The organism is Ancylobacter lacus (genome assembly GCF_018390635.1).
GTDB classification, from domain to species: domain Bacteria; phylum Pseudomonadota; class Alphaproteobacteria; order Rhizobiales; family Xanthobacteraceae; genus Ancylobacter; species Ancylobacter lacus.
This window is the reverse complement of record NZ_JAHBGE010000042.1, coordinates 1-94,695: the sequence shown is the minus strand read 5'-3', so window position 1 is coordinate 94,695 and position 94,695 is coordinate 1. Positions and strand designations below refer to the sequence as shown.

Below are 94,695 nucleotides of genomic sequence, written 5' to 3'. Positions count from 1 at the left end.
CGATTCCGCAAGCCTTCGCAGCTATTTGCCGGGATTCTACGGAGTCGGGGTATATAAGGAATTTATCCCTTTATAGCGGATTTTCTCTATAAAGGGATAAGCGCACTCAAATCCCCCCTCGCCCCGCCAGCACCGCGCCCAGCGCGTCCGCCAGCCGGTCGGCGTGGTCCTGCCTCACGCAGAGCGGGGGGCGGATCTTCAGCACGTTGCCGTGGCGGCCGGCGGCGCCGATGAGGAGGCCGCGTTCCTTCAGCGCGTTGATGGCGTGGCGGGCGTGGCCGGGCGCCGGCTCCCCCTCCACCCGGAGCTCCACCCCGAGATAGAGCCCCGCCCCGCGCACCGCCGCCACCGGCGCCGGCAGGGCGGCGAGCCGGGCCTTCAGATGCGCGCCCACCGCTGCGGCATTGGCGACGAGCCCGTCCTCCTCGATCGCCTGCAGCACCGCCAGCGCCGCCGCGGTGGCCACAGGGCTGGCGGCGAAGGTGTTGAAATAGCCGAATTCCTCATAGAGCGCGGCGAGCAGCGCCGGCCGCGTCACCACCCCGGCGATGGGGTAGCCATTGCCCATCGGCTTGCCCAGGGTGACGATGTCCGGCACCAGCCCGTGGCGGGAGAAGCCCCAGAGCCCCGCCCCGGTGCGGCCGAAGCCGGGCTGCACCTCGTCGGCGATGAAGAGCCCGCCCTGCGCCCGCACCTGCGCCACCGCCCCGGCGAGGAAGCCGGGCGGGTCGGCATAGACCCCGTCGGAGGAAAAGATGGTGTCGACCAGCAGCGCGGCGACGCCGTGCCCTTCCGCCGCCAGCGCCGCGGCGGCGGCGGCGACGGCAGCGGCGAAGCCCGCTCCGACCTCCTCGCCATACACCGCCGGGTCCGGCGCCGGCACGGTGCGGATGAAGGGCGGCGGCGCGCCGCGGCGGTAGGAGGAGGGCGAGACCTCCGTCACCGCGGCGGTGTTGCCGTGATAGGCGGTCTCGGTGACGATGACGCCGCGCGCCCCGGTCGCGGTGCGGGCGATGCGCAGGGCGACGTCGTTGGCCTCGCTGCCGGTGCAGGCCAGCACGAGGTTGGAGAGCGCGGGGGGAAAGCTCGCCAGCAGCGCCTCGGCATAGTCGTGGGCGACGTCGAACAGGTAGCGCGAATGGATGTTGAGCGCGCCGACCTGCCGGCGCACCGCCTCCACCACGCGGGGGTGGCAGTGCCCGACGGTCGGGACGTTGTTGTAGAAATCGAGATAGGCCCGCCCGTCCGAGGCGTGGAGGAAGGCGCCCTCGCCCCGCACCAGATGCAGCGGCTCCTCGTAGAACAGCACCGAGCCCGCCCCGAAGGCGCGGCGGCGGCGCTCCACCAGCGCGGCGACATCGCCCGGCAGGCCGGTGGTGGCGGCCTCGCCAAAGGCGTTGAGGGCGAGGATCTCGGTCTTCTCCGGCGTGATCGCGGCCATCAGAGCGCCTCCCCGGCGTGTTCGGCAAGGAATCGGCGGGCCAGCATCACCGTGCCGTGGGTGTAGCCCTCGCCCAGCGCCTGCGCGGTCGGCGTCTCGGCATGGGAGGCGATCCACGCGGTCAGCAGCATCCGCCGCAGCATGATGAAGACCGGCAGGATGGCGCACTCCGCGTCGGAGAGCGGCGCCACGCTGCGGTAGCCCTCGATCCAGGCGGCCTGAAGCGCGGGAATGTAGGGCTCGTGCTCGTAGAAGCTGATGGCGGCGGCGAAGTCGTAGAGAAACCAGGAGAAGCCGCAATCGTCGAAGTCGATGACCGAGAGCGTGTCGCCGTCCACCAGCAGGTTGGCGAGCCGCATGTCGGCATGGACGAGGCCGAAGCGGTCCGGCCCGGTGCCATAGGCCGCGAGCCGCGCCCGCAGCACCGCGTCGGTGCGCTCCAGCACCGCCCGGCCGGCGGCGTCGAGCCCGAGCCCGGCGCGCCAGTCCCCCCACAGCTTCACCGCGCCGAGCATGGCGTCGTAGTCCCAGCGCTTGCGGGTGAAACCGGGCGGGCGCGGCCAGCGGCGGGCATGGTCGTGCAACCGGGCGTTGATGGCACCGAGCTCACGGTACCAGCGCGGCAGGTCCTCCCCTTCCGCCGGCTCCCGCCCCGGCAGCCGGGCGAAGGCCACCGCATGGCGCGCGGCCTCGCCATCGTGGATGTCGGCGATCAGGGTGCCGTCCCGCTGGGGCAGCGGCGACAGGGTGGCGACGATCCCCTCCGCCCCGAGCGCGGTGATCCAGGCGAGCTCGGAGGCGATCTCCTCGCGGCTGTGGTAGCCGGGCCGGTGGACCCGGAACACCAGCTCCCGCCCGTCGGCCGGATCCTGCGCCAGAAAGGTCGCGTTCTCGGAGATGGTGAGGAGGCGGATCCGGGTACCCTCTCCCAGCCCCCAGCGTGGCAGGGCGGCGGCGAGGCCGGCGCCGAGCCGGGCGAGGAAGGCCTCGTCATACATCGGCCCGGCCGCCTCGGCCGCACCGGCCTGCGGGCCGGTCTTTTCGGCCGCATCGTCCACCTCACCGCACCGATCGGTCACCATGATTCAGGCTCCGTTGCCGGGGACGGGCGCATGGCGGGCGAGGAAGCCGAGCAGCGCCGGCTCGTAGAGATGGGGCTCCTCGTAGAAGGGCATGTGGCTGGAATTGGGGAACACCACCAGCTCGGAACCGGGGATGTTCTCCCGCATGCGGCGGGCGCAGGCGGGGGTCAGTTCGTCGTGCCGGCCGACGGTGATGAAGGTCGGCACCGTGATGCGGTGGAGGTCCGGCACACGGTTCCAGTCCTTCAGATTGCCGATATAGAGGAACTCGTTAGGCCCCTGCATCGCCATGTAGGGCGCCATGTTCCAGTCGTTCAGCGAGGCGAGGATGGGCGCCGGCCACTGCGCCAGCCGGCAGACATGGCGGTAGTTCAGCAGGGTGACGGCGGCGAGATATTCGGGGTGGTCGTAGGTGCCGGCGGCCTCGTGCGCCAGCATCATCGCCACCGTCTCCGGGCCCAGCGCCGAACGCAGCCGCTCCAGCTCCTGGGCGAGGTGGGGCATGTCGGCGACCGTGTCCTCGAGAATCAGCGTTTTCAAGGCTTCCGGGTGGGTCAGCGCGTAGTCGATGGCGAGCCAGCCGCCCCAGCTATGGCCCAGCAGATGCACCGTGCCGAGCCCCAGCGCCTGCCGCACCGCCTCGGTTTCCGCGACATAGCGGCCGATGTCCCACAGCGCCGGGTCGCTCGGCCGGTCGGAGGCGCCGCAGCCGAGCTGGTCGAAGGTCACCACGCGGTAGCCGCGATCGGCGAGGAAGATGTGGGCGTCGCGCAGATAGTCGCAGGGAAGCCCCGGCCCGCCATTCAGCAGGAACACCACTTCGTCACCACGCCCATAGGAGTAGGTGACGATCTTGAAACCCTGGATGTCGAGCTCGATCCGCTCATCGGCGGGCCGCTGCTGCCACATGATACTCTCCTGTCCTTCGCCCGGCCGGCGGATTCGTCGCCGTTCGGGTCGCTTCATCTTGACGCTACGCTATCGTGATCTCGACCTGGCCCCGCTCCAGCGCGCGGCCGAGCGCGCCCTCCGGCGCGCGGTCGGTGACGAGGCGCCGGATATCCGGGATGCGGGCCCAGATCGCCAGCGCCGGCACGTCGAACTTGGCGTGGTCGGCGACGATGAGGGTCTCCGCCGCCCGGTTCATCATCGCCTTGTAGACCCAGGCCGCCGGCGCCTCGGCGTCGGCAAGCCCCTCCGGGGTCAGGCCGGAGACGCCGAGAATCGCCCGGTTCACATGGTAGGACTGAAGGAAATCAAGGGTTTCCGCCCCCACCATCATGCCCTCGCGGGCGTTGTAGCGGCCCGGGCACATGATGACCTCGACGGTCGGATTGGCGCCCAGCGCCGCCGCGACCGAGAAGGAATGGGTGATGACGGTGAGGTCCCGGCAGGTGGCGGCGACCCGCCGGGCGACATGGGTCGTGGTGGCGCCGGCGCCGATGGCGACGACCTCGCGGGGACGCAGAAAGGCCGCGGCCGCCGCCGCGATCGCCTCGCGTTCCGGTACGCTGAGCCCGTGCCGCTCGCTCACCGAGGGCTCGCCGGCAAGGGGAGGCACCGCCCCGCCATAGGTCCGGCTGAGCAGGCCGCGCTCCTGCAGCTCGTGGAGATCGCGCCGGATCGTCTCGGTCGACACGTCGAGATCGGCGGCGAGATCGCCCACCCGCAGCGTCGCCGAACCCCGCATGCCGGCGAGGATGCGCTCCTGCCGCGCCGCTTTCGACAGCCGCGCGGCCCGGCGCCCGGCACCGCCCTCGGCCAGCGGGTCGCGGCGGTCGACCTCGTCGCGTTCGGGATCAAGGGCCATGACGTGCCTGCGCCTGTGGGGCAATGTTGGAGTTCTGTTGCAAGCCCATCATATCGGTTTGGGCTTTACAACATCAAACTGGCATCGCACGCTGCTGAAAAGCGCGGCAGCCTGTTTCTTCGGCAATCCGGCCGGGGTCGAACGCGCGGCATATCAGGGAACCGGATCGCATGTTCACCTCGCTCGAAGGCAAGACCGTCATCGTCACCGGCGCCAGCAAGGGTATCGGGCGCGGCATCGCGCTGCGCTTCGGCGCCGCCGGGCTCAACGTGCTGGTGGTGAGCCGCACCCTCGCCGACGCCGAGAAGGTGGCCGCCGAGATCGGCCCCAACGCCTCCGCCTTCGCCGCCGACGTCTCCAGCCCGGAGGACAGCGAGGCCATGGCGGCGGCGGCGCTGGAGCGCTATGGCCGCATCGACGTGCTCTGCGCCAATGCCGGCATCTTCCCCGCCGCCCGGCTCGGCCAGATGACGGCGGCGGATTTCGACCATGTCATCGGCGTGAACCTGAAGGGCACCTTCCTCTCGGTCTCGGCGGTGCTGCCGGCGATGAAGGCGGCGAAGAAGGGGCGGATCGTCCTCACCTCCTCCATCACCGGCCCGATCACCGGCTATCCCGGCTGGACCCATTACGGCGCCTCCAAGGCCGGGCAGATGGGCTTCATGCGCACCGCCGCCATCGAGCTGGCGCCGTGGAACATCACGGTCAACGCGGTGATGCCCGGCAACATCCTGACCGAGGGGCTGGAAGGCGCCGGGCCGGAGTACATGGCGGCGATGACCGCCTCGATCCCGATGCGCAAGCTCGGCAGCGTCGCCGACATCGCCAATGCCGCGCTGTTCTTCGCCAGCGAGGAGGCCGGCTACATCACCGGCCAGGGCATGGTGATCGACGGCGGGCAGGTGCTGCCGGAATCGATCGGCGCGCTGGAGGAGATGGACAAGGCCTGACCCCGGCCCGCCCGCCGCCAATCAGCTCCCGCGATAGGTGGAATAGCTCCACGGCGTGCAGACGAGGGGCACGTGGTAGTGCCCCTCCGGCTCGGCGATGCCGAAGCGGAGCGGCACCTCGTCGAGGAAGGCGGGCTCGGGCAGGTCGAGGCCCCGGCCGGCGAAATAGGCCCCGATATGGAAGACGAGCTCATAGCGGCCGGCCCGCAGCGGCCCGCCACCCAGCAGCGGCGCGTCGGTGCGGCCGTCGGCATTGGTCACCGCCTCGGCCAGCAGGGCCCGGGCGGAACGGCCCACCTCAAACAGCCGCACCCGCACGCCCGCGGCCGGCGCCCCCCGGTGGGTGTCGAGAACGTGGGTGGAAAGCCGCCCGGCGGTCCGGGGCATGCCGGGGCCCTCCACCCGCTCCACCAGCCGAAGCCGGGTTATCAGGCCGATCTCGGCCAGCGCCCGCGCCAGCTCGACATCCCGCTCATGGGCGAGCCGGCGCTCGAAGCTGTCCAGCAGCACATCGCGCGTCACCCGCCGCACGCAGATGACGAAGGGAAAGCCGAAACGGGCGCGGTAGGCGGCGTTCAGGCGCTCGAAACGCTCATATTCGGCGTCGGAGAGCCGATCGAGACCCAGCCCGGCCTGCTCGCTCACCGAGGCCGGCGCCATATCGCCGGCCCGCGCCGCCTTGCCCGCGAGGTCGGGGTGGGCGGCGACGAAGGCGACGCGCTCCGCCTCCGGCCGGGCCGCCACCGCGGCGGTGAGCGCCTCGTGCAGCTCCGCCACGGTGCGGAACGGGCCGGCGCCATGGGCATCGGCCGCCACCCACGGCGCATGTTCGAAGATGCCGTCGAGCGCGGCGACAAAACCCGCGCGGTCGAGGGTGTTCAGGGTGTCGAGCGTCAGCCGGCTCATTTCGGCATCTCCGTCTCGCGGGTGCGGCGTTCCGCCAGCGCGGCGAACAGCCGGTCGGCCTTGATCGGGGTGGCGCGCACCCGCACGCCGGTCGCGTCGAAAATCGCGTTGGCCAGCGCCGGCGCCACCGGATTGTAGGGGCTTTCGCTCATCGACTTGGCGCCGAGAGGACCGACAGCGTCGGTCGTCCGGGCGAAATGCACCTCCGTGACCGGCACGTCGGCGAAGGCGGGGATGCGGTAGCCGCGGAACGTGCCGTTCGTGATGCGCCCTTCGGCGTCCAGCAGGATTTCCTCGTGCAGCGCGGCGCCGAGCGCCTGCGCGACCCCGCCCTCGATCTGGCCGCGGCACTGCATGGGGTTGATCACCACTCCCGCATCGGCGGCATGGACGCTGCGCAGGATGCGGATCTCGCCGTAGCGCCGGTGCACCGCGACCTCGAAGCCCTGCACGTTGAAGGCGACCGAACGGGGGGTGCCGTCCGCCCGCCCATCCGCCACCAGCCGCGCCGGCTCCCCCGCCGCGAGCGCCGCCAGTTCGGCAAAGCCGAGATGGCGCTCGCCGGCGCGCACGCCATGGTCCGCCAGCCGCACCTCGCCGGGAGGGACCCCGACATGGTCCGCGGCAATCTGGCGAAGCTGCTCCCCCAGCGCCAGCGCCGCCCGCCGCGTCGCCTCCCCCGCCACCACCGTGCCGGTGGAGCCGTAGGCGCCGGTGTCGTGGCCGACATGATCGGTGTCCGACTGGAGGATGCGCAGCCGGTCCGTGGTGGTCGCCAGCAGGCCGGCGACGAACTGGGCGTGAACCGTGGTGGTGCCGTTGCCGAATTCCGCCGTGCCGGTGCGCAGCTCGAAGCGGCCGTCGGGCGCCAGCGACAGCCGGCATTCCGCGACATGGCCGCGTGGCGGGATGGTGTCGATCATCGCCGCCGCCACGCCGCGCCCCACCATCCAGTCCTCGCCCATCGGCGTCGGGGCCGCCGCGAACAGCTCGCGCTCGACGACATCGAGGCACTGGTCGAGGCCATAGCTGCCGATCACCGTGTCGTCGTCGGCATCCGCGTGATGGGCGACCAGCGGATCGCCGGGACGGACCATGTTGCGGCGCCGGAAGTGGAAGGGATCCATGCCAAGCGAGCGCGCCAGTTCGTCCAGCGCCGATTCGACGGCGAAGATGGTCTGGCTCAGGCCATAGCCGCGGAACGCGCCGGCCGGCGGGGTGTGGGTATAGACGGCAAAGCCGTCCACCCGCTTGTTCGGACAGCGGTACAGCGTCAGGCACTCGTTGCTGCCGTGAAACAGCACGCCGGGGCCGTGATTGCCATAGGCCCCGGTGTTGGAGACGATCCGCAGCGCGAGCGCGGTCAGCGTGCCGTCGCGGCTGGCGCCTGCCCGCACCGTGATCCGCATGGGGTGACGGGTGGTGGTGGCGGCGAACTGCTCGGCCCGCGTCAGCTCCAGCGTCACCGGGCGGCCGGTCTTCAGCACGGCCAGCGCGACGATGTCCTCGACCAGCATCTCCTGCTTGCCGCCGAAGCCGCCGCCCACCCGTTCGGTGATGACGCGCACCCGCTCGCGCGGCAATGCGTACAGGCTGGCGAGGGCATCGCGGGTGAGGAAGGGCGTCTGCGAGCTGGTGCGGATGGTGAGGCGGCCCTCCTCGTCGAGCCAGCCGATCGCGCCATGCGTCTCGAGATGGGCGTGCTGGACGCGCTGGAGCTCATAGGTCTCCTCGACCGTCACATCGGCACAGGCAAGGCCCCGCTCGACATCGCCCACCTCGCCGTGGACTTCGGCGCAGATGTTGCGGCGGGCATTGGCGATGCGGCTCGAGCGCGGCTTGTCGTGCACCCGAGGCGCGCCCCGGCGCATCGCCCGCTCGGGATCGAACACCGCCGGCAGGAGTTCGTACTCCACCCCCACCCGGTCGCGCCCGGCCTCGGCCGCCGCCTCGGAGGTGGCGACCACCGCCGCCACGCGCTGGCCGACGAAGCGGACGACGTCGTCGAGAACGCGGGTATCGTCCACATCGTCGGTCGGCCAGTGGTGGCGCGCGGTGGAGAACAGGGTCGCCGGGGCATCGGCATGGGTCAGCACGGCCACCACGCCCGGCACCGCGAGCGCGGCGCTGGTGTCGATGCCCTGGATGCGGGCGCTGGCGTGGGGGGAGAGCAGCAGCTTCATGTGGAGCATGCCCGCCCGGGCACCGTCGGGCGCGATGTCCATGGTGAAGCGGGCGCGGCCGGTGACGATGCCCGGCCCGGCGGGCGCGGGAATGCTGCGGCCGATCGCATCGCCCGGCTGGCCGCCTTCGGCATGGCAGGTGCCGGCGACGGCGTCGGCAATGGCGCGATAGCCGGTGCAGCGGCAGAGATTGCCCTTGAGCGCGGCGCACAGATCGCCCTTCCGCTCCTCGTCCAGCGCCGCGGCGGTCATCACCATGCCGGCCGTGCAGAAGCCGCACTGGAAGCCCTGCGCGTTCAGGAAGGCGCGCTGCACGGGGTGGAGCGTCCCGTCGGCAGCGGCGAGCCCCTCGATCGTCGTCACCGCGCGGCCTTCGGCGCGGAAGGCCGGCACCAGGCAGGAATGGACGGGATGGCCGTCCAGATGCACGGTGCAGGCGCCGCAATCTCCCGCATCGCACCCCTTCTTCACCCCGAACCAGCCGAGTTCGCGCAGCAGCGTGCGCAGGCACTGCCCGGCGCGCGGCGCAGCCTCCTGCTCCCGTCCGTTGACAAGCAGCCTCACGACATACCCCGCTGCAGCTCGTCGCGTATTTCCAGCGCGAATTCACGGGTGAGGTGGCGGCGCCATTCCGGCCGGCCATGGACGTCGTCGTAATAGAGCGAGGTGGGGATGTCCTCGATCAACCGCAGCGCCAGTTCGTCCGGGGTGGGAAAGCCGACGCACCGGATCTGGACCGGGCGGCGGGTGGCGGCGGTCACCGTCAGGATGAGGCGGTGATTGGCCCACGTGCCGATGACCAGAACGCCCGAGCGCCCCAGCGCGGAGAGCGAGGCCCGGCGGAAGGCGCAGCGACGGTGAAAGGCATGGACCGGCAGTTCGATGCTGCGCACCACCTCGCCTTCCGCCAGTTCCACGTCGAGCGGGCCATGGATGAAATCGACCACCCGCATCCGGCGCTCGCCGCCGTCGCGGGCCCAGATCACCACCTCGCCGTCGAGCGCCGCCGCGAGCGAGATCATCGGGCCGGCCGGCAGGCCCATGCAGATGTTGCCGCCCACCGTGGCGGTGTTCCAGATCTTGAAGGACGCCAGGAAGGACCGGCAGCACAGCCCGATCAGCCCCGCCGCCCGCCACTGATCCGGCGCCCGGAATGCCGCGAGTTCGGCGATGGTGCAGGTCGCGGCGATGCTGACCGTCTCCGGCGTGACGCGGATCGGCTCCCAGCCCAGCGCCGTCAGGTCGACCAGCCGGCGGACGGAGGGCTGCGGCTCGGAGAACAGCCAGGTGCCGCCGGCAAGCAGCGCCTCGCCCGGAACCGGCGGGCCCAGCTCGCTGCGAGAGCGCGGGCGGCTGACCGCCTCGACCGAATGAAGATCCATCACCCGGCCCCTCGCTCTCCGCGCCTCATCGACCGACCGTGCATTCGATCTGGCCGTGCGGCTCGTCGGTGGGGGTGAAGACCTGCCCGTCGAAGGCACGGTCGAAGGGCGAGAGGTCGATCGGCAGGTAGTGCTTGTTGGGGCAGGCCATGGAGATCTCGGCGATCTCCGGTACCGCCGCCAGCACCGCCTCGCCCATGAGGTACATGGTGTTCTGCACGCCGGGGCTGTAGGTGCCGGCGAACACCTTCAACGCCGCGTCGAGCACCGCCCGGTTGGCGTCGGGCCAGGAGGCCGGGGTGGCGGACCAGCGCCAGCTCGCATCCATGCTGGTGGCGAACAGCCGGTCGGCGGTCGGCTTCAGGGTGGTCGCCTCGTCCTTCCAGTAGTTCTCCCAGCCGGAGGCGGTGGTCTTGAGGACGGTGAAACCCTCGATGCCGGAAACCAGGGAGCGCGCCTCCCGCGTGGCGGTGAGCTTCACCGTGGGGTGGCCGTTGGCGTCGCGCAGGAAGGCGTGGTCGTGCTCCGCGCCATCGACCAGCAGCCGCGCCCACCGTGTCTCGCTGGCGGTGATCTCCACCCGGTCGACATGGGCGTAGCGGTCGAGGAAATAGCTGGCGAGGGCACCGGCAAAATCCTCGTTCTCCAGCCCGACATTGTCGCGGGCGACGATGTTGACGATGTTCTTGATCGTGTCCGTGGCGATGACCGCGGAATTGTCGCCCACGGTGTAGGACGCCTCGAAGGCGCCGGCCAGCATCGCCCGGACGCTCAGCTCGCGCACCTCGTGCCGCTCGGAATCGCGACGGACCCGCATGATGCGCACCCGGCCCTTGCCGTAGCTGTTGCGGATGAGCGGCATGTCGGTCCCCTTACGAATCGTCTGCGCCCCCGGCCGAGGCAACCTCATGCTGGCATCTTAACGACTGATGCGCCGCATGATATTCGAGATTGGAGAGCGTACCGCTGCCTGTTCGGCAGCATTGCGGCCGGATTCTGCAGCATGACCAAACGTGAGCCGCCGCGCCCCGCCAAGAGCGGCACCAAGAAAAGCTGGGAAGAAAACGGTTCTATTTTACCGGAAAAATCGATATATTCTCCGACCACAGCACCGGCGCGGCCGCGCGACCACGCCCTGTCGCCGGCGCACCTGGCGCGGGTGTTTCACCAGCCCGGCGTCATCTATTTCAGCGCCGTTGCCGAATGCCTGTCGATCCGGGAGGCAGCACGCCGGCTGAACGTCGCCTCCTCCGCCGTCACCCGGCAGGTGACCCAGCTCGAGGATGCGCTCGGCCTCGCCCTGTTCCAGCGCGAGACCCGGCGGCTGACCCTCACCCCCGCCGGCGAAATCCTCTACCGCCAGGTCCGCCGCCTCACCGCGCCGCTGGAGGCGGCGGTGGCGGAGCTGGACCTGCTGCGGGGGCTGAAGACCGGCTCCGTCCGCATCGCCAGCGTGGAAAGCGTCGGGCTCTCCTTCCTGCCGGGACTGGTGGTGGCCTTCACCCAGGCCCATCCACGGCTCTCGGTGGATGTCAGGATCTGCGCCTCGACCGAGATCCAGGCGCTGCTGGTCGAGGATCAGGTGGACATTGGCCTCGGCTTCGTGACCCGCCCGCCACCGCTCGTCGAGGTCGCGGTGCGCCGCGACGTCCGCATCGGCGTCCTGATGCGGCCGGACCACCCGCTGGCCGCCGAGCCGCGGCTGACGCTTGCCACCTGCATGGCCCATCCGCTGGCGGTGGCCCGCCCGGAACTGTCGATCCGCGAGGTGATCGAGCCTTTCCTGCGGCATGCCAGCCCGTTCGCACCCCCGCTCGTCGAGGTCGACTCGATCCGCATGCTGGTGGAACTGGCGCGGCTGGGCCGCCATGTCTCGGTCATGACGCCGATCGGCGCCCAGAACGAGCTGCTGAACGGCGAGCTGGTGTTCCAGCCACTGGAGGATTACGGCCTGCCGGCCAACCGCTTCGGCCTCATGGTCCGCGCCGGGCACAGCCTGTCCTTCGCCCCGGCCGCCTTCTACGAGCACGCCAAGCGCTATTTCCACGACGTCCCGCTGCCCGGGGCGATCTGAACCGGCTCACGAGGCTGTAACCGTTCAAACAGGGTGTTGCGCATCCGGGCCCGCCGGGCGCATATGCGCGCACGACCGAGAAAGCCCGGAGACGCCCCATGCCCGCCTATCGCTCGCGTACCACCACCCATGGCCGCAACATGGCCGGCGCCCGCGGACTTTGGCGCGCCACCGGCATGAAGGACGGCGACTTCGGCAAGCCGATCATCGCCGTGGTGAACTCCTTCACCCAGTTCGTGCCCGGCCACGTGCACCTGAAGGACCTCGGCCAGCTCGTCGCGCGGGAGATCGAGCAGGCGGGCGGCGTCGCCAAGGAATTCAACACCATCGCGGTCGACGACGGCATCGCGATGGGCCATGACGGCATGCTCTATTCGCTGCCGTCGCGCGAACTCATCGCCGACAGCGTGGAGTACATGGTCAACGCGCACTGCGCCGACGCCATGGTCTGCATCTCCAACTGCGACAAGATCACCCCCGGCATGCTGATGGCCTCGCTGCGCCTCAACATCCCTACGGTGTTCGTCTCGGGCGGCCCGATGGAGGCCGGCAAGGTCGTGCTCCACGGCAAGAAGGTGGCGCTGGACCTGGTGGACGCCATGGTCGCCGCCGCCGACGAGCGGGTCTCCGACGAGGATGTGAAGGTGATCGAGCGGTCGGCCTGCCCGACCTGCGGCTCCTGCTCCGGCATGTTCACCGCCAACTCGATGAACTGCCTCACCGAGGCGCTCGGCCTCTCCCTGCCCGGCAACGGTTCGACGCTCGCCACCCACGCCGACCGCAAGCGGCTGTTCGTCGAGGCCGGCCACCTCATCGTCGACATCACCCGCCGCCATTACGAGCAGGACGACGCCAGCGTGCTGCCGCGCGCCATCGCCTCCAAGCAGGCGTTCGAGAACGCGATGGCGCTCGACATCGCGATGGGCGGGTCCACCAACACGGTGCTGCACATCCTCGCCGCCGCCTATGAAGGCGAGGTCGACTTCACCATGGACGACATCGACCGGCTCTCCCGCAAGGTGCCGTGCCTGTCCAAGGTCGCGCCCGCCAAGAGCGACGTCCACATGGAAGACGTCCACCGTGCCGGCGGCATCATGTCGATCCTCGGCGAGCTCGACCGCGGCGGCCTCATCAACCGCGACTGCCCGACCGTCCACGCCGCCTCGCTCGGTGAGGCGATCGACCGCTGGGACATCACCCGCACCGGCAGCGAGAGCGTGCGCGAGTTCTTCCGCGCCGCGCCCGGCGGGGTGCCGACCCAGGTCGCCTTCAGCCAGAGCTCGCGCTGGGACGAGCTGGACACCGACCGGCAGAACGGCGTCATCCGCTCGGTGGAGCACCCCTTCTCCAAGGATGGCGGACTCGCGGTGCTGAAGGGCAACCTCGCGCTGGACGGCTGCATCGTGAAGACCGCGGGCGTCGACGAGAGCATCCTGAAGTTCACCGGCCCGGCCAAGGTCTATGAGAGCCAGGACGCCGCGGTGAAAGCCATCCTCGGCAACGAGGTGAAGGCGGGCGACGTGGTCGTCATCCGCTACGAGGGGCCCAAGGGCGGCCCCGGCATGCAGGAGATGCTCTACCCCACGAGCTACCTGAAGTCGAAAGGGCTCGGCAAGGCCTGCGCCCTGATCACCGACGGGCGGTTCTCCGGTGGCACCTCGGGCCTGTCCATCGGCCATGTCTCGCCGGAAGCGGCCAATGGCGGCACGATCGGGCTGGTGCGCGAGGGCGACACCATCGCCATCGACATCCCCAACCGCACCATCTCGCTGGTGGTGTCGGAAGAGGAGCTTGCCCAGCGCCGCGCCGCGCAGGACGCCGCCGGCTGGCGCCCGGCCCAGCCGCGCCAGCGCAACGTCACCACCGCGCTGAAGGCCTATGCCGCCTTCGCCACCTCCGCCGACAAGGGCGCGGTGCGCAAGCTGCCGGACTGAGCGCCCGGCACCGGCCCGGGAGACAGCTCCCGGGGCGGCCTACCGGCGGCAGCGGGCGCGCAGGCGATCCAGCGTGCGGGTGAAGACGGCGGCATCGTCCAGCGCATGGGCGAGGACGATGGCGCCCTGTATGGCCACCACCACCTCCTCGGCGAGGGCGGCCGCCTCATCGCGGGGGAAGCCCTCGCGCGCCAGCGCCACCGCCAGGGCGTCGCGCCAGCGGCGGAAATAACCGTCGATCCGGCAAGCGAAGCGCTCGCGGGTCTGGCCGAGGGCGAAGGCGCCGATCAGGCAGGCGCGGCGGCCGGAACGGAAATAGGCGTCCACCGCATCGAACATCGCGGGAAGCGGCGGGGCGGGATCGTCGCCCGCCCGGCCGCGCCCCTCGCGCAGCGGGGCGAAGATGCGGGTCTCGAACCAGCCATCGATCTCGGCGAGCACGGCCTCCGCCATCTCGTCCTTCCCGCCGGGGAAGAAGTGGTAGAGGCTGCCCTTGCCGAGGCCGGTGCGGGCGGAGATGCGGGCGAGGCTGGCGCCCTCATAGCCGCATTCGCGGAACAGCTCCCCGAGCGCGGGCAAGATATCCTCCCGTTCGGCGACGACCCGCGCCATGGCCGCCTCAGGGCGTGGGGTGCAGCGGATATTGCGTGCCGGTGAGGCGGTGATAGACGCTCGCCACCACCACCAGCACCACCGCGCCCGCCAGAACCGGCACCAGCAGGAAGCTCCACTGCGGCTGGGCGATGGCGAAGACGAGGATAGGGTCGGCACCCGCCGGCGGGTGGGTGACGCGGGCGATGGCCATGGCCGCGATGGCCGCCCCGACCGCGATCGCGGTGGCCCACCACTCCGCCGGCAGCACGGTGTGCAGCGCCAGCGCCACCGCCGTCGCCAGCACATGGCCGCCGATCACGTTCGCCGGCTGGGACAGCGGCGAATTCGGCACCGAGAACAGCAGCACGCAGCTTGCCCCGAACGGCGCGATGAGGAGCGGCACGCCGGCATGGACCGACAGCGCCCCGGTGACGCCGATGGCGACCAGCGCGCCGAGGCCCGCCAGCAGCGCGACGTGAGGCTTGTGGGGGGGCTGGTGGCGATGGATGTAGCGGCGCATCTGTGTACCGTCCGTTCAAGTTTGTACCGTTTGGTACAGAGCCGGCCGCCGATCGTCAAGCGCCGCAGAGTCACCGCGGCCGGCGGGCCGGCCGAGCCAGGCGGCGGGCGAGGCGGCCGGGTGAGGCGGCAGGACACGCGGCAGGACACGCGGCAGGCCAGGCGCGGGATCGGGTGGCGCCCGGCGGGTGGCCGGTCCATTGTGCCGGCAATTGCCACCGAGAGACCCGAGCGCATGAGCGACGCCATCCCCGCCCCGTTCCGCCTCACCGGCCGCGTCGCCCTCGTCACCGGGGCCGGTCGCGGCCTCGGCTTCGAGATGGCGAAGGCGCTGCGTCAGGCGGGCGCCCGGGTGGTCATCACCGGCCGCGACGCCGGCCGGCTCACCGCCGCGGCGGAGGCGCTCGCCCGGGAGGAAGGCCCCGCCGTCGACATCGCGGCCTTCGACATCGCCGACATCGAGGCCGGCCGGGCAGCGGTGGCGGACATCGTGCTGCGCCATGGCCGCCTCGACATTCTGGTGAACAATGTCGGCGCCCGCGACCGTCGGCCGCTCGCCGCCTTCGAGGAGCCGGAGGCCCGCGCCCTGCTGGAGGCCGATCTCATCGGCCCGATGCTGCTGAGCCGGGAGGTGGCCAATGTCATGGCCGGCCAGAGCCATGGCCGGCTGATCTTCGTCACCTCGATCGCCGGCCACGTCGCCAATCGCGAGGACCCGGTCTATACCGCCGCCAAGGCCGGGCTCACCGGGCTGATGCGGGCGCTGGCGGTGGATTATGGCCGGCTCGGCATCACCAGCAACGCCATCGCGCCGGGCATGTTCGCCACCGAGACCAACCGCCACCTCGTCGAGAACGCGGATTTCTCCCGCTTCGTCGACATCCGCGTGCCGGTGGGGCGCTGGGGCCGGCCGGAGGAGATCGGCGCCGCGGCGGTCTTCCTCGCCTCGGACGGGGCCTCCTTCGTCAACGGCCATGTGCTGACCGTCGATGGCGGCCAGACCGTGCGGATGTAGAACGCCTCAGAGGAAGGCCGACGCCACCTCCGGCGAATGGGCCAGCGCGTGCGCCATGTATTCCAGCGCGCCGCGCACCTTCTCGCGGTCCACCGGCCCGCCGAGACAGACCCGGGCGGCTTCCGGCGGGGTGCCGGCGGCGGCGAAGACATCGCTCGCCACCACCCCGATGCCGGTGGAGAGCATGTGGCCGACAAAGGCGGAGCGGGTCCACGGCTCCGGCAGCTCCACCCAGAGATTGAAGCTCAGCGGATCGGCCCGGAAGCTGCCCGGCGGCAGGATCTGCGCCGCCATCTGCTGGCGCGCCGCGCTCTCCGCACGGATGAAGCGCAGCAGCGTGTCGGCGGTGCCGTCCTCGATCCAGCGGGTGGCGAGCGCGACGGTGAGCGGCGAGGCCATGACGTTGGCGGCCCGCAGCGCGGCGGCGAAGGGCCAGCCGGCCTTGGCCTCCGGCACCACGACATAGGCCGCGCGCAGCCCGGCGCCGATGCATTTGGCGAGGCCGGCGACATGCCAGGTCAGGTCCGGCGCGATCGCGGCGAAGGGCGGCAGCCCGTGGGCGGGGATGAAGCCATAGGCGTCATCCTCCACGATCGGCACATGGTGGTGGCGCGCGACCTGGGCGATGGCGGTGCGGCGGGCCTCGGGAATGGTGAGGGTCGTGGGGTTCTGGAGCGTCGGGTTGAGGTAGATCGCCTTCGGCGCGAGGCGCACGCAGGCATCGGCGAAGGCGTCGGGGTCGATGCCGTCACGGTCCATCGGCAGACCGACCAGCCGCAGGCCGAGCTGGGCGGCGATGGAGCGCGCGCCGGGATAGGTCAGCGCCTCGCACAGGATGGTGTCGCCGGGCTTCGCCAGCAGGGTGAAGATGCCGAGCAGGGCGGGATGGGCGCCGGGGGTGACGAAGACGCGCTCCTGCGCCGGCACCAGCGCGCGCCGGCTCAGCCAGGCCGAGGCGGCGTCCTTGTCGGCGGGCGAGCCGCCGAAGCCCTGGTAGCGCAGCAGCGCGACGAGGTCGCGGCCCACCTCCGCCAGCCCCTCCTGCATCCGCTCGATCAGCGCGGGGTCGGTGGGCTCCGGCGGCAGGTTCATCGAGAGGTCGACGATCTCGTGGCGCGGGGCGTGGGCGGGGCGGCGCTCCGGTCGCGGCATGGCGGTGACGAAGGTGCCCTGCCCGACCCGGGCCTCCACGAGCCCGCGCTTCTGCGCCTCGACATAGCCCCGCGCCACGGTGGTGAAGTCGATGTCCAGCTCCTTGGCGAGGCGCCGCTGCGGCGGCAGCCGGTCGCCCACCGCCAGCCGCCCGGCCTTCAGATCCTCGGCGATGAGGTCGGCGATGGCGAGGTAGCGGGGTTTGTCGCTGCGGGAGAGGTCGGGAATCCAGTCGGCCATGGCGCGGTGCGGTCGAATCTCGGGTTTGGCGGTCGATTCCGCTCCGGCGGGGGCCGGCGACGGAATTGACTGTATAATGTTGCATCACCGTCTTGTCACCTGTGGTCCGTGTTTTGCTGCGTCTGGTTCAATGATGCGGCCGCGGTACGCTGTGACCGGATGTGCATGGAACTTAGGCAGCATCAGGCGTGACGGCGAATGGAACCGCGACATTCGGCCAGGATTCAGGCAGGCGTCGGAGCGAAGTGACTATATTATTGACTGCATATTGATGATAGATTGATGCTTTACATAAGCAATCAATTGCCCTATTGAATGCATGCGCCGTCGCCAACCGGCACGCCGCCCATCATTCAGCCGAGGAGAGCATCATGGTTGCCGTCACCGTGCCGGCCCATCAGAAGGGCGACATTCTGGTCGACTACGAAGACAAGAAGTTCGAGGACGTGAAGGCCGGCCCCGGCGAGAAGGCGCTGGTCACCTTCCACACCGTCGCCTTCGAGGGGTCGATCGGCCTCGTCAACATGCTCCAGGCGCTGCGCCTGCAGCGCAAGGGCTTCGAGACCTCGGTGCTGCTCTACGGCCCGGGCGTCACCCTCGGCCTCCAGCGCGGCTTCCCCAAGCTCGGCGACGAGGCTTTCCCCGGCCACCAGAACTTCAACAACCAGATCACCAAGTTCATGGAAGAAGGCGGCAAGGTCTATGCCTGCCGCTTCGCGCTGCAGGCGCTGTACGGCCATGGCGAGGGCTCGCTGATCCCCGGCATCATCCCGATCAGCCCGCTCGACGTGCTGGACATCATCTTGCTCCACCGCCGCGACGACGCCTTCATGCTCCACACCTGGACCGTCTGAGCCCCGCGCGGGAGGAAGGAGGGAGACGCCGCCATGACCGAGAAAAGGATCGTCCGGGTCGCCGCGGTGCAGATCGCGCCCGACCTCGACAGCCTCGAAGGCACGCTCGCCCGCGTCCTCGCGGCGCTGGACGAGGCGGCGGCGAAGGGGGCGCGCCTCGTGGTCTTTCCCGAGACCTTCGTGCCCTGGTACCCCTACTTCTCCTTCGTCCTCCCGCCGGTGCTCACCGGCGCCGAGCACCTCCGGCTCTATGAGAACGCCGTGGTGGTGCCCGGCCCGGCGACGGAGGCGGTCGCCGCGAGCGCCCGCCGCCTCGGCGTGGTGGTCGTGCTCGGGGTCAACGAGCGCGACCACGGCTCGCTCTACAACACCCAGCTCGTCTTCGACGCCGACGGCTCGCTGAAGCTGAAGCGCCGCAAGATCACTCCCACCTTCCACGAGCGCATGATCTGGGGCCAGGGCGACGGCGCCGGGCTGCAGGCGGTCGACACCGCGGTCGGCCGGGTTGGTGCGCTGGCCTGCTGGGAGCATTACAATCCCCTCGCCCGCTACGCCCTGATGGCGCAGCATGAGGAAATCCACGTCGCCCAGTTTCCCGGCTCGCTGGTCGGCCCGATCTTCGCCGACCAGATCGAGGTGACGATCCGCCACCACGCGCTGGAATCCGGCTGCTTCGTGGTGAACGCCACCGGCTGGCTCACCGAGGAACAGGTCGCCCGGGTCTGCCCGGACGAGAAGCTGCGCCGCGCCGTCAGCGGCGGCTGCATGACCGCGATCATCTCGCCGGAAGGCAGCCACCTCGTGCCGCCGCTCACCTCGGGCGAGGGCATTCTGGTCGCCGATCTCGACATGGCCCTCATCACCAAGCGCAAGCGGATGATGGATTCGGTCGGCCATTACGCCCGCCCGGAACTGCTCGGCCTCCAGCTCGACAACCGGCCGGCCGTGCCGATGCGCACCAGCGCCGCCTTTCCCCACACCGCCTTCCCCGTGCCCGCCGACATGACCGACCCCACAGGGAGCGACCGCGATGAAACCGATGGCGCCGACCGCCGATCTGGCCCCGCTGCCGACCGAGCGGCTGATCAACGAGTTGCAGTCCTACGGGGTCCGGCTCGCTGAGCCGAAGGCGGGCGCCGACAGCCGGCGCGGCGGCGCCGGGCCGTCCGACCACAAGGCGATGACCATCGACGGCATGACCGTGATGGTCCCGGTCCACACCGCGCCCGCCTTCGACAGCCCGTATCTCGTCGAGAAGCCGGACGCCTTTGGCCGCAGCGTCATCCGCCGCGACGGGCTGGCGCTGGGCGAGGTGAGCTTCCCGCTCCAGCCGAAATTCTACGGCCTCACCACCGCAGACGGCATTCCCTACTCGAAGATCGCGGTGCTGCACGGGCGCGACGTGCTCGCCACCACCGTGCTGCAGAGCTGCATCCGCTACCAGAGCCGCACCAAGACCTGCCAGTTCTGCGCCATCGGCCAGTCGCTCGCCGCCGGCCGCACCATCGAGCGCAAGACCCCGGCGCAGCTCGCCGAGGTGGCGAAGGCGGCGGTGGAGCTCGACGGCGTGAAGCACATGGTGATGACCACCGGCACCCCGCCCGGCCGCGACCGCGGCGCCGCCCTCCTCGCCGAGAGCGCGGCGGCGGTGAAGGCGGCGGTGGACCTGCCGATCCAGGTCCAGTGCGAGCCGCCCGACGACGACGCCTGGTTCGGCCGGCTGCGCACCGCCGGCGCCGACGCGCTCGGCATGCATCTGGAAGCCGTCACCGAGCCGGTGCGCCACCGCATCATGCCCGGCAAGGCGCAGGTCTCGGTGGAACGCTATTTCGAGGCCTTCGCCGCCGCCGTGCCGGTGTTCGGGCGCGGGCAGGTGTCGACCTACATCCTCGCCGGCCTCGGCGACAGCCGCGAGGACATCCTCGCCACCTGCGAGCGGCTGGTCGGCCTCGGCGTCTATCCCTTCGTCGTGCCCTTCGTGCCGATCTCCGGCACCCCGCTGGAAAGCCACCCGACCCCCACCCCCGCCTTCATGCACGCCATCCTCGGCCCGCTGTCCGGCATGCTGGTTGCAAGCGGTCTCAAGGCCATCGACGCCAAGGCCGGCTGCGCCAAATGCGGGGCCTGCTCGGCGCTCTCGACCTATGAACGGAGGGCCTGCTCGTGATCCTCGAACCATTCAAGCCGTTCACCGCGGCCGCCTTCATGGTGAAATACGCCACCGAGGGCTGGGAGCGGCGCGACGCCGCCCGGCTGCGGCGCCGGGTGTTCTGCGAGGAGCAGGGCCTGTTCGAGGGTGACGACCGCGACGGCATCGACGACATCGCCACGCCCATCGTCGCCCTGTCCGATCTCGGGGTGGCGCCGGGCGACGTGGTCGGCACCGTGCGCATCCACGAGGAGGCGCCCGGCCTGTGGTGGGGCTCGCGGCTCGCGGTCGCCGCCGACCACCGCAGCGTCGGCGCCATCGGTCCCGCGCTCATCCGCCTTGCGGTGTCCTCCGCCCATGCCCGGGGCTGCACCCGCTTCCTCGCCAATGTGCAGAGCCAGAACGGCCTGCTGTTCCGCCGCATGCGCTGGCGCGTGGTCGGGGAGTTCGAGCTGCTGGGTCGCCCCCACCTGCGCATGGAGGCGGACCTCGCGCATTATCCGCCCTTCCGCGCGCCGGAAACCGGCTTCCACGCCCATTCCCGCAAGGCGGCCTGAGCCATGAGCGCCCGCGTCCTCGCCCCGTTCGATCTCGCCGGCCTCGCCGCCGGGCTGCGCGCCGGCCGGGCGCTGGCGGGCAAGGCCGATATCGGCCTTGCCACCGCCCGGCTCGGCCTTTCCGCGGCGAGCGCGGTGGCGGTGGGCGACGACTGCGCGGCGATTCCCGACGGCGAGGGCTTCCTGCTGCTGGCCATCGAAGGCTTCATGAACGAGTTCGTCGCCGGCGACCCCTGGTTCGCCGGCTGGTGCGGGGTGATGGTGAACCTGTCCGACATCGCCGCCATGGGCGGGCGCCCGCTCGCCGTGGTGGACGCGGTGTGGGCCGATGGCGAGGCCGGCGCCGCCCCGGTGCTGGCCGGGCTGCGCGCGGCGGCGGAGCGCTTCGGCGTGCCGATCGTCGGCGGCCACACCAACATCCGCACCGATCGCGGCCAGCTCTCGGTCGCCATTCTCGGCCGGGCGAAGCGGCTGCTCACCTCGTTCGACGCCCGCCCCGGCGAGCGGCTTGTCGCCGCCATCGACCTGCGCGGCCGCTACCGCGAGCCGTTCAGCAACTGGGAGGCGGCGACCGAGGCCCCGGCCGAGCGGCTGCGGGGCGACCTCGAGCTGCTGCCGCGCCTCGCCGAGGCCGGACTCTGCCGGGCGGCGAAGGACATCAGCCAGGGCGGGGTGGTCGGCACCGCCGCCATGCTGGCGGAATGCTCCGGCGTCGGCGTCGCGCTCGATCTCGCCGCGGTGCCCGCGCCGCCGGGCGCCGATCCGCTGCGCTGGCTCACCAGCTTCCCGAGCTACGGCTATCTCCTCTCGGTGCGGCCGGACGACGTCGCTGCCGTGCTCGGCCTGTTTGCCGGGCGGGGCATCGCCGCCGCCGATATCGGCGCGGTGACTTCGGCGCGGACCGTCACCGTCACCGACGGGACCGCCACCGAGACGATCTGGGATTTCGAGCGGCAGGTGCTGCTGGGCTGCGGCCCGGGCGAGCGGGAGTACGCGGCATGAACGGCCCCCTGACACCCCGGGCGCGGCCGGAACGGGCGCGCCCCCTGCGGATCGCCATCCTCACCCATTCCACCAACCCGCGCGGCGGCGTGGTGCACGCGCTGGAACTCGCCGACGCGCTGGTGCGTCTGGGGCACGAGCCGGTGGTGCACGCCCCCGATCCGCGCGGCACCGGCTTCTTCCGCCCCACCCTCACCGAGGTTGTCGGCGTGCCCGCCTCCCCCGCCGGGCCGGACGTGGCGGAGATGGTGCGCCGGCGCGCGGCCGACTATGTCCGCCATTTCGAGGTGGCGGCGCATCGCCGCTTCGACGTGTGGCACGCCCAGGACGGCATCTCCGGCAATGCGCTGGCCGACCTGAAGCGGCGCGGCCTCATCGACCGCTTCGCCCGCACCGTGCACCACATCGACAGCTTCCGCGACCCGCGCCTGCTGGCGCTGCAGGAGCGGGCCATCCACGCCGCCAGCGAGCATTTCGTCGTCAGCCGGCTGTGGCGGGACGAGCTGGTGCAGCGCTATGGCCTCGCCCCGACGCTGGTGGGCAACGGCGTCGACACCTCCCGCTACAGCGCCCGCCCCGCGCCGGAGGACGCCGCGCTGCGCGCGCGACTCGGCCTCGGGCGCGGCCCGGTGATCCTCTCGGTCGGCGGGGTCGAGGCCCGCAAGAACACGGTGCGGCTGCTGGAGGCCTTCGCCCAGCTCCACGCCGTGCATCCCACGGCGCAGCTCGTCATCGCCGGCGGCGCCTCGGTGCTGGACCACCATGATTTCCGCGACCGCTTCGCCGAGGCGTTCGCCCGCAGCGGCCTGCCCGCCGCCGCCGTGCTGGAAACGGGACCGCTGCCGCAGGTCGACATGCCCGCGCTCTACCGCCTCGCCCACGTGCTGGCCTTTCCCTCGCTCACCGAGGGCTTCGGGCTGGTGGTGCTGGAGGCGATGGCCAGCGGCACGCCCTGCGTGGTCTCGCGCATCGCCCCCTTCACCGAGCATCTGCGCGACGACGAGGTGGCGTGGTGCAACCCGGAAAGCCCGGCCTCCATCGCCAACGCGATCGGCATGGCGCTGGGCACGGATTTCGCCGCCAGCCTCCGGGCCCGCGGCCTGAGGGCGGCGCGCCGGCACGACTGGGAGGCCACCGCCCTCGCCCATATCCCGCTCTACCGGCGCCTCGCGGAGCTGCAGCATGCCTGAGATGGTCTTCCACATCCGCTGGCCCGACGGCACCCGCGAGGCCTGCTATTCGCCTTCGCTGGTGATCAAGGACTATTTCGCCCCCGGCGAGAGCTACCCGCTTTCGGACTTCCTGGCCCGCAGCGCCACCGCGCTGAACATCGCGAGCGAGCGGGTGCAGGCGCGCTACGGCATGCCCTGCTCCCGCGCCATGGGCCAGCTCGCCCGCATCGAAACGGCCGGGCGCCGCTTCCAGGCAGCGTCCGCGAACGCCCCCGACATTCCCGAACCGCGCGTGACCGTCGAAGCTTTCGACGCCTGACGCTGGAGGACGACCCATGACCGACGCATCCGCGCCCCCCGGCGCCACCCCGCACCATGCCGTCATCGTCGTCGGTGGCGGACAGGCCGGCCTGTCCATGAGCTGGCACCTGCAGCAGCGCGGCATCGACCATCTGGTGCTGGAGAAGGAACGCGCCCTGCATGTGTGGGAAACCCAGCGCTGGGACAATTTCTGCCTCGTCACCCCCAACTGGCAGTGCGACCTGCCGGGCCACCCCTATGCCGGGCCGGAGCCGGAAGGCTTCATGAAGAAGGAGGAGATCCTCGCCTGGCTCGCCGGCTTCCGTGCCAAGGTCAACCCGCCGATCCGCGAGGGGGTGGAGGTGCTGAAGGTCGCCCCGCGTGCCGAGGGCGGCTATGCCGTCGCCACCTCGGCGGGCGCCTTCACCGCCGACCAGGTGGTGGTCTGCTCCGGCGGCTACCGCGAGCCGATCGTGCCCCGCCTCGCCGAGCGGCTGCCGGAGACGATCCTTCAGGTGCAGTCCGCCGACTACCGCAACGCCGGCCAGCTTCCCGACGGCGCGGTGCTGGTGGTGGGCTCCGGCCAGTCCGGCGCCCAGATCGCCGAGGACCTGCATCTGGAGGGCCGCAAGGTCTTCCTCGCGGTGGGCCATGCGCCGCGCTGCGCCCGGTTCTATCGCGGCCGCGACGTCGTCGCCTGGCTGGCGGAGATGGGCTATTACGAGATGCCGGTGGAGCGTCACCCGCTGCGCGAGGGCGTGCGCGACAACACCAACCACTATGTCACCGGCCGCGACGGCGGGCGCGACATCGACCTGCGCCGCTTCGCGCTCGAAGGCATGGAGCTGTTCGGCGCGCTGCGCGGGTTCGACCGGGGGTCGCTGGTGTTCGACACCAACCTCGGCCGCGCGCTCGACGACGCCGACGGCACCTATAACGGCATCAACGCCGCCATCGACGCCTTCATCGAGGAACGCGGCATCGCCGCGCCGCCGCCCTCGCGCTACGAGCCGGTGTGGCAGCCGGCCGCCGAACGCGAGCGGCTCGACCTTGCCGAGGCGGGCATCGGCTCGATCGTGTGGTGCATCGGCTTCCGCCCCGATTTCGGCTGGCTGGACGTGCCGGTGTTCAACGGCGCCGGGCGGCCGCAGCACCGGCGCGGCGTGACGCAGCAGAAGGGCGTCTATTTTCTCGGCCTGCCCTGGCTGAACACCTGGGGCTCCGGCCGCTTCGAGGCGGTGGGCCGCGACGCCGGCTTCCTCGCCGAGCGCATCGCCGAGGGATTGGCCGAGCGATTGGCCGACACGGGCAACGGCGTCCGCACCACCCCACGGGGGCACGCCGCATGACCATCGCCCTGCCGCTGCGCGAGCGTTCCGACGAAAGCCCGGCGACCGCGCTGGAACGGGCCCCTCCGGCGCTCCCCGCCGGCCGCATCGTGCTCGGCATGCCCCATCTCAGCCTCGGCGGACTGGCCGAGACCTGGCTGCTGAAGGAGCTGGGCCATCGCCACTGGCAGATGCTGGCGGCGCTGGCCGGCCGGGCCGTGCCCGATTTCCGCGACGAGCACGGCGCGCCCTGCTACGCCGCCTTCTGCGGGGTGAGCGTGCGCGAGGCCGCCTTCGGCCGGCTGCGCGAGCACGACGTGCTCACCCTCGCCTCGCGCATCGCCCGGGTCTCGCGCACCCAGTTCACCAGCCTGCACAGCCTCGCGCGCGACGGCGAGGCGGTGGGCACGGTGGAGCTGGCCTCGGTCTTCGTGAAGCGTGGCGAGCCGGGCCGCAACCGCTCCATCGCCCGGGTGGCGCTCGACCTGTTTCCCCCGCCCGGCGCGGCGGCGGAATTCGGCGGGGTGGCGGCGCTGGCGGCGCGGCTGCGGGCGCCCGACTGGGACGGCCATTTCGGCTTCGTGCGGGCGGAGGGGCGCGAACGCGGCCGGGTGACGATCAATCCCTGCCCGGCGCAGGATTTCAACGGCGCCGACTTCCTCTACTTCGCGTCGTTCCAGGCCTTCGTCGACCGGGCGGAATGGGAGCTGTTCGGCCGCCCCCGCCTCACCACGGCGGCACGCGACATCGTGTTCCACGGCAATGTCGAGATCGGCGATACGATCGCCGTGGTGCTGATGGGAGAACGCGCCACCCCCGCCGGGCTCGACCACTGGTTCCGGCTGGAGCGGGCCAGCGACGGCGCCCGGCTCGCCGACGTGTTCAGCCGGCGCGAGGAGCCGGCCGCCGCGGCCTGAGAGCCGGCGGCGCGGCCGCGTGCCACGACCGCCGCGGCTCGACGGCCGGGCGCGGGCGCCCTACACGGTCCCTCGCATCCAGTGCGACCGCTAGAGGGAACCGCCATGCCGAGCTTCATCCATCAGCTGCGCGAGCAAAACCGCGCCGACTGGACCGCCACGGTCCAGCACCGCTTCGTCGACGAGATCTTCCGCGGCGCGGTCGACCCGCAGGCGATGCGGCGCTACCTCGTGCAGGACTACCAGTTCATCGACCGCTTCACCGCGCTGGTCGGGGCGGCGATCGCCTTCGCCGACCGCTTCGACTCGCGCATCCGCTTCGCCCAGTTCGCGGCGATGATCACCAGCGACGAGAACACCTATTTCCAGCGCGCCTTCGACGCGCTCGGCGTGCCGGCGCAGGAGCGCGACGCGCCCACCCTCAGCCCGGTTACGGCGGCGTTTCAGGAGCTGATGCACGACGCCGCGCAGAGCCGCGACTATGGCTGCTGCCTCGCCGTGCTCAGCGTGGCCGAGGGCATCTATCTCGACTGGGCCGACCGCCCCGGCGCGGCGCTGCCGCCCGACTTCCTCCACGCCGAGTGGATCACCCTGCACAATAATGACGGCTTCCGCGCCTTCGTCGGCTGGCTGCACGCCGAGCTGGACCGGGTCGGCGACACGCTTTCGACACAACAGGCCGAAGTGGTGGGCAAGTATTTCACCCGCGCCGTGCAACTTGAGCGCGCTTTCTTCGATCACATCTTCACGTGACGTCAAGCAAAGGTCGCTGCCGGCGGCACAGTCGAACCATGCGGGTAAAAAGGCACCCCTTACCGGTTTTGCAATGATCGCCGGCCGCTTCTTCGGCGTACCGAAACATTAAGCCTTGCCAGGCGGGCGTGAACGTCATGGCACCGCCAGAAATGTTCACGCCCGCAGGTTGCAGGCCGTGGCGACGGCGACCGACTTTGCCGACGATGACAGATCACGACATTTCGACTTTCACGGCAACGCCATGGACCCTGTGTGAGCGCGATCGGCCAGACTATATTCGTTTCATTTCGGCATTCTTCTTCGCTTGAACATTGACGTTTGGGAGAAAGCTGGTAAACCGATTCTGATCTGAATGGAGAAGATGATGTCCGAACAAGAGAGCTCGAACGCCGATTATCTCGGCCTCACCGCTGACGTCGTTGCTGCGTTCGTCGGCAACAACTCGGTTCCCGCGGCCGAGCTCCCCGAACTCATCGCCAAGGTACATGGCGCTCTGGTGCGGCTTGCCACTCCCGCGCCGGTCGTCGCGGAAGAAGTGCTGAAGCCGGCGGTCGCCATCAAGAAGTCGGTGACCCCGGAATATATCATCTGCCTGGAAGACGGCCTGAAGTTCAAGTCGCTGAAGCGGCATCTTCGGACCAAGTACAACATGACGCCGGAAGAATACCGGGCGAAGTGGGGCCTGCCGAACGATTACCCGATGGTCGCGCCGTCCTATGCCGAGGCACGCTCCAATCTCGCGAAGAAGATGGGCCTCGGCCAGCAGCGCAAGAAGCCGGTGCCGCCGCCGGCCCCGGCCAAGACCCGCGGGCGCCGCAAGGTCGCCGCGGCCTGAGCGTCCCGTTTCGGGGCGACCCTGGCGCCGCCGGCCCTCGCCCGGCGCCTTGAGAACGGTCGTGTTTCGAAGCCGTCCGGCGCCTGCCGGGCGGCTTCGCCGTTTGCGGCCTCAGGCCGCCGCGTCCCAGTCCGGCGCGAGGCCCGGCGGGCTGACGATGCGCCCGGCCGGCTCGGCGAGGCTGGAAATCGCCGCCATTTCCTCCGGCGACAGCGCGAAGTCGAAGATCGCGATGTTCTCCGCCGCCCGGGCCGGGCTCGCGGTCTTGGACAGCGCCACCACGCCGTCCTGCTGCACCAGCCAGCGCAGCACCACCTGGGCGATGCTCCGGCCGTGCCGGGCGGCGATGTCGGTGAGCAGCGGATCGCGCAGCACCTTGCCATCCGCCATCGCGTAATAGGCGGTGAGCGCGAGTCCGGCCTCGCGCGCGGCGGCGAGCAGGCGCGACTGGTCGAGATAGGGGTGGTACTCTACCTGGTTGGTGGCGAGCCGCGCCGCGCTCAGCCGCACCGCCTCCTGCATGAGCGCGATGGTGTAGTTGCTCACGCCGATATGGCGGGCCTTGCCGGCGCGGTGCACGGCGTTCAGCCCCTCGATCTGTTCGGCCAGCGGCACCGCTTGGTTCGGCCAGTGCAGCAGCAGCAGGTCGACATAGTCGGTGCCCAGCCGGGCAAGGCTCTCGTCGACCGAGGCGATCAGGTCGTCGTGGCGGAAGCGGTCGACCCACACCTTGGTGGTGAGGAACACCTCGCCGCGCGCCACGCCGGAGCGGCGGATGGCCGCGCCGACCTCGGCCTCGTTGCCATAGGCCTGGGCGGTGTCGACATGGCGGAAGCCGAGATGGAGCGCGCGGGGCAGCACCTCCAGAACCTGCGGCCCCTTCAGGCGGAAGGTGCCGAAGCCGAGAGCGGGAATGTCGGCGCCATTGGCGGGAACGATGTGCATGGAAGGCGTTCTCCTGTCGGGGTCGCGGGCCGCCAACCCATATAGGGCGGCGGCGGCCGGAGCTGTAGGAACTGGATCAAGCGGAGGGCGCGGCGCGGTTCAGCAGGCCGGCACCGGCGCGGCGGCGCGGCGGTCCAGCGCGGCGCTGCACAGGGTGAGGGCGAGCGCCCCCGCCACCAGCACGGCGCCGACCAGCGGCGTCGCGCGGAGGCCGAGCGGCGAGGCCACCACCACGCCGCCGACCCACGCCCCCAGCGCGATGCCGAGGTTGAACGCCGCGATGTTCAGCGCCGAGGCGACATCCACCGCGCCCGGCCGGTGGCGCTGCGCCATCTCGACCACATAGATCTGCAGCCCCGGCACATTGGCGAAGGAGAGGAAGCCGAGCGCGGCCAGCGTCACCAGCGCCGCCACCGGCCAGGGCGCGGTGAGCGCCAGCAGGGCCAGCACCAGCGCCTGCGCCGCGAACAGCCCGGTCAGCGCCCGCACCGGATGGCGGTCGGCGATCCGCCCGCCGGCGAGGTTGCCGGCCGCGATGGCCACGCCGTAGAGCACCAGCACGAGGCTCACCGCGCCGGCGGGAAAGCCGGTGATCTCCTCGAGGATCGTGGCGAGATAGGTGAAGGCGACGAAGGTGCCGCCATAGCCGAGCGCCGTCATGCCGAAGACGAGCAGCAGCCGGCCGCTGGAGAGCACCCGCAGCTGATCCACCAGCCCCGCCGGGGCGGGGCGGGAGAGATGGCCCGGCACCAGCGCGGCGATGCCGAGGAAGGCGAGCACCCCGAGCCCGGCCACGGCCCAGAAGGTGGCGCGCCAGCCCAGCGACTGCCCGATGAAGGTGCCGAGCGGCACGCCGGTGACGATGGCGACCGTGAGCCCCATGAACATGAGCGCGATGGCGGAGGCGCGCCGGTCGGCCGGCACGAGATCGGCGGCGATGGTCGCCCCCACCGAGAAGAACACGCCATGGGCGAAGGCGGAGAGCACCCGCGCCGCCAGCAGCATCTCATAGCCGGAACTCAGCGCGGCGAAGGTGTTGCCGGCGACGAACAGCACCATCAGCCCCAGCAGCAGCGGCTTGCGCGGCAGCCGGCCGGTGAGCGCGGTCAGCACCGGCGCGCCGAAGGTGACGCCGAGCGCATAGACGCTCACGACCAGCCCGGCCCGCGGCAGCGAGACGGCAAGATCCTGCGCCACGGTCGGCAGCAGGCCGACGATGACGAATTCCGTGGTGCCGATGGCATAGGCGGCGATGGCGAGCGCGAACAGCGCGGGGGGAAACAGCGAGAGGCGGGACGGCGAGGTGGGCGAGAGCGGACGGGACATGGAAAATCCTCCCCGCGACGCGCGCCGCGGGCTGAAGGGCCGGGCACCGGGCCTGACGGGGTGGATGGGTTGGTCCGAATATGCCCGCCGCCATTGCCGGCGATAAGCGCCGGGATGCGCTCAGCATCTGTGAAACGGGCTCACCAATGCCCTATCGCAGCACCCAACGGCAGCTCTTTCTCAATGTAGTAATTCTAATCAAAGCATATGAGTATCTGTAGACTTTCCGACAGGATATTCTTACATTGTAATAATTCTATTCGTCATTACAAAATATTAAGTTGACTTCGTCGTCTGACCCGAACGATAGCTGCCGCGTTATTTGGGGAAGTGCGGCGCACTATGCTTCATCCGCGGACATCATCCTTGCCGTCCCTGCCGGCTTCCCGCCCCGGCGCCGCGCCGCGCGCCGGCAGATGGCGTGCGGCCCTGCGGCGGGCCGTCGCCGAGGGGCTCGCCGGGCTGCGGGCGATCCTGCCGGCACTGGCGCTCGGCGCAGCGCTTCCCGCCGGTGCCGGGCTCGCCCTGCCGTCGGCCGCCCGCGCCGAGGTGGTTCTGCACGACATCACCGGGCGCGAAGTGCGGCTGCCCGCCCCCGCCACCCGGCTGCTGATCGACGATGGCCGCTTCCTCGTCGCGCTGGCGCTGATCAGCCCCGATCCGGTCGCGGCGCTGGCGGCGTGGCCGCACGACGTCAACCGCATCGGCCGGCAGACCTATGCCGATTTCCTCGCGAAGTTCCCCGCCCTTGCCGGCCTGCCCAAGGTCGCCTCCTCCGCCGGGGCGCTGTCGGTGGAGCAGGTGCTGGCGGCGCGGCCGGATCTCGCGGTGTTCTCGCTCGGCGCGCAGCCCTCGGCGGAGCAGCGCGCGACGCTGGAGGCCGCGGGCATTCCGGTCGTGGTCATCGATTTCTTCAACCATCCCCTCGCCAATACCGGCCCAAGCCTTGCCCTGCTGGGCGCCGCCACCGGCCATGGCGCCGCGGCCGAGGCCTTCCTCGCCTTCCGGGATGCCCGGCTCGCGGCGATCCGCAGCCGGCTCGCCGCCGCGCCCGGCGCCGCGCCGCGCGTGTTCCTGGAACCCCATGCCGGCCAGACCGGCGACTGCTGCAATTCGCCCGGGCGCGGCAATGTCGGCGAGCTGATCGAGGCCGCCGGCGGCAGCAATATCGGCGCCGCCGTCATTCCCCGCGCCTTCGGCAAGCTGAACCTCGAATACGTCATCGCCCAGGACCCGCAGGTCTACATCGCCACCGGCGGCAGCCACATGGCGGGCACGGCGGGCCTGACCATCGGGCCGGAATTCACCGCCGACGAGGCCCGCCGCACCCTTGCCGGCCTCGCCGCCCGGCCCGGCTTCGCCACGCTCGCCGCGATGCGCGACCACCGCGTCCACGGCCTGTCGCACCAGATCCTCAACTCCCCGCTCGACGTGCTCACGGTCCAGGTGCTCGCCGCCTGGCTGCGGCCCGAACTGTTCGGCGAACCCGAGGCCGAGGCGGTGCGGCAGGAGATCAACGCCCGCTTCCTCGCCATTCCCCTGCGCGGCCCGGACTGGATCGACCTCGACTGACCGCCCGCCCCTTTCCGCTCCCAAGGAGATGCTGCCGATGCCCGCCTTCGCTTCCCCCGCCCGCCGCGCGCCTGCCCGCACCGGCCTGCTCGCCGGCCTCGCCCTCGCGCTGCTGGCCGGCTCCGCCCTTGCCGAACCGGCGGTGGTGACGTCGGTGAAGCCGGGAGACGGGCTCTATGAGATCGTCGCCGGCAAGGAGCTGGTCTATGTCGCCGCCGCCGGCAAGCGGGGCGAGGCCGCCGGGCGCATCCTCGGCCTCGATCCCGTCACGCTGGCGGTGAAGCAGACCATCGAGCTGGGCGACGACCCCGGCTTCGGCCTCGGCATCAACCGCCGCACCGGCACGCTGTTCGCCACCCAGACCCGCACCGGCAGCGTCGCCGTCATCGACCTCGCCACCGGCAAGGTCGCGGCCGAGATCAAGCAGGGCGACAAGGCCCATGTGCGCGAGGTGGTCGTCGACGAGGACGCCGACCGCGCCTATGTCAGCGTGCTCGGCCGCCGCGACGCGCCGAGCGAGATCTGGATCCTCGACGGCGCCGGCCGGAAGCTCGCCGGCACCATCGGCGACCTGCCGGGCGGGGTCGGCGGCCTCGCGCTGGACGCGGCGAACAGACGCCTCTTCGCCACCGCGCTGGAGAGCAACCAGATCCACGAGATCGACCTTGCCGCCGGCAAGCTCGTGCGCTCCTTCCCCTCCGGCGGCAAGGGCTCGATCAACCTCGCCTATGACGCGGCGGGCGGCCGGCTGTTCGTCGCCAATCAGGAGAGCAACGACCTCACCGTGCTGGACGCGAAGGACGGCACCCTGCTCGCCACCATCCCCACCGGGGAAGGCGCCCTGGGCGTCACCTATGATCCCGCCCGCAACCTCGTCTTCGTCGCCAACCGGCGCGGCGGCTATCTCAGCATCGTCGACGGCAAGGAGCTGAAGGTCCTTGCCCATGTCGTCACCGGCTCGATGCCCAACACCGTGGCGCTCGATCCCGCCAGCGGCCGGGTCTACGTCTCCAACAAGGTGAAGACCGCCATGCGCCCGCCGCGCCCCGCGACGGCGGAAGGCGGCGCCCCGGCCGGTGCCGCCCCGGCGCCCCAGCCGGTCGCGGCCGCGCCCGGCGCCCCGGCGGCGCCGCCGGCCGGCGGTCCCGGCGGCCCGCGCCCGGCGCCGATGATCGACCCCTACGGCGACACCGTGACCCTGGTCACGCCCTGACGCCAGTCGTGGCAGAATCCGGGGAATGGAGATGAACCACCAGCCCGCCCGCAGCGATGCGCCTTCGTCACGGCCCGCGCCCGAGGTCGCGCTCGCGCCCAGCTTCGTGCTGCGCGGCGCGCGGGAGGCGCTGGCGGCGCAGGGCTGCCGGCGCAGCCTGCCCGCGGCCGGCGGGACGCTGGAGGACCGGCTCGCCCGCTTCTTCGCCCAGAACGGCGGGGGGCCGGGCCTGCTGGTCGGCGCCCTGCCCTATGAGGCGACGGCGCCGGCGCATCTCTATGAGCCCGCCACCCTCGCCCGGCCCGCCACCCCGGCCGCCACCGAGGCGGCACGGCATCCCCCCGCCCCGGCGCTGGGCGCCTGCCGGGCGACGCCCCGGCCGGATGTCGCCGGCTACCGCGCGGCGGTGGCGGCGGCGCTGGCGCGGATGGCGGACGAGGCGCACGACCCCGCCGGGCTGCGCAAGATCGTGCTGGCCCGCGCCCTGTGGCTGGAGACGGAACACCCGATCGACGCCGCCGCGCTGCTCGACCGGCTGGCCCGCGACCCCGCGGTCACCGCCTTCCGCGTGCCGCTGCCGGCCGCCGGGGCGGACGCGGCGCCGCGCGAGCTGGTCGGCGCCACCCCGGAGCTGCTGCTGGCGAAATCCGGCGCCCGCGTCGCCTCGCACCCGCTGGCCGGCTCGGCCCGGCGGCGGCCGGACGATCCGGCGGCGGACGCGGACGCCGCCCGCGCGCTGCTGGCCTCCGCCAAGGACCGGCGCGAACACGCCGCCGTGGCCGAGGCCGTTCTCGACGAGCTGGCACCGCTGTGCCGCACGCTCGGCACCCCGGAGGGCACCACGCTCTTCGCCACCGCCAGCATGTGGCATCTCGGCACCCGCATCGCCGGGGAGCTGAAGGACCCCGGCCTGCCGAGCCTCGTCCTCGCCGCCCGGCTGCACCCCACCCCCGCCGTGTGCGGCGCGCCGCGCGCCGCCGCCGCCCGGGCCATCGCGCAGCTCGAACCGGCGCCGCGCGGCTTCTATTCCGGCGCGGTGGGGTGGTGCGACGCCGCCGGCGACGGCCGCTGGTGGGTGGCGATCCGCTGCGCCGAGATCGCCGGCCGCACCGCCCGCCTCTACGCCGGGGCCGGCATCGTGCCCGGCTCCGACCCCGAGGCCGAAGCCGAGGAGACCGCCGCCAAGTTCGCCGCGCTGCTCGACGCCCTCGGCGTCGACGAGACCGGCCGCCTCCGCGCCGGGGAGCCCCTGCCATGAACCCGCCCCGCCCGATGCTCCCGCTGCGCCAGACCTGGCCGGACGCGTTCGCCGCCGCCTATCGCGCCGCCGGCTACTGGACCGGCGAGACCTTCCCGGCCCTGCTGCGCGACCGCGCCGCGCGCTTCGCCCACCGCACCGCCGTGGTCGGCGCCGACCAGCGCTGGAGCTATGCCGAGCTGCGCGCCCGGGCCGAGCGGATCGCCGGGGGCCTGCTCGCGCTCGGGCTGGCGCCGGGCGACCGGGTGGTGGTGCAGGTGCCCAACATCCCGGACTTCCTGAGCGTGATGTTCGGCCTGTTCTGCGCCCGGCTGGTGCCGGTCTATGCGCTGCCGGCGCACCGGCAGGTCGAGATCGTCCACCTCGCGCAGAAGAGCGAGGCGCGGGGCTACATCCTCGCCGACCGCCACGAAGGCTTCGACCACCGCCCGCTGGCCGAGGCGGTGCGGGGCGCGTGCCCCGGCCTCGCCCATGTCGTCGTCATCGGCGAGGCCGGGCCGTTCGCCGCGCTCGACGCCCTGCCCCCGGCCGCCGGGCCGCTGCCCCCGGATCCGGCGCCGGACGAGGTCGCCTTCCTGCAGATATCGGGCGGCAGCACCGGGCTGTCCAAGCTCATCCCCCGCACCCATGACGACTATCTCTACAGCGTGCGGGCCAGCGCGGAGATCTGCCGGCTGACGCCGGAGAGCGTGTATCTGGCGGCGCTGCCGGTGGCGCACAACTTCCCCATGAGCTCGCCCGGCGTGCTCGGCGTGCTCCATGCCGGCGGCACGGTGGTGATGTGCCCCTCGCCCGCCCCGGCCACCGCCTTTCCGCTGATCGCGCGCGAGCGCGTCACCCTCACCGGGCTGGTGCCGCCGCTGGCCCTGCTCTGGCTGCAGGCCGCGCCTTCGAGCGGCCACGACCTCTCCAGCCTGGAGGTGCTTCAGGTCGGCGGGGCGAAGTTCATGCCGGAGGCGGCCCGCCGGGTCCGCCCGGTGCTGGGCTGCACCCTGCAGCAGGTGTTCGGCATGGCGGAGGGGCTGGTGAACTACACCCGGCTCGACGACCCCGAGGAGGTGATCGTCACCACCCAGGGCCGGCCGATCAGCCCGGCGGACGAGGTGCTGGTGCTGGACGACGCCGGCAACCCGGTGGCGGAGGGTGAACCGGGCCACCTGCTCACGCGCGGGCCCTACACCATCCGCGCCTACCACAACGACCCCGCCGCCAATGCCCGCGCCTTCACGCCCGACGGCTATTACCGCACCGGCGACGTGGTGCTGCGGCGGGCGGATGGCCATCTCGTCGTGCAGGGCCGCGCCAGCGACCACATCAACCGCGCCGGCGAGAAAATCTCCGCCGAGGAGATCGAGGACCATCTGCTCGCCCACCCCCAGGTGTTCGACGCCGCCGTGGTCTCGCTGCCCGACGCCTTCCTCGGCGAGCGGAGCTGCGCCTTCGTCATCGCCGGGGGCGAGCCGCCGCGGCCGGCGGCGCTGAAGGCGTTCATGCGCGGGCGCGGCCTCGCCGATTTCAAGGTGCCGGACCAGATCGTGTTCGTGCCGGGCTTCGCCACCACCGCGGTCGGCAAGGTGAGCCGCAGGGAGCTGCGCGCCCGGCTGCGGGCGGATTTCCTGGCGCGCGGGACCGCCGATGACACGCCGGCCGACACCGCCGCGCCCGCCCCCGCCGGAGGCGCATGAACATGGCGCTGCCGACCATCCCGCCCTACGCGCTGCCCCGCGCGGAGGAGCTGCCCGCCCCGCGCGCCGCGTTCCGGCTGGAGCGGCAGCGGGCGGCGCTGCTGATCCACGACATGCAGAACTATTTCCTGCGCGTCTTCGCGCCGGAGGCCGCCCCGCTCGCGCCGATGGTGGGCAACATCGCCCGGCTGGCGGCGGCGGCGCGGGCGGCCGGGGTTCCGGTGTTCTACACCGCGCAGCAGGGCGCGCAGGACCGGCGCGACCGCGGCCTCCAGGCCGAGCTGTGGGGGCCGGGCATGAGCCGCGCGCCGGAGCACCAGGCGATCCTCGCCGCCCTCGCCCCGGCGCCTTCCGACATCGTGCTGGTGAAGCACCGCTACTCCGCCTTCCAGCGCAGCAACCTCGAAGCGCTGATGCGGGCCCGCGGCCGCGACCAGCTCGTGATCACCGGCGTCTACGCCCATATCGGCTGCCAGCTCACCGCCGCCGAAGCGTTCATGCGCGACATCGAACCCTTCATGGCCGCCGACGCGCTCGGCGACTTCTCGCGCGCCGCCCATGACGGCGCGCTCGCCTATGTCGCGGCGGTGTGCGGGGTGCCGCTGCCGACCGCCCGCCTGCTGGAGTGCCTGTCATGATCGACCCCGCCGCCATCCGCCGCTTCGAGGCCCCCGCCGCCCCGCTCACCCGCGAGAGCCTGCGCGCCGACATCGCCGCCATGCTGCACGAGACGCCGGAGGCGATCGGCGACGACGACAGCCTGCTCGACCTCGGGCTCGATTCGATGCGGGCGATGAACCTCGTGCTCGGCTGGAGCGCCGGCGGGCTCGACCTCGAATTCTCCGAATTCGCCGCCTGCCCGACGCTGGCGGGGTGGTGGCGTCTCGTCGAAGGCAGGATGGCCGCCCGTGCCGCCCGGCGCTGAGACCATGGCGCCCGCCGACGACGACGCGACGCTGCTGCCCCTCGCCGAGGCGCAGGAGGGGCTGTGGTTCGCCCAGCGCCGCGCGCCGCACGACCCTCTGTTCAACACCGGCCAGTATGTCGAGCTGCGCGGCCCGCTCGACCGCGCCGCCTTCGCGGCTGCGGTGAATCAGGCGCTGGCGGAGGCGGAGGCGCTCGCCCTGCGTTTCGTCGACACCTCGGAGGGGCCCCGGCAGGCGGTGGACCCGGCCCGGCGGCCGGCGCTTGTGGAGGTCGACCTCGCCGCCGCGACCGACCCGTTCGCAGCGGCGACGGCGCGCATCGCCACCGAGATGGCCCGCCCGGTCGATCCCCTGCGGGAGGCGCTCGCCGCCACCACGCTGTACCGGCTGGGCGAGGGGCGCCACGTCTGGCACCTGCGCATCCATCACCTCGCCATCGATGGCTATGGCATCCTCCTGCTGACCCGGCGGGTGGCGGAACTCTACAACGCCGCGGTGGCCGGCGAGCCGGCGGGAGCGCCGCTCACCCCCTTCGCGGTGGCGCTGGCGGAGGATGCCGCCTACCGCGCCGGGCCGAAGCGGGAGGCCGACGCCGCCTTCTGGCGCGCCGCCTTCGCCGACCGGCCGGACGCGGCGAGCCTCGCCACCGCCGCAGCGAGCCTTGCCACCGCCGCCCCCGCCGCGCCGCCGCCGGGTGCGCCGCCGTTCCACCGCGCCAGCGTCGAGCTGGGGGCCGCCGCCCGCGCCGCGCTCGACACGCGGGCGGCCGAAACCGGCCTGCCCTGGCCGGACGTCGCCACCGCGCTCGCCGCCGCCTTCTGCCGGCGGCACACCGGCACGGCGGAGATCATCCTCGGCGTGCCGCATATGGGCCGGCTCGGCAGCCCCGCCGCCCGCGCCGCCTGCATGCTGATGAACGTGCTGCCGCTGCGGGTGAGGCCGGACGAGAGCGCCCCGCTGGCGGATTTCCTCGCCGCCACCGGCCGCGACCTGCTGCGGGCGCGCCGCCATGGCCGCTACCGCTCCGAGCAGCTCCGCCGCGACCTGCGTCTGGTCGGCGGCCACCAGCGCCTGCATGGCCCGCTGGTGAACATCCTGCCCTTCGACGAGACCCCGCGCTTCGCCGGGCTTGAGGCCCGGCTGGAGGTGCTGAGCACCGGCCCGGTGGACGATATCGGCTTCACCTTCCGCCGCCACGGCGCGGACGGCGCCATCCGGCTGGAGGTCGACGCCGCGCCGGCGTTCTATGCCGCCGGAGAGGCCGCCGCGCTCGCGCGCCGGCTGGAGGCCTTCCTCGCCGCGTCGGGAACCGCCGCGCGGCTCGCCGACATCCCCACCGCGACGCCGGAGGAGACCCGGCGCCTCGTCCACGACCTCAACGCCACCGCCCACCCGGTACCCGACACCACGCTCGCCGCGCTGATCGAGGCGGGGATGCGGGCCGATCCCGCCGCCACCGCCCTCGTCTTCGGCGCGGCGAGCATGGATTACGCCACGCTCGACCGCCGCTCCGCCGCGCTCGCCGGCCAGCTCGCCGCCGCGGGGCTCGGGCCGGGCGACCTCGTCGCGGTGGCGCTGCCGCGCTCGCTGGAGCTGATGGTGGCGCTGGTCGCGGTGCTGCGGGCGGGGGCGGCCTATCTTCCGCTCGACCTCGCCCAGCCGGCGGCGCGGCTGGCGCGCATCCTCGCCTCCGCCCGGCCCAGGCTGGCGCTGGCGGAGGGCACGGCGCGGGCGCGGCTGGAGCCGCAGGTGCCGGTGCTGCCGCCGGAGCTTTGGGCCGAGGTGGCGCCATCCACCGCGGCCACCACCCCGCCGCAGCCGGGCGATGCCGCCTATGTGCTCTACACCTCCGGCTCCACCGGTGAGCCGAAGGGCGTCGTCATTGAGCACCGCGCCATCGTCAACCGCCTGCTCTGGATGCAGGCGCAGTACGGCTTCGGCCCGGCCGACGTGATCCTGCAGAAGACCCCCGCCACCTTCGACGTCTCGGTGTGGGAGTTCTTCCTGCCGCTGATCTGCGGCGCCCGGCTGGTCATCGCCGCGCCGGAGGCGCATCGCGACCCGGTCGCGCTCGCCGCGCTGGTGCGCCGCCACGGCGTCGGCACCCTGCACTTCGTGCCCTCCATGCTGGCGGCCTTCCTCGCCGAGCCGGCGGCGCGCGGGCTCGCCCTCCGGCGGGTGTTCTGCTCGGGCGAGGAGCTGCCGGCGGCGCTGCGCGACCGCTTCCACCAGACGCTCACCGGCGAGCTGCACAATCTCTACGGGCCCACCGAGGCGGCGGTGGATGTCTCGTTCTGGCCGGCCGGGCCGGACGACCGCTCGGTGCCGGTGCCGATCGGCTTTCCGGTGTGGAACACCCGCCTGCTGGTGCTGGACGCGCACGGCCGGCCGGCGCCGCCGGGCGTGGCGGGGCATCTGCATCTCGGCGGGGTGCAGCTCGCGCGCGGCTATCTCGGCCGGCCGGACCTCACCGCCGAGCGCTTCCGCCCCGACCCGTTCCTCCCCGGCGAACGGCTCTACGCCACCGGCGACCTCGCCCGGGTGCGGGCGGAGGACGGCGCGGTCGTGTTCCTCGGCCGCGCCGACCACCAGGTGAAGATCCGCGGCGTGCGCGTCGAGCTCGGCGAGGTCGAGGCGGCGCTGATGGCGACCGGGCGGCTGCGCGCGGCGGTGGTCCTCGCCCGCCCCGATGCCGGCGGCACGCTGCGGCTCGTCGCCTATGTCGTGCCCGCGCCGGGCGAGGCCGGGACGCCCGCCGACACCGGCAGCGCGCCGGGCGCGGGAACGCTGGCCGGGTTGCGCGAGGCCCTCGCCCGGCGGCTGCCGGAGGCGATGATGCCCGCCGCCATCGTGCCGCTCGCCGCGCTGCCGGTGACCGCCAATGGCAAGCTCGACCGCGCCGCCCTGCCGGCGCCGCCGCAGCAGGGCCTCGAGTCCCGGCCGCTGGCGGGCGCGATCGAATCTCGCATCGCCGCGCTGTTCGCCGAACAGCTCCGCCTCGGCGCCCTGCCGGGGCCGGAGGACGATTTCTTCGCGCTGGGCGGGGATTCGCTCGACGCGGTGGGGCTGCTGCTGAAGCTGCGCGAAGGCGCCGGCGGCGATCCCGGCTTCGGCCGCGACCCCGGCCTCGGCGCGCTGTTCGCCCACCCCACCGTCGCCGGCCTCGCCCGGCTGATGGAGCAGGAGGGCCTGAGCGACGCCGGGCTCGACCCGCTGATCCGGCTGGTGGAGGGCGAGCCGGGGCTGCCGCCGCTCTTCGTCATCCATCCCGCCGGCGGCATCGCCTGGTGCTATGGCGGGCTTGCCCGCGCGCTGGCGCCGCGGCGCACCGTCTATGGCCTGCAGGCGCCGGCGCTCGACCCGGCGGTGCCGGTGGCGGAAAGCCTCGAAGCGCTGGCGGCGGACTATGCCGGCCGCATCCGGGCCGCCAGCGCCGCCCGGCCGGTGCACCTCGCCGGCTGGTCGGTGGGCGGCATCCTCGCCCAGGCGGTGGCGGCGCGGCTGGCGGCGCAGGGCGTGGCGGTGGGGGCGGTGGCGCTGCTCGACGCCTATCCCTGCGACGTCTGGCGCGCCGAGCCGGACCCCGGCGAGGACGGCGCCCTGAAGGCGCTGCTCGCCATCGCCGGCCACGACCCCGACCGGCTGCCGGCGCTGGCGCTCACCCGCCCCGCCGTGCTCGCCTTCCTGCGCGCCACCGACAGCCCGCTGGCGCGGCTGCCGGCGGCAGCGCTCGACGGGGTGGTGCGCGTGGTGGCCGGCAACAACCGGCTGGTGCGCGGCCACCACCACCGGCGCTATCCCGGCCCGCTCACCCATTTCCGCGCCGCGCTGGACCACCGCGAGCGGGCGCTGGACCCGCAGATGTGGCGGCCCTACGCCGCCGGGCTGGAGGTGCACGACATCCCCGCCCTGCACGCCCACCTCACCGGGCCGGCGGCGAGCGCGCGGATCGCCCCGCTGCTGTCCGCCGCCCTCGCCGCGCGCGAGCGCGCCACGGTCGCGGACGGGCAGGCCGCGCTTACCCACGAACAGGACCTCACCTCATGCGCATGAGCGGCATCGCCGGGCGGATCGCCTTCGTCACCGGGGCCGGCGGCGGCATCGGCGCCGCCGTGGCGCGGGCGCTCCTCGCCGAGGGGGCGCGGGTGGTGGCGACCGACATCGACGCCGCCGCCGTGCGACGCCTCGCGACGGAACTGGGCGAGGGGGTGCTTGCCGCGCCGCTGGACATGCGCGACGGCGCGGCGGTCGAGGCGCTGGTCGGGCGGATCGAGGCCGAGATCGGCCCGATCGAGCTTGGCGCCAGCGTCGCCGGGGTGCTGTCCACCCGCACCATCGCCGAGCTCGACGAGGCGGAATGGGCGCGGGTGATGGACATCAACGCCGGCGGCGTGTTTCGCCTCGGCCGGGCGCTGGCCCGCCACATGGTGCCGCGCCGGCGCGGGGCGCTGGTCACGGTCGGCTCCAACGCCGCCGGCATACCCCGCCACGCCATGGCCGCCTATGCCGCCTCCAAGGCCGCCGCCACCATGTTCACCCGCTGCCTCGGGCTGGAGCTGGCGCCCCACGGCATCCGCTGCAACATCGTGGCGCCGGGCTCCACCCTGACCCCGATGCAGACCGGCATGTGGGCGGATGCCGGCGGCGCCGCCCGCGTCATCGCCGGCCAGCCGGAGGCGTTCAGGACCGGCATCCCGCTCGGCAAGCTGGCGACGCCGGAGGATGTGGCGGAGGCGGTGCTGTTCCTGCTGTCGGACCGCGCCGGCCACATCACCATGGCCGACCTCTATGTCGATGGCGGCGCGACGCTGCGGGGCTGAGCGGCCGGCGGACGGCCCGCGCCCGGGGGTGACATCCAGCGACGCCCGCCGGGTGTCGCGTCCCTGTCCGCGCCGGCCTCAGGCGAGGCCGTCGACCATCACCTGCACCTGGCCCCGCGAGCAGCGCTCCACCCGCGCCTGCACGCCATAGACCCGCGCCAGCAGCGCGGGGGTGATCGCGGCCTCCGGCGGCCCGTCCGCCACCACCGCGCCTTCCGCCAGCACGACGAGGCGGGCACACCAGCGGCTCGCCAGCGCGATGTCGTGCAGCACCGCCAGCACCACCATGCCGCGCTCCGCCGCCACCTCCGCCGCGAGCTGCATTACCCCGTGCTGGTGGCGGATATCGAGGGCGCTGGTGGGCTCGTCGAGCAGCAGGAGGGCGGGCGCGCGCACCAGGCACTGGGCGAGGCTGGCGAGCTGGCGCTGCCCGCCGGACAGCGCCGCGAGGCTGCGCAGGGCGAGGTCGGCGATGCCGAGCCGTTCCAGCGTCTCCAGCGCGTGGAGCCGGGCGGCGCGCTCCGGCAGCGCCGCCGCCGAGGCGCGCCCGGCCGCCAGCACGGATTCGAGCACGGTGAGGCCGGAGCGCTGCGGCAGGCTCTGCGGCATGTAGGTGACGTGGCGGGCGCGGGCCGGCCCGTCCAGCCGCGCGAGCTCGACCGCGCCGAGCCGCACCGAGCCCTTCGCCGGCACAAGCCCGGCGAGGGCCCGCAGCAGCGTGGTCTTGCCGGCCGCGTTCGGCCCGATCAGCCCGGTGAGCGTGCCGGGCCGCACCGGGGGCAGCGACAGCCCCGCCAGGACGGCGCGCCCGCCATAGCCGGCGCTCAACCCCTGCACCGCCAGCGCCGCCGCCTCGCTCATGTCCCGCGCTCCCGGCGGGCGAGGATGAGGCCGAGAAACACCGGCACCCCGATCAGCGCGGTGACGAGGCCGACCGGCAGCAGCGCGCCGGGCACCAGCACCTTGCTCGCCACCGAGGCGAGCGACATCACCAGCGCCCCGGTCAGCACGCTGGCCGGCAGCAGGAAGCGGTGATCCTCCCCCACCAGCAGCCGCGCCATATGCGGCCCCACCAGCCCGATGAAGCCGATGGTGCCGACAAAGGCCACTGCCGAGGCCGCCAGCAGGCTGACCCGCAGCAGCGAGAGGAAGCGCAGCCGCTCCACCGCGATGCCGAAGCTGCGGGCGCGGTCCTCCCCCAGCCGCAGCGCCGTCATCTTCCAGCTCGCCCGCAGCGAGAAGGGCAGCACCACCGCCACCGCCAGCGCCAGCAGGCCGAGCCGGCCCCAGCTCGCCCGCGCCAGCGAACCCATGCTCCAGAACACCAGCTGCTGCAGCGCCTCCTGGCTGGCGACGAACTGCACCAGCGCCACCAGCGCGTTGAAGGTGAACACCAGCGCGATGCCGAACAGCACCAGCGTCTCCACCCCGGCGCCGCGCAGCCGCGCCAGCGCCTGCAGCATCAGCACCGAGGCGAAGGCGAAGACGAAGGCGTTGGCGGGCACGAACCACTCCGCCGGCAGGCCCGGCACGCCGAGGCCGAGCACCAGGGCGAGCGCCGCGCCGAAGGAGGCGGCGGAGGAGACGCCGAGGGTGAAGGGGCTCGCCAGCGGGTTGTCGAGAATGGTCTGCATCTCGGCGCCGGCCAGCGAGAGCGCGGCCCCGACCAGCACCGCCATCAGCGCCGCCGGCAGCCGCACCTGCCAGACGATGACCCGCGCCGGCAGCTCCGCCCCGGCGGGGTCCATGAGCACCCGCAGCACCTCGCTTACCTTCAGGCTGGAGGGTCCGGTGGCGATGTCCAGAACCAGCGCCGCCGCCACCGCCAGCGCCAGCGCCGCCACCAGCAGCGCCCGCCGGCGCAGCAGGGCGGCATAGGCGGCGAGCGTCGCGGCATGGTGGGAGGTTTCGGTCATCGCATCGTCCGCGCGAGGGGCAGGCCGGTTCATGCATGAGCGCGGCAGATGGGTCAACCCGTTGTCCTGCCGAGATAATTTAGAAAAGCTCCAGTCTGCCTGCACCGGCGCGAAAGCGCTTTCCAGCCGCTTGCCGGCCGGCTAGAGCACGGTTCGATCCACGCCGCGGGAGCGGCGGCCGCGCCTGCCTCGCCCGCCTCGCCGGATGAGGACGCGAACCGCTCCCGCCTGACCCCGGAGCCGTGGCATGGTCCTGCCCGCCGCCCTGCCCCCCACCGCGCCGGTGCACCTGCCGGGCGCGCTGCGCTTCGATCTCGGCCCGGACGAGGGGACGGAACCCGGCGCGACGGAAGCGGACGCGTCCGCACGCCGCGCCGCCGCGCGGCCCTGGCGCATCTTCGTCGCCGAGCCGGCGGAGCCGCCGCCGCCGGAGGGCTGGCCCGCCCTGTTCATGCTGGATGCCAATGCCGGCTTCGCCACCTTCACGGAGACCGCGCGGCGCGCCGCGGTGCGCCCGGCCGCCACCGGCGTCGGCCCCACGCTCCTCGTCGGCATCGGCTACCCCACGCAGGCGCCGCACGACCGCGCCCGCCGCCGCTTCGACTTCAGCGCCGGCCCGCCGCGGGAGGCAGCCGAGGCGGGTTTGGCACCGGAGGGGCTGGAGGGGCTGCCCGGCACCGGCGGCAGCGCCGCCTTCCTCGGCTTCATCCGCTCGCGGCTGCTGCCGGTGCTGGCCGGGCGCTGGCCGCTCGATCCCGCGCGGCGGACGCTGTTCGGCCATTCGCTGGGCGGGGCCTTCGTGCTGGAGGTGTTCACCCGCGCGCCGGAGCTGTTCGCGAGCCATGTCGCGGTCAGCCCCTCGCTCTGGTGGGACGAACCGGCGCTGCTGGCCGGGCTGGCGGCGCGGGAGCGCGGCGCGCGCGCGCGCCTCGCCCTGATGGTGGGGGAATATGAGGAGGGGCTGGCACCCTGGCAGGAGGGCGCGCCCGGCGCCACGGCCATCGCCGCCCGTCGCGCCCGGCGCGGCATGGTGGCGGCGACGCGGCGCTACGCCGAGGCCGCGCGCGCCGCGCTGGGGCCGGAGGCGGTGCTCGCCTGCGCCGTGCTGGCGGGCGAGGACCACGCCTCGGTGCTGCCCGCCGCGATGTCGCGCGCGCTGCGCTTCGCCGCCGGCGGCCCGCTCTGAGGCGCGTGCCCCGCGCGGCCGGGAGGCGATAGCGCTCAGCGCCGGGCCGGCAGCATCCGCTCGATCAGCCGGTCGCGCAGCACGAACTGGTGGAACAGCGCCCCGGCCACATGCAGCCCCACCAGCACCAGCAGCCCGTCGGCGACCAGCTCATGCGCCTCGCCGGGCCAGCGGCCGAGGCTCTTGCCGAAGGCGGTGATCATCACGATGCCGAGGAGCGGCTGCACCACGATGGCGAGATAGAGCAGACCGTGCACGGCGTGGGAGGCGATCTCGACCAGCCGCGACGAGCCCGCCGGCAGCGGCGGCGGGCGGTGGGTCAGCCGCCACACGATGCGCAGCAGCGCCAGGGCGAGGATGCTGTAGCCGGAATAAAGGTGGAACTGGAACAGCACGAAGCGCCCGGTGGTGCCCTTCTCGAAGATGTCCCAGCTCCAGGCGCTGGAGAACTGCACGATGATGAGAAGCACGATCGCCCAGTGCAGGAAGCGGGCGACGGCATCGTAGCGGTCGGTCATGGCGGCGGCTCCGGTCGGGCGCGGTCCCGCCCGCACCCTGGAACCGTTCCATACCCCGTTTCCGTTCCGCACGGAAACCGTACCTTCGCCGGCCCGGCGCCGGCCGATGCCGCGCGCCCGGCGCGGGGTTCGCGAAAGAGGCGGCACGTTGCGCGGAAAAGGCCCGGCCGGGGCCGGGCCTCGCTGCGCGGCGCGCCGCCCGCGTCAGGCGACCTTGCGGCCGGCGTCGCGGCGCTCGTGGCGGCCCTCGCCGACCTCCTCGATGATCTTGGCGACGAAGGCGGGCAGGTCGGCCGGCGAGCGGGAGGTGACGATGCCCTGGTCGGCCACCACCTCCCGGTCGACCCAGTTGCCGCCGGCGTTCACCACGTCGGTGCGGATCGAGGGGAAGGAGGTGACGTTGCGCCCGCGCACCGCGTCGGCCTCCACCAGCAGCCACGGCCCGTGGCAGACCGCGGCCACCACCTTGCCGCTGTCGAGGAAGGCGCGCACCACCTTCATCGCGTCGGGGTTTACCCGTAGCTGGTCGGGGTTGATGACCCCGCCCGGCAGCACCAGCGCGTCGTAGCGGGCGGGGTCGGCGGCGGCGATCTTCAGATCGGCCTCGGCGGTGTCGCCCCAGTCCTTCTCGTTCCAGCCGCGGATGGGCTGGCCGTCCGGGGTGGCGAGCTCGACGGTGGCGCCGGCCTTGCGCAGCGCGTCGCGCGGCACCATCAGCTCGCTCTGCTCGAAGCCGTGGGTGGCGAGGATGAGGATCCGGGCCTCGCGGATATTCGGCATGTCTGTCTCCTGAACGTCGGCCCCCGCATCCCCTCAGGGCGAACGCCCGCCCTGGCGCGGGGTTCCCCGCCGGCCGATCACGTCGGGCGTGAGGCGGCGGGCTCCTCCGCCGGGCCGGCGGCGAGGAAGGCCCCGGCATCGGGCGCCACCACCTCCTGCCCCAGCCGCCGCATCAGCCGGCGGGCGTCCTCCGGCGCGTGCAGCTTGTCGGTGTTGTCGAAATAGACGAACACGTCGCGCGGGCGCGCAGTCGCAAGGTCGTCGGGGCCGGGGTCGTCGGGGGCCGAATCTTCGGGGGCGATGAAATCGCCGTCCCGCATCGGCAGGCCCCGCGCCCAGCAGGAAGCCCGCAGCGCCCAGCGGTCCAGCGCCTCGTCGGCATAGCGGCTGCGGTAGAGCTCGTCCGAGCCGTGCAGCCGGCAATAGGCGAAGTCGGCGGCAAGGTCCATCAGCCGCGGCCACGCCACCGTGTCGGCGCAGACCAGCGCCACGCCATGCCGGCGCAGCAGGGCGAGGAAGCGGGGATCGCGAAAGCTCTCGTGGCGGATCTCGACCGCGTGGCGCAGCCGGCGCGGCCCCTCTATGGCGAGCCACGGCGCCTTCAGCCGGGCGTCGTGCCGGCGGGCGCGCTCCAGCGCGGCCTCGGTGTCGTGCGGCAGCAGGGCGAGGAAGGCGGCGAGCCGCTCCTCCTCGAACGCGAAGTTCGGCGGGAACTGCCAGAGGATCGGCCCCAGCTTGGCGCCGAGCCGCAGCACCCCGGAGCCGAGGAAATTGGCGAGCGGCGCTTCCGGCTCGCGCAGCCGCTTCACATGGGTGATGAAGCGCGGCGCCTTCACCGCGAAGATGAAATCTTCCGGCGTCTCCTCAGCCCAGCGGGCATAGGCCTCCGGCTTCTGCAGGCCGTAGAAGGTGCCGTTGATCTCCAGCGAGCGGAAGCTGGCGGCGGCATAGGCCAGCTCGCGCCGCTGCGGCAGCTCGGCGGGGTAGAAGGCGCCGCGCCACGGCGCATAGGTCCAGCCGGAAAGCCCGATGCGGATGTCGGCGGGCCCTCGCCCGGCGTGGTCACGGCGGGACGTCATGCCCTCTAGCCTCCTGCCCCACGGGCAGGAACGCCCGCCCGCGCTAACGCGGGGCGGAAAGCCGGGGTTCCGGCTCGGGGTGCGAGGCCCCAGGTCGGGGGCGGGCCATGGCGCAGAGCCGCCTCGTCCCGGCCCGGACACGGCCGAGGCGGGACCTCGCGGCCTTCACGCCGCATCGCCGAGGCCAACCGCCCGGGCATGGGCGAGCCCCGCGGCGGGAGCCCCATGGCGGGAGCCCCATGGCGGGGTCGCGCCGGCACCACGCCTTCAGCCAGACTGGTGCCAGCCCGCCACCGCGTCACCGGGATCGGCAGGAGCGCGCTTCCGGCCGGCGGGGCGGAACAGCATGCCGATCCACAGCAGCAGCAGCGCCATCCCCGCCCCCGGAAACACCACCATGAACCAGAACGTGTACCAGTCGAGCTGAAACCCGCTCTTGCAGATCTTCGCGGCGGCTTCGTCCTTCACCAGCCGGAGCTGCTCGCGGCGTCCGGGCGCGTATTCGATGGGGTCGGGAAGGTCGAGGATCGTCCAGTGTCCGCCGGGCCAGAAGCGGGCCTCGGTACCCGGCGGCGAGCCGTCCGGCACCTGCTCGCAGATCGGCCCGTCATTCGCGATGCGGATCGAATGGCCGATTCCGTAGAGCGGCAGCAGCACGAGCACGAAGATGACGGCACCCTGGAAGACGCGCCCCTCCCAGCTCCCCGTGCGCAGCCCCTCCAGCAGCAGCACCGGGACCCGTTCGTGCCACGCCGTGCCGTGGCGGCGCGCGTACAGCAGCGCGACCAGCATCGACAGGCAGAACAGCGGCGCGCCGAGCACGACGGTCATGTAGGCGACGACCGCGTTGCCGTCCTTCTCCGGGCTGGCCCCGGTCTTGCCGCCGAAGATATCGCCCCCGCCCTGCACGGTGACGACGCCGGCCAGCACATAAAGCAGCAGCCCGAGAGCGAGCCATTTCCACAGAAGGGTGAGGTGCTCGCGGCTCATGGGCGGCACAACCGGTCGAGTTCGGCCTGGAGCTGGCCGCGCAGGGCTCCCGCCGGATTCAGCAGCCCGATCAAGGCCTGCCCCAATACGCCGCCGGCGTTGAGGTGAAAATCCGTGAGCCGGCAGTCGGCGCCGCGCACACCGGCCGACATGCGGACATCCTCGGCGACCGTCACCTGGAAAAACGCCTGATCGCTGGTGCGGCATTCCAGATGGGCCGTCACCTCCAGCGTCGACACTTCGCCGCCGGACGAATAGCAGATGGAGCGAAGCGAATGGTTGGGATTGTCCACGCCAGCGCGATCCACGACACCGCAGCCAACATGGGCGATGGCGGGCTCGAGCGCCTTGCGTAGCAGCCGGCCGGCCAGTTCGTCGCAGGCTGTCGCTGGCGCCAGCCCAAGAAGCAGAAAGAGGCCGGCTCCGGCCGGCGCCAACCTCCACCGCGATGCCCAGCCGATATGCCTTTCCCCGCCACATGGCGGCAACCGCATGCCTTCTCCCATCCTCGCCCCCCGGCTCATGGACGGAGGATGGTAGAACACGCACAGGTAGAAATTAAGAGCAATCCTCGCGGCCTACCCCTCCGCCAGCACCACCCCCTCGTCCGGGCGCAGGCGCAGCGGGCCGGCCGGTTCGGGGCCCTCGCGGTCGAGGCCGGTGGAGACGAGGCAGCGCCAGCCGCCGGCGGGGGCGGGCAGGTCGAGGCTCTCCTCGCGGGCCGACAGGTTCAGCACCACGGTGAGCACCTCCCCGCCTTCGCGGCGGCGATAGGCGAGAAGATCGCCCTCGGCCTCGATCCGCTCATAGCCGCCGACCGCCAGCGCCGGGTGTGCCCGGCGCAGCGCCAGCAGCCGGCGGTGCAGCGCCAGCATGGAGCGCGGGTCGGCCGCCTCGGTGGCGACGTTCAGCTCCGGCTGCGGGCCGATCGGCAGCCAGGGCGTGCCGGTGGTGAAGCCGGCGCGCGGGCTGTCGTTCCAGCGCATCGGCGCGCGGGCGGGGTCGCGGCCGACGCCGAGGCCCGGCTCGTTCTTCTCCCACGGGTCCTGCGCCAGCTCCGGCGGCACCGGCACGTTGGGCAGGCCGAGCTCGTCGCCGTAATAGATGGTGGGGGTGCCGCGCAGGGTCAGCAGCAGCATCGCGGCCACCCGCGCCTGCGCCGCGCCGAGCCGGCCGGCGATGCGCTTCTGGTCGTGGTTGCCCAGCACCCAGTTCGGCCAGCCGCCCTCGGGAATGGCGCGCTCATATTCGTCGATCATCTCGTCGAGGCCGCGGGCGTGCCAGCTCGCGGCGATGAGCTGGAAGTTGAAGGGCAGGTGCACGCCCTCCAGCCGCTCGCCGTAATAGGCCACCAGCCGTTCGACCGGCAGGTAGATCTCGCCGATCAGCACCCGGTCGCCATAGGCCGCCAGCGTCGCCCGCATGCGGGCGATGATGTCGAACACCTCGGGCTGGTCGGTGGAGCGGATCTGCTGGAAGCGGTTGATGTCCGGCTGGCCGGGGCCATAGCCGGGATTGGGCGGGTTGTCGCGGAAGAGGGCGTCCTTGACCAGATGCCAGATGACGTCGACGCGGAAGCCGTCCACCCCGCGCTCCAGCCAGAAGCGCAGGGCCTCCATCATGGCGTCCTGCACCGCCGGGTTGCGCCAGTTGAGGTCCGGCTGCTCCCTGAGGAAGGCGTGGTAGTAATACTGGCCGGAGGCCGCGTCGAAGGCCCAGGCGCTGCCCCCGAAATTGCTCATCCAGTTGTTGGGCGGCCCGCCGTCCGGGGCGGGGTCGCGCCAGATGTACCAGTCCCGCTTCGCGCTCTCCCGGCCCTGCCGGCTTTCGAGGAACCAGGGGTGCTGGTCGGAGGTGTGGTTGGGCACAAAGTCGAGGATGATGCGCAGCCCCAGCCGGTGGGCCTCGGCGATCAGCGCGTCAAAATCCGCGAGCGTGCCGAAGAGGGGGTCCACCCCGCAGTAATCGGCGACGTCATAGCCGAAATCGGCCATCGGCGAGGGGAAGAACGGCGAGATCCACGCCGCATCCACCCCCAGCTCGACGAGATGGCCGAGCTTGCGGCGGATGCCGTCGAGGTCGCCGATGCCGTCGCCGTTGCTGTCGAAGAAGGAGCGGGGATAGATCTGGTAGATCGCCCCGCGCTGCCACCACGCGCTGTCGTCGATACCCACGGAACCTCACACTTCGCTGCGCCTGACCACGTAGTCCAGCCCGCCGACGCGGTACCAGCGGTAGCCATAGGGCTCGAGGGTGACGTGATGACGTCCGTCCTCCGCCGGGGTGGAATGATCGTCGGAGAGCAGGTTGACCAGCCGGTCCTGGTCGCCCGCCGCCACCCCGCTGCGCAGCTTCACGGTGCGGCCCTCGGGATCGAAATTGTGCAGCACGATCACGTCGTTGTTGCGCCAGGAATAGCGCAGGCCCAGCACCCGGCGGTCGCGCAGGTCCAGCACCTCGTAATCACCCCAGCCGATCTCCGGCAGCTCCTGCCGCATGCGGATGATGCGCTCGGTCCAGTTCAGGAACGAGCCGGGGTCGCGCCGCTGCTCCGCCACGTTGACGGTGTGGTAGCCATAGGGCCCCTCGGCGCCGGTGGGCAGAAAGGTGTCGGGGCTGTCGCTGAAGCCGCCCTGCGCCTCGCCGGACCACTGCATCGGGGTGCGGGCGCAGTAGCGCTCGGGCAGCGAGAGGTCGTCGCCCATGCCGATCTCGTCGCCATAGCGCAGCACCGGGGTGCCCGGCAGGGTGAACATCAGGCTGTAGGCCAGCTCCATCAGCCGGCGGTCGTTCTTCAGCATCGGCGCCAGCCGGCGGCGGATGCCGCGGTCGTAGAGCTGCATGCTCTTTTCCGGCCCGAAGGCGTCGAACACCTTCTGCCGTTCCGCGGGCGAGAGCCGGCCGAGATCGAGCTCGTCGTGGTTGCGCAGGAACAGGCCCCATTGCGCGGTGGGATAGCCCGGCCGCGTCGCCTTCAGCGCCTTGGCGAGCAGCGAGGTGTCGGCGGTGGCCAGCGCGTAGAACAGCGTCTGGTTGACCTGGAAGTTGAACATCATCTGCATCCGGTCGCCGTCGCGGCCGAAATACTTCATGTCGTCGCGCGGCAGGATGTTGGCCTCGGCGAGGATGATGCTGTCGCCCTTGCGCCACTGCAGGAACTCGCGGAACACCCGGAGCATGCCGAAATGCTCCTTCGGCGTGCCGGAGACATGGGCGCCCTTCTCGGCGATGACGAAGGGCACCGCGTCCATGCGGAAGCCGGAAACGCCGAGCTGGATCCAGAACCCCATGATCTTGAGGATCTCGGACTGCACCTCGGGATTGGCGGTGTTGAGGTCGGGCTGGTGGTCGTAGAAGCGGTGGAAGTAGTAGGCCTTCGCCTTCTCGTCCCAGGTCCAGGTGGTTTCCTGCACCCCGGGAAACACCACGCCCTCGCCGGCATTGGCCGGCTTCTTCTTCGACCAGACATACCAGTCGCGGTAGGGCGAGGCGGGGTCGCTCCTGGCCGACTGGAACCAGGGGTGCTCGTTCGAGGTATGGTTGACCACGAGGTCGATCAGCACCCGCATGCCGCGCTGCCGGGCGCCGTGGGTGAACTCGACGAAGTCGCCCAGCGTGCCGAAGCGCGGATCGATGTTGTAGTAGTCGGCGACATCGTAGCCGTCGTCCCGCCCCGGCGAGGCCTGGAACGGCATCAGCCAGATCGCGGTGACGCCGAGGCCGTGGAGATAGTCGAGCCGGCGCATCAGGCCGCGGAAATCCCCGACGCCGTCGCCGTTCGAATCCATGAAGCTCTCGACCGAGAGGCAGTAGACGATGGCATTTTTGTACCAGAGATCGGGGATCACGGGCCGCTCCGCACAGACCAACCCGGGCGCAACGCCGGCGCCGGCCTGCCGTTCCCGCAAAACCGCGCCGTGACGCCCTTTGCGTGAAGGCGCGGGGGCCGGCGTGGCGCCAAATCCACGGCGCGGCGGTATCTGGCGGGGGATGGCCCGGTTAAGGGTGGGCCTGCGGCACGGATGCCGCTAGGATGGGCCTGAACGATGCCTTAGGAGTTTCCTCAGTAAATCCCGGTTATTGGCTTGCGGGAGCCGGGAGATGCGGGGCCGGATCGGATGAGCTGCGGATCATCCTCGACGATCGCCCTTCCGGCCGGCGTGCGGCCGGAGGGACCCTCCAGGGGAGTTGACGCGGAGAGCGATGCGGGCAGGACGTAAAGGGGGCGCAAGGTGGGGGTGGCCGGCAGGGCCGCTCGTGCCGACGGCTGTCTTTCTTACCCTGATACCGTTCGCCGCCGCCGCCCAGGAAACCGCCCAGCAGCCCGGCTTCCTCGATTCCATCCGCGACCTGTTCAATCCCGCCCGCATCGCCGAGCGCGAGGCCCCGGTCAGCGATCCCACCCCCTATGCGATCACGCTCGAGGTGAAGGGCGGTGACCGCAGCGCCCGCAGCGCGGTCAGCGACCTCTCCAATCTCGAGACGCTGAAGCAGCGCCCGCCCTCCGGCGCCGCCGGGCTGGTGCGCCGGGCGCTGGCGGATTACGACCGCATCACCGTCGCGCTCTACTCCGCCGGCTATTACGCCGGCACCATCCGCATCCTGCTGGCCGGCAAGCCGCCGGAATCCCCCGACATCTTCAACGTGGTGGAGGCCGCGCGCGCGCGGCCCGGTGCCGGTGCGGGTGGAGGTGACCACCGGCCCGCAGTTCACCTTCGGCACCATCGCCATCCTCGACGCCCGCACCCGCCGGCCGCTGGAAGGCTCGCCCTCCCCGGCGGCGCTGTGGATCGCGCCCGGCGAGCCGGCGCTGGCCGACAATGTGGTGCGGGCCGAGGCACGGCTGGTGGACCACTGGCGCGACCAGGGCTATCCCTTCGCCAAGGTGGTCTCCAAGGATGTGGTGGCCGACCACAAGACCCAGAAGCTCAACGTGACGCTGTCGGTCGACACCGGCCCGCGCGCGACCTTCGGCACCTTCACCGTCTCGGGGGCCGACTTCCTCACCCCCGGCTTCATCGAAGACCGCATCATGATCCCGCCCGGCACGCCCTATTCGCCGGAGCGGCTGAACCGGCTGCGGCGCCGGCTGCTGGAATATCAGGCCATCGCCAGCGTCCGCATCCGCGAGGGCGAGCGGCTGGACGCGCAGGGCCGGCTGCCGGTCTTCATCGAGGTGGCCCCGCGCGAGCCGCGCTATGTCGGCTTCTCCGCCACCTATTCCAACACCGAGGGCTCGGCGGCCAATGTCTATTGGGGCCACCGCAACCTGTGGGGCGGGGCGGAGACGCTGCGCATCGACGGCCAGGTCTCGTGGTTCGGCACCCAGCCGGAGGCGGTGCCGAGCGCCGATCCCTTCGGCTACAAGCTGGCCGCCAGCTTCACCAAGCCCGGCATCATCACCGCGCAGGAGGACCTCGTCGCCCAGGCCGCGGTGCTGCGCGAGGTGACCAACGCCTATGTCCGCGAGGGCGCCACCTTCCTCGCCGGCGTGCGGCACAATGTGGACGATCAGCTCTCCGTGCAGCTCGGCGCCGATCTGGAAACCGGCACGGTGGAGGACGCCAACGGCAAGGGCCCGGCCGACGTCATCGGCGTGCCGGCCGACCTGAAGTGGGACACCACGGACTCCCCGCTCGACCCCGCCAGCGGCTTCCGCCTTTCGGCGACGCTGGAGCCCTTCGCCAAGCTCGGCGCCGCCGATGCCGGGCCGGTGCTGGCGCAGGGCACCTTCTCCACCTATTACGGCCTCGACGAGGAGCGCCGCTACATCCTCGCCGGCCGGGTCGGGGCGGGCAGCATCTTCGGGGTGAGCGACCTCTACGACGTGCCGGCGCAGCGCCGCTTCTATGTCGGCGGCGGCGGCTCGGTGCGCGGCTACGACTACCAGTCCATCAGCCCGCGCAACGCCGACGGCGACATCGTGGGCGGCCTCAGCTATGTCGAGGCCTCGGCCGAGCTGCGCATCAAGGTCACCGAGACCATCGGCGTGGTGCCGTTCTTCGACATGGGCGCCGCCTACGCCACCGACACGCCGGATTTCTCCGGCCTCAAATATTCCGCGGGCATCGGCCTGCGCTACTACACCGCCGTGGGCCCGCTGCGCCTCGACGTGGCCTTCCCGCTGAATCCCGAACCCGATGATGCCGGCTACGGCATCTATGTCAGTCTGGGGCAGGCGTTCTGATGGGCATGATCGCGGGTTTCCTCCTCCGTCTCCTCGCCGTCGCCGGCCTGCTGCTGCTCACGGTGGTTGTGGTCGCCGCCCTCGCCTTCGGGCTGGCGCAGACCCCGCCCGGCAAGCGCCTGCTGGCGCAGGTGGCGAGCCATTTCGCCTCGCAGGACGGGCTCGCCGTCACCATCACCGACATCGGCGGCTTCGTGCCCTCCGACCTCACCATCGGGCGCATCGAGCTGGCCGATGCCGGCGGCCGCTTCGCCACCGTGGAGAACGCGGCGCTGGTGTGGCGCCCGCTCGCCCTGCTCGGGGCCCGGCTCGACATCGACCGGCTGGAGGCCACGCGGGTCACGGTGGAGCGGCGGCCGGTGCTGGCCCCCGCCGCCGCGGCCACGCCGGCGCAGCCCGGCGGCGGCTTCGCCCTGCCGGTGCGGCTGGGGCGCATCGCCATCGGCTCCATCGAGCTGGCCGAGCCGGTCGCCGGCCACGCCGCGCGCCTCGCGCTGGAAGGCTCCGCCGACCTCACCTCGCTGCAGCAGGGCCTTTCCGCCCGCTTCGCGCTGGAACGGCAGGACGCGCCGGGCAGCGCCCATGGCGCGCTGTCCTACCGGCCGGAAGGGCGCATCCTCGACGTCAACGTCACCGCGCAGGAGCCGGCCGGCGGCCTCGTCGCCCGCGCCGCCCGCATCGAGGGCCTGCCGGCCCTGACCGCCCGGGTGGTCGGCGCCGGCCCGATCGACGCCTGGAACGGCGACATCGACCTGAAGGCCGGCGACGTCGCCGCCGTCACCGGCAAGGCCGGCATCCGCGCGATCCCGGCGGGCTATCGCGTCCGCCTCGACCTCGACAGCGATGTCGGCCGGCTGCTGCCCCCCACCCTCGCCCCGCTGGTGCAGCCCCGCGCCACCCTCGCCGGCACCGCCGACATCGACGAGGCGCTGCGGGTGCGGATCGAGAGCCTCGCCGCCCGCTCCGCGGCGCTCGACGCCCGGCTCTCCGGCTCGCTCGATCTCGAGGCCCTGACCGCCGACCTCACTGTCTCGCTCGCCGCCGGCGACGCCGCCGCCTTCGCCGGGCTGCTGCCCCCGCTCGACCCGGCGCTGCGGTGGAGCACGCTGCGGGCCAGCGGCACCGTGAAGGGCGCGCTCGCCAACCCCGAGGTGGTCGCCACCCTGGAGGCCGCCGACCTCGCCGCCGCCGGCTACGGCGCCGGCACCCTGACGCTCGCCGCCCGCACGGTGCCCGCCACCGACGGCAGCCTGCCCTTCACCCTGGAAGGGCGCGCCGGGGGCCTTACCGCCGCCGACCCGAAGGTCGCCGCCGCGCTCGGCACCGAGGGCAGCTTCACCGTCTCCGGGGTGCGGCCGGCGCTCGGTCCCATCGCACTCGATGCACTCACCGTCCACCTCACCGCACTGACCGCACAGTTCGACGGGCGGGCCGATTCCACCGCCATCGCCGGCGCGGCCAAGGTGGCCCGGCTCGACCTCGCCGCGCTCAGCCCGCTGGCCGGGCGAACCCTCGCCGGCACCCTCGCCTTCGACGCAACCCTCGACGCCAGCAGCGATTTTTCCCGTGCCGCGGTTCAGCTCACCGGCACCACCAACGGGCTGCGCACCGGCATCCCCCAGGTCGACGGCCTGCTCGGCCAGCGCGCGACGATCGCCGGGGGGCTCGCGCGGGATGGCGAAAAGACCATACGATTCAAGGACTTCCGCGTCACCGCGGAGGGCTTCGACACCACCGTCAACGGCCGCCTCGCCCCCGACCGCGCCGACCTCGCCGCCCGGCTCTCCCTCGCCGACCTCGCCCGGCTCGACCCCCGGGTGAGCGGCGCGCTGGAAGGAGAGGCCGCCTTCTCCGGGACGCTGGAAAATCTCGGCCTGAAGGCCCGCCTCGCAATCCCTGCCGGAACGGCAATGGGCCAGAAGATTCAAGGCCTTAGCCTGAGCTTCGACGGCACCGACATCACCCGCCTGCCGGCTGGCGGCTTCCGCCTCGACGGCCGCGTCGCCGACCGCCCGGCCACCGGAAGCGGCAGCCTGACGAGCGAGGCCGACGGCGCCCGCCGTCTCCAGGGCCTCGCCATCGCCATCGGCTCGGCGACCGCCAAAGGCGATGTCACGATTGGCACGGATGCCATCGCGACAGGCGAACTGGCCATCAGCGCGGGCGATCTTGCAGACCTTTCGCCCTTCGCCCTCACCCAGCTCGGCGGCCGGCTCGATGGCCGCCTGACCCTCAGCCGTGACGGCGGGCGCCAGCGCGCGGCGCTGAATGCCAATGCGGCCAATGTGTTGGCCGCCGGCACCCGCATCGGCGGGGCCCGTCTCGACCTCTCCGTGCTCGATCCCGCGGGCGCCACCATCGTCGGCGGCACCGCCGATCTCACCGCCATCGCGACCGCCGGGCTCGACATCAGCCGGGCCCGCCTCACCGCCCAGCCGGACGGCAGCGGCAGCCGCTTCACCCTCGATGGGGTGGTGAACGACGTCAATCTCACCGGCGCCGGCCGGGTGGAGCGGCGCGGCACCGACGTCGCGCTGCGGCTCGACCGGCTCAGCCTCGCCCGTGGCAGCGCGACCCTCACAAGCACGGCCCCGGCCAATTTTCTCTGGTCGAACAGCACCTTGTCGATCGACCGGCTGGTGCTGGCCGGCGGCGGCGGCCGCACCACCCTCGCCGGTCGGGTCGGCGAGCAGATCGATCTGACGGTGGACGCGACCGGCCTGCCGCTCGCCCTCGCCGACCTCGCCCGCCCCGGCCTCAACCTCTCCGGCACGCTAGGCGGCAATGCCCGCATCACCGGCACGGCGGCGGTGCCGACCGGCACCTATACGCTGAACATCGCCCAGTTCACCGCCGCACAGCTCGCCAGCGCCGGCACCGGGCCGCTGCAGCTGCGCGCCGAAGGCCGGCTCGCCGGTGGGCGCATCGACACCCGCGCCACCATCGCGGGGCGCAACCTGCAGGGCGTCACCGTCACCGGCTCGGCGCCGATTTCGCAGGGCCAGCTTGATGTTGCGGTGCGCGGCACGCTGGATCTGGCCGGACTCAACCCGCTTCTCGCCGCCTCCGCCCAGCAGGTGAGCGGGCGCGCCGTGGCCGACCTCACGGTGCGCGGCACCCCCGCCGAACCCCGCGCCGGCGGCACCATCCGCATCACCGGCGCCACCTTCAACGACGCCGTCACCGGCATCTCGCTGTCGCGGATCGAGGGCGTGCTGACCGGAACCGACCGCTCGGTGACGGTCACCTCCTTCACCGCCGCCACCCGCAATGGCGGCTCGATCTCGGCGCGCGGCACCGTGGCGCTGGACCCCGCCGGCGGCTTCCCCGGCCGGATCGACGTCGACCTGCGCAATGCCGGCCTCGTGTCCACCGATCTCCTCCGCCTCGTGGCGGAAGGCCGGGTCGCGCTGGAAGGGCCGCTGGCGCAGGCCCCGCGCGTCACCGGGCGGCTGGTGGTGAAGACGCTGGACATCAATATCGCCGAGCGCCTGCCCGGCGGGGTCGGCACGCTGGACGTCAAGCATGTCAACGTTCCCCCGGGCTCGAAGGCGCGCGCCGGCGCCCGACAGGCCCGCAAGCCGCCGCCGGCAGCCGGCGGGGGCATCCCGCTCGACCTCACCGTCTCGGCGCCCAACAGCGTGTTCGTGCGCGGCATGGGCCTCGACGCCGAGCTCGGCGGCGACATAAAGCTCTCCGGCACCAGCCGGGCGCCGGTCGCCCTCGGCGGCTTCCAGCTGCGCCGCGGCTGGTTCAACATTCTCGGCCAGCGCCTCACCTTCACCCGCGGCCGCATCACCTTCACCGGCAGCCCCGACCCCGAGCTCGACTTCGTCGCGGAGACCACCGCGAACGATGTGACGGCACAGGTTCTGGTGAGCGGCCCGGCCTCGCAGCCGCAGGTGACCTTCAGCTCCACGCCCAGCATGGCGCAGGACGAGGTTCTGGCCCGGCTGATGTTCGGCCGTTCGGCCGGCTCGCTCACCGGAGGGCAGGCGCTGCAGGTGGCGCAGACCATCGCGCAGTTCTCCGGCCGCGGCTCCGGCGCGCTGGACCAGATGCGCCGGGCGCTGGGGGTCGACAGCCTCGACGTCGGCACCAATGCCGCCGGCAATGGCGGCGTGCTGGGGCTGGGGCGCCGGCTGAACGACAACATCTATCTCGGCGTGCGGCAGGGCACGACGCCCGGCTCCGGCCAGGTGACGGTGGATGTCGACGTCACCAAGCGCATCCGTCTGCAGGGCGCCACCGGCTCCGACGGTTCCACCAGCGTCGGCGTCGGCGCCCAGTGGGACTATTGAGGGAGCCCGGTCGAGCGGAACGCCCGGCGCCTCACGCCCGCAGACGATGGCCCGTGCGGAAGATCACCACGATCGCCGTGAGGCAGGCCGCGAGCAAGGCGAGGGTGATCGCGAGGCTGACCCGCACGTCGATGACGGCGACGCCGTAGAAGGTCCAGCGGAAACCGTCGACCAGATAGGCGATGGGATTGAACAGCGACACCGTCCGCCAGACCGGCGGCAGCATGTCGAGGGAATAGAACGTGCCACCGAGAAAGGTGAGCGGGGTGAGCACCAGCATCGGCACCACCTGCAGCCGCTCGAAGCCATCCGCCCAGATGCCGAGCAGAAAGCCCAGCAGGCAGAAGCTCACCGAGATCAGCATCAGGAATCCCAGCATTTCGACGGGGTGGGCGATTGAAAAGGGCACGAAGAGCCGGGCGGTCGCCAGGATGACGAGACCCAGCATCAGCGACTTGGTCGCCGCCGCCCCGACATAGCCGAGCAGCACCTCGGCGACCGAGACCGGGGCGGACAGCACTTCGTAGATCGTGCCGGTGAAGCGCGGGAGATAGATGCCGAAGGACGCGTTGGACACGCTCTCCGTCAGCACCGCCAGCAGGATGAGGCCGGGCACGATATAGGCGCCATAAGGCACGCCGCCCACCTCCGCCAGCCGCGGCCCGATCGCGGCGCCGAACACCACGAGATAAAGCGAGGTGGAGATGACCGGCGAGGCGATGCTCTGGAACAGCGTGCGCCAGGTGCGGTGCAGCTCGAAGAGGTAGATGGCGCGGACGGCGTGAAGGTTCACGGCAGGTCCTCCGCCGGGGTGCCGACCAGCTCGACGAAGATATCCTCCAGCGAGGAGCGTGTGGTGGTGACGCCCGCGATCTCCAGCCCTGCCGCCGCCACGCGCCGGAACAGCGCCGCGATGTCGGGCTCGCCCGCCCCGGCGCCGGCCTGCACCACGGACAGCGTCGTGCCGTCGGCGGACAGCTCGACATCCCCCCAGCCGGGCGGCAGCGCCACGAGCGGGGCCTTGAGGTTGATGCTGAGCCGGGTGCGGCCGAAACGGGCCATCAGCGCCTCCTTCTCCTCCACCAGCACCAGACGCCCGCGGTTGATGATGCCGATGCGGTCGGCCATCTCCTCGGCCTCCTCGATGTAGTGGGTGGTGAGGATGATGGTGACGCCCTGTCCGCGCAGGCGCCGCACCATCGCCCACATGTCGCGGCGCAGCTCGACATCGACACCCGCCGTGGGCTCGTCGAGGAACAGGATGGTCGGTTCGTGCGCCAGCGCCTTGGCGATGAGCACGCGGCGCTTCATCCCGCCGGACAGGCTGGAAATGACGGCGTCCTTCTTCTCCCAGAGCGAGAGCTCGCGCAGCACCCGCTCGACATGGCCAGAGTCGGCCCGTCGGCCGAACAGGCCCCGGCTGAAGTTCACCGTCGCCCACACCGTCTCGAACATGTCGGTGGCGAGTTCCTGCGGCACGAGACCGATGCGCGAGCGGGCGGCGCGGAAATCGCGCTCCACATCATGTCCATCGGCCACGATGCGCCCGGCGCTGGGGCGTACCAGACCGCATACCGCGCCGATCAGCGTCGTCTTGCCGGCACCGTTCGGCCCCAGCAGCGCGAAGATCTCGCCGCGCCGGATCGAGAGATCGACCCCGGCAAGGGCTGTCTGGCCGCTGGCATAGGTCTTGGTGAGGCCGGTGATGGACAGGATCGGAGGAGGCGAATCCATGGGCTCGGCCACGCGTGGGAACAGGAAGGGGAACAGGCATAGGCGAAGCAGCCGCCACGTTTAAGGGTAAACGCACGCCGTCCCATCACGTTGCATGACGGCGGACGGCGGGAAAATGACATCACGGCAACGCGACGGGCTCGCCTTTGCCTCGCGGCTTGGCTAGGCAAGAGGGATGGAATTCGCATCCGACAACACCTCCGGCGTCCACCCCCGCATCCTCGATGCGATCCTGGCCGCCAATGCCGGGCCCGTCGCCTCCTATGGCGCCGACCCCTTCACCGCCGCGGCCCGGCGCGCCCTGGCCGACCTCTTCGAGACCGAGGTCCACGTCACGCTGGTGACCACGGGCAGCGCCGCCAATTCGCTGGCGCTGTCCGCGCTCGTGCCCCCGCACGGCACGGTGTTCTGCCACGGCGAAGCCCACATCAACACCGACGAATGCGGCGCGCCGGAACTTTTCACCGGCGGCGCCAAGCTGACGCCGGTGTCGGGCCGAGCGGCGAAGATCACGCCGGAGGCGATCGCGAGGGTCCACCGCAACTTCGTCCGCGGCTTCCACCAGCAGCTTCCGGCGGCGGTCTCGATCACCCAGGCCACCGAGTTCGGCGCGGTCTATACCGCCGCCGAGATTGCGGAGATCGGCGCCTATTGCCGCGCTCACGGCCTGCACCTGCACATGGACGGCGCCCGCTTCGCCAATGCGGTGGCCTCGACTGGCGCCCGTCCGGCCGATCTCACCTGGAAGGCGGGGGTGGACGCGCTTTCCTTCGGCGCTACCAAGAACGGCGCCATGGGCGTCGAGGCCGTGGTGTTCTTCAACGCGGCGCTGGCCGAGCGCTTCGACTTCCGCGTCAAGCGCACGGGTCATGTGCTCTCCAAGGGCCGCTTCCTCGGCGCGCAGATGGCGGCCTACCTAGCCGACGGGCTCTGGCTGGAAAATGCCCGCCACGCCAACGCCATGGCGGCACGGCTCGCCGCGGGACTGTCGACGCTGGCCGGCGTGCGGCTCGCGACGGTGCCGGAGGCGAACGAGGTGTTCGCCATCCTGCCCCGGCCGCTGCACGAGGCGCTGACGGCAAGTGGCGCCCATTATTACGATTGGCCGGGCGACGGCCCGGACGGCGGCGGGATCGGACCCGACGAGGTGCTGGTGCGTTTCGTCTGCTCCTTCCTCACCGCCGAGGCGGAGGTCGACCGCCTGATCGCCCTCGCCGGAAATCCCGCATCAGAAGGTGCCGCCCGATGAGCGCCTATGCCGAGCTGACCGCCCATTTCGGGCGTATCGCCGCCATGTCCAACGCCGTCGGCATCCTGCAATGGGACAGCGACGTGATGATGCCGAAGGGCGCTGCGGGAACGCGGGCGGAGAGTCTGGCGCTGCTGCGCGTGCTGAGCCACGGCATGGCGGTCGATCCCCGCATCGGCGACTGGCTGGAGGCCGCGGCGCAGGACGACACGCTCTCCGATTGGGACCGCGCCAATCTGCGGGAGATAAAGCGGGTCTGGACGGTGCAGACCGCCCTGCCGGCCGATCTGGTGGAAGCGTCCAGCAAGGCGATCTCCGCCTGCGAGATGAAGTGGCGGCAGGCCCGCGCCGATGCCGATTTCCCCGCGCTGCTGCCCTATCTCGCCGAGGTGCTGCGCCTCCAGCGCGAGGCCGGCGTCGCCAAGGGCGAGAAGCTGGGCCTCTCCGCCTACGACGCCCTGCTGAACGACTACGAGCCCGGCGGGCGCTCGGCGAAGATCGACGCGCTGTTCGACGATCTCGCCGGCTTCCTCCCCGGCTTTGCCGAGGAGGCGATCGCCGCGCAGGCCCGCCGGTCGGAGCCGCCCGCGCCCGAAGGCCCGTTTCCGGTGGAGGCGCAGCGCCAGCTCGGCCTGAAGATCATGGCTGCGCTCGGCTATGATTTCGAACGGGGACGGCTCGACGTGTCGACCCACCCCTTCTGTGGCGGTGCCGACGACGACGTCCGCATCACCACCCGTTACGACGACGGCGATTTCGGCAAGGCGCTGATGGGGGTGATCCACGAGACGGGTCACGCCCTCTACGAGCAGGGCCGACCGGCGGCTTTCCTCAGCCAGCCGGTGGGGCAGGCGCGGGGCATGAGCCTGCATGAGAGCCAGTCGCTGCTGATGGAGATGCAGGCCTGCCGCAGCCGCGAGTTCATCAGCTTCGCCGCGCCGCTGATGCGTGAGGCGTTCGGCGGCAGCGGGCCGGCGTGGGAGGCGGAGGCGGTATGGCGGCGCTACACCCGGGTCGCCCGCGGCTTCATCCGGGTGGATGCCGACGAAGTGACCTATCCCGCCCATGTCATCCTGCGCTACCGGCTGGAGAAGGCGCTCATCGCCGACGCCATGCCGCTGGCCGAGCTGCCGGCGGCATGGAATGCCGGCCTGCAGGAGCTGCTCGGCATCACCCCGCCCGACGACCGCCTCGGCTGCCTGCAGGACATTCACTGGCCGAGCGGCGGCTGGGGCTATTTCCCCACCTACACGCTGGGCGCGATGACGGCGGCGCAGCTCTTCGACGCCGCCTGCCGGGCGGAGCCGGACGCGCTGCCCGGTCTCGCCCGCGGCGATTTCACCCCGCTGGTGGGGTGGCTGCGCACCCATGTCCACGCCCAGGGTTCGCGCTACGAAACCGACGAGCTGCTGACCCGCGCCACCGGCCGGCCGCTCGACGCCAGCGTCTTCAAGGCCCATCTGGCCCGGCGCTATCTCGGGACGCAATGACCGCCCCGGGATAGCGCTCGCGCCGGCTCAGCGCGGCCACGTCCAGTCGCGCACCTCCGGCAGGTCGACGCCGTGCGCCCGGATGTAGCGCTCGTGCTCGACCAGCTTGTCGCGGATCGCCTGCCGGGCATAGGCCCCGACCGTGGCGAGCTTCGGCACCCGGTCGACGACGTCGGCGACGAGGTGGAAGCGGTCGAGCCGGTTGCGCACCACCATGTCGAACGGGGTCGTCGTCGAACCCTCCTCGACATAGCCGCGCACATGCATGTTCCCATGGTTCGTCCGCCGGTAGGCCAGCCGGTGGATGAGCCAGGGATAGCCGTGATAGGCGAAGATCACCGGCTTGTCGGTGGTGAAAAGGGCGTCGAATTCACGGTCGGAGAGGCCGTGCGGGTGCTCGCTGCTCGGCTGCAGGGTCATCAGGTCGACCACATTGACCACCCGCACCTTCAGATCGGGGAAATAGCCCCGCAGCAGGTCGGCGGCCGCCAGCGTCTCCAGCGTCGGCACGTCCCCGGCGCAGGCCAGCACCACATCCGGCTCGCCGCCCCCGTCGGTGCTGGCCCACTCCCAGATGCCGATGCCGGTTTCGCAATGCTTCACCGCGGCGTCCATGTCGAGCCATTGCGGCGCCGGCTGCTTGCCGGCGACGATGACGTTCACCCGGTTCCAGCTGCGCAGGCAATGGTCCGTCACGTGCAGCAGCGTGTTGGCGTCCGGCGGCAGGTAAACCCGCACGATGTCGGCCTTCTTGTTCACCACATGGTCGATGAAGCCGGGGTCCTGGTGGCTGAAGCCATTGTGGTCCTGCCGCCAGACATGGGAGGTCAAGAGGTAGTTCAGCGAGGCGATGGGCATGCGCCACGGCACGTCGCGGGCCGACTTCAGCCATTTGGCGTGCTGGTTGAACATCGAATCGACGATGTGGATGAAGGCTTCGTAGCAGGAGAACAGGGCATGCCGCCCGGTGAGGAGATAGCCCTCGCACCAGCCCTGGCACAGATGCTCGGACAGTATCTCCATCACCCGCCCGTCGCGGGCGAGGTGGTCGTCCTCCGGCAGGGTGGCCGCGTCCCAGGCCCGGCCGGTGACCTCGAACAGCGCCTGCAGACGGTTGGAGGCGGTCTCATCCGGCCCGAACACGCGGAAATTCCGGCTCGCCGCGTTCTCCTTCATCACGTCGCGGAGGAACTGGCCCATGGCATAGGTGGACTCCGCCTCCACCGCGCCGGGGTGCGGAACCTCGATCGCGTAGCGGGTGAAGTCCGGCAGCCGGAGCGGCCGACGCAGCACCCCGCCATTGGCGTGGGGATTGGCGCTCATGCGCAGGCCGCCGGCGGGTGCCATCGCCGCGATCTCCGGCAGCAACCGGCCGTCGGCGTCGAACAGTTCGTCGATCCGGTAGCTCTTCAGCCAGTCCTCCAGCAGTTCCAGATGGCCGGGCTTGGCCATGTCGGCGAACGGCACCTGGTGCGAGCGCCAGAAGCCTTCGGCCTTCTTGCCGTCGACGGTCTTCGGCCCGGTCCAGCCCTTGGGGCTGCGCAGGATGATCATGGGCCAGCGCGGGCGCGGCAGCGGCTCGCCGGCCGCCTCGGCCTCACGCGCGAGCCGGCGGATTTCGGCGATGCGGCCGAAGGCGAGGTCGAAGGCCGCGGCCATCCGCCCATGCATGACGGCGGGGTCGTCGCCCTCGACGAAGATGGGGTCATGGCCATACCCGATGAAGAGCGCTTCCAGCTCCTCCGGGTCGATCCGCGACAGCACGGTGGGGTTGGCGATCTTGTAGCCATTGAGGTGCAGGATCGGCAGCACCGTGCCATCGCTGACCGGGTTCAGGAATTTGTTGGCGTGCCAGCTCGTCGCCAGCGGTCCGGTCTCGGCCTCGCCGTCGCCCACCACGCAGGCCGCGATCAGATCGGGATTGTCGAGCACCGCGCCATAAGCATGAGCGAGGGAATAGCCAAGTTCTCCGCCTTCGTGGATGGAGCCGGGGGTTTCCGGCGCGGCGTGGCTGGGAATGCCGCCGGGAAAGGAAAACTGGCGGAACAGCCGGCGCAGCCCTTCCTCGTCGGCGGAGATGTCGGGGTAGACCTCGCTATAGGTCCCCTCCAGATAGGTGGAGGCGACGACGCCCGGGGCACCGTGGCCGGGACCGGCGATGAACAGGACGTTCGCACCGGTGCGGCGGATGATGCGGTTGAGATGGACGTAGATGAAGTTCAGGCCCGGTGTCGTGCCCCAATGACCCAGCAGGCGCGGCTTCACATGCTCCATCGCCAGCGGCTCGCGCAGCAGCGGATTGTCGAGCAGATAAATCTGCCCGACCGAAAGGTAATTCGCCGCGCGCCACCAGGCGTTCATCAGCCGGGCTTCCTCCGCTTCCAGCGGCACGGCGGGTGTGAAGGCGGTATCGGTGTCGGTTCCGGTCATCTCAGGCTCCGTTGTGGACGCCCGCGCGCTGACGGGCCGGTTCGCGCTCTTCTCCGCTTCGGGTGGCCCAGCCTGACAATCCGGCCAGCGATCACCACAAAGCGCACCTCATCGGGCACACGACCCGGGTATCACCTGCAAAAACGCGCCGCTTTGCGACATCTCAATCAACGACGGTTCGATGACTGCTAGCCCTAGCGCATCCGGACGTCGCCGGAGGGCCTGAAGGCCGCGGCGGTGTCCTCCAGCGGGCGGTTCCGGCATGCAGGTGCGATCGAACATGATTCCCTTCCCCCTGAACGGCACGCGGCAGGCACAGGGCGCCTGTGCCGACTGCGGGGTGAAGTCACGCGCGGTCTGCGCCGGCCTCGCCCCGGAGGAGACCGGCATCCTCACCACCATCATGAGCACGGTCACGCTTGCTCCCAATCAGCTCCTGTTCGAGCAAGGCGATCTGCGCAGCCGGGCCTATACGCTCACCTCCGGCATGCTCAGGCTATCGGTCTCGCTGCCGGACGGGCGGCGGCAGATCGCCGGCTTCGTGACGCCCGGTGACTATCTGGGGCTCTCGGGCGAAGACGTCCACACCCAGGCCGCCGAAGCGGTCACCGCCTGCCGGTTATGCTCCTTCCCGGTTCCCGAAATGAACCGGCTCATGGAGCAGCACCCGCGCCTGCGCGACCGGCTCCATGAACTCACCCGCAAGGCGCTGCTCGAGGCGCGCGGCAATCTGCTCATGCTCGGCCGGCTGACCCCGAACGAGAAGCTCGCCCGCTTCCTCCTCGGCCTCTCCGACCGGGCGGTGGAGAACGGCCAGCCCGCGACGCCGCTGGCCCTGCCGATGACCCGCACCGACATCGCCGACTATCTCGGCCTCACGATCGAAACGGTGAGCCGCAGCTTCTCGGCGCTGAAGACACGCGGCCTCATCCAGCTCGCCGATGCGCATCGGGTGGAAATATGCGACCGCCCCGGCCTCACGGCGCTGGCCGGGCTGCCGGTATGACGTCCAACCACCCGCAACGGGTCGCCAGAGCGTGACAGTGTCGGATTGATCGTGATCAAGGCGACGAAAGCGGCGGAGGCGTCATCTGCGGCATTCAATCCTGGGAGATCGCCATGCCCCTCGAGACTGCCGTCACCCTCACCGGCGTCGTGTTCGCCTTCATTGCCTTCGCCGCGACCCTCGCCTGGGTCGACCATCGCTCAACCTGAGGCAGCACCGACACCGTGCTACGGAACCTTTGCCATCCATCGGCTTTTCGTCCTGAGAAGGGTGTAAGCCGCGAAGGTGAAGGTGTCGGCCGAGCACGAACGCACATCGCGCACCGACGAGCAGGAGGCCGCGGCGCAGCCGCAGAGCCGCACGCTCGCCGGGCTGCGGGCCGAAGCACGAGCCTGCCGGGCCCGCCCTCTCTGGGCCCCGGCAACCCAGACCGTCTTCGGCGAAGGGCCTGAGAGGGCGTCCCTCCTGTTTGTCGGCGAGCAGCCGGGCGATCAGGAAGACCTGGCCGGCCGTCCCTTCATCGGGCCGGCCGGCCTTCTTTTCGATCGGGCCCTGGCGAAGCCGGCTCGATCGGGCGCGGGCGTACGTCACAAATGCGGTGAAGCACTTCAAATTCGTCCCCCGTGGCAAGCGGCGTCTGCATCAAAAGCCGACAACCGGTGAAATCCGCGCCTGCAACCCATGGCTGCTGGAGGAGATGGCGCTCGTCGCCCCCCGGCTCGTGGTCGCGCTCGTCGCCACGGCGGCGCGGGCGGTGCTCGGCCGAGCCGTCGCGGCGGGCTCCTCACGCGGCCAGCCCATCAGCAGGGGAAACCAGCAGCCGGCCGCGCTGGTGACGGTGCACCCTACCATCTGCTGCACCTGCCCGACCGGGCGTCGAAGGAACGCGAGTACCAACGCTTCGTCGAGGACCTGCGGCTCTACCGCCCGTACCTCACCGCCGCCTAGCCATCAGCCCCGTCGCACCCGGCCGGCAAAGCTGATCAGCCGTTCCGAACGGGGCGGCACCAGCGCGCCGAGTCGCGCCGCCAGATCGGCCTCGGTGAACGGCTTCTCGAGCACGGGCAGGTCGAGCGGCACGCCGTCGGGGTCGGGCATGTAGCCCGTCGCCAGCAGCACCGGCAGATCGGGCCAATGTCTGGCGATCTCGGCCGCCAGCTGCAGCCCGGTCATGTGCGGCATCGCCTGATCCGTCACCACGACGTCGATGCCGGAGGTGCGGCGGAGCAGGTCGAGCGCCTCGGCGCCCGATTCGGCCGCAAGGGCCGCATGGCCCATATCCTCCAGCATGGCGACGGTGTTGGTGAGGACCAGCGGATCATCGTCCACCGCAAGCACCACCAGCCCCGCCGGTGCGGAGGGTTGCGGCGCCGGCCGTGCCTCCTCGTCGAGCGCCGCCCGGTCGGCGGCAGGCAACCACAGTTCGGCGACGGTACCCTCGCCGGCACGGCTGCGGAGCATGAATCGCCCGCCCGATCGCTCGGCGATGCCATGAACCATCGAAAGGCCGAGGCCGGTGCCCTTGCCGATGCCCTTGGTGGTGAAAAACGGCTCCACCGCCCGCCGCAGGGTCTCCTCGTCCATGCCGATGCCGGTATCGGAGACGCTGAGGCAGAGATAGGACCCCGGCTGCAGGCGGCGGTCGTCCGGCCCGGTCACCGCCTCCTCCCGGAGCGCGATCACGATACGCCCGCCATCGTACATGGCATCGCGCGCATTCACCACGAGGTTGAGCAAGGCCATCTCGAGCTGGTTCGCATCCGAGAGCACCGGCCGGTCGACAAGGGGAAAGCGCAGCTCGATGTCGTAGGCGGGCCCGAGCGAGCGCTGGATCAGCTCGGTCATGCCGCGGACCAGCGCGGGAACCGACACAGCCTCCGCCACCGCTTCCTTGCGTCGCGCAAAAGCAAGCATCCGGTTGGTCAGGGCGCGTCCGCGCTCGGCGCCCTTCACCGCATTCTCATGCAAGGCGAGGAGCTTGGGGTCATCCGGCAGACGCTTGCGCATCAATTCGAGACTGCCGAGCACGGCCATCAGCAGATTGTTGAAGTCATGGGCGATGCCACCCGTGAGCTGGCCCAGCGCGTCCATCTTCTGCGACTGCACCAGCGCCTCGCGGGTACGCTCCAGCACCAATTGGGCGTCCCGCCGCTCGGTCAGATCGCGCGTCACCTTGGCAAAGCCGACGATGCCGCCATCGGGCGCCCGGATCGGATCGATCACCACATAGGCCCAGAAACGGGAGCCGTCCTTACGCACCCGCCAGTTCTCGCTCTCGAACTTGCCCTCGGTGCGGGCCGTCTCCAGCGCCTTCGCGGGCAGGCCGGCGGCGCGATCCTCCTCGGTGTAGAAGCGGGAGAAATGCTGCCCGATGATCTCCGAGGCGGCATAGCCCTTCACCCGCTCGGCGCCCGGGTTCCAGCTCGTCACGATGCCGGCGGGGTCGAGCATGTAGATGGCATAGTCCACCACCGCCTCGACCAGCAGGCGATAGCGTCCCTCTTCGGAGAGCGAGGCGGCGAGCCTTTCCGACTGTTCCATGTGTCCTTCCGCGACGGGGCGAGGCGACGACGCGCCGGGCCTCGGCATCAATGCCCGATCGCCGAAAAAGTGCCACGGCGGACACGAGGACCGGCGCGCGCCACTGTCGATGTGAACTTTTGGCCGCCGGAGGCGTCAATGCGGCACCCCCGCCACTGAGACCACCGGAGCCCTTTAGCCATGACGCCTTCCGCCCGCCTGATGCTCATTGTTGCGGTGGCCGCGATTGCGGCCATCACCCTCGGCTATTTCATCACCTCGTTCTTCGTGCTGGACGAGGTCGAGACCTCGGGCGCCTTCGATCGACTTTTGGCCGCACGTACCCTCATATCCGCGCATGGATGACAGGGCCGCGCGCCGCGCTAGTGTGGAGCGACAGCACGATCACATACCGGCGGCGCGAGGACGGGCATGAGCGAGATGGACAGCTCCGGGATCGAAAACCGGCCCGGTACTTCGGACCACAACGAGGCCCCCAATCCGCCGGGCGGTCCGTCGCGGCCCCGCATCGTGATCATCGGCGCCGGCTTCGGCGGGGTCGAGACCGCGCGGGCGCTCAAGGGTGCGCCCGCCGACGTGCTGCTGATCGACCGCAACAACTATCACTGCTTTCAGCCGCTGCTCTATCAGGTCGCGAGCGCGGCCCTGTCGCCGGCCGATATCGCCTGGCCGGTACGTGGCGTGCTCAGCGGACAGGCCAACCTCACCGTGCTGATGGCGGACGTGACCGGCGTCGACACGGCGGCACGACGCGTGCTCCTCGGTGCCGGGAGCGTGCCTTACGACCATCTGGTGCTGGCCACCGGCGCGACCCATTCCTATTTCGGCCATGACGAATGGGCGCGGGTAGCGCCGGGGCTGAAGAAGATCGAGGACGCGACCCGCATCCGCCGGGAAATCCTCATCGCCTTCGAGCGGGCCGAGCTGTGCGACAGCGCGGAGGAGCGGCGGCATTTTCTCACCTTCGTCATTATCGGCGGCGGGCCGACCGGGGTCGAGCTGGCGGGCTCCATCGCCGAAGTCGCCCGCCACGCCCTTCCAAACGATTTCCGCCGGGTCGACCCGCGGACCGCGCGCATCCTGCTGGTGGAAGCGGGGCCGCGGGTGCTCCCCACCATGCCCCCCGCCCTGTCGGACTATGCGCGCGAGCGGCTGGAATCGATGGGCGTCGACGTGTTGACGAATGTGCGCGTCACCTCCTGCGACGGCGACGGCGTGGATACCGAGCCGAATGGCCGGATTCTCTCCGAAACCATCATCTGGGCCGCGGGTGTGCGGGCCTCGCCGGCGGCGGGCTGGATCGGCGCCGACGCAGACCGGGCCGGGCGGATTCGCGTCACGCCGGACCTGTCCGTGCCCGGGCTGCCGGACGTGTTCGCCATCGGCGACACCGCCCTGTTCGAGCAGGACGGGAAACCGGTTCCCGGCATCGCCCCCGCTGCCAAGCAGATGGGCCACTATGTCGGGCGGCTGCTCAAGGCCCGGGTCACGGGGACGCAGCCACCGGCCCCGTTCCGCTACAGCCACGCCGGCGATCTCGCGACCATCGGGCGCAACGCCGCGGTGGTGAAGCTCGGCCGCCTGGAGTTGAAGGGTTTTCCGGGCTGGCTATTCTGGAGCGTGGTGCACGTCTATTTCCTGATCGGCGCCCGCAACCGGCTCTCCGTCGCGTTCCACTGGCTGTGGAACTACGTCACCCGCCAGCGCGGCGCCCGGCTGATCACGGGAGACGATCACGAGGCCTGACAGAACGCCGTTCGTTCCAGCATCCCGCCTGCTCACATCAGGCTGAACGCCGCCCCCGCGACCGCCCCGGCCAGCACCAACCCGTCATGGGCGGCAAGGCGAAGCCCGTCCAGCCGGCCGGCTTCGTGCAGCCAGCCGGTCACGGCGGCGGTGGTGACGGCCCAACCGGCACCCGTCAGCAGAAGGGCGGCCGTGAGAAGGGCCGGCTCACCGGCCAGCCGCCCGGCGATGGCGGCGGCAAGGGTCACGGCAAGACCGATGCCGGCCAGCAGCCGCACCCCCAGCCACGCGGCGAGGCGCCCGGCAAACAGGGCCGGCCCATACATCGCCACGACGTGCCAGGCGACGATGCCGCTGATTCCCGCGACCGCAACGCCGCAGCCGGCAAGGCCGATCGGCACGCTGACCATGCTGGAGGCCATGGCCGCCCAGGCCACGGCACCGGTGAGGCTCGGCAGCAGCAGGCGCCGCAGCGGCAGCAGGGCGGCGGCGGGCGTCGCCTCCTCCGGCAGCGCAGGCCGGGCCTCGCGCAGGCCGACGGCGAAAACGAGCGCGCCGAGCTGCGCCGCGGCGGCCAGCAGCGTGGTGCCGAGCAGGGTATAGGGCAGCGAGAGCCGCTCGGCGACGGTGACGAGATAGGGGCTGCCCAGCCCCGCGAGCGCCCCGGCCCCGAGCACCCGCCCCACCGCGCCGGCGGCGCGCCCCGGCGCCGCGCCGAAGGCGGCAGCGTGGCGGTAGAACATGCCGAATCCCTGCGCCGCCCCGAGCCAGACCGCCCCCACCATGAGCAGCGGAAAAGCCCGTCCCAGCAGGGCGTGCGCCACCGCCAGCCCCCCGGCGACGCCGAGACCGGCGCCGATGGCGAGCGCGGCCCTGCGTCCGAACGTGTCGACCAGCAGCAGCGCCGGCAGCGTCGCGCAGGCCGCGCCGAGCAGGAAGGCCGCGGTCGGCCAGCCCGCCATCTCCGGCCGCGGCGCGGTCATCGCCCCGGCCAATGGCAGCGCCCCCAGCGTGAGTGCCTGCGCCAGGGTCACCAGGGCGAAGCCGAGCGACAGCGTCAGCACCGACGTCGGCCGTGCCCGCCCCGCCACATCCTCCGGGCAGGCGCAGGCGAGATGACCCGCACGGAGAACCGATGAGCCGAGGGTCATGGCTGCCGCCGCAGATCGTCGTCGCTCAGCACGCGGATCGCGGCGCCCTCCATGTCGTCATACTGGCCGGTGCGCAGCGACCACAGGAAAGCCAGCAGGCCGGCGAGACCGAGCCCCAGCGCCATCGGCAGCAGGTAGATCAGCACGTTCATGGCGTTTCCCTTTCCGGCATCCGCGCGCGCAGCGCATTCAGCGTGACGAGGGCGGAGGAACCCGACATGGCGAGCGCCGCCACCAGCGGCGTGACCAGCCCGGCAATGGCGAGCGGAACCGCGAACAGATTGTAGATCACCGCGATCCACAAATTCTGCCGCATCAGCGCACGGGCGCGACGGGCGATGGCCATGGCCTCCGCCACCGGCGCCAGCCTCTCGCCGAGAAAGACCACGTCGGCCTGTGCCTTGGTGACGTCGGCGGCGCTGATCGGCGACATGGAGACATGGGCGCGGGCGAGCGCGGGCGCGTCGTTGAGCCCATCGCCCACCATCAGCACCCGGCTGCCCCGTTCGGCCCGCGCGTCGAGTTCGCCGATCTTGCCGGCCGGGCGCAGGTCCGCGCTCCAGTCGGCAATTCCCAGCTCCCTTGCCACCGGCTCCACCGCCGCGGCGCGATCGCCGGAGAGGATGCCGAGCGTCTCGCCCATAGCCCGCAGCCGGGACACCGTGGCGCGCGCGTCCGGCCGGAGCTGCTGGCGCACCGCCAGCAGGGCGGTGCGGGCGCCCCAGCGCACCGCCATCACCGAACCGTCGAGAACATCCGCCGGAGGCTCCACGCCACAGAAGGCCGGACTGCCGAGGCGCACCGTCTCGCCGTCCAGCTCGCCTTCAAGCCCGGCGCCGGGAACCTCCCGGACCTGCGCCAGCGGCGATCCGCTGCCCGCCGCTGCCACCGCGCGGGCCAGCGGATGACGGCTCGAGAGCGCCAGCCGCGCCGCGACGGCGAGCAGGTCGGCCGGCACCTCGCCGGCATTGGCCAGGCTGGGCTCCGGCAGGGTGAGCGTGCCGGTCTTGTCGAACAGGACGCCATCGACCTCGGCAAGCCGCTCCAGCGCGTCACCGGTGTTCAGCAGCACGCCGCGCCGCATCAAGGCTCCGGCGGATACCACCTGCACCGCCGGCACCGCCAGCGCCAGCGCACAGGGGCAGGTGATGATGAGCACGGCGACCGCGATGAGCACCGCCTGGTGCAGAGAAGCGCCGGCCAGCATCCAGCCGGCGAAGGACAGCGCGGCCGTGGCGTGCACCACCGGGGCGTAGAGCCGCGCGGCGCGGTCCGCCAGCTTGACATAGGCGCCGCGGGCGGTGGACGCCCGCTCCAGCAGCCGTTCGATCTCCTCGAGAAACGTGCCCGTTCCCGCCGCCGTGGTGCGGATCTGGAGGGCGCCGTCGTGCAGAAGGCTGCCGGCATGCAGCTGGCCGCCCACCGTCGCGGCACGGGGCAGAGTCTCGCCGCTCACCAGGCTTTCGTCGACCGCACCGGCGCCCGCACACACCACGCCGTCCACCGGCACACGCTCCCCCGCGCTCACGAGCACGATATCACCCGGCCGCACCGCGCTGGCGGGCACGGCGACGACGCTTCCGTCCGGCTCGATGCGGCGGGCGAGGTCCGCTTTGAGCGAGGCGAGATTCGCCGCCTCGGCCCGGGTGCGGCGGCGCATGGCGTGATCGAGATAGCGCCCCGTCAGCAGGAAGAAGAGCAGCATGGTCGCCGAATCGAAATAAGCATGCTCGGCGTGGTGCAGGGTCTCGTACACCGAGACGCCAAGCGCCAGCAGCACACCCAGCGAGATCGGCACGTCCATGTTGAGGGCGCGGGCGCGCAGGGCGCGCAGCGCGCTCTGGAAAAACGGTTGCCCGCCATAGGCGCAGGCCGGAAGCGCGATGAGCGCCGACAGCCAATGGAACAGGTCACGGGTTTCCGGCGTGATATCGGTCACATTGCCGGACCACACCGAGACCGACAACAGCATGATGTTCATCGCCGCGAAGCCGGTGACGCCCAGGCAGCGCAGCAGATGGCGCGCCCGGGCGGCCTCGATGGCCTCGGCGCTGCTCGATTCGAAAGGGTGGGCCTTGTAGCCGATCCGCGCGAGAGCGGCGAACACCGCCTCCGGCTCCGCCGCCGGGGCTCCGGGCCAGCTCACCGCCAGCCGATGCGTGGTGTAGTTCAGCCGTGCCTCGCTCACCCCGGGGACGGCTTCCACCGCATCCTCGATCTCGGCGATGCAGGCGGCGCAATCGATGCCTTCCACGGCAAAGTCCATGGCGATGCCGCCGCCCTCCACCGGGCGCAGGAAGGAGGAGAAGTCCCGGACCGGCGGACCGGGCAGCGGAAGCGCGCCCGGAAGCGCGGCGGCGAGGCCGGCCATCACAGCCTCACTTCAACACGACGCGATTGACGGAGCGGAACAGGCGCTCGCCATCCCGCGTCAACTCGATGACGAGGTCCCACTGGCCGGGCCCCGCCTCCACCGTGCCGCTCCAGGCACCGGTGCCGGTCGGGGTGGTGGCGATCACCGCGTCGAGCCGGCGGTTCGAGGGATGGTGCAGCACGGCCGACAGTTCGAGCCCCGCCAGCGGCTGGCCCTCGGCAGAGAGGGCCTTCAGCCGGAACGCGCCCCGATCGACATGCGCATCGACCTCCCAGTGGCGGGCGGCCTGCGCCGCGGCGGCAATCTCATCGTTCTTGAAGTCGAGACCCGCCTTATAGGAGCTGTCGGTCTCTACCCCGCCGAAACTGTCGAGCGCGGCCCGCACCAGGAAGAAATTGGCGGTGAAGACCACGCCGAAGAAGGCGAGGAAGATGGCAAGGACCGTGCGTCCGGTGATCGGTCGTCCGGCAACGGCGGATGCGGCCATGGCGGTTGCTCCTCAGGGGCCCTTGAAATGGTCACGCGCGGAAGCCGAAGCGCCCGTGGCGAGGTCGGAGATGGTGAAGTCGACATCCAGCGAAGCGGCGGCGGGCAGCCGTGTGTGGGTGGAAACCAGCAGCCGGACCTCGGTGGTCTGGTCGGGACCGACGGTCACAACCGGCAGGCCGCCCTCCTTGGGCTCGCCCATCACCTCGACCCGCGCTTCGGGCACACCCGCCACCGCGATGGAGAAGCGACGCTCGACCAGTTCCTTGTTCACCAGCCGCACCGTGTAGGCGTTGCGGATGGAGCCATCGGACAGCAGCACGAAAAACGGGTTGCGGTCGTGGATGATCGCCACGTTCTCACTGGAACGGGTGGCGAGCGTTCCCACCATGATGCCGCCGATCACCACGATCAGCGCGGCGTAGAGCAGCGTGCGCGGCCGCAGCACGCGGTACTGCTCGGGCTTTCCCTCCTGCCGGGCGCGCACATTCATTTCGGTGTCGTAGGCGATGAGCCCGGCCGGCCGCGACAGCTTGGTCATGATCGCGTCGCAGGCATCGATGCACAGGCCGCACTGGATGCAGCCGAGCTGGGCACCCTCGCGGATGTCGACCCCGGTGGGGCAGGCGGCGACGCACTGCTTGCAGTCGACGCAATCTCCGCCCGGCAGGCCAGCGAGCTTCAGCGCCTCGGTCTTCTTGAAGGAGCCGCGGGGTTCGCCCCGATCGTAGCGATAGGTGACGTTGAAGGCGTATTCGTCGGTGAGCGCAGCCTGGATGCGCGGCCACGGGCACATATAGGTGCAGACCTGCTCGCGCATATGGCCGGCGAGCACATAGGTGGTGAAGGTGAGGATGCCGATCCACGCATAGGCCACCAGTGGCCCCTGGCCCTTGAGCAACTGCATGGTCAGCGTCGGCGCATCGGCGAAATAGAGCACCCAGGCGCCGCCGGTCCACCATGCCACCATCAGCCACAGCACATGCTTGGCCGCCGCTTCGAACGCACGCTGGCCGCGCGAGGCGTGCTTGAGCTTCTCGCGCCGCTCGCGCGGGTCGCCTTCCACCAGCCGCTCGATCGCCTGAAAAAGATCGGTCCACACCGTCTGCGGGCAGAGATAGCCGCACCAGATGCGGCCGGCCACCGCGTTCATGAAGAACAGCACCAGCGCCGCCAGGATCAGCAGCCCGGTGATGTAGTAAATCTCCTGCGGCCAGATCTCGATGAAGAAGAAGTAGAAGCGCCGGTTGGGGAAATCGATCAGCACCGCCTGCGAGGGAGCGCCGGGGCCGCGATCCCAACGGACGAAGGGCAGCAGGTAATAGATGCCCAGCGTCACGATCAGGATCGTCCATTTGATCCTGCGGAAGCGGCCGTGCACCGCGATGGGGTAGATTTTCCGCCGCGCCGCGTAGAGCGGGGCGTCGTCCTCGGTCGCGGTCGCCGCTTCGGGGGCGGCCGCCTCAAGGCTGGCACTCATTTCAGATCTCCCGGCATGCGGGCCGACAACACCACGCACGGAACGACCCCGCATTGATCTCGGACAATGCGGGGTCGGGGCGGCTGTCGGGTCGGGGAGCGGAGCGCCCCGTTCGGAGGCCGGAGCTTACTTCCCGCCACCCAGCGTATGGACGTAGACGGTAAGCGCCTTGATGGTGCCCTCGTCCAGCCGCCCGCCCCAGGCCGGCATGATGCCGCCGCGGCCATGGGTGATGTCGGCAACGATATCGGCCCGGCTGGAACCGTAGAGCCAGATACCGTCGGTCAGGTTTGGCGCGCCGAGTTCCTGGTTACCCTTGCCCTCCGGGCCGTGGCAGGCGGCGCAATTGGCCTCGAACACCTCCTTGCCCTTGGCGATCTGGGCGTCGGGCGCCGGCGGCAGGCCGGACAGCGAGCGCACATAGTCCGCCGCCGCGAGGATGTCCGGCCGCTGCAGGATGCCGTCGGTGCCGAAGGCGGGCATGTTGCCCTGGTGGCCGGCGTCATCGGTCGATCGCGCGCCATGGGTGATGGTCGCGTGGATCTGCTCCAGCGAGCCGCCCCACAGCCAGTCGTCGTCGTTCAGGTTGGGGTAGCCCTTCGCGCCACCCGCACCGGCGCCGTGGCAGGGCGCGCAGTTGTCGCCGAAGGCGGCGCGGCCCTGCGCCCGGGCGAAGGCGAGGAGCTCGGGATTCTGCTCGATCTGATCGAGTGAGGCCGCCTCCAGCTTCTCCGCGAACACCGCGCGCTGCGCCCGCAGGCCCGCGAGCTGGACCTGCACGGCATCGCGCGAGCGCCAGCCGAGCACGCCCGACGTGTAGGAGCTCACCATCGGCCAGGCCGGGTAGACCACCCAGTAGGCCACCGCCCAGGCGATGCAGGCATAGAAGGTCCACAGCCACCAGCGCGGCAGCGGATTGTTGAGTTCCCGGATGCCGTCCCACTCGTGCCCGGTAGTGGACACGCCGCTGGCGGCATCGACCTCGTTGTGATGGGCTTCAGCCATGATGGGTCCCCGGCTCAATCGTCGCTGAGAGGCATGCGGGCGGCCGCGTCGAACTCGCCGCGACGCTTGGGCGAGAGCGCATAGGCGAGGACGCAGAGGAAGATGCCGACGAAATAGAGGAGCCCCCAGGTCTGGGCGAACTCCGCAAAGGCGCGATAGGTCTCGTTCATCTCATCCCCCTCAGCGCACATTCGCCTTGTCTTCGTAGAGCTTGAAGTCGACCATCGTGCCCAGCGCCTGCAGATAGGCGATCAGGGCGTCGGCTTCGGTGATGGTCGTGCGGTTGCCGTCGAAGTCGCGCGCCTGCGCCCCGGGATAGCGGGCCTGCAGCGCGGTGGCGTCGGCGTCCTGGGTGGCCTGGGTGCGCAGGTCGGCCTGCGCGTCGGCGATCATCTCCTCGCTGTAGGGCACGCCGAGCAGGGCGTTCACCTTCAGGTCTTCGGCGATGTGATCGGCGTCCAGCGGCGTCTCCGCCAGGAAGGGGTAGCCGGGCATGATCGAGCCCGGCACCACCGAGCGGGGATTGGCGAGGTGCTGGCGCTGCCACTCGTCGGAGTACTTGCCGCCGACTCGGGCGAGGTCGGGGCCGGTGCGCTTGGAGCCCCACTGGAACGGCCGGTCATACATGCTCTCGGCCGCGAGCGAATAGTGGCCGTAGCGCTCCACCTCGTCGCGCAGCGGCCGCACCATCTGGCTATGGCAGTTGTAGCAGCCCTCGCGGACATAGATGTTGCGGCCGGCCAGTTCGAGCGGCGTCCAGGGACGCACGCCGGACACCTTCTCGATCGTGCTCTTGAGGTAGAAGAGCGGCACGATCTCGACGAGACCCCCGATGGCGATGACGATCAGGATGCCGAAGACCAGCCAGATCGAGTTTTTCTCGAAGAAGGCGTGCTTGGCCCAGAGCGACTGCTTGTGGGTGACGGTTGCCATGGTCGGGCCTCCTCACTCTGCCGGAACGAGGGAAGGAGTGGCGGCCGAGGCGGCCTCCGGCTCACGGATGGTCATGTAGATGTTGAAAGCCATCAGCAGGGCGCCGACCAGGAAGAGCACGCCGCCCAGCGCACGGATGACATAGAAGGGGTGCATCGCCTCGACCGTCTCGATGAAGGAGTATTCGAGAAAGCCGAGCGAGGTGTAGGCCCGCCACATCAGCCCCTGCAGGATGCCCGCCACCCACATCGCCGAGATGTAGAAGACGATGCCGATGGTCGAAATCCAGAAGTGCCAGTTGACCAGCTTGAGCGAATACAGCTCGCGCTTGTTCCACAGCCACGGCACCAGGCAGTAGATGGCGCCGAACGAGATGTAGGCGACCCAGCCGAGCGCGCCGGAGTGGACGTGGCCGATGGTCCAGTCGGTGTAGTGGCTCAGCGAGTTCACCGACTTCACCGACATCAGCGGACCCTCGAAGGTCGACATGCCGTAGAAGGCGACCGACACCACCATCAGGCGCAGCACCGGGTCGGTGCGCAGCTTGTCCCAGGCGCCCGAGAGGGTCATCAGGCCGTTGATCATGCCGCCCCAGGAGGGCATCCACAGCATGATCGAGAAGGTCATGCCCAGCGTCTGTGCCCAGTCCGGCAGCGCGGTGTAGTGCAGGTGGTGGGGACCGGCCCAGATGTAGAGGAAGATCAGCGCCCAGAAATGGATGATCGAGAGCCGGTAGCTGTAGACCGGGCGGTCGGCCCGCTTCGGGATGAAGTAGTACATGATGGCGAGGAAGCCGGCGGTGAGGAAGAAGCCCACCGCGTTGTGGCCGTACCACCACTGCACCATCGCGTCCTGAACGCCGGACCAGACGATGTAGGATTTGGGCGAGAACACCGAGACCGGCACCGTGGCGTTGTTGCCGAGGTGCAGCACCGCGATGGTCACGATGAAGGCGAGATAGAACCAGTTGGCGACATAGATGTGCGGCTCCTTGCGGCGCCAGATCGTGCCGATGAAGACGCAGAAATAGGTCACCCAGACGATGGTCAGCCACAGGTCGGCGTACCATTCCGGCTCGGCGTATTCCTTGCCCTGGGTGATGCCGAGCAGATAGCCGGTGCCGGCAATGACGATGAAGAAGTTGTAGCCGAGCACAACGAACCACGGCGCCAGATCGCCCACCAGCCGCGCGCGGCAGGTGCGCTGCACGACGTAGAAAGAGGTAGCGATCAGCACGTTGCCGCCGAAGGCGAAGATCACCGCCGAGGTGTGGAGCGGGCGCAGCCGGCCGAAGGCCGTCCACGGCAGGTCGAGGTTCAACACCGGAAAGGCAAGCTGGAAGGCGATAATCACGCCGACCAGAAAGCCGGCGATGCCCCAGACCATCGCCGCGATGGTCGCGAACTTGACCGGGCCGAAATTGTAGTTCGGCTTGCCGTCGATCTCGAGGGCCGGCCGGGCGGCCGGACGGTCGACATAGCGGTTGAGAATGGCGAAGACGCAGACGATGCTCGCCAGCGCCGAGAGATAGGCGTGGAAGGCATAAGCCTGGCTTTCGGCGCCCGAGGCCACCACCAGCGCCCCGAGCGCCAGCATGGCGAACAGGAAGGCGAGGCCGCCCTCCCCATAGGTCATGCTCTTCTGGGGACCACCCGCCGGTCCCTTGGCTGCGGGGTCGGGTTGACCCAGGCTCAGCTCTGTCTGCATTCCGCTCTCCAGGAGCAAGCGCGCGCCGCGGCGCTGTGTGTCCTGGAAAACCCCTAGGGAACCTTGCCTCTCGCCTCATTGATTGAAATCAAGCGAAACTGCGGCGTGGCGACCGGGTACCGAACATCGGGCGATGGCGAGGCCCGCTCATCGGGATAGCGCGGGAAAACCACGCTTGCGCCACATCAAGCGACGGCGCCGCGGCGCGCGCATTCTGTGCCGCACATGGTGCGGAGAGACGCTATGGACGCTATGGTGCTGCATGCTCTGGGCACGCCGCTGCGGGCGGAAACCCGCCCGGACCCGGTGCCCGGGCCCGGTGAAATCCGCCTGAAGGTGGAGGCCTGCGCGGTCTGCCGAACCGACCTGCACGTGGTCGACGGCGACCTGCCCGACCCAATGCTGCCCATCATCCCCGGGCACGAGATCGTGGGCCGCATCGAGGCCCTTGGGCCCGGCGTTACCGGACTCAGACCCGGCCAGCGCGTCGGCGTGCCATGGCTCGGGCATAGCTGCGGCCAGTGCCCGTACTGCGCCGAAGAGCGCGAGAATCTCTGCGATTCCCCGGTCTTCACCGGTTTCACGCGCGATGGCGGCTTTGCCACCCACACCGTGGCGGATGCCCGCTTTGCATTTCCCATGGCGGAACAGGCCGATGCGGTGGCGCTGGCGCCGCTGCTCTGCGCCGGGCTGATCGGCTGGCGGTGCCTCTCCATGGCCGGGGAAGGGCGGACGATCGGCCTCTACGGATTTGGTGCCGCCGCGCACATCATCGCGCAGGTGTGCCGCTGGCAGGGACGCCGCGTCTTCGCCTTCACCCGCCCCGGCGACACGGCCACGCAGGATTTCGCCCGCAGCCTCGGCGCGACATGGGCGGGCGGCTCCGACGAGCCGACGCCGGAGACGCTCGACGCGGCGCTGATCTTCGCCCCGGTGGGCGCGCTCGTTCCTGCGGCACTGCGGGCGGTGCGCAAGGGCGGACGGGTGGTGTGCGGCGGCATCCACATGAGCGACATTCCCGCCTTCCCCTACCGCATCCTGTGGGGTGAACGTCAGGTGCTCTCGGTCGCCAATCTCACCCGCCGCGACGGCGCCGAGTTCCTCGCCCTCGCCCCGCAGATCGGCCTGAAGATGGAAACGACGCGCTATCCGCTGGCGCGGGCCAACGAGGCGCTGGCGGATCTGCGCGCCGGACGGCTGCAGGGCGCCGCGGTCCTCGTGCCGGGAATGACCGGCTGACGGCAGGTAGCGCCCGACCCTCCGGGTTCGGGCGCCAGGGCGCCATCAGATCTCGGCGAAGGCGCGAAACTGGAGACGGTCCTCCACCCGGCGGACGCCCGGCACGTTGCCAGCCAGCAGAACGAGGGCGTCGCGCTCATCCGCCGAGCGGATGAGGCCGAGCAGTTGCACCACGCCATCCTGCACCGCGGTGACCACCGTCAGCGGGCTGGCCCAGGCCTCGCGCTGCAGCGCGGCGTCGAGGTCGATCTGGATATCCGCGTCGGAACGCGCGGCTTCCGGCCCCTTCCGTCCCGTCTTGGCCGCCACGAAGGCGCGAACGAGATCGGCCCGGCTGATGATTCCCACCAGCTTGCCCCCGTCCAGAACGGGAACCCGCTTGATGCCGCGCCGATCGAGCAGGTCCGCGACGTCGGCGAGGCTGGAATCGGGATGCACGCTCAGCACCCGCCGGGACATCACGTCCTTCGCCAGCCGGCCATGGGACTTGACGTAGTCCTGCGCCAGTGTCTCGCCGCTGGTGAACAGCTCGAGCCACCAGGAACGGCGGCGCTCGGTGCGGGTCTCGGCGCGGTGCAGCAGGTCGCCCTCGCTGACGATACCGACGACGTGACCGGCCGGATCGACGACGGGGGCCGCGCTGATGCGATGGCGCACCAGCTTCTCCGCGACCGCGACCAGCGTGTCGTCCGGCGTCACGGTTATGACGGGATAGCTCATGATCTCGTGGACGCGCATGGTTTCCTCCCACCGGCAAGCGCCTGAACGCAACATCAGGCTAGGGAGGAGACGAGGCAGGCTCCTTGATCGGCATCAATTCTACCGTTTATCTAACGAAGGGTCAGCTCCCACCACGAAGATCAGATATTCCGCTTGGTCACCCTCAAGTAGAGCCACGGCTGCCCACGGCCCCGCCGATCTAGGGCAGATCGTCGTCGAACAGCGCCACTTCGGCCCCCGCGACGCCGGGATCGAGTTCCAGTATGGCGCCCGAGGGTGCCGGCGCCTCGGGACTGCGCCTGAGGCTGGAGACATAGAGCGTGCGCAGCCCCTCCCCGGCAAAACAGGGCATGGTCGGCGCCGGCACGGGCAGCGGAATGCGCGCCAGCAGGCGGCCATCGGCGGCATAGCGGTTCAGGCAGCCGGCGGAGACGCCGCTGCTCCAGTAATGGCCTTCGGCATCGCAGGCCCCGCCATCCGGCCGGCCCTCTTCGTTGGACGGCGTGGCGATCCGGGTGCGGTGGGCGATGTCGCCGGTCGCGGGATCGAAATCCCAGCGATCGATCCACGGCCCTGCCGAATCGCTGTGGAACATCTGCCGGCCGTCCGGGGACCAGGCGAGGCCGTTGGAAACCTTCAGTCCCTCGATCATCCGCCGCACGGTGCCGTGGCGGTCGACGCGGAACAGCGCCGCGATCGGCTCGCGCTTGGCACTTTCGACGTCGTGGATGGTGCCGACCCAGAAGGCCCCATCCGGGCCGACCTTGCCGTCATTGAGGCGCAGCCGCGGGAAATCCGCCTCCACCGTGGCGAGCAGCACCCGCGTCCCTGTCGCAGGGTCGAACAGCACCACATCACCGCCGACCGCCACCACCAGCCGGCCGCTGCGGGCGAGGCCGAAGCTGCCCACCGGGCGGTCGAAGCGCCACTGCCGGTGCTCGCCGCTGGCCGGGCTGAAGGCGTGGATGGTACCGGCCGGAATATCGGCAAAGAGCAACCTCCGGTTCGCCGCGTCCCATACCGGGGACTCCGCCAGCGTGCAGCCGGCGTCGAAGGCGACGCGAATCTCGGGATGGTGCGACATGGGCGCCTCCGCTACCGGGCTCCCGCCCGCCGGGTGCCCGCCCCGTTACATAGACCCATCCGGTGACAGCACGAAAGCGGATGTCCTAATGCAGGAAGCGGCGGAAGCGGCGCAGCGCGAGCACGAAGAGCACCGTCCCGATGCCCGCCAGCGCCGCGATCTGGGGCCACACCACCTCAAGGCCGGCGCCGCGAAACAGCACACCCTGCGCCAGCATCACGAAATGCGTGTTCGGCGCCGCCAGCATGAGGTTCTGAATGATCTCCGGCATGCTTTCGCGCGGCGTTGAGGTTCCCGACAGCACCTGCAGCGGCAGCAGCACCATCATGAGCAGCAGGCCGAACTGCGGCATGGTTCCCGCGACCGTGGCGAGATAGATGCCCATGCTGGTGGTGGCGAAGAGCTGCAGCGCCGCGCCCAGCAGGAACAGCGGCACCGAGCCCTCGATCGGCACCGCGAGCAGCCCCTGGACCACCACCACGACGGAAAAGGCGGACGCCGCCAGCACGACGAGACCCATCGACCACACCTTGCTCACCATGATCTCGGCCGGCGTCACCGGCATCACCACCAGATGCTCCAGCGTGCCGTGCTCGCGCTCGCGGATCGAGGCGGCGTGGATCACCCGGCCGGGCTGCGTCGAGAGCTGCGCCATCGGCACGCCGAGTTGCTTCGCGGCGGCCTGCAGCAGCATCTGGCGCGCGGCGGCGCCGAGCTTGCGCATCGTCTCGTAGCTCATACGCACCGACATGCTGCCGCCGGTGAAGCGGTAGCCCCCGATCAGCGTGTAGTCGGGGCCGGGCGGCGCGCCTTCCACCACGAACTGCGCGGGATCGACATCGAGCTCCTCGCCGACGATCTGCGCCATGGCGGTGAAGATGCCCTGCCCGCCCTCGATGAAGGCGCTGCGGAACAGCACCGTGCTGTCCGGGCGAATCTGGATATAGGCGTTGACCCGGGTGCCCGGCACGACGGCAGGGGCTTCCTGGGCAAAGGCGCGTCCGCCCGCCGGCAGGGCGACGCCCAGCACCAGCGCCCCCAGGGAGGCGCCGAGGAAGCGGCGCCGCGAAAGGTTGAGCGGCAGGGCATCCGGTTTGGCGGCGGGAATGGGGCTCATCTCGTTCATCGTGCCGCTCCTCAGGCCTGCGCCGCGTGCCGGACGGCGGCGGCGATGGCGTTATAGGTGCCGCAACGGCACAGATTGATCATGGCGGCGGCGATGTCCTCATCGCTCGGCTTCGGGGTCTGCTTGAGCAGCGCGGTCGCGGCCATCACCTGGCCGGACTGGCAATAGCCGCACTGCGCGACCTGCTGCGACACCCAGGCTTCAACGACCTTCTGCCCCACCGGATCCTGCGTCACCGCCTCGATGGTCATGATCTGGCCACCGGCGACCGCCTCGACCGGCGTCACGCAGGAGCGGGTCGGCTGGCCGTCCACCAGCACGGTGCAGGCGCCGCATTGGGCGAGTCCGCAGCCATATTTGGTGCCGGTCATGCCGAGTTCGTCACGCAGCACCCAGAGCAGCGGGGTGTCCGGCTCGATGTCGAGGCTGTGCGTCTGTCCGTTGATGGTGAGATCCACCGTCATTCTCCGTGTAAAAGGACGCGAGGCCGGGCGCGGCGGCACGACCTGCACGAGGTCGCCGTCCATCCGCGACCGGTCAGGGCGCGCGTTTGATCTGGTTCTGAATCTACGCGGTGGTCGTCCGAGGTATTAGAAGCAAGCCTCGCTTGCCGCGATGAGCCCAGCTCATGAATGGACGGCCAGCCGCTACCGTCGGTCGTCGTGCGGTCTACGGATCAGCCGGTTGTGTTCGCACTGCACGCGCCGATTCATCAGCCGGTGTCAGCGCCGCGCCGTCGCGGATAAAGGGAACCGGCCGCGGGTCAGTAAGGGCGTCACGCCGCCCTCAAGACGCCCGAGCCGGATCAGCCCAGGCGAATAGCGGTAGCTCGCGTAATAGAAGACGAGATTGCCCCAGGGCGCGTAATAGGCGAGGTCGCCGGGCGCCTCATCGGCAAAAGAGCCGCTGCCCGCCTCGGTGAGCTTGCGCGGGAGATAGGTGATCTTCTCATTGGTCGAATAGTCGTCGATCACCAAATTCAGCGGCAGCATGGCCACGAGGTCGCGTGCCGAGGGGCTGTCGACCAGCGTCGCGGTGAAGGCCTGCCCGTTGAAGACGAAATCGACATGCATGAACGGCCTCTCCGCTGTTGCGCTTCGCGCCGGGCAGGGCACGACCATGGCCGGCGCGGCCACAGCCGATGCGACGAGCTGCACCGCTCGCCGGCGCGTCATCATCCTCGTCACGGCCTACCTCTCCATCGCGAGCGCGTCCCGGCAAAGCTGCACCTGCGGCTTGTTCCGGCGGTTAAACTAACGACACCTCCGGCGGCGAATTAGCAGCGCCGTTGCGCATGGAGATATGAGCATTCGTCATCAATCGCGTCGTCGCCGCCCGCTGTGGCTGGTAATGCGGTCGTGACCTCGGGATCGCCCCCAATGACCGCACGCAGCTTCCCACCTTGCGCATCTGAGATAGAATAGGTCTTCTTTCATGATGAAGGTTCATGGATGGCGCGCGAGAACATCAACGACCTGCTCGCCTTCATCGCCGTCGCGCGCGATCGTAGCTTCACCCGCGCCGCCGCGCGCATGGGCGTGTCGCAGTCGGCGCTGAGTCACACCATCCGCCAGCTCGAAGAGCGTCTCGGCGTACGCCTGCTCACCCGCACGACCCGGGCCGTCTCGCCCACCGAGGCTGGCGAGCGCCTATTGGACGGTATCGCCCCGCATTTCGACGAGATCGAAGCACACGTGGACGCCCTCAACGCGCTCCGCGACAAGCCCGCCGGCACCATCCGCATCTCCGCCTCTGACTATGCGATCAGCAGCGTCCTGTGGCCCAAACTGCAGAAATTTCTGCCGAAATTCCCTGACATCAAGGTCGAGCTGATTCTGGACAACGCGCTGACCGACATCGTCACCGAGCGCTATGATGCCGGCGTGCGCATGGGCGAGCACCTTGCGAAGGACATGATCTCCGCCCGCATCGGGCCGGATTTTCGTTTCACCGTGGTGGGTTCGCCCGGCTATTTCGCTGCGCATCCGCGGCCTTCGCACCCTGAGGAACTCGTCCAGCACCGTTGCATCAACTACCGGCTCCAGACGTCGGGCGGCCTTTGGGCATGGGAGTTCGAGAAGGACGGCCGGGAGTTGAAGATCCGCGTCGACGGCCAGTTGGCCTTCAGCAACATCTTCCATGTGTTGGACGCGGCCGTTGCCGGCAGCGGCCTCGGCTTTGTGCCCGAGGAGATCGCGCGGGATCACATCAGCGCCGGCCGCTTGATTCCCGCGTTGCAGGACTGGTGCGCCTATTGGGACGGCTTCTATCTCTATTACCCTAGCCGCCGGCAATCCTCGCCGGCCTTCGTCGCATTGGTGGAAGCCCTGCGCCATAGGGCCTAGCTCCCGACCCACCGAAGCCGCCGCTGTCCCCGCCGCCTCGTATTGCGTGATGAAACCGGCATTCATTGATAAACAATGCTCATAAAGGCGAACGAGGCCAAGGGGCTACTGGTTCCTGAATACGTTACCAAACTCCATCCAACGCATTCCGCAGCGATGGAGACCCACATGCCCATATCTTCGACCACCGTGCCTGGTGCAGCATCCCCCGCGCCCGACGGGCTGAATCGGCGCAGCATGCTCAAGGCCGCCGGCGCGGGTCTGGTCGCGGCCGGGCTGCCCGTCATGCTCGATCCTGATGCCGCCTTGGCCCAGGACATGTCGCGGGGGCGGCGAATTTCTACACCGGCGACAAGGTCACCCTCCAGAAGGTCACCTTCAAGAGCCAGTACCAGATGGACGTGGTCGGCAACCTGATCCAGCCGAAGAGGCCAGACCGAGACGTGCGCCGCCCCGCGATCATCGTTAGCCATCCCATGGGCGCGGTGAAGGAACAGAGTGCCACCCTCTACGCGACGAAGATGGCCGAGCAGGGTTTCGTCACCCTTGCCATCGATCTGACCTTCTGGGGCGAGAGCGCCGGCGCGCCGCGCAACATGGTTTCGCCCGATCATTACACCGAAGCTTTCAGCGCCGCAGCCGACTATCTGGGCACAAGCCCCCTCGTCGACCGCGACCGCATGGGTGTCCTGGGCATCTGCGGCTCCGGCAGCTTTGCCATCAGCGCGGCCAAGATCGACCCGCGCCTTCGCGCCGTAGCCGCCGTCTCGATGTACGACATGGGGGCGGCGAACCGTAACGCGCTCAACCACTCCCTCACGCTCGAGCAGCGCAAGGCGATCATCGCGGCGGCGGCCGAGCAGCGTTACCTGGAGTTCCAGGGCGGCGAGATTGCGGTGGCTGGCGGCACTGACCTTGTGCTCACCGCCGACACTCACCCCATCCAGCGCGAATTCTATGACTTCTACCGCACCCCGCGTGGCGAGGTCACGCCGGCCGGGGCCTCGCCGCAGCGCACGACGAAACCGACCGTGACCAGCAATGTGAAGTTCATGAACTTCTATCCCTTCAACGACATCGAGACGATCTCTCCACGCCCTATGCTGTTCATCAGCGGTGACCAGGCGCATTCGCGCGAATTCAGCGAGGACGCCTACAAGCGGGCGGCTGAGCCGAAGGAGCTCGTCTCGGTCGCCGGAGCGGGCCACGTGGATCTCTACGACCGCGTGGACCTGATCCCCTTCGACAAGCTCACCCGCTTTTTCAATCAGAACCTCGCGGCCTGACGGGGACAGCGCTCCCGCCGCCAATGGCCCGCGGGCGCGCCGCTGTCATGCTTACCCGAGGCTTCGCCAAGGCTATCTCCATGAATATCGCAATTGTTTTCGACAGTGGTTATGGCCACACGGCCAAACTGGCCCACCACGTCGCCGAGGGCGGCGCCCGTGTTCCGGGGGCCGAAGCGACGCTGTTCCCGGCCGCCGAGCGCTCGATCGAATGGGAGGCGCTGGCCGCGAGCGACGCCATCATCTTCGGTTCACCGACCTATAATGGCCTGATCTCGGCACGCCTGAAACAGTTCATGGAAGAATCCACCCGCACGGCCTGGGTAACGCAGAGCTGGCGCAACAAGATCGCGGCCGGTTTCACCAATTCCGGTGCCCTCCACGGCGACAAGCTGAATGCGCTCGTCTCACTGGCCCTCTTCGCTGCCCAGCACGGCATGATCTGGGTGGGGCTCGACCTTGTTTCCGGGCAAGACGCCGGAAGATCTTATTCGCCTCGGCAGCTGGCTGGGTGCGATGGCCCAGTCGGACGACGGGCCCGCGGAGACCACGCCCATCGACAGCGACTTGCGCACCGCCGCCTATCTCGGCCAGCGCGTCGCCGAGACGACCGCTCGACTTTCGATCGAAAAGCGCTGCGTGATGTGAGCCCCTTTTCTCCTCCGGGTCAGGAGAGCGTCCCATGAGGATCAGGGGCTCACGTCACCCTTCGTGCCGAGGCTCGGGCGCTTCATCGCACCGATCGCGAATTTGCCAAGGCGCGCCGCGAGGCCGGCGGCGCTGCCGCCGCTTGGAAAGCGGCCGAACACACGCCATGGCATCCGGGAATTTTCTTCCGGGAGCATAGATTCTGCTCAGAAAGTCGCGTCCGAGGGCAAATCCAAGCAGAAAACGCCCCGAAGGGCGTTCGCTAAGTATCTTATTTTATTGGAAAATTTGGAGCGGGCGATGGGATTCGAACCCACGACCCCAACCTTGGCAAGGTGCCCCAGGCGCTTGCGCCACACTGCGAGGAATTGCGCTGGAATCGTATAAACTACCGTAATTACATTATATTTTTCCTCATTTCCGTCGCCGAACCTCCCCGATGGCGCGCCTGAATGCGCCCTGAAAAGCTGACTTTCTGCTTACTCCGGCGGGCCACCCGTGATAAAGTAAGCAAAGTTCCGCTAACACGCTGATATATCATGGCAAAGCTCACGAAGCAGACGGTCGATGCTCTGAAACCTTCGAAGGTTGGGGTCAAAGGTTCGTATTTGATCGAGTGGGATCAGGAGCTCAGGGGCTTCGGCGTCAAGGTCGTCGCCTCGGGCTTGAAGACCTTCGTCGTCCAATATCGCAACGCCCAAGGCCGCAGCCGTCGCATCATGATCGGTCGCTACGGCGTCATGACCTTGGAAGAGGCGCGGCGCGAGGCGAAGACCGTCCTCGGCCGGATCGCCAGGGGCGTCGACCCTCTCGAGGAAAAGCAAGCGGCGGCCAGTGACGCCATCACCGTTGCTGAGGTGTGCGACTGGTATCTGGCCGAGGCGGAGGCCGGCCGGATCCTCGGTAAGAGACGCCGGCCCATCAAAGCGTCAACGCTTGCCATGGATCGCAGCCGCATCGACGTGCATATCCGGCCGCTCCTCGGGAAGCGCGCGGTCAGCGCGCTCAAGCTCGGCGATATCGAGGGGGCACAGGCCGACATCGCGGCGGGCAAGACGTCCAAGCCTCGCGCCGGCAGTCGCGGCGGTGCCGCGACGGGCGGCGAGGGCGTCGCTGCGCGGACCATGTCGACTCTGCACGCGATCTTCGAGCACGGTGTCCGGCTGGGAAAGATCGAGAGCAACCCGGCGCGCGGCGTGCGTCGCCTCGCCAGCACGCCGCGCGACCGCCGGCTGAGTCGTGCCGAGATCGAGAAGCTCGGCCAGGCGATGCGGGCCGCGGAGCAGGAGGGGGAGCACCCGACCGGCCTCGCGGTGATCCGCTTCTTTCTGATGACGGGGCTGCGCCGCATGGAGGGGCTCGCTTTGGAGCGTGCCTGGCTCCATGACGAGGATGGCTCGATCCGATTTCCCGACACGAAGAGCGGCGCGCAGACGCGGGTGATCGGCCGCGCCGCCGTCGACTTGCTGCTGGCTCAGCCACAGGCCGGATCGCGCTTCTTCTTCCCGGCCGACTGGGGTGAAGGGCATTTCGTCGGGATCGTGCGCGTGCTCGATCGCCTCTGCTCAATGGCGCGCCTGGAGGACGTCACCCCACATACCCTGCGCCACACCTTTGCGAGCGTCGCCGGCGACCTCGGCTTTTCCGAATTGACGATCGCGGCGCTCCTTGGCCATGCAGCGCGCGGTGTGACGCAGCGCTATATCCATATCGACGAGGCGTTGCGGCTCGCGGCCGATCGCGTCGCGGACGAGATGGCCGACATCCTCGACGGCAAGGCGGCGGCCGCGCGTCCTTCTCGGCGTGGGACGCGACAGTTGCAGAACGTCCGGTGAGCAGACCAGGGAGCGCCGCAGGCGGAATGGTGAAGCGGTGCGATTAAACAGGTCCTGTCGGCCAGCGAGTTTCAGGGGGTTGCGGAGCGCGGTTGGCGCCAACCCGCCGGGTTTGCATGCCTGACGCGGAGATTGCTGACCTCATTCTCCGCATAAATTGCGGATATTGCCTCTTGCGCTTGCGGAGATTGCCCCTCACATTCTCCGCATCGAGCGCGGAAAATGATAAATTACATTCATGAGCTGCCAGACTGGCCCCGGTTTCGCTGGGATCACGCGGTGCTGACCGCGCCGCTGGCCGCGGTGCGTCATCACCAGGGACGGTTAGTCGGCCGCATGGAAGGACTCGGCTTCGAGCTCCGTGGCGAAGCCGTCCTGCGATCCCTGACCGAAGAGGTCCTCAAATCCAGCGACATCGAGGGCGAGCGGCTCGACCGCGCGCAAGTGCGCTCCTCGATTGCGCGGCGCCTCGGCATGGATATCGGGGCGCTTGCCCCGGTGGATCGCCATGTCGAAGGGGTCGTGGAGATGATGCTGGACGCGACCCAGAACTACCGCCTCCCACTTAACGAGGAGCGGCTGTTTGGCTGGCATGCCGCGCTGTTTCCCACCGGGCGCGGCGGCTTGGTGAAGATCACCGTCGGCGCGTGGCGCCCCGGGGAGGCTGGTCCCATGTAGGTCGTTTCCGGACCGATCGGGCGCGAGCATGTCCATTTCGAAGCGCCGAGGGCGGAACGCCTTACGGCCGAGATGCAGGCCTTCCTCGCGTGGTTCAACGCACCCTGCAGCATCGACCCTGTCCTCGTCGCGGCCATAGCCCATCTATGGTTCGTCACCATCCACCCCTTCGAGGACGGGAACAGACGCATCGCCCGCGCCATCGCCGACATGGCGCTGGCGCGCTCGGAGGGCTCGCCGCAGCGGTTCTACAGCATGTCCGCGCAGATCCGTATCGAACGGAAGACCTATTACGACACCCTGGAGCGGACGCAGAAGGGCGACCTTGACATCACTGCGTGGCTGTCCTGGTTCCTAGAATGCCTGGACCGCGCCTTTCAAGGGGCAGAGGCGGCCTTGGCAACGGTTCTGCGCAAGGCGAGGTTCTGGGAGGCTCATGCCAGGAGCGCCCTTAATCCGAGGTAGCACCTCGTGGTGAACCGCCTGCTTGACGGCTTCGAAGGCAAGCTGACCTCGTCCAAATATGCCACGCTCGCCAAGTGCTCGCAGGACACTGCCGCGCGCGACATCGAAGACCTGTGCGGCAAAGGCGTTCTGGTACGGGATCCGGCCGGCGGGCGGAGCACTAGCTACAGCCTCATCGCTAGCGCCGCCGACGCCGTGGAGGCGGTGGCGCGCTGGCTGCTGGCACATGCCGACAAGGCGGCTCGGGACGGGCTGGGCTGGCCCAGTCCGGAGGAGGAGCGGGCTCGGATGGAGCGCATTCAATCTATCGGCCGTGAGCTGCAAACGCTTGCTCGCGAGCCCGACGCGATGCCGAGCCATGCCGAATTTGAACAAAGGCTACGTACGCTGCACGATCTGGGGCTTTTCCTGGACGATCGGTTGGTTGGCGCAGTCGCGCGGGCCATCCACCAAGGTCTTTAGTCACGGCATTCCATGGTGCCGTACAGCTTTTCATTATTTTGCATAATAATCATATTTTAATCCCGCGCTAAATATTTTCATCTCACGAACATGAGTGAAAACATCTGAAACACGGTCTCAATGTCGGTTCGAAACCACTCGGTAGCGTTGAACGAGCGGCCATCTGGCCCTGTGACCTTTAGAGCGCGGTTGAGAAGGGGCTTAGTTCACTGCCATCGGCGCAGCAGGGTGGCTGAAGCGGCGATGGTGATGAGGGTTTCGGCGACTGCGGTGATCTGCTCGTAGTCGCGGACGAGGCGGCGGTTCTTGAAGATCCAGGCGAAGGTGCGCTCCACCACCCATCGACGCGGCAGGACCTCGAAACCTTTGGCCTTGGCGCCGCGGCGGATGATATCGAGGGTGATGTGGGTCTTGTCCGCCGCCCATGTCACAAGCCGCCCAGCATAGCCGCCATCGGCGAAGACGCGGGCGACGAACGGGTAGCGCCGGCGCGAGGCCTTCAGCGGCAGCTTGCCGCCGTCGCGGTCCTGGATATCGGCGGCGTGAACACGCACGCAGAGCAAGCGCCCATCGGTGTCGGTCAGGATGTGCCGTTTGCGGCCGGTGATTTTCTTGCCGGCATCGTAGCCCTTGGCACCCCCTTTTGATCAGCGGTGCGGACCGACTGGCTGTCGAGGATCGCCGCCGAGGGCGACGCTGATCTGCCGCACCGCTCGCGGTCGGCCATGACGAGCGTGTGGTGGACGCGCTCCCAGACGCCCTCGCGCTGCCAGCGGCGCAGATAATAATAGACCGTCTGCCACGGCGGCAGGTCATGAGGCAGAAGCCGCCACCCCATGCCGGCCCGCAGGAAATAGAGGATGGCGTTCACCAGTTCACGCGACGTGGCCTTCCTGGGGCGCCCGCCCGCCTGCGCGTCGGGGATCAGCCGCGCGATCAGATCCCATTGTCCGTCAGTCAGGTCAGTGTCGTAGCGGCGCCGTGCGGGTGGCTTCTTCCGGGGCATGGAGTGTCGGCTTGGCTCGTTGATCCGACGCCCTATGAATCACGCAAAACCCGTCTTGGGAATCCTTCTCAAACACCCTCTTAGCGCGGCGTGGAACGGCCGAAGCGACGCATGGATCATGCGCTCAGCCTCCTTGGCCGAGTATCCAACGAGCTCGTAGGTCTCAATGATTTCAACCGGCGCGAACAGAAATGCCGCCTGCGTCTCTGCCCGGGCCACCCGGTCCTCGACGGTTCCGGCCGTCGTTCCTACCTTCAGGAGACCACGGACCTCCGGACGGTTTGAACGAGAGCGAAGCACATAAACGAAGCCGGTATGTGCTCCTTGGAACAGTGGTCCTGCCCCTGAAAATCCGATCCGGCGGGCGTCCTTATCCTCATAGAGACGCCGCACCAGAGAGGACATCAACAGGTTCGATTCGGTCTCGTTGTCGAAAATCACGCGAAGGCGTGCGTCCGGTTTGCCGTTGCGCCGATGTTCGTCGCGCACATCGGCAACATGGACGAGCTGCCCTTTGAGAACGAAAAACTCTCCGAGCTCGACGCGCTCCTGATGGAAAGGTTGCGGCTTCCGGCTTCCTTCCTCGACAGCAAGGCGCACCGACTCAAAAGCGACGCGAAACCGGTCGAAATCCAGGCATGGCCGCCGATCGGCGACGTAGTCTGTCAAACGGCGTTGGAACGGGCCCCCCCATCGGCGTTCAAAAGGGCCCCCATTGCGTGCGGTGATGGGACGGTAGCTCAAAGGCGGTTCTTGAAGCGCCAGCTCTCGTTTCCGGTCTCGACGATATCGCAGTGGTGGGTCAGGCGGTCGAGGAGCGCGGTGGTCATTTTGGCGTCGCCGAAGACCGAGGGCCATTCACCGAAGGCCAGGTTCGTGGTGACGATCACCGAGGTCTGCTCGTAGAGCCGGCTGATCAGGTGGAACAGGAGCTGGCCGCCGGACTGGGCGAAGGGCAGATAGCCGAGTTCGTCGAGGACGATGAAGTCCATTCGAGTGAGATAGTCCGCCATGCGGCCCTGGCGGCCCGCTCGCCCTTCCGCCTCGAGCTTGTTGACGAGATCGACGACGTTGAAGAAGCGTCCCCGGGCACCGGCATGAATGCAGGCCCGGGCGATGGCGATCGCCAGATGCGTCTTGCCGGTTCCCGTGCCGCCGATCAGAACGGCATTGCGCTGATGGGCGATGAAGTTGCCGGAGGCGAGATCGCGCACCAGCGTCTCGTTGATCGGCGTGTCGTCGAACACGAAGCCGTCGACGTCGCGGGCGAGCAGCAGCTTGGCGATCGTGATCTGGTATTTGATCGAGCGCGCCTGCTTTTCGGAGATATCCGCCTGGAGAAGATCGCCGACGACACGGCTCGGCTCATGCTGACGCTTCACGGCCGTGGAGATGATCTCGTCGAAGGCCGCCTTCATGCCGTAGAGCTTCAGCTCGCCCATGGCGCCGAGGATCTCGGAGCGTTCCATCACAGTGCTCTCCTGAGGTTGTCGTAGCGTGCACAGTCCGCCGCCGGCTCGTGGCGAAGTCGCAGCGCGTCCGGGGTCATGATGGTCATCGTGCGTGCCGGCTCGCGGGCTCTGGCCAGGATGTTGAGGATGACGTCGGCGGAGTGGACGCCTTCGCCGAGCGCCTCCGAACACGCGGCCTCCACGGCAGGCAGGCCGTCGCTCAGCACCGCGGTGAGGATGTTGACCATCTGGCGCCCGCCATCGGGCGTGGTGCCGAGCTTGCGGCGCACGCGATCCAGGTGTGCGGGCAGGACCCAGTCCTTGAACGGCGCTCCGTTGCGAAGAGCGCCGGGCTTCCTCGCCAGGACCGGCACATAATGCCAGGGATCGTAGATCGTCTGGTCCCGCCCGAAGCAGCGCGGATGCTCGCCGACGATCCGTCCCTCCTGCCGGATCTCGATCCTATCGGCATAAGCGCGGATCTCTGCCGGGCGCCCGACGGCTCCGGCGGCGACAGAGTAGCGGTTGTTGTCGAAGCGCACGAGACAGGTCTTCGATACCGAGACGGGCGCCGCGTGGAAGCCGTCGAAGCGGCCGCGATAGGGAACCTGGCTCGGCCGCTCTCCCTCGAACACCTCCCAAACCGTCCTGTCGCGCAGGTCCGGATGGCGGTGCGCCTTGGCGAAGGCGATCGTCCTGTCGAGCAGCCAGGCGTTCAGCTCCTCGTAGCTCTTCACCCGCAGGCGTGGTGTGAAGAAGCGCTCGCGCACCAGCCCTACCTGGTTCTCGACCTGCCCCTTCTCCCAGCCCGACGCCGGCGTGCAGGCCACGGGATCGACGAGGTAGTGCCCGCACATCTGGAGGAAGCGCCTGTTGTAGGCGCGCTCACGGCCGACGAAGATCGTCTCCACGGCGGTTTTCATATTGTCGTAGATCCCGCGTGTGCAGGCGCCCTTGAAAAAGGCGTACTATAGCTGAACTGATGTGGGCGTGCTCAGGAGCCATCCTTGGCCATGCGAACGCACGCTCGACGGCTATCTACGCGCATGTGCAACATGATCCTTCGCGGCGCGCGGCTAATCGGATCTCGGGAAAGATTGCTGAAGCACTTGCAGATTCCGACGTTCATCCGGCCGGGTTTCCAATCGTCATCCGGCCAGCATT

Annotated in this window: 83 protein-coding genes and 2 pseudogenes; 41 read left to right on the top strand and 44 right to left on the bottom strand. The window is 70.5% G+C overall.

The genetic code is table 11. From position 1 onward, the window contains the following. Positions 1 to 106 precede the first annotated feature (106 nt). The 4 genes from KHC27_RS08870 to KHC27_RS08855 all read right to left on the bottom strand — a co-directional run bounded on the left by KHC27_RS08870 (position 107) and on the right by KHC27_RS08855 (position 4,333). Positions 107 to 1,441, bottom strand: coding sequence for an aspartate aminotransferase family protein (locus tag KHC27_RS08870; protein ID WP_213337963.1), 1,335 nt, complete (start codon positions 1,439 to 1,441; stop codon positions 107 to 109). Further along, positions 1,441 to 2,439 carry a phosphotransferase enzyme family protein gene (locus KHC27_RS08865; RefSeq protein WP_213337995.1) on the bottom strand — a complete coding sequence of 333 codons (999 nt, stop codon included), beginning with the start codon at positions 2,437 to 2,439 and terminating at the stop codon, positions 1,441 to 1,443. Before KHC27_RS08865 ends, KHC27_RS08870 begins: the two co-directional genes overlap by 1 nt. A gap of 87 nt (positions 2,440 to 2,526) precedes the next feature. Beyond that, positions 2,527 to 3,432 (bottom strand): proline iminopeptidase-family hydrolase, encoded by a 906-nt coding sequence (locus KHC27_RS08860; protein WP_213337961.1) that lies wholly within the window; start codon positions 3,430 to 3,432, stop codon positions 2,527 to 2,529. A gap of 64 nt (positions 3,433 to 3,496) precedes the next feature. Continuing rightward, complete coding sequence (locus KHC27_RS08855) at positions 3,497 to 4,333, bottom strand: DeoR/GlpR family DNA-binding transcription regulator (protein WP_213337959.1); 837 nt, start codon at positions 4,331 to 4,333, stop codon at positions 3,497 to 3,499. Between the two features lie 170 nt (positions 4,334 to 4,503). On the opposite strand from KHC27_RS08855, the gene fabG reads away from it, so the two are divergent. Next, entirely contained in the window at positions 4,504 to 5,283 is a 780-nt protein-coding gene (fabG, locus tag KHC27_RS08850; RefSeq protein WP_213337957.1) for a 3-oxoacyl-ACP reductase FabG, read from the top strand. Between the two features lie 21 nt (positions 5,284 to 5,304). Here the strand turns inward: fabG and uraD are convergent, their stop codons facing one another. Genes uraD through pucL form a run of 4 tightly spaced genes read right to left on the bottom strand, consistent with a single transcriptional unit; the run spans position 5,305 to position 10,616 of the window. Further along, the gene (gene uraD, locus KHC27_RS08845) at positions 5,305 to 6,189 is read right to left on the bottom strand and encodes a 2-oxo-4-hydroxy-4-carboxy-5-ureidoimidazoline decarboxylase (RefSeq protein WP_213337955.1); all 885 of its coding nucleotides are present in this window, start codon (positions 6,187 to 6,189) and stop codon (positions 5,305 to 5,307) included. Then, positions 6,186 to 8,936, bottom strand: a complete 2,751-nt coding sequence (locus tag KHC27_RS08840) for a molybdopterin cofactor-binding domain-containing protein (RefSeq protein ID WP_213337952.1) — start codon at positions 8,934 to 8,936, stop codon at positions 6,186 to 6,188. The genes uraD and KHC27_RS08840 overlap by 4 nt, the downstream gene beginning before the upstream one ends. Next, positions 8,933 to 9,754 carry an FAD binding domain-containing protein gene (locus KHC27_RS08835; protein WP_213337937.1) on the bottom strand — a complete coding sequence of 274 codons (822 nt, stop codon included), beginning with the start codon at positions 9,752 to 9,754 and terminating at the stop codon, positions 8,933 to 8,935. The genes KHC27_RS08840 and KHC27_RS08835 overlap by 4 nt, the downstream gene beginning before the upstream one ends. Positions 9,755 to 9,779: 25 nt before the next feature. Continuing rightward, positions 9,780 to 10,616 (bottom strand): factor-independent urate hydroxylase, encoded by an 837-nt coding sequence (pucL, locus tag KHC27_RS08830; protein WP_213337935.1) that lies wholly within the window; start codon positions 10,614 to 10,616, stop codon positions 9,780 to 9,782. Between the two features lie 141 nt (positions 10,617 to 10,757). Between pucL and KHC27_RS08825 the strand changes: the two genes are divergently transcribed. Then, positions 10,758 to 11,828, top strand: a complete 1,071-nt coding sequence (locus KHC27_RS08825; protein WP_213337933.1) for a LysR family transcriptional regulator — start codon at positions 10,758 to 10,760, stop codon at positions 11,826 to 11,828. Positions 11,829 to 11,926: 98 nt separating this feature from the next. Then, on the top strand, positions 11,927 to 13,762 hold the full coding sequence (gene ilvD, locus KHC27_RS08820) for a dihydroxy-acid dehydratase (protein ID WP_213337931.1): 1,836 nt from the start codon (positions 11,927 to 11,929) through the stop codon (positions 13,760 to 13,762). A gap of 39 nt (positions 13,763 to 13,801) precedes the next feature. On the opposite strand, the gene KHC27_RS08815 is transcribed toward ilvD, so the two are convergent. Next, the gene (locus tag KHC27_RS08815; RefSeq protein ID WP_213337929.1) at positions 13,802 to 14,374 is read right to left on the bottom strand and encodes a TetR/AcrR family transcriptional regulator; all 573 of its coding nucleotides are present in this window, start codon (positions 14,372 to 14,374) and stop codon (positions 13,802 to 13,804) included. Positions 14,375 to 14,381: 7 nt separating this feature from the next. After that, a complete protein-coding gene (locus KHC27_RS08810; protein WP_213337922.1) occupies positions 14,382 to 14,876 on the bottom strand; it encodes an HPP family protein in 495 nt (164 codons plus the stop codon). A 234-nt stretch (positions 14,877 to 15,110) separates the two neighbouring features. Between KHC27_RS08810 and KHC27_RS08805 the strand changes: the two genes are divergently transcribed. Continuing rightward, positions 15,111 to 15,890: an SDR family oxidoreductase gene (locus tag KHC27_RS08805; RefSeq protein ID WP_213337920.1), complete on the top strand. Its 780-nt coding sequence runs from the start codon at positions 15,111 to 15,113 to the stop codon at positions 15,888 to 15,890. Between the two features lie 6 nt (positions 15,891 to 15,896). On the opposite strand, the gene KHC27_RS08800 is transcribed toward KHC27_RS08805, so the two are convergent. Further along, positions 15,897 to 17,282 carry an aminotransferase-like domain-containing protein gene (locus tag KHC27_RS08800; RefSeq protein ID WP_213337918.1) on the bottom strand — a complete coding sequence of 462 codons (1,386 nt, stop codon included), beginning with the start codon at positions 17,280 to 17,282 and terminating at the stop codon, positions 15,897 to 15,899. A gap of 371 nt (positions 17,283 to 17,653) precedes the next feature. On the opposite strand from KHC27_RS08800, the gene KHC27_RS08795 reads away from it, so the two are divergent. The 11 genes from KHC27_RS08795 to KHC27_RS08745 all read left to right on the top strand — a co-directional run bounded on the left by KHC27_RS08795 (position 17,654) and on the right by KHC27_RS08745 (position 27,152). After that, entirely contained in the window at positions 17,654 to 18,136 is a 483-nt protein-coding gene (locus KHC27_RS08795; RefSeq protein WP_213337916.1) for an MSMEG_0572/Sll0783 family nitrogen starvation response protein, read from the top strand. A 33-nt stretch (positions 18,137 to 18,169) separates the two neighbouring features. Next, positions 18,170 to 19,258, top strand: coding sequence for a Nit6803 family nitrilase (locus tag KHC27_RS08790; protein WP_213337914.1), 1,089 nt, complete (start codon positions 18,170 to 18,172; stop codon positions 19,256 to 19,258). Next, positions 19,167 to 20,303 carry an MSMEG_0568 family radical SAM protein gene (locus tag KHC27_RS08785; RefSeq protein ID WP_425514868.1) on the top strand — a complete coding sequence of 379 codons (1,137 nt, stop codon included), beginning with the start codon at positions 19,167 to 19,169 and terminating at the stop codon, positions 20,301 to 20,303. The genes KHC27_RS08790 and KHC27_RS08785 overlap by 92 nt, the downstream gene beginning before the upstream one ends. Then, complete coding sequence (locus KHC27_RS08780) at positions 20,300 to 20,842, top strand: MSMEG_0567/Sll0786 family nitrogen starvation N-acetyltransferase (RefSeq protein WP_213337901.1); 543 nt, start codon at positions 20,300 to 20,302, stop codon at positions 20,840 to 20,842. Before KHC27_RS08785 ends, KHC27_RS08780 begins: the two co-directional genes overlap by 4 nt. 3 nt (positions 20,843 to 20,845) lie before the next feature. Further along, positions 20,846 to 21,844, top strand: coding sequence for a sll0787 family AIR synthase-like protein (locus KHC27_RS08775; protein WP_213337887.1), 999 nt, complete (start codon positions 20,846 to 20,848; stop codon positions 21,842 to 21,844). Beyond that, positions 21,841 to 23,034, top strand: coding sequence for an MSMEG_0565 family glycosyltransferase (locus KHC27_RS08770; RefSeq protein ID WP_213337885.1), 1,194 nt, complete (start codon positions 21,841 to 21,843; stop codon positions 23,032 to 23,034). The genes KHC27_RS08775 and KHC27_RS08770 overlap by 4 nt, the downstream gene beginning before the upstream one ends. After that, complete coding sequence (locus tag KHC27_RS08765) at positions 23,027 to 23,335, top strand: MSMEG_0570 family nitrogen starvation response protein (RefSeq protein ID WP_213337883.1); 309 nt, start codon at positions 23,027 to 23,029, stop codon at positions 23,333 to 23,335. The genes KHC27_RS08770 and KHC27_RS08765 overlap by 8 nt, the downstream gene beginning before the upstream one ends. A gap of 16 nt (positions 23,336 to 23,351) precedes the next feature. Then, a complete protein-coding gene (locus KHC27_RS08760; RefSeq protein WP_213337881.1) occupies positions 23,352 to 24,665 on the top strand; it encodes an MSMEG_0569 family flavin-dependent oxidoreductase in 1,314 nt (437 codons plus the stop codon). Continuing rightward, the gene (locus KHC27_RS08755) at positions 24,662 to 25,561 is read left to right on the top strand and encodes a Pnap_2097 family protein (RefSeq protein ID WP_213337879.1); all 900 of its coding nucleotides are present in this window, start codon (positions 24,662 to 24,664) and stop codon (positions 25,559 to 25,561) included. The genes KHC27_RS08760 and KHC27_RS08755 overlap by 4 nt, the downstream gene beginning before the upstream one ends. 105 nt (positions 25,562 to 25,666) lie before the next feature. Then, on the top strand, positions 25,667 to 26,314 hold the full coding sequence (locus KHC27_RS08750; RefSeq protein WP_213337871.1) for a TenA family protein: 648 nt from the start codon (positions 25,667 to 25,669) through the stop codon (positions 26,312 to 26,314). Between the two features lie 367 nt (positions 26,315 to 26,681). Then, complete coding sequence (locus KHC27_RS08745; RefSeq protein ID WP_213337869.1) at positions 26,682 to 27,152, top strand: Ros/MucR family transcriptional regulator; 471 nt, start codon at positions 26,682 to 26,684, stop codon at positions 27,150 to 27,152. 111 nt (positions 27,153 to 27,263) lie between these two features. Here KHC27_RS08745 and KHC27_RS08740 read toward each other — a convergent pair whose 3' ends face one another. Continuing rightward, entirely contained in the window at positions 27,264 to 28,097 is an 834-nt protein-coding gene (locus KHC27_RS08740) for an aldo/keto reductase (protein WP_213337860.1), read from the bottom strand. Between the two features lie 99 nt (positions 28,098 to 28,196). After that, entirely contained in the window at positions 28,197 to 29,423 is a 1,227-nt protein-coding gene (locus KHC27_RS08735) for an MFS transporter (RefSeq protein WP_213337858.1), read from the bottom strand. 366 nt (positions 29,424 to 29,789) lie between these two features. On the opposite strand from KHC27_RS08735, the gene KHC27_RS08730 reads away from it, so the two are divergent. The 8 genes from KHC27_RS08730 to KHC27_RS08695 are packed head-to-tail and all read left to right on the top strand — an operon-like array spanning position 29,790 to position 40,897. Further along, the gene (locus tag KHC27_RS08730) at positions 29,790 to 30,995 is read left to right on the top strand and encodes an ABC transporter substrate-binding protein (protein ID WP_246519773.1); all 1,206 of its coding nucleotides are present in this window, start codon (positions 29,790 to 29,792) and stop codon (positions 30,993 to 30,995) included. A gap of 37 nt (positions 30,996 to 31,032) precedes the next feature. Then, the gene (locus tag KHC27_RS08725; RefSeq protein WP_246519772.1) at positions 31,033 to 32,208 is read left to right on the top strand and encodes a YncE family protein; all 1,176 of its coding nucleotides are present in this window, start codon (positions 31,033 to 31,035) and stop codon (positions 32,206 to 32,208) included. Between the two features lie 31 nt (positions 32,209 to 32,239). Further along, positions 32,240 to 33,466: an isochorismate synthase gene (locus KHC27_RS08720; RefSeq protein WP_213337842.1), complete on the top strand. Its 1,227-nt coding sequence runs from the start codon at positions 32,240 to 32,242 to the stop codon at positions 33,464 to 33,466. Further along, positions 33,463 to 35,151: a (2,3-dihydroxybenzoyl)adenylate synthase gene (locus tag KHC27_RS08715; RefSeq protein WP_246519771.1), complete on the top strand. Its 1,689-nt coding sequence runs from the start codon at positions 33,463 to 33,465 to the stop codon at positions 35,149 to 35,151. The genes KHC27_RS08720 and KHC27_RS08715 overlap by 4 nt, the downstream gene beginning before the upstream one ends. A gap of 2 nt (positions 35,152 to 35,153) precedes the next feature. Continuing rightward, entirely contained in the window at positions 35,154 to 35,789 is a 636-nt protein-coding gene (locus KHC27_RS08710) for an isochorismatase family protein (protein ID WP_213337835.1), read from the top strand. Further along, positions 35,786 to 36,076, top strand: coding sequence for a phosphopantetheine-binding protein (locus KHC27_RS08705; RefSeq protein WP_213337834.1), 291 nt, complete (start codon positions 35,786 to 35,788; stop codon positions 36,074 to 36,076). The genes KHC27_RS08710 and KHC27_RS08705 overlap by 4 nt, the downstream gene beginning before the upstream one ends. Next, positions 36,060 to 40,130 carry an amino acid adenylation domain-containing protein gene (locus KHC27_RS08700; RefSeq protein WP_343210872.1) on the top strand — a complete coding sequence of 1,357 codons (4,071 nt, stop codon included), beginning with the start codon at positions 36,060 to 36,062 and terminating at the stop codon, positions 40,128 to 40,130. Before KHC27_RS08705 ends, KHC27_RS08700 begins: the two co-directional genes overlap by 17 nt. Beyond that, entirely contained in the window at positions 40,121 to 40,897 is a 777-nt protein-coding gene (locus tag KHC27_RS08695) for a 2,3-dihydro-2,3-dihydroxybenzoate dehydrogenase (RefSeq protein ID WP_213337832.1), read from the top strand. The genes KHC27_RS08700 and KHC27_RS08695 overlap by 10 nt, the downstream gene beginning before the upstream one ends. A gap of 78 nt (positions 40,898 to 40,975) precedes the next feature. Here the strand turns inward: KHC27_RS08695 and KHC27_RS08690 are convergent, their stop codons facing one another. Together KHC27_RS08690 and KHC27_RS08685 are read right to left on the bottom strand one after the other, a co-directional pair. Further along, a complete protein-coding gene (locus tag KHC27_RS08690; RefSeq protein WP_213337824.1) occupies positions 40,976 to 41,758 on the bottom strand; it encodes an ABC transporter ATP-binding protein in 783 nt (260 codons plus the stop codon). Further along, entirely contained in the window at positions 41,755 to 42,813 is a 1,059-nt protein-coding gene (locus KHC27_RS08685) for a FecCD family ABC transporter permease (RefSeq protein WP_213337822.1), read from the bottom strand. The genes KHC27_RS08690 and KHC27_RS08685 overlap by 4 nt, the downstream gene beginning before the upstream one ends. 247 nt (positions 42,814 to 43,060) lie before the next feature. Between KHC27_RS08685 and KHC27_RS08680 the strand changes: the two genes are divergently transcribed. Beyond that, complete coding sequence (locus KHC27_RS08680; protein WP_213337820.1) at positions 43,061 to 43,999, top strand: alpha/beta hydrolase; 939 nt, start codon at positions 43,061 to 43,063, stop codon at positions 43,997 to 43,999. Between the two features lie 35 nt (positions 44,000 to 44,034). Here the strand turns inward: KHC27_RS08680 and KHC27_RS08675 are convergent, their stop codons facing one another. The 7 genes from KHC27_RS08675 to KHC27_RS08645 all read right to left on the bottom strand — a co-directional run bounded on the left by KHC27_RS08675 (position 44,035) and on the right by KHC27_RS08645 (position 51,214). Further along, positions 44,035 to 44,517 carry a cytochrome b gene (locus KHC27_RS08675; RefSeq protein WP_213337818.1) on the bottom strand — a complete coding sequence of 161 codons (483 nt, stop codon included), beginning with the start codon at positions 44,515 to 44,517 and terminating at the stop codon, positions 44,035 to 44,037. Between the two features lie 204 nt (positions 44,518 to 44,721). Then, positions 44,722 to 45,297, bottom strand: coding sequence for a type 1 glutamine amidotransferase domain-containing protein (locus KHC27_RS08670; protein WP_213337816.1), 576 nt, complete (start codon positions 45,295 to 45,297; stop codon positions 44,722 to 44,724). 77 nt (positions 45,298 to 45,374) lie between these two features. After that, entirely contained in the window at positions 45,375 to 46,376 is a 1,002-nt protein-coding gene (locus tag KHC27_RS08665; RefSeq protein ID WP_213337814.1) for a DUF72 domain-containing protein, read from the bottom strand. Positions 46,377 to 46,643: 267 nt separating this feature from the next. Next, positions 46,644 to 47,366: a hypothetical protein gene (locus KHC27_RS08660; protein ID WP_213337806.1), complete on the bottom strand. Its 723-nt coding sequence runs from the start codon at positions 47,364 to 47,366 to the stop codon at positions 46,644 to 46,646. After that, entirely contained in the window at positions 47,363 to 47,860 is a 498-nt protein-coding gene (locus tag KHC27_RS08655) for a hypothetical protein (protein WP_213337804.1), read from the bottom strand. The genes KHC27_RS08660 and KHC27_RS08655 overlap by 4 nt, the downstream gene beginning before the upstream one ends. Positions 47,861 to 47,944: 84 nt before the next feature. Beyond that, entirely contained in the window at positions 47,945 to 49,534 is a 1,590-nt protein-coding gene (locus KHC27_RS08650; RefSeq protein WP_213337978.1) for an alpha-amylase family glycosyl hydrolase, read from the bottom strand. Between the two features lie 12 nt (positions 49,535 to 49,546). After that, positions 49,547 to 51,214 (bottom strand): alpha-amylase family protein, encoded by a 1,668-nt coding sequence (locus KHC27_RS08645; RefSeq protein ID WP_213337802.1) that lies wholly within the window; start codon positions 51,212 to 51,214, stop codon positions 49,547 to 49,549. 842 nt (positions 51,215 to 52,056) lie between these two features. Between KHC27_RS08645 and KHC27_RS21620 the strand changes: the two genes are divergently transcribed. Continuing rightward, positions 52,057 to 53,553, top strand: a complete 1,497-nt coding sequence (locus KHC27_RS21620) for an autotransporter assembly complex protein TamA (RefSeq protein ID WP_343210871.1) — start codon at positions 52,057 to 52,059, stop codon at positions 53,551 to 53,553. Next, positions 53,553 to 57,854 (top strand): translocation/assembly module TamB domain-containing protein, encoded by a 4,302-nt coding sequence (locus KHC27_RS08635; RefSeq protein WP_246519770.1) that lies wholly within the window; start codon positions 53,553 to 53,555, stop codon positions 57,852 to 57,854. The genes KHC27_RS21620 and KHC27_RS08635 overlap by 1 nt, the downstream gene beginning before the upstream one ends. A 31-nt stretch (positions 57,855 to 57,885) precedes the next feature. Here the strand turns inward: KHC27_RS08635 and KHC27_RS08630 are convergent, their stop codons facing one another. Together KHC27_RS08630 and KHC27_RS08625 are read right to left on the bottom strand one after the other, a co-directional pair. After that, on the bottom strand, positions 57,886 to 58,647 hold the full coding sequence (locus tag KHC27_RS08630; RefSeq protein WP_213337800.1) for an ABC transporter permease: 762 nt from the start codon (positions 58,645 to 58,647) through the stop codon (positions 57,886 to 57,888). Next, on the bottom strand, positions 58,644 to 59,588 hold the full coding sequence (locus tag KHC27_RS08625) for an ABC transporter ATP-binding protein (protein WP_213337798.1): 945 nt from the start codon (positions 59,586 to 59,588) through the stop codon (positions 58,644 to 58,646). The genes KHC27_RS08630 and KHC27_RS08625 overlap by 4 nt, the downstream gene beginning before the upstream one ends. Positions 59,589 to 59,763: 175 nt before the next feature. Between KHC27_RS08625 and KHC27_RS08620 the strand changes: the two genes are divergently transcribed. Then, complete coding sequence (locus KHC27_RS08620; protein ID WP_213337796.1) at positions 59,764 to 60,837, top strand: threonine aldolase family protein; 1,074 nt, start codon at positions 59,764 to 59,766, stop codon at positions 60,835 to 60,837. Next, positions 60,834 to 62,327: a carboxypeptidase M32 gene (locus KHC27_RS08615; RefSeq protein WP_213337794.1), complete on the top strand. Its 1,494-nt coding sequence runs from the start codon at positions 60,834 to 60,836 to the stop codon at positions 62,325 to 62,327. The genes KHC27_RS08620 and KHC27_RS08615 overlap by 4 nt, the downstream gene beginning before the upstream one ends. 27 nt (positions 62,328 to 62,354) lie before the next feature. Here KHC27_RS08615 and KHC27_RS08610 read toward each other — a convergent pair whose 3' ends face one another. Further along, positions 62,355 to 64,757 carry a phosphoketolase family protein gene (locus tag KHC27_RS08610; protein ID WP_213337792.1) on the bottom strand — a complete coding sequence of 801 codons (2,403 nt, stop codon included), beginning with the start codon at positions 64,755 to 64,757 and terminating at the stop codon, positions 62,355 to 62,357. 280 nt (positions 64,758 to 65,037) lie between these two features. Here KHC27_RS08610 and KHC27_RS08605 point away from each other — a divergent pair, with 280 nt between their 5' ends. Continuing rightward, complete coding sequence (locus KHC27_RS08605; protein ID WP_246519769.1) at positions 65,038 to 65,763, top strand: Crp/Fnr family transcriptional regulator; 726 nt, start codon at positions 65,038 to 65,040, stop codon at positions 65,761 to 65,763. Positions 65,764 to 66,048: 285 nt separating this feature from the next. Next, positions 66,049 to 66,553, top strand: a pseudogene (locus tag KHC27_RS22095) (UdgX family uracil-DNA binding protein); the annotation flags it as partial. Between the two features lie 161 nt (positions 66,554 to 66,714). Here KHC27_RS22095 and KHC27_RS08595 read toward each other — a convergent pair. Then, on the bottom strand, positions 66,715 to 68,304 hold the full coding sequence (locus tag KHC27_RS08595) for a PAS domain-containing sensor histidine kinase (RefSeq protein ID WP_213337788.1): 1,590 nt from the start codon (positions 68,302 to 68,304) through the stop codon (positions 66,715 to 66,717). 180 nt (positions 68,305 to 68,484) lie between these two features. On the opposite strand from KHC27_RS08595, the gene KHC27_RS08590 reads away from it, so the two are divergent. Further along, on the top strand, positions 68,485 to 68,649 hold the full coding sequence (locus KHC27_RS08590) for a hypothetical protein (protein WP_213337780.1): 165 nt from the start codon (positions 68,485 to 68,487) through the stop codon (positions 68,647 to 68,649). 66 nt (positions 68,650 to 68,715) lie between these two features. Beyond that, on the top strand, positions 68,716 to 70,050 hold the full coding sequence (locus KHC27_RS08585) for an NAD(P)/FAD-dependent oxidoreductase (RefSeq protein WP_246519768.1): 1,335 nt from the start codon (positions 68,716 to 68,718) through the stop codon (positions 70,048 to 70,050). 32 nt (positions 70,051 to 70,082) lie between these two features. On the opposite strand, the gene KHC27_RS08580 is transcribed toward KHC27_RS08585, so the two are convergent. From KHC27_RS08580 to ccoN, 9 genes are all read right to left on the bottom strand, one after another. Continuing rightward, a complete protein-coding gene (locus tag KHC27_RS08580; protein ID WP_213337778.1) occupies positions 70,083 to 71,201 on the bottom strand; it encodes an MFS transporter in 1,119 nt (372 codons plus the stop codon). Continuing rightward, on the bottom strand, positions 71,198 to 71,353 hold the full coding sequence (ccoS, locus tag KHC27_RS08575) for a cbb3-type cytochrome oxidase assembly protein CcoS (RefSeq protein ID WP_213337775.1): 156 nt from the start codon (positions 71,351 to 71,353) through the stop codon (positions 71,198 to 71,200). Before ccoS ends, KHC27_RS08580 begins: the two co-directional genes overlap by 4 nt. Continuing rightward, a complete protein-coding gene (locus tag KHC27_RS08570) occupies positions 71,350 to 73,572 on the bottom strand; it encodes a heavy metal translocating P-type ATPase (protein ID WP_213337767.1) in 2,223 nt (740 codons plus the stop codon). The genes ccoS and KHC27_RS08570 overlap by 4 nt, the downstream gene beginning before the upstream one ends. A gap of 7 nt (positions 73,573 to 73,579) precedes the next feature. Continuing rightward, on the bottom strand, positions 73,580 to 74,062 hold the full coding sequence (locus tag KHC27_RS08565) for a FixH family protein (protein WP_213337765.1): 483 nt from the start codon (positions 74,060 to 74,062) through the stop codon (positions 73,580 to 73,582). A gap of 12 nt (positions 74,063 to 74,074) precedes the next feature. After that, the gene (gene ccoG / locus KHC27_RS08560; protein ID WP_213337763.1) at positions 74,075 to 75,541 is read right to left on the bottom strand and encodes a cytochrome c oxidase accessory protein CcoG; all 1,467 of its coding nucleotides are present in this window, start codon (positions 75,539 to 75,541) and stop codon (positions 74,075 to 74,077) included. Positions 75,542 to 75,667: 126 nt separating this feature from the next. Next, the gene (gene ccoP / locus KHC27_RS08555; protein ID WP_213337761.1) at positions 75,668 to 76,546 is read right to left on the bottom strand and encodes a cytochrome-c oxidase, cbb3-type subunit III; all 879 of its coding nucleotides are present in this window, start codon (positions 76,544 to 76,546) and stop codon (positions 75,668 to 75,670) included. Positions 76,547 to 76,560: 14 nt separating this feature from the next. Next, complete coding sequence (locus KHC27_RS08550; RefSeq protein ID WP_213337753.1) at positions 76,561 to 76,716, bottom strand: cbb3-type cytochrome c oxidase subunit 3; 156 nt, start codon at positions 76,714 to 76,716, stop codon at positions 76,561 to 76,563. 10 nt (positions 76,717 to 76,726) lie between these two features. Continuing rightward, positions 76,727 to 77,479, bottom strand: coding sequence for a cytochrome-c oxidase, cbb3-type subunit II (gene ccoO / locus KHC27_RS08545; protein ID WP_213337751.1), 753 nt, complete (start codon positions 77,477 to 77,479; stop codon positions 76,727 to 76,729). Positions 77,480 to 77,491: 12 nt separating this feature from the next. Next, positions 77,492 to 79,114 (bottom strand): cytochrome-c oxidase, cbb3-type subunit I, encoded by a 1,623-nt coding sequence (ccoN, locus tag KHC27_RS08540; RefSeq protein WP_213337967.1) that lies wholly within the window; start codon positions 79,112 to 79,114, stop codon positions 77,492 to 77,494. Positions 79,115 to 79,429: 315 nt separating this feature from the next. Here ccoN and KHC27_RS08535 point away from each other — a divergent pair, with 315 nt between their 5' ends. Further along, positions 79,430 to 80,425 carry a zinc-dependent alcohol dehydrogenase family protein gene (locus tag KHC27_RS08535; RefSeq protein ID WP_213337749.1) on the top strand — a complete coding sequence of 332 codons (996 nt, stop codon included), beginning with the start codon at positions 79,430 to 79,432 and terminating at the stop codon, positions 80,423 to 80,425. Between the two features lie 45 nt (positions 80,426 to 80,470). Here KHC27_RS08535 and KHC27_RS08530 read toward each other — a convergent pair whose 3' ends face one another. The 5 genes from KHC27_RS08530 to KHC27_RS08505 all read right to left on the bottom strand — a co-directional run bounded on the left by KHC27_RS08530 (position 80,471) and on the right by KHC27_RS08505 (position 84,476). Next, positions 80,471 to 81,163: a CBS domain-containing protein gene (locus tag KHC27_RS08530; protein WP_213337746.1), complete on the bottom strand. Its 693-nt coding sequence runs from the start codon at positions 81,161 to 81,163 to the stop codon at positions 80,471 to 80,473. Positions 81,164 to 81,344: 181 nt separating this feature from the next. Beyond that, entirely contained in the window at positions 81,345 to 82,229 is an 885-nt protein-coding gene (locus KHC27_RS08525; RefSeq protein ID WP_213337739.1) for an SMP-30/gluconolactonase/LRE family protein, read from the bottom strand. A gap of 85 nt (positions 82,230 to 82,314) precedes the next feature. Further along, positions 82,315 to 83,346 carry an ABC transporter permease gene (locus KHC27_RS21865; protein ID WP_281417012.1) on the bottom strand — a complete coding sequence of 344 codons (1,032 nt, stop codon included), beginning with the start codon at positions 83,344 to 83,346 and terminating at the stop codon, positions 82,315 to 82,317. A 20-nt stretch (positions 83,347 to 83,366) separates the two neighbouring features. Next, the gene (locus tag KHC27_RS08510; RefSeq protein ID WP_343210870.1) at positions 83,367 to 83,813 is read right to left on the bottom strand and encodes a (2Fe-2S)-binding protein; all 447 of its coding nucleotides are present in this window, start codon (positions 83,811 to 83,813) and stop codon (positions 83,367 to 83,369) included. 264 nt (positions 83,814 to 84,077) lie between these two features. Then, positions 84,078 to 84,476, bottom strand: a complete 399-nt coding sequence (locus KHC27_RS08505; RefSeq protein ID WP_246519774.1) for a cyclophilin-like fold protein — start codon at positions 84,474 to 84,476, stop codon at positions 84,078 to 84,080. On the opposite strand from KHC27_RS08505, the gene KHC27_RS21615 reads away from it, so the two are divergent. The 8 genes from KHC27_RS21615 (at position 84,427) to KHC27_RS22000 (ending at position 91,074) form a co-directional block, all read left to right on the top strand. Next, complete coding sequence (locus tag KHC27_RS21615; protein WP_246519781.1) at positions 84,427 to 84,612, top strand: hypothetical protein; 186 nt, start codon at positions 84,427 to 84,429, stop codon at positions 84,610 to 84,612. The genes KHC27_RS08505 and KHC27_RS21615 overlap by 50 nt on opposite strands. Positions 84,613 to 84,806: 194 nt before the next feature. Next, positions 84,807 to 85,700: a LysR family transcriptional regulator gene (locus KHC27_RS08500; protein ID WP_213337730.1), complete on the top strand. Its 894-nt coding sequence runs from the start codon at positions 84,807 to 84,809 to the stop codon at positions 85,698 to 85,700. Positions 85,701 to 86,095: 395 nt separating this feature from the next. After that, a complete protein-coding gene (locus KHC27_RS08495) occupies positions 86,096 to 86,986 on the top strand; it encodes an alpha/beta hydrolase (RefSeq protein ID WP_213337728.1) in 891 nt (296 codons plus the stop codon). Between the two features lie 80 nt (positions 86,987 to 87,066). Then, entirely contained in the window at positions 87,067 to 87,672 is a 606-nt protein-coding gene (locus KHC27_RS08490) for a flavodoxin family protein (protein ID WP_343210869.1), read from the top strand. Positions 87,673 to 88,173: 501 nt separating this feature from the next. Continuing rightward, complete coding sequence (locus tag KHC27_RS08485) at positions 88,174 to 89,469, top strand: tyrosine-type recombinase/integrase (RefSeq protein WP_213337726.1); 1,296 nt, start codon at positions 88,174 to 88,176, stop codon at positions 89,467 to 89,469. A gap of 222 nt (positions 89,470 to 89,691) precedes the next feature. Next, on the top strand, positions 89,692 to 90,147 hold the full coding sequence (locus tag KHC27_RS22010) for a DUF4172 domain-containing protein (RefSeq protein WP_343210868.1): 456 nt from the start codon (positions 89,692 to 89,694) through the stop codon (positions 90,145 to 90,147). A gap of 15 nt (positions 90,148 to 90,162) precedes the next feature. Beyond that, positions 90,163 to 90,612 (top strand): Fic family protein, encoded by a 450-nt coding sequence (locus tag KHC27_RS22005; protein ID WP_343210873.1) that lies wholly within the window; start codon positions 90,163 to 90,165, stop codon positions 90,610 to 90,612. A gap of 6 nt (positions 90,613 to 90,618) precedes the next feature. Next, the gene (locus KHC27_RS22000; protein WP_343210867.1) at positions 90,619 to 91,074 is read left to right on the top strand and encodes a hypothetical protein; all 456 of its coding nucleotides are present in this window, start codon (positions 90,619 to 90,621) and stop codon (positions 91,072 to 91,074) included. A gap of 206 nt (positions 91,075 to 91,280) precedes the next feature. On the opposite strand, the gene KHC27_RS08475 is transcribed toward KHC27_RS22000, so the two are convergent. The 4 genes and pseudogenes from KHC27_RS08475 to KHC27_RS08460 form a co-directional block, all read right to left on the bottom strand. Next, positions 91,281 to 92,080 (bottom strand): IS5 family transposase gene (locus tag KHC27_RS08475; RefSeq protein ID WP_246519767.1). Its coding sequence is split into 2 segments (ribosomal slippage): positions 91,281 to 91,718 and positions 91,721 to 92,080, totalling 798 coding nucleotides; the frame shifts between segments, so codons are not numbered across the junction. 39 nt (positions 92,081 to 92,119) lie between these two features. Then, positions 92,120 to 92,749: a GIY-YIG nuclease family protein gene (locus KHC27_RS08470; RefSeq protein WP_213337724.1), complete on the bottom strand. Its 630-nt coding sequence runs from the start codon at positions 92,747 to 92,749 to the stop codon at positions 92,120 to 92,122. A gap of 71 nt (positions 92,750 to 92,820) precedes the next feature. Further along, positions 92,821 to 93,549 (bottom strand): IS21-like element helper ATPase IstB, encoded by a 729-nt coding sequence (istB, locus tag KHC27_RS08465; RefSeq protein WP_213337722.1) that lies wholly within the window; start codon positions 93,547 to 93,549, stop codon positions 92,821 to 92,823. Next, a pseudogene (locus KHC27_RS08460) lies at positions 93,446 to 94,499 on the bottom strand (Mu transposase domain-containing protein); the annotation flags it as partial. The pseudogene KHC27_RS08460 and the gene istB, both read right to left, overlap by 104 nt. Between the last annotated feature and the right edge of the window lie 196 nt (positions 94,500 to 94,695).

Excerpts from the sequence above, each read along its gene's own strand:
- KHC27_RS08870 (WP_213337963.1), bottom strand. The coding sequence starts at position 1,441 with ATGGCCGCGATCACGCCGGAGAAGACCGAGATCCTCGCCCTCAACGCC.
- KHC27_RS08865 (WP_213337995.1), bottom strand. The coding sequence starts at position 2,439 with ATGTATGACGAGGCCTTCCTCGCCCGGCTCGGCGCCGGCCTCGCCGCC.
- KHC27_RS08860 (WP_213337961.1), bottom strand. The coding sequence starts at position 3,432 with ATGTGGCAGCAGCGGCCCGCCGATGAGCGGATCGAGCTCGACATCCAG.
- KHC27_RS08855 (WP_213337959.1), bottom strand. The coding sequence starts at position 4,333 with ATGGCCCTTGATCCCGAACGCGACGAGGTCGACCGCCGCGACCCGCTG.
- fabG (WP_213337957.1), top strand. The coding sequence starts at position 4,504 with ATGTTCACCTCGCTCGAAGGCAAGACCGTCATCGTCACCGGCGCCAGC.
- uraD (WP_213337955.1), bottom strand. The coding sequence starts at position 6,189 with ATGAGCCGGCTGACGCTCGACACCCTGAACACCCTCGACCGCGCGGGT.
- KHC27_RS08835 (WP_213337937.1), bottom strand. The coding sequence starts at position 9,754 with ATGGATCTTCATTCGGTCGAGGCGGTCAGCCGCCCGCGCTCTCGCAGC.
- pucL (WP_213337935.1), bottom strand. The coding sequence starts at position 10,616 with ATGCCGCTCATCCGCAACAGCTACGGCAAGGGCCGGGTGCGCATCATG.
- KHC27_RS08825 (WP_213337933.1), top strand. The coding sequence starts at position 10,758 with ATGACCAAACGTGAGCCGCCGCGCCCCGCCAAGAGCGGCACCAAGAAA.
- ilvD (WP_213337931.1), top strand. The coding sequence starts at position 11,927 with ATGCCCGCCTATCGCTCGCGTACCACCACCCATGGCCGCAACATGGCC.
- KHC27_RS08815 (WP_213337929.1), bottom strand. The coding sequence starts at position 14,374 with ATGGCGCGGGTCGTCGCCGAACGGGAGGATATCTTGCCCGCGCTCGGG.
- KHC27_RS08810 (WP_213337922.1), bottom strand. The coding sequence starts at position 14,876 with ATGCGCCGCTACATCCATCGCCACCAGCCCCCCCACAAGCCTCACGTC.
- KHC27_RS08805 (WP_213337920.1), top strand. The coding sequence starts at position 15,111 with ATGAGCGACGCCATCCCCGCCCCGTTCCGCCTCACCGGCCGCGTCGCC.
- KHC27_RS08800 (WP_213337918.1), bottom strand. The coding sequence starts at position 17,282 with ATGGCCGACTGGATTCCCGACCTCTCCCGCAGCGACAAACCCCGCTAC.
- KHC27_RS08795 (WP_213337916.1), top strand. The coding sequence starts at position 17,654 with ATGGTTGCCGTCACCGTGCCGGCCCATCAGAAGGGCGACATTCTGGTC.
- KHC27_RS08790 (WP_213337914.1), top strand. The coding sequence starts at position 18,170 with ATGACCGAGAAAAGGATCGTCCGGGTCGCCGCGGTGCAGATCGCGCCC.
- KHC27_RS08785 (WP_425514868.1), top strand. The coding sequence starts at position 19,167 with ATGAAACCGATGGCGCCGACCGCCGATCTGGCCCCGCTGCCGACCGAG.
- KHC27_RS08775 (WP_213337887.1), top strand. The coding sequence starts at position 20,846 with ATGAGCGCCCGCGTCCTCGCCCCGTTCGATCTCGCCGGCCTCGCCGCC.
- KHC27_RS08770 (WP_213337885.1), top strand. The coding sequence starts at position 21,841 with ATGAACGGCCCCCTGACACCCCGGGCGCGGCCGGAACGGGCGCGCCCC.
- KHC27_RS08765 (WP_213337883.1), top strand. The coding sequence starts at position 23,027 with ATGCCTGAGATGGTCTTCCACATCCGCTGGCCCGACGGCACCCGCGAG.
- KHC27_RS08760 (WP_213337881.1), top strand. The coding sequence starts at position 23,352 with ATGACCGACGCATCCGCGCCCCCCGGCGCCACCCCGCACCATGCCGTC.
- KHC27_RS08755 (WP_213337879.1), top strand. The coding sequence starts at position 24,662 with ATGACCATCGCCCTGCCGCTGCGCGAGCGTTCCGACGAAAGCCCGGCG.
- KHC27_RS08750 (WP_213337871.1), top strand. The coding sequence starts at position 25,667 with ATGCCGAGCTTCATCCATCAGCTGCGCGAGCAAAACCGCGCCGACTGG.
- KHC27_RS08745 (WP_213337869.1), top strand. The coding sequence starts at position 26,682 with ATGTCCGAACAAGAGAGCTCGAACGCCGATTATCTCGGCCTCACCGCT.
- KHC27_RS08740 (WP_213337860.1), bottom strand. The coding sequence starts at position 28,097 with ATGCACATCGTTCCCGCCAATGGCGCCGACATTCCCGCTCTCGGCTTC.
- KHC27_RS08735 (WP_213337858.1), bottom strand. The coding sequence starts at position 29,423 with ATGTCCCGTCCGCTCTCGCCCACCTCGCCGTCCCGCCTCTCGCTGTTT.
- KHC27_RS08725 (WP_246519772.1), top strand. The coding sequence starts at position 31,033 with ATGCCCGCCTTCGCTTCCCCCGCCCGCCGCGCGCCTGCCCGCACCGGC.
- KHC27_RS08720 (WP_213337842.1), top strand. The coding sequence starts at position 32,240 with ATGAACCACCAGCCCGCCCGCAGCGATGCGCCTTCGTCACGGCCCGCG.
- KHC27_RS08715 (WP_246519771.1), top strand. The coding sequence starts at position 33,463 with ATGAACCCGCCCCGCCCGATGCTCCCGCTGCGCCAGACCTGGCCGGAC.
- KHC27_RS08710 (WP_213337835.1), top strand. The coding sequence starts at position 35,154 with ATGGCGCTGCCGACCATCCCGCCCTACGCGCTGCCCCGCGCGGAGGAG.
- KHC27_RS08705 (WP_213337834.1), top strand. The coding sequence starts at position 35,786 with ATGATCGACCCCGCCGCCATCCGCCGCTTCGAGGCCCCCGCCGCCCCG.
- KHC27_RS08695 (WP_213337832.1), top strand. The coding sequence starts at position 40,121 with ATGCGCATGAGCGGCATCGCCGGGCGGATCGCCTTCGTCACCGGGGCC.
- KHC27_RS08690 (WP_213337824.1), bottom strand. The coding sequence starts at position 41,758 with ATGAGCGAGGCGGCGGCGCTGGCGGTGCAGGGGTTGAGCGCCGGCTAT.
- KHC27_RS08685 (WP_213337822.1), bottom strand. The coding sequence starts at position 42,813 with ATGACCGAAACCTCCCACCATGCCGCGACGCTCGCCGCCTATGCCGCC.
- KHC27_RS08680 (WP_213337820.1), top strand. The coding sequence starts at position 43,061 with ATGGTCCTGCCCGCCGCCCTGCCCCCCACCGCGCCGGTGCACCTGCCG.
- KHC27_RS08675 (WP_213337818.1), bottom strand. The coding sequence starts at position 44,517 with ATGACCGACCGCTACGATGCCGTCGCCCGCTTCCTGCACTGGGCGATC.
- KHC27_RS08670 (WP_213337816.1), bottom strand. The coding sequence starts at position 45,297 with ATGCCGAATATCCGCGAGGCCCGGATCCTCATCCTCGCCACCCACGGC.
- KHC27_RS08665 (WP_213337814.1), bottom strand. The coding sequence starts at position 46,376 with ATGACGTCCCGCCGTGACCACGCCGGGCGAGGGCCCGCCGACATCCGC.
- KHC27_RS08660 (WP_213337806.1), bottom strand. The coding sequence starts at position 47,366 with ATGAGCCGCGAGCACCTCACCCTTCTGTGGAAATGGCTCGCTCTCGGG.
- KHC27_RS08655 (WP_213337804.1), bottom strand. The coding sequence starts at position 47,860 with ATGCGGTTGCCGCCATGTGGCGGGGAAAGGCATATCGGCTGGGCATCG.
- KHC27_RS08635 (WP_246519770.1), top strand. The coding sequence starts at position 53,553 with ATGGGCATGATCGCGGGTTTCCTCCTCCGTCTCCTCGCCGTCGCCGGC.
- KHC27_RS08625 (WP_213337798.1), bottom strand. The coding sequence starts at position 59,588 with ATGGATTCGCCTCCTCCGATCCTGTCCATCACCGGCCTCACCAAGACC.
- KHC27_RS08620 (WP_213337796.1), top strand. The coding sequence starts at position 59,764 with ATGGAATTCGCATCCGACAACACCTCCGGCGTCCACCCCCGCATCCTC.
- KHC27_RS08615 (WP_213337794.1), top strand. The coding sequence starts at position 60,834 with ATGAGCGCCTATGCCGAGCTGACCGCCCATTTCGGGCGTATCGCCGCC.
- KHC27_RS08610 (WP_213337792.1), bottom strand. The coding sequence starts at position 64,757 with ATGACCGGAACCGACACCGATACCGCCTTCACACCCGCCGTGCCGCTG.
- KHC27_RS08605 (WP_246519769.1), top strand. The coding sequence starts at position 65,038 with ATGATTCCCTTCCCCCTGAACGGCACGCGGCAGGCACAGGGCGCCTGT.
- KHC27_RS08595 (WP_213337788.1), bottom strand. The coding sequence starts at position 68,304 with ATGGAACAGTCGGAAAGGCTCGCCGCCTCGCTCTCCGAAGAGGGACGC.
- KHC27_RS08590 (WP_213337780.1), top strand. The coding sequence starts at position 68,485 with ATGACGCCTTCCGCCCGCCTGATGCTCATTGTTGCGGTGGCCGCGATT.
- KHC27_RS08585 (WP_246519768.1), top strand. The coding sequence starts at position 68,716 with ATGAGCGAGATGGACAGCTCCGGGATCGAAAACCGGCCCGGTACTTCG.
- KHC27_RS08580 (WP_213337778.1), bottom strand. The coding sequence starts at position 71,201 with ATGACCCTCGGCTCATCGGTTCTCCGTGCGGGTCATCTCGCCTGCGCC.
- ccoS (WP_213337775.1), bottom strand. The coding sequence starts at position 71,353 with ATGAACGTGCTGATCTACCTGCTGCCGATGGCGCTGGGGCTCGGTCTC.
- KHC27_RS08570 (WP_213337767.1), bottom strand. The coding sequence starts at position 73,572 with ATGGCCGGCCTCGCCGCCGCGCTTCCGGGCGCGCTTCCGCTGCCCGGT.
- KHC27_RS08565 (WP_213337765.1), bottom strand. The coding sequence starts at position 74,062 with ATGGCCGCATCCGCCGTTGCCGGACGACCGATCACCGGACGCACGGTC.
- ccoG (WP_213337763.1), bottom strand. The coding sequence starts at position 75,541 with ATGAGTGCCAGCCTTGAGGCGGCCGCCCCCGAAGCGGCGACCGCGACC.
- ccoP (WP_213337761.1), bottom strand. The coding sequence starts at position 76,546 with ATGGCTGAAGCCCATCACAACGAGGTCGATGCCGCCAGCGGCGTGTCC.
- KHC27_RS08550 (WP_213337753.1), bottom strand. The coding sequence starts at position 76,716 with ATGAACGAGACCTATCGCGCCTTTGCGGAGTTCGCCCAGACCTGGGGG.
- ccoO (WP_213337751.1), bottom strand. The coding sequence starts at position 77,479 with ATGGCAACCGTCACCCACAAGCAGTCGCTCTGGGCCAAGCACGCCTTC.
- ccoN (WP_213337967.1), bottom strand. The coding sequence starts at position 79,114 with ATGACCTATGGGGAGGGCGGCCTCGCCTTCCTGTTCGCCATGCTGGCG.
- KHC27_RS08535 (WP_213337749.1), top strand. The coding sequence starts at position 79,430 with ATGGACGCTATGGTGCTGCATGCTCTGGGCACGCCGCTGCGGGCGGAA.
- KHC27_RS08530 (WP_213337746.1), bottom strand. The coding sequence starts at position 81,163 with ATGCGCGTCCACGAGATCATGAGCTATCCCGTCATAACCGTGACGCCG.
- KHC27_RS08525 (WP_213337739.1), bottom strand. The coding sequence starts at position 82,229 with ATGTCGCACCATCCCGAGATTCGCGTCGCCTTCGACGCCGGCTGCACG.
- KHC27_RS21865 (WP_281417012.1), bottom strand. The coding sequence starts at position 83,346 with ATGAGCCCCATTCCCGCCGCCAAACCGGATGCCCTGCCGCTCAACCTT.
- KHC27_RS21615 (WP_246519781.1), top strand. The coding sequence starts at position 84,427 with ATGAACGGCCTCTCCGCTGTTGCGCTTCGCGCCGGGCAGGGCACGACC.
- KHC27_RS08505 (WP_246519774.1), bottom strand. The coding sequence starts at position 84,476 with ATGGTCGTGCCCTGCCCGGCGCGAAGCGCAACAGCGGAGAGGCCGTTC.
- KHC27_RS08500 (WP_213337730.1), top strand. The coding sequence starts at position 84,807 with ATGGCGCGCGAGAACATCAACGACCTGCTCGCCTTCATCGCCGTCGCG.
- KHC27_RS08495 (WP_213337728.1), top strand. The coding sequence starts at position 86,096 with ATGGACGTGGTCGGCAACCTGATCCAGCCGAAGAGGCCAGACCGAGAC.
- KHC27_RS08490 (WP_343210869.1), top strand. The coding sequence starts at position 87,067 with ATGAATATCGCAATTGTTTTCGACAGTGGTTATGGCCACACGGCCAAA.
- KHC27_RS08485 (WP_213337726.1), top strand. The coding sequence starts at position 88,174 with ATGGCAAAGCTCACGAAGCAGACGGTCGATGCTCTGAAACCTTCGAAG.
- KHC27_RS22010 (WP_343210868.1), top strand. The coding sequence starts at position 89,692 with ATGATAAATTACATTCATGAGCTGCCAGACTGGCCCCGGTTTCGCTGG.
- istB (WP_213337722.1), bottom strand. The coding sequence starts at position 93,549 with ATGGAACGCTCCGAGATCCTCGGCGCCATGGGCGAGCTGAAGCTCTAC.